103 protein-coding genes, 1 tRNA gene, 1 pseudogene, 2 riboswitches and 2 other annotated features (2 of these 109 cut by a window edge) are annotated in these 115343 nt (G+C 27.5%); of the genes and pseudogenes, 79 read left to right on the forward strand and 26 right to left on the reverse strand.

The window, feature by feature from the left end:
* Positions 1-335 carry the 3' portion of a TraB/GumN family protein gene (locus CLTHE_RS11105; RefSeq protein ID WP_080023495.1) on the forward strand. The gene continues 577 nt to the left of window position 1, outside the view, so the window shows 335 of its 912 coding nt (coding positions 578-912); its start codon lies off the left edge, out of view; it ends in the stop codon at positions 333-335.
* 80 nt (positions 336-415) lie between these two features.
* On the opposite strand, the gene CLTHE_RS11110 is transcribed toward CLTHE_RS11105, so the two are convergent.
* On the reverse strand, positions 416-1369 hold the full coding sequence (locus tag CLTHE_RS11110) for a glycosyltransferase family 2 protein (protein ID WP_143324071.1): 954 nt from the start codon (positions 1367-1369) through the stop codon (positions 416-418).
* 134 nt (positions 1370-1503) lie between these two features.
* Here CLTHE_RS11110 and CLTHE_RS11115 point away from each other — a divergent pair, with 134 nt between their 5' ends.
* Together CLTHE_RS11115 and CLTHE_RS11120 are read left to right on the forward strand one after the other, a co-directional pair.
* Positions 1504-2280, forward strand: coding sequence for an SDR family NAD(P)-dependent oxidoreductase (locus CLTHE_RS11115; RefSeq protein ID WP_080023496.1), 777 nt, complete (start codon positions 1504-1506; stop codon positions 2278-2280).
* Positions 2281-2327: 47 nt separating this feature from the next.
* Positions 2328-3128, forward strand: a complete 801-nt coding sequence (locus CLTHE_RS11120) for a Cof-type HAD-IIB family hydrolase (protein WP_080023497.1) — start codon at positions 2328-2330, stop codon at positions 3126-3128.
* Between the two features lie 71 nt (positions 3129-3199).
* On the opposite strand, the gene CLTHE_RS11125 is transcribed toward CLTHE_RS11120, so the two are convergent.
* Entirely contained in the window at positions 3200-4417 is a 1218-nt protein-coding gene (locus CLTHE_RS11125) for an ABC transporter permease (protein WP_080023498.1), read from the reverse strand.
* On the reverse strand, positions 4410-5141 hold the full coding sequence (locus CLTHE_RS11130; RefSeq protein WP_080023499.1) for an ABC transporter ATP-binding protein: 732 nt from the start codon (positions 5139-5141) through the stop codon (positions 4410-4412). The genes CLTHE_RS11125 and CLTHE_RS11130 overlap by 8 nt, the downstream gene beginning before the upstream one ends.
* Before the next feature lie 438 nt (positions 5142-5579).
* On the opposite strand from CLTHE_RS11130, the gene CLTHE_RS11135 reads away from it, so the two are divergent.
* From CLTHE_RS11135 to CLTHE_RS11145, 3 genes are all read left to right on the forward strand, one after another.
* Positions 5580-6629 carry a carbamoyl phosphate synthase small subunit gene (locus CLTHE_RS11135; protein ID WP_080023500.1) on the forward strand — a complete coding sequence of 350 codons (1050 nt, stop codon included), beginning with the start codon at positions 5580-5582 and terminating at the stop codon, positions 6627-6629.
* Positions 6630-6651: 22 nt separating this feature from the next.
* Complete coding sequence (gene carB, locus CLTHE_RS11140) at positions 6652-9867, forward strand: carbamoyl-phosphate synthase large subunit (protein ID WP_080023501.1); 3216 nt, start codon at positions 6652-6654, stop codon at positions 9865-9867.
* Positions 9868-10053: 186 nt separating this feature from the next.
* Complete coding sequence (locus CLTHE_RS11145; RefSeq protein WP_002599076.1) at positions 10054-10311, forward strand: hypothetical protein; 258 nt, start codon at positions 10054-10056, stop codon at positions 10309-10311.
* Positions 10312-10361: 50 nt separating this feature from the next.
* On the opposite strand, the pseudogene CLTHE_RS11150 reads toward CLTHE_RS11145, so the two are convergent.
* Positions 10362-11444: pseudogene (locus tag CLTHE_RS11150) on the reverse strand (HD-GYP domain-containing protein).
* A 120-nt stretch (positions 11445-11564) separates the two neighbouring features.
* Positions 11565-13466 (reverse strand): type I glutamate--ammonia ligase, encoded by a 1902-nt coding sequence (locus tag CLTHE_RS11155; protein WP_169840847.1) that lies wholly within the window; start codon positions 13464-13466, stop codon positions 11565-11567.
* 333 nt (positions 13467-13799) lie between these two features.
* On the opposite strand from CLTHE_RS11155, the gene murI reads away from it, so the two are divergent.
* From murI to CLTHE_RS11180, 5 genes are all read left to right on the forward strand, one after another.
* Positions 13800-14570: a glutamate racemase gene (murI, locus tag CLTHE_RS11160; protein WP_080023502.1), complete on the forward strand. Its 771-nt coding sequence runs from the start codon at positions 13800-13802 to the stop codon at positions 14568-14570.
* Between the two features lie 246 nt (positions 14571-14816).
* Entirely contained in the window at positions 14817-15086 is a 270-nt protein-coding gene (locus CLTHE_RS11165; protein ID WP_080023503.1) for an STAS-like domain-containing protein, read from the forward strand.
* Positions 15087-15350: 264 nt separating this feature from the next.
* On the forward strand, positions 15351-15872 hold the full coding sequence (locus CLTHE_RS11170) for a peptidylprolyl isomerase (RefSeq protein WP_080023504.1): 522 nt from the start codon (positions 15351-15353) through the stop codon (positions 15870-15872).
* Positions 15873-15882: 10 nt separating this feature from the next.
* Complete coding sequence (locus tag CLTHE_RS11175) at positions 15883-16245, forward strand: DUF3783 domain-containing protein (RefSeq protein WP_080023505.1); 363 nt, start codon at positions 15883-15885, stop codon at positions 16243-16245.
* A gap of 3 nt (positions 16246-16248) precedes the next feature.
* The gene (locus CLTHE_RS11180) at positions 16249-16923 is read left to right on the forward strand and encodes a helix-turn-helix domain-containing protein (RefSeq protein ID WP_080023506.1); all 675 of its coding nucleotides are present in this window, start codon (positions 16249-16251) and stop codon (positions 16921-16923) included.
* Positions 16924-16954: 31 nt separating this feature from the next.
* Here CLTHE_RS11180 and CLTHE_RS11185 read toward each other — a convergent pair whose 3' ends face one another.
* On the reverse strand, positions 16955-18817 hold the full coding sequence (locus CLTHE_RS11185) for an LTA synthase family protein (RefSeq protein ID WP_080023507.1): 1863 nt from the start codon (positions 18815-18817) through the stop codon (positions 16955-16957).
* A gap of 267 nt (positions 18818-19084) precedes the next feature.
* On the opposite strand from CLTHE_RS11185, the gene CLTHE_RS11190 reads away from it, so the two are divergent.
* The 13 genes from CLTHE_RS11190 (at position 19085) to CLTHE_RS11250 (ending at position 32305) form a co-directional block, all read left to right on the forward strand.
* On the forward strand, positions 19085-19513 hold the full coding sequence (locus tag CLTHE_RS11190) for a MarR family winged helix-turn-helix transcriptional regulator (protein WP_080023508.1): 429 nt from the start codon (positions 19085-19087) through the stop codon (positions 19511-19513).
* A gap of 33 nt (positions 19514-19546) precedes the next feature.
* Positions 19547-21004 (forward strand): MFS transporter, encoded by a 1458-nt coding sequence (locus CLTHE_RS11195; protein ID WP_080023509.1) that lies wholly within the window; start codon positions 19547-19549, stop codon positions 21002-21004.
* On the forward strand, positions 20988-21314 hold the full coding sequence (locus CLTHE_RS11200; protein WP_080023510.1) for a thioredoxin family protein: 327 nt from the start codon (positions 20988-20990) through the stop codon (positions 21312-21314). The genes CLTHE_RS11195 and CLTHE_RS11200 overlap by 17 nt, the downstream gene beginning before the upstream one ends.
* Positions 21315-21474: 160 nt before the next feature.
* Positions 21475-21647, forward strand: a riboswitch (cobalamin riboswitch).
* A gap of 104 nt (positions 21648-21751) precedes the next feature.
* Complete coding sequence (locus tag CLTHE_RS11205) at positions 21752-22672, forward strand: ABC transporter substrate-binding protein (RefSeq protein WP_080023511.1); 921 nt, start codon at positions 21752-21754, stop codon at positions 22670-22672.
* Positions 22656-23690, forward strand: coding sequence for a FecCD family ABC transporter permease (locus CLTHE_RS11210; RefSeq protein ID WP_080023512.1), 1035 nt, complete (start codon positions 22656-22658; stop codon positions 23688-23690). The genes CLTHE_RS11205 and CLTHE_RS11210 overlap by 17 nt, the downstream gene beginning before the upstream one ends.
* A gap of 2 nt (positions 23691-23692) precedes the next feature.
* The gene (locus tag CLTHE_RS11215; protein ID WP_080023513.1) at positions 23693-24448 is read left to right on the forward strand and encodes an ABC transporter ATP-binding protein; all 756 of its coding nucleotides are present in this window, start codon (positions 23693-23695) and stop codon (positions 24446-24448) included.
* 200 nt (positions 24449-24648) lie between these two features.
* Positions 24649-27189 (forward strand): ABC transporter permease, encoded by a 2541-nt coding sequence (locus CLTHE_RS11220; protein WP_158082723.1) that lies wholly within the window; start codon positions 24649-24651, stop codon positions 27187-27189.
* 11 nt (positions 27190-27200) lie between these two features.
* Positions 27201-27872, forward strand: coding sequence for an ABC transporter ATP-binding protein (locus tag CLTHE_RS11225; protein WP_080023515.1), 672 nt, complete (start codon positions 27201-27203; stop codon positions 27870-27872).
* 101 nt (positions 27873-27973) lie between these two features.
* Positions 27974-28657 (forward strand): response regulator transcription factor, encoded by a 684-nt coding sequence (locus CLTHE_RS11230; RefSeq protein WP_080023516.1) that lies wholly within the window; start codon positions 27974-27976, stop codon positions 28655-28657.
* Positions 28657-29889, forward strand: a complete 1233-nt coding sequence (locus tag CLTHE_RS11235; protein WP_080023517.1) for a sensor histidine kinase — start codon at positions 28657-28659, stop codon at positions 29887-29889. The genes CLTHE_RS11230 and CLTHE_RS11235 overlap by 1 nt, the downstream gene beginning before the upstream one ends.
* A 129-nt stretch (positions 29890-30018) precedes the next feature.
* Positions 30019-30357, forward strand: coding sequence for a zinc ribbon domain-containing protein YjdM (locus tag CLTHE_RS11240; RefSeq protein ID WP_080023518.1), 339 nt, complete (start codon positions 30019-30021; stop codon positions 30355-30357).
* A 72-nt stretch (positions 30358-30429) separates the two neighbouring features.
* Positions 30430-31194 carry a GNAT family N-acetyltransferase gene (locus CLTHE_RS11245; RefSeq protein ID WP_080023519.1) on the forward strand — a complete coding sequence of 255 codons (765 nt, stop codon included), beginning with the start codon at positions 30430-30432 and terminating at the stop codon, positions 31192-31194.
* Between the two features lie 79 nt (positions 31195-31273).
* Positions 31274-32305 carry a TRM11 family SAM-dependent methyltransferase gene (locus tag CLTHE_RS11250; RefSeq protein ID WP_080023520.1) on the forward strand — a complete coding sequence of 344 codons (1032 nt, stop codon included), beginning with the start codon at positions 31274-31276 and terminating at the stop codon, positions 32303-32305.
* A 38-nt stretch (positions 32306-32343) separates the two neighbouring features.
* Here the strand turns inward: CLTHE_RS11250 and CLTHE_RS11255 are convergent.
* Positions 32344-32419: transfer RNA gene (locus tag CLTHE_RS11255), tRNA-Met, on the reverse strand.
* 216 nt (positions 32420-32635) lie between these two features.
* Between CLTHE_RS11255 and CLTHE_RS11260 the strand changes: the two genes are divergently transcribed.
* Positions 32636-36049: a S8 family serine peptidase gene (locus CLTHE_RS11260; protein ID WP_080023521.1), complete on the forward strand. Its 3414-nt coding sequence runs from the start codon at positions 32636-32638 to the stop codon at positions 36047-36049.
* Positions 36050-36109: 60 nt separating this feature from the next.
* Positions 36110-37366: a peptidoglycan-binding protein gene (locus CLTHE_RS11265; RefSeq protein ID WP_080023522.1), complete on the forward strand. Its 1257-nt coding sequence runs from the start codon at positions 36110-36112 to the stop codon at positions 37364-37366.
* Between the two features lie 35 nt (positions 37367-37401).
* Here the strand turns inward: CLTHE_RS11265 and CLTHE_RS11270 are convergent, their stop codons facing one another.
* A complete protein-coding gene (locus CLTHE_RS11270) occupies positions 37402-38463 on the reverse strand; it encodes a YkvI family membrane protein (RefSeq protein ID WP_080023523.1) in 1062 nt (353 codons plus the stop codon).
* A 131-nt stretch (positions 38464-38594) separates the two neighbouring features.
* On the opposite strand from CLTHE_RS11270, the gene CLTHE_RS11275 reads away from it, so the two are divergent.
* From CLTHE_RS11275 to CLTHE_RS11285, 3 genes are all read left to right on the forward strand, one after another.
* Positions 38595-39644, forward strand: a complete 1050-nt coding sequence (locus CLTHE_RS11275) for a hypothetical protein (protein ID WP_080023524.1) — start codon at positions 38595-38597, stop codon at positions 39642-39644.
* 77 nt (positions 39645-39721) lie between these two features.
* Entirely contained in the window at positions 39722-40648 is a 927-nt protein-coding gene (gene mnmL, locus CLTHE_RS11280; protein ID WP_080023525.1) for a tRNA modification radical SAM protein MnmL/YtqA, read from the forward strand.
* 160 nt (positions 40649-40808) lie between these two features.
* Positions 40809-41525, forward strand: a complete 717-nt coding sequence (locus tag CLTHE_RS11285; RefSeq protein WP_080023526.1) for a 2-phosphosulfolactate phosphatase family protein — start codon at positions 40809-40811, stop codon at positions 41523-41525.
* A gap of 43 nt (positions 41526-41568) precedes the next feature.
* Here the strand turns inward: CLTHE_RS11285 and rbr are convergent, their stop codons facing one another.
* Both rbr and CLTHE_RS11295 read right to left on the reverse strand, forming a co-directional pair.
* Positions 41569-42159 (reverse strand): rubrerythrin, encoded by a 591-nt coding sequence (rbr, locus tag CLTHE_RS11290; RefSeq protein WP_080023527.1) that lies wholly within the window; start codon positions 42157-42159, stop codon positions 41569-41571.
* A 100-nt stretch (positions 42160-42259) separates the two neighbouring features.
* The gene (locus CLTHE_RS11295; RefSeq protein ID WP_080023528.1) at positions 42260-43438 is read right to left on the reverse strand and encodes a class I SAM-dependent rRNA methyltransferase; all 1179 of its coding nucleotides are present in this window, start codon (positions 43436-43438) and stop codon (positions 42260-42262) included.
* Positions 43439-43602: 164 nt separating this feature from the next.
* Here CLTHE_RS11295 and CLTHE_RS11300 point away from each other — a divergent pair, with 164 nt between their 5' ends.
* Positions 43603-44835, forward strand: a complete 1233-nt coding sequence (locus CLTHE_RS11300; RefSeq protein ID WP_143324072.1) for an NAD(P)-dependent oxidoreductase — start codon at positions 43603-43605, stop codon at positions 44833-44835.
* Between the two features lie 249 nt (positions 44836-45084).
* The gene (locus CLTHE_RS11305; protein ID WP_080023530.1) at positions 45085-45501 is read left to right on the forward strand and encodes a hypothetical protein; all 417 of its coding nucleotides are present in this window, start codon (positions 45085-45087) and stop codon (positions 45499-45501) included.
* A 55-nt stretch (positions 45502-45556) separates the two neighbouring features.
* Here CLTHE_RS11305 and CLTHE_RS11310 read toward each other — a convergent pair whose 3' ends face one another.
* Positions 45557-45787 carry a (2Fe-2S)-binding protein gene (locus CLTHE_RS11310; RefSeq protein ID WP_080023531.1) on the reverse strand — a complete coding sequence of 77 codons (231 nt, stop codon included), beginning with the start codon at positions 45785-45787 and terminating at the stop codon, positions 45557-45559.
* A gap of 564 nt (positions 45788-46351) precedes the next feature.
* Here CLTHE_RS11310 and ileS point away from each other — a divergent pair.
* From ileS to CLTHE_RS11350, 8 genes are all read left to right on the forward strand, one after another.
* Positions 46352-49465, forward strand: coding sequence for an isoleucine--tRNA ligase (gene ileS / locus CLTHE_RS11315; protein WP_080023532.1), 3114 nt, complete (start codon positions 46352-46354; stop codon positions 49463-49465).
* A gap of 248 nt (positions 49466-49713) precedes the next feature.
* Positions 49714-50712: a LacI family DNA-binding transcriptional regulator gene (locus tag CLTHE_RS11320; RefSeq protein ID WP_080023533.1), complete on the forward strand. Its 999-nt coding sequence runs from the start codon at positions 49714-49716 to the stop codon at positions 50710-50712.
* A gap of 158 nt (positions 50713-50870) precedes the next feature.
* Entirely contained in the window at positions 50871-52250 is a 1380-nt protein-coding gene (locus tag CLTHE_RS11325; protein ID WP_080023534.1) for an MATE family efflux transporter, read from the forward strand.
* Between the two features lie 244 nt (positions 52251-52494).
* A complete protein-coding gene (locus tag CLTHE_RS11330; protein WP_080023535.1) occupies positions 52495-52857 on the forward strand; it encodes a GntR family transcriptional regulator in 363 nt (120 codons plus the stop codon).
* A 1-nt stretch (position 52858) separates the two neighbouring features.
* The gene (locus CLTHE_RS11335; RefSeq protein WP_080023536.1) at positions 52859-53557 is read left to right on the forward strand and encodes an ABC transporter ATP-binding protein; all 699 of its coding nucleotides are present in this window, start codon (positions 52859-52861) and stop codon (positions 53555-53557) included.
* A 5-nt stretch (positions 53558-53562) separates the two neighbouring features.
* Positions 53563-54258, forward strand: coding sequence for a hypothetical protein (locus CLTHE_RS11340; RefSeq protein ID WP_080023537.1), 696 nt, complete (start codon positions 53563-53565; stop codon positions 54256-54258).
* Between the two features lie 19 nt (positions 54259-54277).
* On the forward strand, positions 54278-55183 hold the full coding sequence (locus tag CLTHE_RS11345; RefSeq protein WP_080023538.1) for a DUF4097 family beta strand repeat-containing protein: 906 nt from the start codon (positions 54278-54280) through the stop codon (positions 55181-55183).
* Positions 55184-55328: 145 nt separating this feature from the next.
* On the forward strand, positions 55329-56018 hold the full coding sequence (locus tag CLTHE_RS11350) for a nitrite/sulfite reductase domain-containing protein (RefSeq protein ID WP_080023539.1): 690 nt from the start codon (positions 55329-55331) through the stop codon (positions 56016-56018).
* Between the two features lie 45 nt (positions 56019-56063).
* Here CLTHE_RS11350 and CLTHE_RS11355 read toward each other — a convergent pair whose 3' ends face one another.
* Positions 56064-56249 (reverse strand): hypothetical protein, encoded by a 186-nt coding sequence (locus CLTHE_RS11355; RefSeq protein ID WP_080023540.1) that lies wholly within the window; start codon positions 56247-56249, stop codon positions 56064-56066.
* 113 nt (positions 56250-56362) lie between these two features.
* Between CLTHE_RS11355 and CLTHE_RS11360 the strand changes: the two genes are divergently transcribed.
* The 8 genes from CLTHE_RS11360 (at position 56363) to CLTHE_RS11395 (ending at position 64368) form a co-directional block, all read left to right on the forward strand.
* Positions 56363-56938, forward strand: a complete 576-nt coding sequence (locus CLTHE_RS11360; RefSeq protein WP_080023541.1) for a nucleoside recognition domain-containing protein — start codon at positions 56363-56365, stop codon at positions 56936-56938.
* 12 nt (positions 56939-56950) lie between these two features.
* Positions 56951-57475 carry a spore maturation protein gene (locus CLTHE_RS11365; protein ID WP_080023542.1) on the forward strand — a complete coding sequence of 175 codons (525 nt, stop codon included), beginning with the start codon at positions 56951-56953 and terminating at the stop codon, positions 57473-57475.
* A gap of 105 nt (positions 57476-57580) precedes the next feature.
* Positions 57581-58309, forward strand: coding sequence for an ABC transporter ATP-binding protein (locus CLTHE_RS11370; RefSeq protein ID WP_080023543.1), 729 nt, complete (start codon positions 57581-57583; stop codon positions 58307-58309).
* On the forward strand, positions 58296-59876 hold the full coding sequence (locus CLTHE_RS11375) for a hypothetical protein (protein WP_158082724.1): 1581 nt from the start codon (positions 58296-58298) through the stop codon (positions 59874-59876). The genes CLTHE_RS11370 and CLTHE_RS11375 overlap by 14 nt, the downstream gene beginning before the upstream one ends.
* 170 nt (positions 59877-60046) lie before the next feature.
* Complete coding sequence (locus CLTHE_RS11380; protein ID WP_002599033.1) at positions 60047-60487, forward strand: ACT domain-containing protein; 441 nt, start codon at positions 60047-60049, stop codon at positions 60485-60487.
* A 53-nt stretch (positions 60488-60540) separates the two neighbouring features.
* Positions 60541-61788, forward strand: coding sequence for an aminopeptidase P family protein (locus CLTHE_RS11385; RefSeq protein ID WP_080023545.1), 1248 nt, complete (start codon positions 60541-60543; stop codon positions 61786-61788).
* 90 nt (positions 61789-61878) lie between these two features.
* Positions 61879-62052: riboswitch (Lysine riboswitch) on the forward strand.
* A gap of 99 nt (positions 62053-62151) precedes the next feature.
* Positions 62152-63858: a Na+/H+ antiporter NhaC family protein gene (locus tag CLTHE_RS11390; protein WP_080023546.1), complete on the forward strand. Its 1707-nt coding sequence runs from the start codon at positions 62152-62154 to the stop codon at positions 63856-63858.
* A 66-nt stretch (positions 63859-63924) separates the two neighbouring features.
* Positions 63925-64368 (forward strand): Hsp20 family protein, encoded by a 444-nt coding sequence (locus CLTHE_RS11395; protein WP_158082725.1) that lies wholly within the window; start codon positions 63925-63927, stop codon positions 64366-64368.
* Positions 64369-64523: 155 nt separating this feature from the next.
* On the opposite strand, the gene CLTHE_RS11400 is transcribed toward CLTHE_RS11395, so the two are convergent.
* Positions 64524-65024 (reverse strand): FUSC family protein, encoded by a 501-nt coding sequence (locus CLTHE_RS11400; protein ID WP_002599029.1) that lies wholly within the window; start codon positions 65022-65024, stop codon positions 64524-64526.
* Between the two features lie 141 nt (positions 65025-65165).
* Positions 65166-65401: a binding site (T-box leader), on the forward strand.
* 67 nt (positions 65402-65468) lie between these two features.
* Here CLTHE_RS11400 and metG point away from each other — a divergent pair.
* Positions 65469-67424, forward strand: a complete 1956-nt coding sequence (gene metG, locus CLTHE_RS11405) for a methionine--tRNA ligase (protein WP_080023548.1) — start codon at positions 65469-65471, stop codon at positions 67422-67424.
* An 85-nt stretch (positions 67425-67509) separates the two neighbouring features.
* Entirely contained in the window at positions 67510-68895 is a 1386-nt protein-coding gene (locus CLTHE_RS11410) for a methionine--tRNA ligase (protein WP_080023549.1), read from the forward strand.
* 200 nt (positions 68896-69095) lie between these two features.
* Here the strand turns inward: CLTHE_RS11410 and CLTHE_RS11415 are convergent, their stop codons facing one another.
* Positions 69096-69767: a Crp/Fnr family transcriptional regulator gene (locus CLTHE_RS11415; protein WP_080023550.1), complete on the reverse strand. Its 672-nt coding sequence runs from the start codon at positions 69765-69767 to the stop codon at positions 69096-69098.
* Positions 69768-69866: 99 nt separating this feature from the next.
* On the opposite strand from CLTHE_RS11415, the gene CLTHE_RS11420 reads away from it, so the two are divergent.
* The 8 genes from CLTHE_RS11420 to CLTHE_RS11455 all read left to right on the forward strand — a co-directional run bounded on the left by CLTHE_RS11420 (position 69867) and on the right by CLTHE_RS11455 (position 76840).
* On the forward strand, positions 69867-70640 hold the full coding sequence (locus CLTHE_RS11420) for a TatD family hydrolase (protein WP_080023551.1): 774 nt from the start codon (positions 69867-69869) through the stop codon (positions 70638-70640).
* 248 nt (positions 70641-70888) lie between these two features.
* Positions 70889-71950, forward strand: a complete 1062-nt coding sequence (locus CLTHE_RS11425; RefSeq protein WP_080023552.1) for a G5 and 3D domain-containing protein — start codon at positions 70889-70891, stop codon at positions 71948-71950.
* A 238-nt stretch (positions 71951-72188) separates the two neighbouring features.
* Positions 72189-72737 (forward strand): ribonuclease M5, encoded by a 549-nt coding sequence (gene rnmV / locus CLTHE_RS11430; protein ID WP_080023553.1) that lies wholly within the window; start codon positions 72189-72191, stop codon positions 72735-72737.
* The gene (gene rsmA / locus CLTHE_RS11435; RefSeq protein WP_002599022.1) at positions 72738-73580 is read left to right on the forward strand and encodes a 16S rRNA (adenine(1518)-N(6)/adenine(1519)-N(6))-dimethyltransferase RsmA; all 843 of its coding nucleotides are present in this window, start codon (positions 72738-72740) and stop codon (positions 73578-73580) included.
* Positions 73581-73654: 74 nt separating this feature from the next.
* Positions 73655-74794: a hypothetical protein gene (locus CLTHE_RS11440; protein WP_080023554.1), complete on the forward strand. Its 1140-nt coding sequence runs from the start codon at positions 73655-73657 to the stop codon at positions 74792-74794.
* A gap of 95 nt (positions 74795-74889) precedes the next feature.
* Positions 74890-75786, forward strand: coding sequence for a YhfM domain-containing protein (locus tag CLTHE_RS11445; protein WP_169840849.1), 897 nt, complete (start codon positions 74890-74892; stop codon positions 75784-75786).
* Positions 75779-76615, forward strand: coding sequence for an Mrp/NBP35 family ATP-binding protein (locus CLTHE_RS11450; protein WP_002599019.1), 837 nt, complete (start codon positions 75779-75781; stop codon positions 76613-76615). Before CLTHE_RS11445 ends, CLTHE_RS11450 begins: the two co-directional genes overlap by 8 nt.
* Before the next feature lie 36 nt (positions 76616-76651).
* Positions 76652-76840 (forward strand): ferredoxin, encoded by a 189-nt coding sequence (locus CLTHE_RS11455; protein ID WP_002599018.1) that lies wholly within the window; start codon positions 76652-76654, stop codon positions 76838-76840.
* Positions 76841-76911: 71 nt separating this feature from the next.
* Here CLTHE_RS11455 and CLTHE_RS16545 read toward each other — a convergent pair whose 3' ends face one another.
* The 4 genes from CLTHE_RS16545 to CLTHE_RS11470 all read right to left on the reverse strand — a co-directional run bounded on the left by CLTHE_RS16545 (position 76912) and on the right by CLTHE_RS11470 (position 79680).
* Positions 76912-77094: a hypothetical protein gene (locus tag CLTHE_RS16545; RefSeq protein WP_143324073.1), complete on the reverse strand. Its 183-nt coding sequence runs from the start codon at positions 77092-77094 to the stop codon at positions 76912-76914.
* Between the two features lie 85 nt (positions 77095-77179).
* Complete coding sequence (locus CLTHE_RS11460; RefSeq protein WP_080023555.1) at positions 77180-77644, reverse strand: PadR family transcriptional regulator; 465 nt, start codon at positions 77642-77644, stop codon at positions 77180-77182.
* A 1-nt stretch (position 77645) separates the two neighbouring features.
* The gene (locus CLTHE_RS11465) at positions 77646-78494 is read right to left on the reverse strand and encodes a DegV family protein (RefSeq protein WP_080023556.1); all 849 of its coding nucleotides are present in this window, start codon (positions 78492-78494) and stop codon (positions 77646-77648) included.
* Between the two features lie 178 nt (positions 78495-78672).
* Positions 78673-79680, reverse strand: a complete 1008-nt coding sequence (locus tag CLTHE_RS11470; protein WP_080023557.1) for a DUF3048 domain-containing protein — start codon at positions 79678-79680, stop codon at positions 78673-78675.
* A 248-nt stretch (positions 79681-79928) separates the two neighbouring features.
* Between CLTHE_RS11470 and nrdD the strand changes: the two genes are divergently transcribed.
* The 3 genes from nrdD to CLTHE_RS11485 all read left to right on the forward strand — a co-directional run bounded on the left by nrdD (position 79929) and on the right by CLTHE_RS11485 (position 85426).
* Positions 79929-82046: an anaerobic ribonucleoside-triphosphate reductase gene (gene nrdD, locus CLTHE_RS11475; RefSeq protein WP_080023558.1), complete on the forward strand. Its 2118-nt coding sequence runs from the start codon at positions 79929-79931 to the stop codon at positions 82044-82046.
* A 271-nt stretch (positions 82047-82317) separates the two neighbouring features.
* Positions 82318-83475, forward strand: coding sequence for a homocitrate synthase (nifV, locus tag CLTHE_RS11480; RefSeq protein ID WP_080023559.1), 1158 nt, complete (start codon positions 82318-82320; stop codon positions 83473-83475).
* Between the two features lie 28 nt (positions 83476-83503).
* Entirely contained in the window at positions 83504-85426 is a 1923-nt protein-coding gene (locus CLTHE_RS11485; protein ID WP_080023560.1) for an aconitate hydratase, read from the forward strand.
* Positions 85427-85463: 37 nt separating this feature from the next.
* On the opposite strand, the gene CLTHE_RS11490 is transcribed toward CLTHE_RS11485, so the two are convergent.
* Together CLTHE_RS11490 and CLTHE_RS11495 are read right to left on the reverse strand one after the other, a co-directional pair.
* Positions 85464-85892: an EamA family transporter gene (locus CLTHE_RS11490; protein ID WP_080023561.1), complete on the reverse strand. Its 429-nt coding sequence runs from the start codon at positions 85890-85892 to the stop codon at positions 85464-85466.
* Positions 85893-86060: 168 nt separating this feature from the next.
* Entirely contained in the window at positions 86061-87227 is a 1167-nt protein-coding gene (locus tag CLTHE_RS11495) for an MFS transporter (RefSeq protein ID WP_080023562.1), read from the reverse strand.
* A gap of 265 nt (positions 87228-87492) precedes the next feature.
* Here CLTHE_RS11495 and nrdG point away from each other — a divergent pair, with 265 nt between their 5' ends.
* From nrdG to CLTHE_RS11515, 4 genes are all read left to right on the forward strand, one after another.
* Positions 87493-88008, forward strand: a complete 516-nt coding sequence (gene nrdG, locus CLTHE_RS11500) for an anaerobic ribonucleoside-triphosphate reductase activating protein (RefSeq protein ID WP_080023563.1) — start codon at positions 87493-87495, stop codon at positions 88006-88008.
* 12 nt (positions 88009-88020) lie between these two features.
* Positions 88021-89505, forward strand: coding sequence for a leucyl aminopeptidase (locus CLTHE_RS11505; RefSeq protein ID WP_080023564.1), 1485 nt, complete (start codon positions 88021-88023; stop codon positions 89503-89505).
* A gap of 128 nt (positions 89506-89633) precedes the next feature.
* Positions 89634-90011: a hypothetical protein gene (locus CLTHE_RS11510; RefSeq protein ID WP_080023565.1), complete on the forward strand. Its 378-nt coding sequence runs from the start codon at positions 89634-89636 to the stop codon at positions 90009-90011.
* A 32-nt stretch (positions 90012-90043) separates the two neighbouring features.
* Positions 90044-90589: a carbohydrate-binding protein gene (locus CLTHE_RS11515; protein WP_080023566.1), complete on the forward strand. Its 546-nt coding sequence runs from the start codon at positions 90044-90046 to the stop codon at positions 90587-90589.
* 54 nt (positions 90590-90643) lie between these two features.
* Here CLTHE_RS11515 and CLTHE_RS11520 read toward each other — a convergent pair whose 3' ends face one another.
* Together CLTHE_RS11520 and asnS are read right to left on the reverse strand one after the other, a co-directional pair.
* A complete protein-coding gene (locus CLTHE_RS11520; RefSeq protein ID WP_080023567.1) occupies positions 90644-91174 on the reverse strand; it encodes a hypothetical protein in 531 nt (176 codons plus the stop codon).
* 170 nt (positions 91175-91344) lie between these two features.
* Positions 91345-92739, reverse strand: a complete 1395-nt coding sequence (gene asnS / locus CLTHE_RS11525) for an asparagine--tRNA ligase (RefSeq protein ID WP_080023568.1) — start codon at positions 92737-92739, stop codon at positions 91345-91347.
* Positions 92740-92796: 57 nt separating this feature from the next.
* Positions 92797-93047: a binding site (T-box leader), on the reverse strand.
* A 95-nt stretch (positions 93048-93142) separates the two neighbouring features.
* Here asnS and CLTHE_RS11530 point away from each other — a divergent pair.
* Positions 93143-93538: a cytochrome b5 domain-containing protein gene (locus CLTHE_RS11530; protein ID WP_080023569.1), complete on the forward strand. Its 396-nt coding sequence runs from the start codon at positions 93143-93145 to the stop codon at positions 93536-93538.
* 22 nt (positions 93539-93560) lie between these two features.
* Here the strand turns inward: CLTHE_RS11530 and CLTHE_RS11535 are convergent, their stop codons facing one another.
* Positions 93561-94265, reverse strand: a complete 705-nt coding sequence (locus CLTHE_RS11535; RefSeq protein WP_002599001.1) for a metallophosphoesterase family protein — start codon at positions 94263-94265, stop codon at positions 93561-93563.
* Positions 94266-94401: 136 nt separating this feature from the next.
* On the opposite strand from CLTHE_RS11535, the gene CLTHE_RS11540 reads away from it, so the two are divergent.
* Positions 94402-95481 (forward strand): M24 family metallopeptidase, encoded by a 1080-nt coding sequence (locus CLTHE_RS11540; protein ID WP_080023570.1) that lies wholly within the window; start codon positions 94402-94404, stop codon positions 95479-95481.
* A gap of 77 nt (positions 95482-95558) precedes the next feature.
* Entirely contained in the window at positions 95559-96014 is a 456-nt protein-coding gene (locus CLTHE_RS11545) for a DUF4825 domain-containing protein (protein WP_080023571.1), read from the forward strand.
* Positions 96015-96067: 53 nt separating this feature from the next.
* On the opposite strand, the gene CLTHE_RS11550 is transcribed toward CLTHE_RS11545, so the two are convergent.
* From CLTHE_RS11550 to murC, 3 genes are all read right to left on the reverse strand, one after another.
* The gene (locus CLTHE_RS11550; protein ID WP_080023572.1) at positions 96068-97717 is read right to left on the reverse strand and encodes an alpha-keto acid decarboxylase family protein; all 1650 of its coding nucleotides are present in this window, start codon (positions 97715-97717) and stop codon (positions 96068-96070) included.
* Positions 97718-97976: 259 nt separating this feature from the next.
* Positions 97977-99215 carry a NupC/NupG family nucleoside CNT transporter gene (locus CLTHE_RS11555; protein WP_080023573.1) on the reverse strand — a complete coding sequence of 413 codons (1239 nt, stop codon included), beginning with the start codon at positions 99213-99215 and terminating at the stop codon, positions 97977-97979.
* A 330-nt stretch (positions 99216-99545) separates the two neighbouring features.
* Positions 99546-100922: a UDP-N-acetylmuramate--L-alanine ligase gene (gene murC, locus CLTHE_RS11560; RefSeq protein ID WP_080023574.1), complete on the reverse strand. Its 1377-nt coding sequence runs from the start codon at positions 100920-100922 to the stop codon at positions 99546-99548.
* 270 nt (positions 100923-101192) lie between these two features.
* Between murC and purR the strand changes: the two genes are divergently transcribed.
* The 12 genes from purR to CLTHE_RS11615 all read left to right on the forward strand — a co-directional run.
* Entirely contained in the window at positions 101193-102008 is an 816-nt protein-coding gene (gene purR / locus CLTHE_RS11565; RefSeq protein WP_002598995.1) for a pur operon repressor, read from the forward strand.
* A gap of 265 nt (positions 102009-102273) precedes the next feature.
* On the forward strand, positions 102274-103644 hold the full coding sequence (gene glmU, locus CLTHE_RS11570) for a bifunctional UDP-N-acetylglucosamine diphosphorylase/glucosamine-1-phosphate N-acetyltransferase GlmU (protein ID WP_002598994.1): 1371 nt from the start codon (positions 102274-102276) through the stop codon (positions 103642-103644).
* A 35-nt stretch (positions 103645-103679) separates the two neighbouring features.
* Positions 103680-104639, forward strand: a complete 960-nt coding sequence (locus tag CLTHE_RS11575) for a ribose-phosphate diphosphokinase (protein ID WP_080023575.1) — start codon at positions 103680-103682, stop codon at positions 104637-104639.
* Between the two features lie 614 nt (positions 104640-105253).
* Positions 105254-106303 carry a galactose ABC transporter substrate-binding protein gene (locus CLTHE_RS11580; RefSeq protein ID WP_080023576.1) on the forward strand — a complete coding sequence of 350 codons (1050 nt, stop codon included), beginning with the start codon at positions 105254-105256 and terminating at the stop codon, positions 106301-106303.
* 138 nt (positions 106304-106441) lie between these two features.
* Positions 106442-107941 carry a galactose/methyl galactoside ABC transporter ATP-binding protein MglA gene (mglA, locus tag CLTHE_RS11585; RefSeq protein ID WP_080023577.1) on the forward strand — a complete coding sequence of 500 codons (1500 nt, stop codon included), beginning with the start codon at positions 106442-106444 and terminating at the stop codon, positions 107939-107941.
* A gap of 15 nt (positions 107942-107956) precedes the next feature.
* Positions 107957-108991 carry a galactose/methyl galactoside ABC transporter permease MglC gene (gene mglC / locus CLTHE_RS11590; RefSeq protein WP_080023578.1) on the forward strand — a complete coding sequence of 345 codons (1035 nt, stop codon included), beginning with the start codon at positions 107957-107959 and terminating at the stop codon, positions 108989-108991.
* A 12-nt stretch (positions 108992-109003) separates the two neighbouring features.
* Positions 109004-109165, forward strand: a complete 162-nt coding sequence (locus CLTHE_RS16905) for a hypothetical protein (RefSeq protein WP_002598989.1) — start codon at positions 109004-109006, stop codon at positions 109163-109165.
* A gap of 170 nt (positions 109166-109335) precedes the next feature.
* Positions 109336-110943 carry a response regulator gene (locus CLTHE_RS11595; protein ID WP_169840851.1) on the forward strand — a complete coding sequence of 536 codons (1608 nt, stop codon included), beginning with the start codon at positions 109336-109338 and terminating at the stop codon, positions 110941-110943.
* A gap of 12 nt (positions 110944-110955) precedes the next feature.
* Positions 110956-112755, forward strand: a complete 1800-nt coding sequence (locus CLTHE_RS11600; protein WP_080023580.1) for a cache domain-containing sensor histidine kinase — start codon at positions 110956-110958, stop codon at positions 112753-112755.
* Positions 112752-113696, forward strand: coding sequence for a substrate-binding domain-containing protein (locus tag CLTHE_RS11605; RefSeq protein ID WP_080023581.1), 945 nt, complete (start codon positions 112752-112754; stop codon positions 113694-113696). The genes CLTHE_RS11600 and CLTHE_RS11605 overlap by 4 nt, the downstream gene beginning before the upstream one ends.
* 22 nt (positions 113697-113718) lie before the next feature.
* Positions 113719-114726, forward strand: coding sequence for a galactose ABC transporter substrate-binding protein (locus CLTHE_RS11610; RefSeq protein WP_080023582.1), 1008 nt, complete (start codon positions 113719-113721; stop codon positions 114724-114726).
* Between the two features lie 361 nt (positions 114727-115087).
* Positions 115088-115343 carry the beginning of a response regulator transcription factor gene (locus CLTHE_RS11615; protein WP_002598984.1) on the forward strand. It continues 431 nt past the right edge of the window, so 256 of the gene's 687 nt are visible here — the first part of the coding sequence; its start codon is at positions 115088-115090; its stop codon lies beyond the right edge, outside the window.

Consider the following 115343-nt stretch of genomic DNA (forward strand, 5'->3'; position numbering starts at 1 on the left):
GAATAGATCAATTAAAAGAAATTCTAGATGAATATGAAAAAGGAAAATTTGAAGATTTAACAAAAGAAGAAACAGAATATGCAAAGAATGTTATGGAATCATATAAAAATGGTGATGAAAAGTTTATGAATGAAGCTATAGAAATGCAAAAAGAAAATGAAGATATATATAAAGCGCTTATCTTAGATAGAAATATTGGAATGGTAAAAAAGATAGAAGAATATATTAAGTCTGATGAAAAATATGCTTTAGCTGTTGGAGCACTTCATTTCTTCGGGGATGATGGAATAATAAAAATACTAGAGGATAAGGGATATAAAATAACTAAATTATAAAATAAAAATAGAAGTTGTTATTATAAATTAATCTAAAACTTAAATAAAAGCTATGTAATATTTATTACATAGCTTTTTTATTATTTATTTAAATCATTTTCTTCAAAATTTATTTTATCCTTTATTAAATAAAGTGGTCTTCTCTTACTTTCATCATATATTCTTCCAACATATTCTCCTATTATTCCTAAAGAAAGAAGTTGAACTCCACCAAAGAATACCATGACACACATTAATGATGTCCATCCAACACTTGTATCAAAGAAGAATTTGCTTATGATTGCATATATAAATATGAAAAATGAAATTGCAATTGCTAAAGAACCAAAGGCAGTCATTAGTTTTAATGGTTTTGAGGAGAATGATATAATTCCATCACTTGCAAATTTAATCATTTTAGATAATGGATATTTTGTTTCTCCAGCAAATCTTTCATCTCTAGTATATTCAATATAAGTTTGATTAAATCCAATCCAACTAATCATACCTCTTATAAATCTATTTTGTTCAGGCATTTGTTTAAATGCTTCAACAACAGATTTATCAATAAGTCTAAAATCACCAGTATCTTTAGGTATTTCTATATCAGACATTTTTCCAAGAAATTTATAAAAATACTTAGCTGTTATAAGCTTAAATTTACTTTCACCTTTTCTTTTGCCTCTTTTTCCGTAAATAACATCAAAGCCTTCTCTCCATTTATCCAACATTTGAGGTATAAGCTCTGGAGGATCTTGAAGGTCAGCATCAATTATAACAACTGCATCACCAGAACAATTAAAAAGTCCTGCTGTTACTGCGGATTGATGACCGAAATTTCTAGCAAAATTTATAACCTTAACATGTTTATCTTCTTCAGCAATACTTTTTAATATTTCTAAAGTTTTATCTGTACTACCATCATTTACAAATATAAGCTCATGATCTATGTTTTCAATTGTTTCCATAACACTTTTTAATCTGTTATAACATTCTTGTGCTACTAATTCCTCAAAATACATTGGGACAATAACACTAACTAAATCTTTTTTCAAAAAATCACCTCATAGTAATATAATATAATTCAATAAACCCAATTTAAACCAAATCAATTAATATTATAACATAAAAGGAAAAATAGCAATAAATGTTATATAATTAATTTATATAGATGTTAGGAGTTTTAGTCATGAATAAAGAAAAATATACTTTAATTACAGGAGCTACAAAAGGAATAGGATTCGAATTAGCAAAATTATTTTCAAAAGATAAAAATAATCTATTATTAGTTGCTAGAAATGAAGAAAAATTATTAAAACTGAAAAATATATTAGAAAAAGAAGATGACATAAAGGTTATGACTCTTTCTATTGATTTAACAAAAGAAAATGAAATAGATGTTTTTATAAATAAGATAAACTCTGAGGAAATTATTATAGAAAACTTAGTCAATAATGCTGGGATAGGTAGCTTTGGATATTTTGATGAAATTGATGAGGAAAGAGATTTTGATTTAATAAATATAAATATTTTTGCAATTACAAAGCTTATAAAAGCATTACTACCAAAAATGAAGGATAGAAGGAGTGGAGGAATACTTAATGTTGCTTCAACAGCAGCTTTTGTAGGTGGACCTAAAATGAGTACTTATTATTCATCTAAAGCATATGTACTAACTTTATCAGAAGCACTTTATGAGGAATGTAAAGAGCATAATGTTAAGGTTTGTTGTCTTTGTCCAGGACCAGTAAAAACTAGTTTTCAAAGTGATGCAGGAATAGTTAAATCGGAAAAAGCAAAAAAATATTTAATGGATGCAAATATAGTAGCTAAAGTAGGTTATAACGGATTTAAAAAAGGAAAACCAATTATAATTCCAGGGTTTAAAAATAGAATTATGGTTAATTCTACTAAAATTTTACCTAGAGGATTAATTAGAAAGATAATATTCAATACGAATAAATAATTAAGAATTTGCATAATACATAAGAGGCAAATGGGGGAGTGAACAATATGGGGATTTTTGATGGAATAATTCTAGTTTCAGATATGGATGGAACTATAATAAACAGTGATAAAAAAATATCTGAAAGAGATAAAAAGGCAATAAATTATTTTAAAGAGAATGGAGGTCTTTTTACTATAGCAACTGGAAGAATGTTACCATCTGCTAATAGATATACATTAGATTTAGATTTAAGTTTACCTATAATTCTTTATAATGGTGGGAAAATATATGATTATAAAGAAGAAAAGACATTGAAAGAATATTATTTAGAAGAACATAGAAAAGAAATAATAAATAAGCTTATGGAAAATGATAATATAGGAATAGAAGTATATTCAGATGAAAATATTTATGTTTTTAAACAATGTAGCTTAACAAAACGTTTTTCTAAGCTTGGCTATGATGTTATTTATGATATTGATGATAGTGTATGGAAAAAACAATGGATAAAGATATTGATAGTAGGTCAAAAAGAAATAATAGATAATTTTGAAAAGAATTTTAAAGAATTTGATATAGAAATTCCTTTGAGAAGTGCAGAAAAATATTTAGAAATAGTTCCCAAATATACTTCTAAAGCTAAGGCATTAGAAGAACTATTAAACTTAAAAAATTTAAAAGAATATAAGGTAGTTGCTGTAGGTGATAATATGAATGATATTGACCTTATAGAAAAAGCTGATTATGGGTTTGCAGTTAAAAATGCTACAGAGAGATTACTAAAAAAAGCAAAATTAATAGCACCAAGTAAAGATGATAGTCCAATAGAATATATAGTTAATTGGATAAAGGAAAATATTATATAAAACAATTTATTTATAACAAAAGAATTAATAAAATTATATAAAAAGACTGTCCAAAAGGACAGTCTTTTTATTTATGATCTAAATACAACTTCTTCTCTTGAGAATAAGTGTTTTGTAGCTAAAAGCGCTAAAATAAGATAAATAATGTTCCATAAAAGAACTATTCCAATATGATTAAAGTTTGTAATTCCAACCATAAACTCTTTCATTAAAGCAACTGAGTTAGCAACTGGTATATGGAATAAAAATGATGAGATATCCTTAGCATCCATAAACATTGGAATATATGAAACTATCATAATTGGAGTAATAACCCCTGATAAATAAGTTCCAGCTTCTTTAGTTGATCTCGCAAATACGCTTATGCTTATTTGAATTGCGCAAATTGCAAGTAATAAAATTAAAAGAAGTATAATCATAAAAACTAAAGATTGCGGACTTAAATCAAAAGAAAAAGCAGTGTTTTTGCTTATTCCACTATCCATCTCAGATATAGATCTCATAAAGCTTTGAAGTCCTATATACATTGAGATTAAACTTGCAATCATAGTTAAAGCTGAGACAACACTTATAGCTATAGTTTTACCAAAAATAAGTGAATTTCTGTTACAAGGAGTTGAAAGAAGAGGCTCGAAAGTATTTCTTTCTTTTTCTCCAGCACCTAAATCAGCAGCTATTCCAAGAATAGGAGCAAACATAAACACTACAATTAATGAAGGCATCATACCTCCTAAAGTTCTTGCCATAGGATTGACTTCTTCTTCTCCATCAGCTAGAATTCCAGATTTAACATCAACTTTAAATGGCTTTAATATTTCGGTATCTATTCCTTTAGCTTTAAGTCTTTCACTTACAATACTATCTTCTAGACCTGAAATTAAAGATGAAACAGTAGTAGATGCTATAGATGAATTGTTAGAACTATCATCATATAAAATTTCTATATTAGCTTCTTTTCCTTCTGCAATTAACTTATCAAAATTTTCAGGAATGTTTATAATTAATTGTAGTTTTCCTTCTTTTAAAGCAGATTTTTGATCTTCAGGATTTTCGATTTTGAAATTCTTTTGAGATTGCAATAAGTTATAAACAGAAGATTTATTATCTCCATTTATAGCTAGGTTTATCTCTTCAGTAGCACCTTTCATTGTATTCTTCATTCCATATCCCATAAGCTTATACATTACAGGAAATAAAATTATAGGTAATATTAAAGTAAATAAAATAGTTTTTTTATCTCTAAAAATATCTTTTAACTCTTTCTTTAAAACAACTAAAAAACTATTCATGAATATTACCTCCTATTAAAGAAACAAAAACTTCTTCTAAATCAGAATTATTATGTTTATTTTTAAGTTCTGAAACTGTACAATCTTCTAAAAGAATTCCTTTATGGATTATTACAACTCTATCACAAAGTTTTTCTACTTCTTGCATAGAATGGCTTGAAAAAAGAACTGTTTTTCCTTCAGATTTGCATTTGCGAATAAATTCATGAACTACTCTTACAGCACTTACATCAAGTCCAGTACAAGGTTCATCAAATAGCATAACTTTTGGATTATGAACTATTGAACGTGCAATTGAAACTTTTTGTTTCATACCTCTAGAGAATTTAGAAACTTTTTTATCAATATATTCATCCATACCGAATTGAGTAGAAAGCTCATTTATTCTTTCATCTGCATCTTTATCACTCATTCCATAAAGATTTGCAAAATATTTTATATTTTCTCTTGCAGTAAGTCTATCATATAGACCTACATCACCACCAAATAATATACCAATTTCATTTCTAACATTAACAGGATTTTCTTTAGCTGAAAGCTTGTTTACAAATATTTCTCCTGATGTTATCTTTAGCATTGTTGAAATCATTCTAAGTGTAGTAGTTTTTCCAGCACCATTTTCCCCCAATAAGCCAACTATTTCACCTGGATTAACATTAAAAGATATGTTATTTACCACAGTAGCTTTTTTAAATGATTTCGTTAAATTTTTAATCTCAATCATAAATTTTCCCCCTCTTTATTAGATTTACAAAATATAGAAAATATAAATAGATTATATCATAAATTTTGGAAAAAAATACAGTTTTTAATAACTTATTTAAAAATATTATTTAACTTTTATGGCGATTTAATTTGAAAAATTTTCTTGACATGTAAAAAAGCATAAATTAAAATATATAAAAAGAATAAAATTTAGAGTTAAGGTACACTTTAAATTGGTCCTGTGAGGCCAGAAAGGAAGTATTAAGCTATGTTAGTTACAGCTATAGGTAATTTCATAGAATTATCTTTGAAGGTTAATTTAAATAATGAACATATAAGGATGATAGAGAGAGCAATTTAAAGAATTAGGTCTCTTTATTATCCTTTTCTTTTTATATAAATAAACTTTAAAGTGTATTTTTAGCTTCAAACATATATTTTGAAGGAGGGCTTAAGCATGAAAGCGAAGCTTATATTGGAAAATGGTATGGTTTTTGAAGGTAAATCATTTGGATACCTTAAGGAAAGTGTTGGAGAGGTAGTTTTTACTACAGGTATGACAGGATATCAAGAAGTTTTAACTGATCCATCATATTATGGACAAATTGTCACAATGACATATCCTTTAATAGGAAATTACGGAATTAACTTAGAAGACATGGAATCAAAAAGACCACAAGTTAAAGGTTTCATAGTAAGAGAAAAATGTAATATGCCAAATAATTTTAGATGTGAATTAACTTTAGACAACTACTTAAAACAAAATAAGATAATAGGGCTTGAAGGAATTGATACAAGAGCTTTAACAAAAGTTTTAAGAAATAGCGGAACAATGAAAGGGATTATAGTTTTAGATGATTCTTTATTAGAAGATGTTCAAGATAAAATAAAATCTTTCTGCAATAAAGAAGCAGTTTTAAAAGTAACATCAGAAGAAAAATATGAAATAGATGGCTTAGGAAAGCATATAGCAATAATTGATTATGGAATAAAACAAAATATAATAAGAAATTTTAAAAAGAGAGGCTGTAAAATATCAGTTTTTCCTGCAAAATCAAATGCAAAAGAAATCTTAGAAGTTAATCCAGACTTAGTATTTTTATCAAATGGCCCTGGGGATCCACAAGATTTAGATTTTGCAATAGAATGCATAAAAAATATAATAGGTAAAAAACCAATAGTAGGAATATGTCTAGGACATCAGCTTTTAGCTTTAAGTTTAGGTGGAAATACTACTAAATTAAAATTTGGACATAGAGGATGTAATCATCCAGTTAAAGATTTAGAAACAGGTAAAGTTCATATAACATCTCAAAATCATGGATATGTTGTAGATAGTTTACCAGAAGAAGTTGAAGCAACTCATATAAATATAAATGATGGAACAATTGAAGGCTTAAAACACAAAAAATTACCTATATATTCAGTTCAATTCCATCCAGAAGCATCATCTGGTCCAAAGGATTGTGAATATATTTTTGATAGATTTTTAGAATATGCACTATAGGATTAAGTAGGAGGAGTTTACTATGCCATTAAATAAAGACATTAAAAAAGTTTTAGTTATAGGTTCAGGCCCAATTATTATAGGACAAGCAGCAGAGTTTGATTATTCAGGAACACAAGCTTGTCAAGCTTTAAAAGAAGAAGGAATAGAAGTTATATTAATAAATTCAAATCCAGCAACTATAATGACAGATAAAGAAGTTGCAGATAAAGTTTATTTAGAACCATTAACATTAGAATTTGTAGAAAAGGTAATAGCAAAAGAAAGACCAGATAGTTTACTAGCAGGAATGGGCGGACAAACAGGTTTAAATCTTGCAGTTGATCTTTATGAATCTGGAATTTTAGATAAATATAATGTTAAAGTAATAGGTACATCAATAGAATCTATCAAAGAGGGTGAAGATAGAGAACTATTCAGAGATATGATGAATAGAATTAATGAGCCTGTTATTCAAAGTGAAATAATAACAGATCTTGAATCGGGACTTCAATTTGCTAATAAAATAGGCTATCCAGTTATAGTTAGACCAGCATATACTCTAGGAGGAACTGGGGGAGGAATAGCAGAGAATGAAGAAGAGTTAAAAGAAACTTTAGAATCAGGATTACAATTAAGTACTATAGGGCAAGTGTTATTAGAAAAATCAGTTAAAGGTTGGAAAGAAATCGAATATGAAGTTATGAGAGATTCATATGGAAATTGTATAACTGTATGTAATATGGAAAATATAGATCCTGTAGGAATTCATACAGGAGATAGTATAGTTGTAGCACCTTCACAAACTCTTTCAGATAAGGAATATCAAATGCTAAGAACAGCATCTATAAATATAATAAATGCTGTAGGGATAGAAGGAGGATGTAATGTACAATTTGCTTTAAATCCTCATAGTTTTGAATATGCAGTAATTGAAATTAATCCTAGAGTTTCAAGATCATCAGCATTAGCATCAAAAGCAACAGGATATCCAATAGCAAAGCTTGCTGCTAAAATATCTCTTGGATATGGATTAGATGAGATAAAAAATGCAGTAACTCAAAAAACTTATGCATGTTTTGAACCAACATTAGATTATGTAGTTTGTAAAATACCAAAATGGCCATTTGATAAATTCTTTAGTGCAGATAGAGCATTAGGAACAAAAATGATGGCAACTGGTGAAATAATGGCTATAGGAGCTAACTTTGAGCAAGCTTTCTTAAAAGGTATAAGAAGTTTAGAAATAGGAAGATATTCATTAGATTTTAAAAAATTTAGAGATTTAAGTATACAAGAACTTAAAGAAAGAGTTGTAACTCCAGATGATGAAAGAATTTTTGCATTAGCTGAAATGCTTAGAAGAGATTATAGAGTAGAAAAAGTTTCTGAAATAACAGGAATTGATAAATTCTTTGTAGAGAAAATAAAATGGATTGTAAATGAAGAACAAAGATTAAAATTAAGTCATATAGAAAATTTAGATAAAGAATGGTTATTAAATTTAAAGAAAAAAGGATTTTCTGATAAAGCGATAGCAGACTTTTTAGAAGTATGTCCAGAAGATGTTAATAGATTAAGAGATATTTGGAATATAAAACCTAGTTATAAAATGGTTGATACATGTGGTGGAGAATTTGAGGCATTATCACCATATTATTACTCAACTTATGAACAATATGATGAAGTTGTAGTTTCAAAGGACAGAAAGAAAGTAATAGTAATAGGTTCAGGTCCAATAAGAATAGGTCAAGGGGTAGAATTTGATTATGCTTCAGTACACTGTGTTAAGTCTTTAAGAAAATTAGGTATCGAAACAATAATAGTAAATAATAATCCTGAAACTGTAAGTACAGATTTTGATATATCAGATAAGCTTTATTTTGAGCCATTAACAGAAGAAGATGTTTTAAATATAGTAGAAAAAGAAAATCCAGATGGAGTAATACTTCAATTTGGTGGACAAACTGCAATAAAACTTGCAAACTTTATGAAAGAAAAAAATATTCCAACTTTAGGAACTACAGCAGATCAAATTGATATGGCAGAAGATAGAGAGAAATTTGATGCTCTATTAGAGAAATTAGGAGTATCAAGACCAAAAGGAAAAGGAGTTTGGAGTTTAGAAGAAGGATTAGAAGAAGCAAGAATTTTAGGTTTCCCAGTTTTAGTTAGACCTTCTTATGTAATAGGTGGACAAGGAATGGAAATAACTCATGATGAAGAAGAGTTAACATATTACCTAAATAATGCGTTCTCAAAAGATAAGAAAAATCCAATTCTTATAGATAAATACTTAATGGGTAGAGAAATTGAAGTGGACGCAATTTCAGATGGAGAAGATATATTAATACCTGGAATAATGGAACATTTAGAAAGAGCTGGTGTTCATTCAGGAGATAGTGTAACAATGTATCCAAGTCAAAATATAAGTGAAAATATAAAAGCGGATGTTTTAGATTATACTAAGAAATTAGCAATTGAAATTGGAATAAAAGGAATGATAAATATTCAATTTATAGAGTTTGAAGGAAAACTTTATGTTATAGAAGTTAACCCAAGAGCCTCAAGAACAGTTCCTTATATTAGTAAAGTATCAGGTGTTCCAATAGTGGATTTAGCTACTAGAGTTATGTTAGGAGAAAAATTAAAAGATTTAGGTTATGGAGTAGATGTTTATAAAGAACCTGATTTAGTTTCAGTTAAAGTTCCTGTATTCTCAACTCAAAAGCTTCCAAATGTAGAGGTGTCTCTAGGGCCAGAAATGAAGTCTACAGGAGAAGTTTTAGGTGTAGGAAGAAATATTCATGAGGCACTTTATAAAGGATTCTTAGGAGCTAATATGTTCCCAGGAATGAAAAAAGGAAAAATACTTGCTACTATTAAAAAACATGATAAAGAAGAATTCTTAGGAATGGCAAAAGAGTTAGCAGATCTTGGATACACTTTCATATCTACAGAAGGAACTTGTAAGCTTTTAAGAGAAAATGGAGTTCAAGCAGAAGAAGTTAGAAGATTAAATGAAGAAAAGCCAAATATACTAGATATAGTTAAAAATAAAGAAGTAGATCTAGTAATTAATACTCCTACTAAAGGAAATGATTCTAAGAGAGATGGTTTCTTAATAAGAAGAGCAGCTGTAGAAAGAAATATAGGAGTTATAACTGCATTAGATACTTTAAATGCAATAATAGATGTTAAGAAAAGTCATTTTGAAAAGAATAATAATTTAGAGGTATTTAATATAGCTGAAATATAAATTTTTAAATATAATTTTTTGTAGAAAAGAATCGTTTTAAGCGGTTCTTTTTTATAAAAAAATTTAGTCATAAAAAACATTTTTAGGAATATATTGTTAACATAAGAAAATTTTATGTTGACATACGAACGCTCGTTCGATAAAATATAATCAAACGTTTGTTCGCATTAAAAGGAGTGTTATTTTATGAAATCAAATTCATCAGTATTTGTAAAGGTAAATTGTAAAAGTATTAGTGAGTCAAAAAGCTTAATAATAGATAGAGAAGGTACTTATGACTATAATAAAAATAAATACTTAATGTGTGCTGGAAAATATGACAGAAATGGTTGGACAATAGTTTTTAAAGTTAGAGATTTTAAAGAAGCAGAAGAAGTAGTAAACAATAATCCTTTTATTCATAACAAAGGATATTCAATAGATATATCAAGAAATATAATGTAATATAAAAATAAGCTATCTAAAGAAAAGATTTTTTAGATAGCTTGTTTAGTTTAAACATAATATTTAATTTTAGTAATTACTGTTGATAAAGCGTATAATAAATCAATAGTTTTTCCTTTTCTCGCCTCATCAGAGCTTTCTAATATTTTAACTATAGGTCTTAGAGGATATCTAAAATTGTTATTTTCAACAATACACGTATCACCAGTGCTGAGCTCTACAATAGTACCAATAGGATAAGGCACTATAAATTTAGTAAATACAGTGACTAATTTGTGGTCAAATACAGTACCTGAATGAGCCATTATATATTCAACAGCATCATTTGCATGAATTGGTTTTCTATATGGTCTATTAGATGTAAGTGCATCATAAACATCAGCTATAGATACTATTTTTGATAATCTAAATATACTATCAGATTCTAAATTATTAGGATATCCTAATCCATCTACTCTTTCATGGTGTTGTTTTATTATAAGCTTACTAGAAGATGAAATATTAAAGTTATTAAACAAGTAATCATAACCTTTTTGTGGATGAGTTTTTATTAATTTAAATTCCTCTTCTGTTAAAGAAGAAGGTTTTTTTATTATGTCATTAGGAATAAATGCTTTTCCTATATCGTGTAGTAACGCACCAATACATAAATTAAGTAAATCTCGTTTGGAGAGTTTTAATCCTACACCTATTACAACAGAAATAATAGCAACATTTACTGAATGTTGATATGTATAATTATCCATATTTTTTATATCTACTAATGATAGCATTATATTTTCATTATCTAAAATATTGTTTAAAATTTCTTCAGCTATATTATTTACAGAATCAATATAAGGTTCCTTATCAATAATTAGATTACTTTTACTTGCTTTATTTATATTAATAAATACTTCTTTAAGAATTTTAATAGATTTTTGACGCAATTCAGGTCTTATTACATCATCTATCTCTATATTGCTATATTCATCAACAACATATATTTGATGAATATTATTTTCTTTTATTTTTTTTTAAAGCGTATCTTTAAGGGGTATCCCTTCCCTTAATAGAATACGTCCATCACTGTCATATATAGTTTTTCCTAAAAAAGAGCCACTTCTTACGCATTCAACTGGTATAATTCTCATAAAAACACCCCTAATAATTATTACTATATAATTATACTATAAAATAGGTAATTTAGAAATAATTAGTATTAAATTGTTATTTAAAAAAGCCATATAAATATTTTATATGGCTTTTTTTATTTATATATCAAGTAAATTTTTTTCGTAGTTTGAATATAAGTTTCTTAATGTTTCCATTTTTTCTTCAAGTTCTATATAAAGTTCTGAAGCTAATTCATAATTAGATTTAGCAAAAGCATCCTTTAATCTACTGAAAAGAGATTTTTCAGTTAAACTATCTTTCATGATATAAATTCTTAATTTAGATATTTCTGACCAATTTGTAATATCTAAATCAGATGCTAAGTATGGATCATGTAACATTTTACTTTCTCTAACTTGGGATAAGAATTTATTTATAACCCTATGCTCAATTTCAGTAGCCCATCTTGAAATAGTTCCTATTCTGAAACTATTTATTATTTTATCTGTAAATATAGGATTTCTTTTTAATATTTCTAGTTTTTCTTTATAATCATCTAGTTGTTTTAAGTTTTCATATATAGTTGCAGGTGCTTTACCAAATAAAGTTTCTCTTTCTTCTTCAGTGTAATGTTCAAATACATCAAGTTCTGATCTATATGCTCTATCTACTCTTAAATAATCAAATTTTTCACCAGGTTTTTTAGAAAGTTCTGCTAAAAGTTCATCTTGAGTTTTATTATTTTCTAGTGCATATATGACACCATCTAACATTGCAAGATAAGAAACTGCCATAGTTAGATAAGTATTACTATGTGGGTTTGGAGATCTAAGTTCAAATCTTGTAGCAAGTGGACTTTCAAGATCTCTAACTAGTCCAATTAATATAGTTCTATTTCTTGATGGATTTTCTGGTGATTCTCCAAGTGAAGTAACTGTACATATTGGAGCTTCAAAACCAGGTTTTAATCTCTTTAATGCATTATTAGTTGATGAAATAAATGGATTCATTATTTCATAGTTATTAAGCATTCCCATTAATGCTCCATAACCAATTTCACTTAGGAAATGATCTTTTGGAACGTGGAATAAGTTCACTATTTTTCCGTTTTTAAGTTTTGCACTTATTCCTAAATGAACATGCATTCCTGATCCAGCTACATTATCAATAGGCTTAGCCATGAATGTAACTTCAAGACCATATCTTCTATAAGTTTCTTGAACAAGAGATTTTATAAATAATTCATTATCAGCTGCTTGTAAAGCTGATGAAAATTTCCAGTCAATTTCTAGTTGTTCCATTATATGATTGTAACTTCCATCTGAATCAAGTTTAGCTCTAACTCCACCTACTTCTTTATGTCCCATTTCAGGTTCAAATCCATACTTGTCCATTAATATTAAAGTTTGTTCTAAAGCTGTTCTTACATCACCTTTAGTTTTAGTCCAATAATGTTCTTGTAAGTCTTGAGATGCTGATAAAGCTTCTATATTAGCTACATCATCTGGTGTTTTTACCCAAAATTCTAGTTCTGTAGCAGAAGTAATTAAAATTTCATCTATGTCACTTGGCGCAATACCAATACTTTTTAATGCTGATGGATTTTTTTCTATTAGTTCATTAAGAGATTTTTTGAAGGTATCTATAGAAGATTTTAAAATATAACGAGAGTCAACAGGTTTGTTGTTGTGATGTAAGAAACAAGGTATTTTAAGAGTCCCAATAGGTTTTCCAGTTATTTCATCAATATTATCAAAATTGTAGTCAATAAACCAATTACAATTTAAATCTGCAATCATATCAACTTTTGCGTCATGTAAAGTTGCGATTTCTGGAAGGACAACAGATGAACCGTCCGTTTGAACAGCTACTCCATGAAGAAATGACTCTATGTCATCTAAGAATAATTTGACAGGAATTTTTTCGTCTGTGTCATTTCCAGAAAGATCAACACCGACTAGAGAAACAAATTTAATTTGAGGATTGCTAGTTAAAATATCAAATAAAGTATCTTTAGTATGATTCTCTTTAGATATTGTATAAATTAAGTTTTCAATCATAAGATATCATTTTATATATATTGATTTTAATTTATATTTTATAGAAAAATATGAACAATACATATAAAATAAATTCACATCCTTTCGTTATATAGTCGAATATAATATAAATATATACAAAAAATATTCGTATAATTTACAAATCTTAGGAAGATTTTACTATATATAATATACATAGTCAATAACATAGTCAATAAAAATAAAATTAAATTTTAGTAAAACTATTAGGAGATTATTGGTAAGGTTCTTATAATTTATAAAAAGTTAGTAGATTTATTAATATTAAAGTTATAAAATAAATAATAGATTAATAAAGAGTGGAGGGATTAAGCTTTGGATAAGAGTAAATTACCAATAGGTTTCTTTGATTCAGGTGTTGGTGGATTAAGCGTTTTGAAAGATGCATTAAAGCTTATGCCTAATGAAAATTATATATTTTTTGGAGATTCTAAAAATGCTCCTTATGGTGATAGATCAATGAAGGAAATAAGAGATTTAACTTTTGATGCAGTTGATTTTTTATTTTCAAAAAATGTAAAAGCAATAGTAGTTGCTTGTAACACAGCAACTAGTGCAGCAGTTGCAGAACTTAGAAGAGTTCACCCTGAAGTTCCTATAGTTGGAATAGAACCTGCTGTTAAGCCTGCTGTTGAGCTTAATAGAAAAGGTAAAATAGTTATAATGGCAACTGCTTTTACTTTAAAACAAGATAAATTTGCTAAATTAGTTAGTAAATATGATCATGTTGAATTATACCCTATGCCATGTCCAGGACTTGTGGAATTTATTGAGGCAGGAGATTTACATAGTGATGAATTAAAAGAGTTTTTAAGAGATCATTTTAAAGAAGTTATGAAAGAGGATATTGCAGCAATAGTTTTAGGATGCACACATTATCCATTTATAAAAGAAGCTTTAGCATCAGTAGTAGGTAAAGATATTCCTATAATTGATGGTGGAGAAGGAACAGTAAGAGAATTAAGAAGAAGATTAAGTGTAGCTGGTCTTATAAATGAAAGTACACAAAAAGGTACTATAGAATTCCATAATTCATGTGGAAGAGAAGATGTAGAAGAACTTAGTAGAAAGCTATTAGGAATATAATATACATTTTATTAAATAAGTTATATCAAGTCATATAAATAATGGTTTGATATAGCTTGTTTTATTTTTATTATATTTTAATAGGAACTAAAAGAGAAAGCATTACATATAATAAAATAAAAATAAAATTATAAAAAAGTTTGTGAAATAGTTGACAAACTTTTGTACTCTTGATATATTATAAGTGAGGAAGGAATTATCAGAAAATTTCAAAAATAAAAACAAATTTTAACAGAGGTGATTAATATGATGATAAATGTTAGAGAATTTTTAGGAGAAAATTTTGGGATTGAAGATGCTATATTTTTAAGAGAAGCTATAAAAGACAGTGAAGAAGCAGTTATATTAGATTTTGAAGGATTAGATAGAGTTCCAAGCACATTTTTTATAAGCTTATTTCAAGATTTAATAAATGAAAGAGGAAGAGAAGCAATTTTTAATAATGTGAGTGTTAAGAACTTAACAAATTCTAGAGATTTTTCAAGAGTAGTTATGGGAACAACTTTTTTAAACTAATAAAAATAAAAAATGAAAGTGTATATTAAATTGCAATAATACAAATAAATATATTGGAGTATTACAATGAGTGAAAACAGAATAAGGTATAAAAAACCTACTATATCGGTATGATTATAGTAGGTTTTTTTGTTTTTATGGATAAAAAAGTTTATATGATATATAATTTCAATATAATAAAAATATTATTGTTAAAGGTAAATTTTGAATTATTATTTAGCTTTAGAGAATAATATAAAATAGCAAAATTGAAAGGAGATTATTATGAGTAATCCAATAGTAACTATAAAAATGAAAAATGGTGGAGTTATAAAAGCTGAATTATATCCAGAAATAGCTCCAAATACAGTAAATAACTTTATTGATTTAGTAGAAAAAGGATATTATGATGGTTTAATATTCCACAGAGTAATCCCTGGATTTATGATTCAAGGAGGATGCCCAAATGGAAATGGTATGGGAGGCCCTGGATATTCAATAAAAGGTGAATTTACTTCAAATGGTTTCCAAAATGATTTAAAACATACAACAGGTGTTTTATCAATGGCAAGAGCTATGAATCCTAATTCAGCAGGAAGCCAATTCTTTATAATGGTTGCAGATGCACCACATTTAAATGGGCAATATGCTTCATTTGGTAAAGTTTTAGAAGGTATGGAAGTAGCAGAAGAAATAGTTAAACAACCAACTGATAGAATGGATAGACCATATGATGATCAAATAATGGAAACTGTAACAGTTGAATTAAATGGCTATAAAGCAGAAGCTCCTTCTATAATAGAATAGGAGATATCTTATGAAAAAAAATAAATGTTTATTAGCTTTCGGTTTAACTAATGAAGAGATGTTAGCATTAAGAGCATTAGGAAAAGTTATAGAGGTAAAACCTGAAATGGCAGAAATGAAAATAGGAAAAATTCCTTTATATAATGGGGAAGAACTTACTACAGAAAAAGTTATGCCAAATGAAAAAGTAGTTTTATTCCATGATTTTGCTGATGGCGAAGTTAGAGGAATGACTAAAAAGGTAAGAAATATTGCAGAAGGTGTAATATTAGCAATTGTTACACCTATGTCTAAACAATGGAGTCTACACTATTTAGTAAACCACTTGATGCAAGAAAGAGAACTCTATAGAAACATGCAAAAGGGGAGATAAATTTTGAGTAGAGTTGGTGAAAGAATAAAAGAAGCAAGACTTAAATCTAATATGACACAAAAAGCTTTAGCTAAGAAGCTTGGTGTAGCAGAAAAGTATATAAATGAAGTTGAGCTTGGTAGAAAAGTAGCACAAGAATCTTTTATTGATAGAGCAGCTAAAATTTTAAAAGCAGATTTAAATGATATAAGTATGGTTGTTACAGATAAAGAGTTAATGGATGAAAGAAAAGCAGCATCAAACTTTAAACCACAAAAAACAAAAGTTGAAAAGAATGATGTTTGGGAAAATGCTTTTTCATCAGTTCTAAGAAATGTTCCAATATATGATTATAATTTAAAGAATGTGTTAGGACATAAGGAATTGCCAATCCATTCAAATAAAGTAGAAGGATATCCACAAGATAAAGTTTTATATATAAAAATACAAGATGATGAAATGAGTGGATTTAGAATGCTTGAAGGAGATTTAGTATTTGCACATTTAGTAAGTGAATTAAATTCAAATGGATTCTTCTTAGTAAATCATAAAGGTGAAAATAAAATAAGAGAAATCAAGAGATTAGATAACTCAAAAGTTCTTCTTATGAGCAATAGAGGCGGCCTTATGACAGAAACTGTAGAAGTTAAGAACCTTCAAGTAATTGCAAAATTAGATAGAATAGAGATAAATTTATAAAAAAACCATCAGCTTTGCTGATGGTTTTTATTTAATTTCTAATTTTAACTAAATCAGTGGTAAAAGTGCTATTTTTCTTTTCTGAAATAAATTCATTATTAAAGAAATTACTCTTATCACCGAATCCTTTACCAACTGTTTTAAGTCCATCACGTTCAACTAAAGTTTTTTGATCTGAAAATAAATTTGTTCCTAGACCAAGTCTATCACCTTGAACTGTTACTCCCATACTTGCTAAAATAGTTGGATACATATCAGTTGGTGAGAATTTACGATTCTTTAGTCTATCAATATTATCATTAGTAGTGTTAGGATCAGGATTTAGAATTAAGTTAAATATAGACCTGTTGTAAGATGGATCCCAATCTTTAAAGAAATTTTTATCCATACTTAAATGATCTCCTGTAACTACAATAGTTGTATTTTCGTAAAAAGGTTGCCTCTGAATCCATCTAATAAATTTTACAGCTTCTTTAGTTGAATATGAAATAACATTTGCATATTGAGAATCATGTTTTTTCTCGGCTTTTTTCGAAAGATAACCATCTGGAAAATGAGTATCAGCAGTTTCCATTGTGAAATTAAATGGTTTACCTGTGTTAGCTAATCTAGTTATTTCTTGCTTAGCAAACTCATAAAGCTTATCATCTTCAAATCCCCACCATACATTATAATCTTTAGGGATTAATCCTTTTTGTATAGCTGCTTTGTGATCAAATATATTGAAATTACCGTGAGATCCAAAATAAGTAGTTAGTCCACCAAAATCAGCATCAGCTCCAAACATTATAGTTTGTTCATAACCTTGAGATGATAGAATATCACCTATAGTTACAGCTCCTGGTAAGAAGCTACCTGATTTACCATAAGAATTACCATTCATAGGTATTTTTAGAGGTAATCCTGAACTCATATTAATCATAGCTGCAACAGACCAACTTGAACCATAGGTTTGATAAGGGCCGCCAAATTTATTATTATTGGAAAAGCTTAATCCCTCTTTAGAAAGAGCTGAAAGTTCTGGCATTAGATTAACATTCATATATCCACCTAAATCTTTAGAAAAATAAGAGTTTTCAATAGATTCTAAATAAATATGGATAAGATTTCTTTTTTTCTTAGGAAAAGTGATTTCTACTTTACGTGGATCAATGTAATTATCTTTAATATAAGTGGAATCTGAAGTATACGCTTTATAAACTTCATGTAAGCTTAGCTTTTTAACTCCATAAGTAATTCCACCAACAAAACAGATAGCAGTAATTATATATGCTAGAATTTTTAATATTTTTTGATTAATAATTTTAATCTTATTATGTGACCAATTTAAATATATGTCATATTTAAAATTTATAAATATTAAAAAAAGAATCACACAAACAACTCCAGAAAAAACAGGTGTCATAAGAATTTCTTGATTCATATCAGTGCTTGTACCTTTAAGTGGAGAATTTAGGTTAAATAAAAATTGTTCTGGTGTAATATTTCCAAAATAGTCTATAAACCAATTCGCAAAGAATACAAAAAATGAACCAATAGCAAAAAGGAATACACTTATGTATTTAAGTATTTTAGTTTTAATACTTTTACTAACTTTAACCTCAGTAAAACTTATTTTTGAATAAATAAGACACTTTATAAATAGATAGATTATTCCACAAAGCAAAGTGAATAAAATATATTTAAATGAAAGTGAAATGTTATAAACTGTAGGTTTAAGTATATTAGGTTTATTTAAGATAAACTTTAGAATACTTAATGAAATTAAATTCAATAGAAGTACATTAGTAATAAAATTTTTTATAATAGCAAATTTTGATTCATCTTTTTTAAAGATAAAGTAGTTTAAAGAAGCTATTATAATACCTGAAATTAAGTAACATAATAGTTGCATATAATTTCCCCCTGAAAAATAATGTGAGTTATTACTTTACTATCTATTTATTAGATATAAATTTATATAGTTAAAGCGAAAAATATGAGATGAATATAGATAAAATGTAAAATAATTAACAAAAATATAATAACATATTTATTTACTTTTAAAAATATATAGTTTATTAAAGAAATTAACTTATAATTAAATGATATTTATTTGACACTTCAAATAAATTTAGTGTATTATTTGATATGTCAAATAAATTATTAGGGGTAACATGATATGAGTACAACAAATAAGTTGATAGGAAAAAGCATTTCATTTCTATATAGAAAAAAACAAATTTATTTAAATACGAAATTATGTGAGTATGGGATAGGCTGCTCAGAATATATGTATATTATATCTATGCCAATAGATAGTAGTGTCAACCTATCATATTTATCAAATGAGCTAGGTGTTGATCCTGCACTTACAACAAAGGTTATAAATAGTCTAGTTAAAAAAGAGCTTGTTTATAAACATAGAAGTGAAAATGATAAGAGATCTTTCGAAGTATCCTTAACTGAAAAAGGAAAACAAATAAAACCAATTATTCGAAAAGTTTTAGATGAATGGACAGAGTTAATGACTAAAGGAATGGATAATAAAACAAAAGAATCAATCATAGAAAACTTAGAGATTATGGTAGAAAACATAAAATATAGATAAACTATATAAAATAACAAAGGAGGAGATAAGTATATGAATCATTCAATAGAACAAGTTTCAGGAAAAAAAAGATGGATTGTTCTCTTTAGTGTTGTTATAGTAACTTTTATGAGTTGTGTTGATGCTAGTATAGTTAATGTTGCACTTCCGGTTATATCAGCAGATTTAAAAGTTCCTATGTCAGTAGTACAGTGGACAGTTACTACATATTTAATTGTTATTTCAGGTCTTATATTAACATTTGGTAGGTTGGGAGATATTATAGGTAAAGCAAGAGTTTTTAGAGTAGGTATAATAATTTTTACATTAGGTTCTTTACTTTGTGGTCTTTCAAGAAATATTGAATTTTTAATAATTTCAAGAGCTATTCAAGGTCTTGGAGCAGCTTGTACTATGGCGAATAGTCAAGGTATAATTACAGCTACTTTTGGAATAGAAGAAAGAGGTAAAGCTCTTGGAATTTCAGGATTAGTAGTTGCACTTGGGACTATGATTGGTCCAGCACTTGGAGGAATAATATCAGAATTAAAGTGGGAATATATTTTCCTTATAAATATTCCAATAGGTATATTTGCAATTGGGTTAGCATTTAAAGTGCTTCCTACAGTTAAAGTTGCTAAAGAAAATAGACCTAAAATTGATTTTATAGGAACAATATTATTTATGGTAACAATTATTTCATTAGTTTTAGCAATAACAGAAGGAAGTATATATGGATATACAAATAAATACATACTTATATCATTTGCAATTGCAATAATAGCATTTATAGTATTTATGATCACTCAAGTAAAATTAACATCACCAATATTAAATCTTGAAATATTTAAAAATCATAGATTTTCAAAAGGTATAATTACTTCTTTCTTAGTATTTACTGCGACTAGTAGTTATACAATTTTACTACCTTTCTATTATGAATCAGTAAGAGGTATTTCTCCTGGATATAGTGGACTTTTAATGATGGTATTCCCAATTGCATTATCAATATTTGCACCTTTAAGTGGAAGTCTTTCAGATAAGATGAGAAGAGAAATCTTACCTTTTATAGGGCTTATAGTATGTGGAATTGGATTTTTATTAATTAGTACAATAAAACCAGAGACAAATATAGCTTTAATAGCAGTTTACTTATTTATAATGGGAGCAGGAAATGGTCTTTTCCAAGCACCTATGAATGCAGTAGTAATGTCATCAGTTAAAAGAAATCAACTTGGTATTGCAGGAAGTATGAATGGTCTTGTTAGAAACCTTGGAATGATTTGTGGAATAACTTTTGGTACTTCATTACTTTATGGTTTAATGAGTAGAAAATTAGGATACACAGTTAGAGGATTCGTAAGAGGACAAGGAAAAGTATTTGTAAGCTCAATGGATATAGTTTTATTAATAGGAACAATTATATGCTTTGTAGGAGTTTTAATTACATTAAGCATAATTCTTAAAATAAATAAAGAAAGAAAGATGGCTAAACTTGGAGAAGTTAAATAGTAATATAGAAATTAAAGAGCTTATAAATAGTAGTCAGATAGCTATAATTTACTTTACAGGAACTACTTGTGTAGCATGTGATGTAATAAAGCAAAAAGTTGAACTTTTAGTAAAAGATTTTCCAAAGATAAAGTGTGGAGAAATTAGTGGGGAAGAGCACTTAGATATAGCATCAATATATGGAGTTTTTAGCCTACCACTATTAATTCTTTATGTAGACAAAAAGGAAACTTTAAGACTTGGAAGAAATCTTAGCATGCTAGATTTAGAAAGAGATATCGAAAGATATTATAAATTAATATATGATTAGTAAAAAGAGATATATTCTTTTAGAATATATCTCTTTTTTATTTTCAAAAATTAAAATTTGAATTTATATTATAATTTGTAGATAATAGAATTTATTAAAAATCAATAAACTGATAAAATGGGAATTGTTGACAAAGTAATGAATTAATAATAAACTATTAACGATTAGCTCATAAATGGTGTATTTTACTTAATAGGGAATAAGGTTAAAATCCTTAACTACCCCAGTAACCGTAAGGATGACGAAATCTCAAAATGTCACTGCATATAATGTGGGAAGGCGAGATAGAGGATGAATCTAAGTCGGGATACCTGCCTTTATGTGAGTACTATAGCCTTCTGAGGGTTGGGCTAAGGAGTACGTATAAATTCTAAAGAATGTATGTATTTATAAGTACTAATCTTTTACCCTAAATTGTATAAAGGGGAGAAATAATAATGAAAAAATTTAAAAGACTACTTGATGTAATTAGCATTATGATTTTATCTTTAGTAATTTTAGCTGGATGTGGGGATAAAACAGTTACTATGAAAGACAGATCAGGAGAGGAGTTTACAGCACCGAAAAAAATTGAGAGAATAATATCTACTGCACCATCAAATACTGAAATATTGGTTGGACTTGGGCTTGGAGATAAAATTGTTGCAATTGATAAATATTCAGCAGATATAAAAGGATTAAATAAAGAAGTTGAAAAAATAGATTTTAGAAATCCTAATGCTGAGGCAATAATAGGTTTAAAGCCTGATATAATAATTGCTTCTACACATAATAAAGAAGGAGGAGAAGATCCTTTTAAATTAATAAAAGAGGCAGGAATACCAGTAGTTTATGTACCGACTAGTGGAGGTTTTGATGGAATTTATGAAGATATAAACTTTTTAGCGAAACTAACTGGAACTGAAGCAAAAGGTACTGAAATAATCGATGGAATGAAAAAAGAAGTTTCAGAAATTAAGGAAATTGCTAAAAATATAAAAGATAAAAAGACAGTATATTTTGAAATAGGATCATCACCTAATTTATTTAGTTTTGGAAGTAATACATTTTTAAATTCAATGATTGAAATTGTTGGAGCTAAAAATATTTTTGCTGACCAAAAAGAATGGATAAGTCCTTCACCTGAATCAGTAATAAAAGCTAATCCCGATGTTATATTAACTAATGAAACATATTTAGAAAATCCTATAAAATCTATTGAAGATAGAGCAGGTTTTAATACTATAAAAGCTGTTAAAGATAAAGCTGTATATGAAATAAATTTAAATGCATCATCACGTCCAAGTCAATATTCAATAATTGCATTAAAGGAAATAGCAAAAGCTATATATCCAAAAGAATATGAAAATATTAAATAATAAAAGAAAATATATATGGCTATGGATACCTATAGTTATATTGATTTTATGTATTGGAACTTCCATTGGAAGTTCCAATATTAATATAAAGGATATTATTAATATAATTATAAATAAGGTATTTAATGTTCCATTACCAAACAATATAAATCCACAGGACGTGGCAATAATTTGGGTAATTAGATTACCAAGAGTTTTATTAGCATTTATTGTAGGAGGAATACTTTCGGTAAGTGGAGCTATTACTCAATCTGTCCTAAAAAATCCTTTAGCATCACCTTATACAATAGGTGTTTCGGCAGGAGCTTCTTTAGGAGTTGGAGTATATATAATATTAGGAATTAGTATTCCATTTATAGGTTCATTTTCATTACCTATGATAGGATTTTTATGTGGAGTTATTACTATATTTACTGTAATAATATTTTCTAATAAAGTTGATAGAGGGTTTTCAAATAATACTGTAGTTTTGGCAGGAATGGTTTTATCTCTTTTTGCAAGTGCATTATTAACAACTTTAACTGCTTTATTTAGTGAAGATTTAAAATATATAGCAATGTGGCAAATGGGATCTTTTTCAATGAAAGGTTGGTCATATGTAATTGCTAGTATACCATTTTGCATTATAGGATTATTAGTAGCTTTAAAATATACAAAAGAAATGGATATTTTAAGTTTTGGAGAAGAACAGGCAATGACTACAGGTGTGGAAGTTCAAAAAGTAAAAAAACACCTTTTAATAGCTGTAGCAATACTTTCAGGAAGTGCTGTGGCTTTAAGTGGAGTAATTGGATTTGTAGACTTAATAATTCCTCATGTAGTAAGAAAAGTTTTTGGTTCAGAGCATAAGATAGTTATTCCAATGAGTTTTATTATTGGCGGAATTTTTATGGTTCTCACAGATCTACTTTCAAGAACTGTAATATCACCATCAGAACTTCCTATAGGTGCGATAACTGCAATTATTGGAGCACCATTTTTTGCATATATTTATTTTGGTAAGAGAAAAAGGAGATAGAAATGTTAGAAATTAAAAATTTATCAAGTGGATATAATGGTATAGATGTAGTACATAATATCTCCTTTAATATTGAAGAAGGAAATAGTATAGCTTTAATAGGGCCTAATGGATGTGGAAAATCAACTATATTAAAAGCAATAGGAAATATAATTGATTATAAAGGAGAAATAAAAATAAATAATAAAGATTTAAAAAGTTTAAAGCGAAAGGATTTAGCTAAAAAGCTAGCTTTAATGAGTCAAACTTCAAATATATTTTTTGATTATACAATATATCAAACAGTAGCATTAGGAAGATATCCATATATGGAAGGTATGTTTAAAAGCTTATCAAGTAAAGATAATGAAATAATATTAAAAGCAATTGAAAATGTTGGGTTATATAAAGAAAAGGATAAGCTTATAGGTGAGTTATCAGGTGGGCAACTTCAAAGAGTTTACTTAGCAAGAGTTTTTGCACAGGAGCCAGATATAATACTTTTAGATGAGCCTACAAATCATTTAGATTTAAAATGTCAAATAGAAATATTATCATATATAAAAAGATGGACTAAAGAAAATAAAAAAACTGTTATAGGAGTTTTACATGATTTAAATTTGGTTCAAATGTTTAGTGAAAGAGCAATTTTAATAAATGATGGGAAAATAATAAAAAACGATAAAGTAGAAAAAGTTTTAAAAAGTGATGAAATAAAAGAAGTTTATGGGCTTGATGTAAGGCAATATATGATAGATGCTTTAAAGGCGTGGGAATAAAGTTTTTTAATTAAGAAATAGTAGTATCTCAAAATTAAAATGAGAGCTACTATTTTTTTATTTAAATAAAATATAAAATATTTAAATTTAGTATTCAGTCTAATAAAGTTAAAATTACAAAAAAGTAATTTTACTTTTATTAGATTGTAAGTTAAATAAATTAAAATTTTAATCATAGAGAATTTATGGGGGAATTTAAAATGAAAAGTTATGATGAAATTGCTTTAAAAGAACTTATAAAACATAAGAAAAGAACAGTATTTACTCTTTTAGGAATAATTCTTGGATTAGTAATGCTAATTTTTTTAGGAGAGGTAAATAATTTAAATAAACAATATGAGTTACAGGCAAATAAATATGCTACTGGAGATAAACATTCTAAATTTTTAAATATTAATGGAGAACAAGCAAGTAAATTATTAAATAATAGTTTAATAGAAAAAGTTGGGTTTACTTATACGCATAGAGAAGTAACTAGATATGAACATAGTGAAGGATACTCAGAAATAACAGAAGAAATATTTTATGCAGATAAAAGCTATCTAGAAAAAATATTAATGAATGATTCTTATGAGATAGAAGGAAGAATTCCTTTATCAGAGGATGAAATTATTATAGGAAATAAGGAAACTATAAATAAAAAAATTGGAGATAAAATAAATGTATTAGGAAAAGATAGAGTAGTTGTAGGCTTTATAACAAATGTATTGGATATTGGGGCATCTGATAGAAAGATTTTAGGAATAAAAGATGTTAGTCAAATGAAAAGTGTTAATGCTCATATAAAACTTATAAATGAAAAGAATATTGTTAAATCAATAAAAGAAATAGGTAAGGATATAGGAGTTACGGAGTTCTTGAATTGGAATGAAGTATCTGAGGTACCTAGAGATAAACCATTAATAGACTTAAATATAGATAGAATACTTTTATTAGGTGAAAAGATAACATTAGGAAGAGATATCTATTACCCAGATAAATCAACTGCGATCCTTCAAGGAATATTAATATTAGCTTTAATATTTTTTACGTATATATCTATAAATGCATCAGTAAAAGAAAAGAAAAAGGCTTATTTTATGCTTAAATGTATAGGAGCTAGTAATGGACAAATAAGAAGGTTAATTTTAAAAGAAAGTTTAATTGTATCAGTAATATCAATAATTCCGGGAATTATTTTAGGGGAGATTATTTTCTTAGGCATTAGGGAAAGACTTTTAGGAATTATAAATGAATATGGAATAGATATTAGAAGTACAATAAATTTCAAAATAATACTAATTGCAGTAATAATATCATTAATAGTTTGCATTATATCAAGCTTAATTCCAATGATATGGTTAAGTAAATTATCACCAATAGAAGGAATTAAAGATGGAAATTTAAAAGGAAGAAAAAAGAAAATTAAATCTAGTTTTATAAGAAAGATTTTTGGATATGAAGGAGAATTAGCATATAAGAATTTAAAAAGTGATAAAGTTAACTTAATAGGATTAACTTTGGCTATGGTAATTTCATTAACAATATTTAATGTATTTACAAGTTATTATACTTTTAAGTTGAAAGAAATCAAACGAATTTTAGGGGCTACGGCAAGAGATTTTCAAACTATAAATTATTTAAATGATGATAAAATTTATAATGAATTAGAAAATATTTTAAGCAAGTATAAAGAAATAGGGAGTTATGCTAAAAAGATTACTTATACTCCTTTTATTAGGATAGAAGGCTTAGATAAGGATATATTAAAGGATAGTCAAAATTATGCATATTTTGATAAAAATAAAGAAGTAGTAATGCCAAGAAATTGGGGATACACATATGTAATAAATGATAAATATTTTAATGACTTATTGCCATATATAGATGGAAATAATATTAATTTAGAAGAGTTTAAAAATAATGGTGCAATACTTTTCTCAAATGAAGAAAAAGGAGCAATTTATTCACCTAAAAATAGAAATAATATAAGAGTTTATATGGATGATGAGATAGAGAAAACTGAAAGTTTTAAAACAGAATTAGGAGAAGTACACAAACCTATTATATCAAAAGGTGCAAAGACAGATGTATTAAATTTAAACTTAATGGGAACTGTTTATTTAGAGACAGTGTTTGGTGAATTGGAAAAAAGTGATGGAAATTTTATAGGTATTATAATTTCGGAAAGTACGGCAAAAAATTTAAAATCAAAATTTGATGAGCAGTATATTTTTGAATTTAAAAATGAAAGTTTAAGAGCTGAATATATGCCTAAAATAGAAAAAGATTTGAAAGAATTATTTAAAGATGATTATGAAAATATTATTTATGATACAGCTAAAGCGGTAGAAAGAGAAACTGTAAGAATACACTCTATAGCATTAATTATATATCTTATACTTATGATGATAGTAGCTATGGCAATTATAAGTCTAATAAATATAAGAGACATAATTTTAAATAACAGAAAAAAAGAATTTGGAATTATGTTTGCTGTTGGAATGGACAAGGTTATGCTTAGAAAAAGTTTAATTTATGAAGGATTAATCCAATGTTTAATAGCTTTAATAATAGGAAATGGAATTACATTGGTGATTTTTGAAGTTATACAAAACTTTGAAAAGAAATTCAGTTTTTCATATGGAGTAATGATTCTAGGAACATTAATTATAATAATAGTTTCAATTTTAAATACTTTAAATAGTATAAGAAGATTAAATTTAGATAAGCCAATTGAAATGATTAGAAGTATAGATTAAAGGAGTAAATTATGATTAAGGTAGAAGGGTTAAGTAAGATTTATGGAAAAGGTGAAACAAAAGTTGAGGCTTTAAAAAATATAAATTTAAAAATAAAAAAAGGTGAAATTATTGCAATTATTGGAGAGTCAGGTTCAGGAAAATCAACTCTTCTGCATATGATAGGTGGAGTTGATAAGCCAACTAGTGGAAAGGTTTATTTAAATGGAGTAGACTTTTCAAAGCTTAAAGATAAGAAGCTTGGAATTATAAGAAGAAGGAATATTGGATTTGTATTTCAAGAGTTTAATCTTCTTTCATCACTAACAGTTGAGGAGAATATTGATATGCCAGTTCTTTTAGATAAAGGAAAAGTTGATAAAGAATATAAAAAAGAATTAATTTCAATGCTACATTTAAATGGAAAAGAAAATAGTTTGCCATCTCAATTATCAGGAGGACAACAGCAAAGAGTTGCAATAGGACGAGCTTTATCAAATAAACCAGATGTTATTTTAGCAGATGAGCCAACAGGAAATTTAGATAGTAAAACATCAAAGGAAATAATATCTTTATTAAAATACTCCTGTAAAAAATATAATCAAACTTTAATTATGATAACTCATGATATTTCGATAACTGATGAAGTTGATAGAATTATAAAAATTGAAGATGGAGAAATAGTTTTAGATAAATATAGATAATTTTATAGAGATACCTAATTAAATTTAGGTATCTCACATTTTGTTAGGAAATAATAATATAAAAAGTATTATTATGGTAAAATTAAGAGGGGTGAAATTTTATGAGAATACTTTTAGTAGAAGATGATAGACCAGTTTCTATTGGTATTGAATATAGTTTAAAAAAAGAAGGATTTGAAGTAGTTTTAGCTTTTAGCGTAGAAGAAGGAAAGAAAGCTATAGATAATGAGAAAATAGATATAGCTTTGTTAGATATAACACTACCTGATGGTGATGGATATGAGCTTTGTACATATATAAAAAATAAGAATAACAATATTGGATTAATATTTGTAACAGCTTGTGATGAAGAATGTAATGTAGTTTTAGGACTTGATTTAGGTGGAGATGATTATATAACAAAGCCTATAAGAATTAGAGAGTTAATATCTAGAATAAATGCTATTTCAAGAAGAAAGGGAAAACTGTCAGTTGAAAGTAATTTTAATTTAATAGGTGGTTTAAAAATAGATAAACTTTCACATACAGTCTTTAAAAATTCAACAGAAATAACTTTAACAAAAGGTGAGTATAAGCTTATGATGCTTTTACTAGAAAATAAAGGACAAACTATTGAAAGAGGAAGATTATTAGAAAAGCTTTGGGATATTGACGGAGATTTTGTAGACGCTAATACTTTAAATGTTTATATTAGGAGACTTAGAGAAAAGATTGAGGATGATTTGAAAAATCCTAAGTATATAATAACTGTTAGAGGGATTGGATATAGATGGGGTGAAAATTAATGGATTTAAATGAGAGGGGAAAAAATATATTAGTAGCTTCAGTATTATTTTTAATATTTGGAGCTTTTTTAATTTTTGTTTTTAATTCTACGCTAAAGGAAATAAATAATGCTTATATAAAACAAAATATTTCTATTATAGGAGCTTTATCAAAAAGTAAAAGCTTTGATGAAGATAAAATTATAGCAGCTATAACAAAAGGAAATTATGATGATTATAGTATTGGAAAAGATATATTGGAAAAATATTCTTATAAAGAAGGCTTAGATTTAAGTTTAAATCCAATTATGAATAACATTGAGAAGAATTTATATAGAAATATAATAATAGTTTGGATAACATTATCCTTAATATTATTATTTTTAATTTACTTAAGAGATAAGAAAAATTTAATGCTTTCTACAGAGTTAATAAATAGAGCAAATAGAATTATAGAAGGTGATTTTTCAGAAAATAATAATTATAAACTTAAAGATGGAACTTTTGAAACTTTATATGAAAGTTTTTCACTTATGGAAGATAGAATAAAGAGGGATATAAGTGAACTTAAAAAAGAAAAGATAAATCTTAAAAATATAATAAATGATATAAGTCATCAACTTAAAACTCCATTAACAGCTCTTATATCTTATAATTATATTTTAAAAGATTATAAGAATATGAATAATTATGATATAGAAAATTTTATAGAGCTTAGTGCAGGACAATTAGAGAGAATGGATTGGCTTACTATAACTCTCTTAAAATATGCAAGACTTGAAGGTGATGTAGTTGATTATAAAATGGAGGATATATCTATTTTAGATACTATATCTGAAGCTATAGCTCCTTTAAAAATAAAAGCTGAAGAAAAGAATCAAAATATAAGTATTAATTATGAAAATGGAAGTTTTATTTTAAGACATGATATAAAGTGGATTAGTGAGGCTTTAAGTAATATTATTAAAAATGGAATAGAACATACAGGTAATGGTGGAAAAATAGAAATTTTAATAAGAGAAAGCCCTATATATTTAGAAGTAGAGATTAAAGATAATGGAGAAGGAATTGAAGAAGACAAGCTTAAAAAAATATTTGAAAGATTTTATAAAAATAGTTCAGAAAAGAAGCCAAAGAGTATAGGTATAGGCTTGGCTTTATCAAAATCTATAATAGAAAAGCATAATGGAAGTATTAAAGTTAAAAGTAAATTAGGTGAGGGGACTAGCTTTATTATTACTTTTATCAAGTAAAAAAGTACCATTTATGTTTAAATAAATAATATATGTAATTACGTTGTCAATACTAAAAGACTATGATATTATATAAACCTATAAGTAAATACTTATAAAAATACATAGAAAAATTAGGAGGTATTATATATGTCAACTTTACCAAATTGCCCAAAATGTAATTCAGAATATACTTATGAGGATGGATTAATGTTAGTTTGTCCTGAATGTGCTCATGAATGGAATGCAAATTCTGAAGAGGTAAATGAAGATGTTTTAGTAGTTAAAGATGCAAATGGGAATGTATTACAAAATGGTGATTCTGTAACTATAATAAAAGACCTTAAGGTAAAGGGTGCTTCTTCAGCTTTAAAAAAGGGAACTAAAGTTAAAAATATAAAATTAGTTGAAGGTGACCACAACATAGATTGTAAAATAGATGGATTTGGAGCTATGAGCTTAAAATCAGAATTCGTTAAAAAGATATAAATAAAAATAGTAGCATTTACATTAAAGAAGTGCTACTATTTTTTTTATATAAAGTAAAATGGGAGCGATAAAATGAAGATTAGATTTTGGAGTTGTAATATAATTGATATTTTAGATTATTTAAAAGAATATTATAGGAAAAATAATATATTTATAGATGTATTTTGGGAAGAAAGAATCATGCAATCAAATTTTTATAAAATAATGGTTGATGATAACTTCGCTGGATCATGTGCTATATATGATAAAAACACTATAATGTCATTTACTTTAAATAAAGAATATTTTCATATAGGAGATAAAATATTTTCTGAAGTTAAAAAATTAGAATATGTTACACATGCTTCAGTATCTACTAGTGATGAAACTTTACTTGGTTTAATACTAGAAAATTATAAAGATATGGAGAAAGACTCATATTACTCAATAGATTCCAAAAGAGAAGTAATAGATAAAAAGAGAATAACGTTAAGACTTTTAGAGGAAAAAGATTTTGAATTAGCAAATGAAATATCAGAAGAATATTATCCAAAATTAAAAGAAGGAATTTCTAAAAAAGAATTTTATTTTGCTATTGATAATGAAAATATTATTGGACTTGGACATTTTGTTAATGGAATTTTATTTGAAGAACATAAAAATATTGGTATGTATGTTAATTCAAAATATAGAGGCTTAGGCTATGGAACAGAAATATTAATTAGACTTAAAGAATTAGCATATACTATGGGAAAAGAACCTATATCAGGATGTTGGGCATATAATCACAACTCATTAAAAACCCAAATAAAAGCAGGTATGAGTCCAAAAACTAGATTCTTAAAGTTTAAAATTTAATTTTTAATATTATTGTCAATTTAATGTTATGTAGTGTAAAATTTAATCTACATAAAAGTTAGAAAGGTATGATAAAAACATGAAGCAATATGCAATTTTAGCAAATCCGGGGCATAACCGTATATATTTTGATACTGCATTAACTATTGCATTTTCAGAATTAAAAGCGATAATATCTTCACATGGAGTAGAAATACAAGAAATATTTGAAGGAGATTTAGGTCTTCCAGCTTGTATTTGTTTTAAAACTGAGAAGGAGTTACAACAAGAAGATTTTAAAAGAATAAGTACAGCATCAATTTTCTATGCTCTTTTTGAAGTTGTTGAAGAAGGATTATTAAAGCCTATAGCTATAGAAGATTTTAGAAGTTTCCCAGAAAGTATGGTTCAAATATTAAAATATACTGGAAAAACAAATGAACAGTTTACTAGATTAATGGTTAACTTAGCATTAAGTGCTTGTAAAACAGGAAGCAAAAAAATAAGATTAATAGATCCTATGTGTGGAAAAGGAACAACATTATATGAAGGTCTTATTAGAGGATTTGATGTAACTGGAATAGAAATAAATTCACAATGGGCTCAAGAAATTCAAACATATCTTATTAGATATTTAAAAATGGGAAAATATAAACATAAATCTCAAAAAGAAAAAAGATCTGGAGCTAATGGAAAGAAAATTGCAGAATGTTTCATAGTTGATACTGCTAGTAAAAAAGAAGAGTTTATGAAAAATAATACTCAAAACTTCAATTTATTTGTTTCAGATACAAGAAATGCGAAGATTTTAATAAAGAAAAATTCATGTGATATTCTTGTTTCTGATTTACCATATGGAGTTCAGCATGGAAGTAAAAGTGCTACAGAACAAAGCATGGATAGAAGTCCCTTACAACTTTTAAAAGATTGTATACCATCATGGCATCACGTATTAAAAGTTAAAGGCTCATTATGTATATCATTTAATGAATTTACTTTAAAATATGCAGATGTAAAAGAAGTTTTAGAAAATAATGGATTTAAAGTTTTAGATGAAGAACCATTTAATAATTATATTCATAGAGTTGATCAATCAATAAATCGTAATTTAATAGTAGCAGTTAAAATTTAAATTTAAAATAAAAAAAGATTCTTTTTAGAATCTTTTTATGGTTGCGGGAGCAGGACTTGAACCTACGACCTTCGGGTTATGAGCCCGACGAGCTACCAACTGCTCCATCCCGCGATATTAAATTTGTTTTACCAACTATTGTAAGTATAATACTAATGGCATAATAAGTCAATAAATTTTAATAAAAATAAAAAAATAACTTAATATTTTATCAAAAGTACTATTGATTCATAGAATGAATTAATAGTACTTTTTTTGAGGTGAATTATTATAGCAATAGATATTTTTGAATCTAAATTAAGATTTTATAATGAATTAAAAAATAGGAATTTGAATGAAAAGCTTAACTTTTTAGGTAACAATGTAATGTCAGAAGATAAAAAAACTATAGAAGTTGTGAGTATAAGTGGGGAAAATGTGGATAAATTATCACAAATTGTGGATAACTTAGGTGGAACATATGAAAATCTAGGGTATGGATATGGAATAATAAATATATCTGTGGATAAGTTAGATAGTCTTATGCAAGTAAAAGAATTTCAATATATAGAATTACCTAAAGTTTTATATACTACTGATTTTTATAGTAATAGAGATATATGTGTAAATCAACTTCAAAGTACTTATTCGACTTATGGAGAAGGAGTTTTAGTTGGATTTATTGATACTGGAATTGATTATAATCATCCTGGATTTAAAAAAGAAGATGGAACAACTAGAATAGAATATATTTGGGATTTAGATCTTAAGAAAGTTTTTAATAAAGAGCAGATAAATGAAGCCCTAAAAGCTCCTGAGCCTTTAAGTGTAGTACCAACTTATGATTTGATAGGGCATGGAACTCATGTTGCTGGAATTGCATGTGCAGGAGGTAATATACCAAGGGATAGATATGGAGTTGCATCTAAATCATCTATTGCAATGGTTAAAGCTACAAGAGGACGATTTAGTATAAGTACACAGATTATGAGAGGAATTAAATTTTTAGTTGATAAATCTAGAGAATTAAATATGCCTCTTGCAATAAATATAAGTTTAAGTACTAATGATGGAGCTCATAATGGAAGTTCACTTTTAGAAAAATATATTCAAACAGTTTGTGATTTAGAAAGAGTAACTATAGTAATAGCAGCAGGAAATGAAGGAGCTGCATCACATCATGTTGGAGGAGAGTTAAGAGAAGAACAAAATATAGATATTAATGTTGAACTAGGAGAAAAATCTTTAAATTTATCATTGTTCTTAAGTGTTTTAAGTAGAATTAGTATACAAATTACAAATCCAGCAGCTAAAACTACTGGAGAATTTACATTAAGGCAAGGTTTTAATGAAGTTGGGTTAGATGGAGATAGAGTACTTTTTTATGTTTCAGGACCTAAACCTTTTGATTTAACAGGAGAAATATTAATAAGTCTAGTTGCAGGGGGAGAGGAATTAATTTCTGGGACATGGGTTTTAAAAATAAAAAGTTTAAATAAATATACAGGAAGATATGATATTTGGCTTCCTATTTCAGAAGGATTAAATCCTAATACAAAATTTTTACATCCAACTTTATTTAATACTTTAGGAATACCAGCTACAGTTAGTAATGTGATATCTGTTGGAAGTTATAATAATGTGACAAATAATATTTCTCCTTTTAGTGGAAGAGGTGCATTATCTTCTAATGGAAATATAAAACCAGAACTTATAGCACCAGGAGAAAATATAATGTCTTTGTCACCAGGTGGATTTGATACAAAAACAGGAACATCTATGGCAACACCTCATGTGACTGGAGTGGTAGCGCTTTTTATGGAATGGGGAATAGTAAAAGGAAATGATAAATTTTTATTTGGTGAAAGACTTAAAAATTATTTAGTAAGAGGAGCAAAAAGAGATAGACCAGATGAGATATATCCAAATCCAATATGGGGATATGGAACTGTGTGTGCATATAATTCTTTAGAAATTTTAAGAGAGGAATTAAATATACCTATGGTAGGAAATAGAATAGATAGAGCAAAAAGAATAGTAGAATATTATGGGGATATAGCATCAATAATAGCAAAAAATTTTCCAGAGGCTAATGTAATTATATTAGATGAGAGAACTGCTGTTATAGAAGCGCCCTATAATGTTCTAGTTGAAATATTAAAAAATGTAAATGAAATAGTTTATGTTGAATCATCACCAGTATACACTTTGAATTTATTATCTCCAGTAGAAGCATCTGGAGCTAATTTATTTCATAATAACCCATATCTTTCTTTGACAGGTAGAGGAGTATTAGTAGGAATAATTGATAGTGGAATTGATTATTTAAATAAAGAATTTATGAGAGAAGATGATACTACTAGAATTGTTTCTTTATGGGATCAAACTGTATCTGGAAATCCAGTAACTTGGCATGATTATGGAAGAGTATTTGAAGAAAATGAGATAAATGAAGCTATAAAATTAAGTCTTAGTGGAGGAGATCCTTATACTATAGTAAATTCAAAAGATGAAATTGGTCACGGAACTATGGTTGCAGGACTAGTAGGAGCAAGAGGAATAAATCCAGAATTAATAGGAGCAGCACCAGATTGTGAATTTATAATAGTTAAGTTAAAAGAAGCATCACCTGGTTATTTATCAGAAGCAGGAGTTACAATTGAAGGAAGAGGAAGATATGAAAATGGAGATATTGTATTAGGAATAAGGCATATAATTGAAGTAGCTAGGCAAAAGCTTATGCCATTAATATTATATATTCCACTTGGAACATCAATGGGTTCACATGATGGACATACAATTATAGAAAGATATATTGATGATCTCTCTAAAAGAAGAGGAGTTGTTGTTGTAACATGTACTGGAAATGAAGGAGATGCAGATATTCATACAGAAGGAACTTTAACTGGCAATGGAGATATGAAAACAATAGAGTTAGTTGCAGATAAAAATCAAACAAATTTAAATTTTGAAATTTGGTTTAGAAAACCAGATAAAGTATCATTATCAATAATATCTCCATCAGGAGAAGTAATAGAAAAAATACCAGCTAGGTTACATCAAATAGAAGAGATAAGATTTGTTTTTGAAAAGACTACAATGTATGTGCAATATTTAATACCTGAGGAGATAACAGGAGATGAAGCTATAAGAATTAAAATTAAAGATTTGAAAGAAGGAATTTGGCAGTTTAGATTAATAGGTGATTATATTATTGATGGAAGATATAATGCTTGGTTGCCTCAAAGACAGCTTATATCTCCAGGAACAAAATTTTTAAATTCAAGCCAATATATAACACTAAATATGCCATCCACAGCAAATAGTACTATTGTTGCTGCATATTATAATCAAAATAATACGGCTACTGTTGGTAAATCAGGAAGAGGATTTACTAGAGATGGTAGAATAAAGCCAGATATAGCTGCTGGAGGAGTTGATGCATTAACAATTACACCAGGAGGAGGAACTCAAATATCCAGTGGTTCATCAGTTGCAGGAGCAGTTTTAGCAGGATGTTGTGCTTTATTAATGCAATGGGGAATTGTAGATGATAATGATCCTACTATGTATTCTGTAAAGATGAAAGCTTACATTATAAGAGGAGCTAAAATGAGAGAAGGAGATATATATCCTAATAGAGAATGGGGATATGGAATGCTAGATCTTAAAGGTGTTTTTGATAGCATGAGAGCAAGTGCTACAAGAGGCAACTATCAAGAATATGACGTTAATGGATTATTTGTTAGAAAACTAAAGAATTAAAGAACAAATAATTTAAATTGGAATAGATTGATTATAAGAGAAATATTAAGGAGTTATATTATGGCTGAAAAAGGAAGATTAAGAATTCAGTGTTTTCAATATCGAAATTTTATACCAATAGATGGTTGCAAGGCTACTATAACAGCTGTAGATCAAACAGGTTTACAAAGGAAACGTTCTAAGAGAGTAACTGAAGTAATATTGCAAACAGATTCTTCTGGTTTAACTGAAACTATAGAATTAGATGCACCACCAAGAGCTAATTCGGAATCTCCATCTGGTGAAAATCCATATAGTTTATACAATATAAGAATTGAAAAAGAAGGTTTTAGAGATTTTGTTATTGATGGATGTCAGGTATTTGCTGATGAAACTGCATATCAACCAGCTCATTTAGAAGAAGAGGAAAAAATAAGTGTTAGGCCAGAAGTAATAACAGTACAACCGAATAGACTTAATGGAGATTTTCCAAATAAAATTCCAGAAGAAGAAACTAAACCACTACCACCACCTTCTAGTGGAGTTGTTCTTCCAAATCCAGTAGTTCCAGAGTTTATTACAGTACATGAAGGTGCGCCAGCTTCTTCAGGAAGAAATCATACAATTTTATACAGAGATTATATAAAAAATGTAGCTTCAAGTGAAATTTATTCAACTTGGCCAAGAAGCGCATTAGAGGCAAATATTTTTTGTATAATATCATTTACGTTAAATAGAATATATACAGAATGGTATAGGTCAAGAGGATATAATTTTGATATAACTAATTCAACTGCATTTGACCAAGCCTTTTCTTATGGAAGAAACACATATGATAATATTAATGTTATTGTTGATGAGATATTTTCAACTTATATAAAGAGAATAGGCAGAAAACAACCACTTTTTTCACAGTACTGTAATGGAACAACAGTTACATGCCCAAATTGGCTTAGTCAATGGGGAAGTAAATATTTAGGGGATCAAGGTAGAAATGCTGTAGATATTTTAAAATATTATTATGGAAGTAATATTGAACTTACTACTGCACCTGAAGTTAAAGGAAGTCCTCAATCATATCCAGGTTTTTCTTTAACAATAGGATCTAAAGGAAATCCAGTTAGAAGTACACAGGAATTTTTAAATAGGATTTCAATTAACTATCCTTTAATTCCTAAAGTAGCAGTAGATGGAATATATGGACCAAAATCAGCAGAGCAAGTTAAAGTATTCCAAAGTATTTTTGGACTGCCTCAAACTGGTGTAGTAGATTATAAAACTTGGTATAAGATTTCTGCCATTTATACTGGAGTTACTAAAATTGCAGAACTTAATTAATAAGGAATAAAGCAGTACTAAAGTACTGCTTTATTTTACTTTAAATTATTTTTATTTTTAATATAGTATTTCACACAACAAAAAACAAATATTAAGCTTAAAATTCCAAAGATAGGATATAATGTTGAAATTAATTTACCAAATCCTATAAGAGAAATAGGGAAAGCAATTAATAAAACTAAAATAACACTTTTCTTAAATGGAATTTTAAAAGTGTGTTCTAAAGTTCTGCTTATTGAATATACATCTGAAACTTCTGTAGAGAACATTTCCATAAGAATAACTATAAGTAATAATGCTTGTATTATAGTTCCAAATCTTTTAGAAACAAAAAGCAATGGAACTTCATATTCAAAAATATAAGGAACATTTACAGTAAGTAAAAAGTTAATCATTAAAGATAGTAATGTAAGGCCTACAGCGCCAACAATTACACCTTTTTTCATAATTTTTTTGTTTTTAACACTAGTACATAACGGAACTAGAACACCACAACAACAAAAAACATTATATCCTGCGTATAGAATAGTTGAAATTGCTAAATTGCCTTCTTTTTTAGGAAAACTTTCTAATATTTGAGTGAAGTCTATTGTATCCATACATAAGAATAAATATAAACCTGTGATTGTAACTATTGTAAAAATTAATGTTGGAACTATAAAAGAATTTATTTCTATTAATCCTTCAGTCCCACGATATAGAAAAAATATTGCAATAGCAATCATTAAAAATGTACCAACAATCTTAGGAATTCCTGAAAATTGATGAATTAAAGCTCCGCTTCCAGCAAGTATTATAGAAGCACTTGAGATAAGATAAAAAGTCATAGTTACACCAGTTATTTTACCAAAAAAATTTGGGCTTATAACATTTATAAAATCACTATAAGAGTTGAGATTTTTATGACTACTTATCTTAATTATAATTGAGGTTATTATAATGTAAAAAATCCCGCACAGAACTATAAATATAAAACTTAATGGACCAAAAGATGTGAAGAAATGAGTTATTTCTTGACCTGAAGCTAGTCCTGCACCTACTATAGTTCCAATAAAAACAGCGGCAATCTGAAAAATTTTAGAAAAATATTTTAGCATAAAAACTCCTTTAAAAAAATTAGTATTCTTAACAATATATAAGTAAATTTACTGAAATATTCTAACAATAGTGAATAAGAGGGGTATTATAAGGAAAACTAATTTTGATAGTTTAGATAGGAGGAAATCAAATGAGGAAAAATTTAATAATCATATTATTAATTTTTGTAGTAATTTTATTTGGATGTCAAAAAGAAAATAGAGATATAAAGATATTTAATTCTGATGTGGCAAGACAAAAAGCTTTAGAATATATGTTTAAGATGAAAATAGGAGATATAGAAGGTGCAAATGAAATATCAACAAAAGAACTTGCAACAAAAGAAGATTTAGGAAAAAACGAAATGAGTGTAGTATCATATACAGTAGATAGAATATCAGAGTTAAAAGATGGTGCATATGTGGAAATGAAAGTTGTAAAAACTCAAAGTGAAGGAGCAAAATGCACATTAGATAAGTGGGTATTAAAAGTTGAAAAAGAGTCAGAAAGTTATAAAATATCTGAAATTAAAAGTACTAATAAACAACAAGTAGCTTCTAATGGAAATTCATTAGATATTATAGATGCCGAGGCATCTTATAAAGAAAAAATAACTAATCTTAATGATTTACCAGATATATTATATCCTAAAGGACAGGAGCCTATGATTGATGTACAAGAGATACCGAAACAAAGTTATCAGACTGTTGGGATGAGTCTTGATTCAAATAAGATAGCTTTTAGTACAACAGATGGTAAAAATTGTTTTGTTGCTGTTGCTTTAATGGAACATGCAAGACCAGCTGCTGCTTCAGGAGGAGGTCAACAAATAGCTCCAAGAGATTTAGAAAAAATACTTGAAAAGCCATTAGCTCAAAAGATAGTGTATTGCGATATATTACCTAATACAAAAATAGCAAATTTTGTATTTACAGAAGAGTCTAATGCACTTATTGTTCAATATATAGAAGGTAATAATTCAAAAGGTTTAAAAATTTATACTATGCCTGGAGGAGATTTATTAGATTTAAAACTTGATAAGATATTTCCGTTAGATAAATATAGTGTAGAATATGTTGCATCAGTAAAATCAAATATTTTAATAAATGTTAAAAAGAAAGATGGAGTAAATGGCATTAGTCAAAATCTTTTAGGAGAATATATAATAGATGTAGAAAAAGAAGAAGTAGCTAAATTATAATTAAAAATTCATTTGTTGGTTAGTAATTAATAGTTGTGTTATAGTATAAGAAAATAATTTATAAATTGGAGGCAAAAATGGCTAAAGAATGGAATGGCAAGAGATATCATAATTTAAACCATTTTTTAAGAGAAAAATTTGGTGAAAAAGTGTTTAAAATTTCTTTAGATGGTGGTTTCACTTGCCCAAATAGAGATGGAAAAGTAGCAAAAGGAGGGTGTACTTTCTGTAGTGAAAGAGGATCAGGAGATTTTGCTGGAAATAGAGAAATATCTATAACAAAACAATTTATTGATGTTAAGGACATGATGAATAAAAAATGGAAACAAGGTAAATATATCGCTTATTTCCAAGCTTATACAAATACATATGCGCCAATAGAAGAACTTAAAAGAAAATATGAAGAGGCTATTAATCAAGAAGGTGTTGTGGCACTTGCAATAGCAACAAGACCAGATTGTTTAGGAGAAGATGTCCTAGACTTAATAGAAGAAATGAATAAAAAACTTTATGTATGGATAGAAATAGGACTTCAAACAGTTTCAGATAAAACAGGAAGAAAGATAAATAGAGGATATGATACTTCTGTATATATTGATGCAATTGAAAGACTAAAAAAGAGAAAAATTGATTTTGTAACTCATTGTATATTTGGTCTTCCAGGAGAAACTCAAGAAGATATGCTTAAAACAGTAGAATTTGTAGCTCATACAGGTTCTACAGGGGTTAAATTTCATTTACTTCACCTTATGGAGGGAACACCACTTGTAAGTCTTTATGAAAAAGGTGGATTAAAACTTATGGAACAAGATGAGTATATTGATACTCTTTGTAAGGCTATAACTATGATTCCTGAAGAAATGGTTGTTCATAGATTAACTGGAGATGCTCCAAGAGATCTTTTAATAGGACCTATGTGGAGCCTTAAAAAATGGGAAGTTTTAAATGCAATAGATAAAGCGTTTGTAGATAATGATATATATCAAGGAAAAAACTTTAAGTAAATTAAAAAAGCAACTTAACTTTAAATTATAAAGTTAAGTTGCTTTTTTATAATTGAATTATTTTAGTATATAATTTAGTTATATTAAGTTTATAAGATTTATATAGGAAGTTATAAATTTTAATGAATATATTGATTTGAAAAATAAGGAGTAATATGCAATGAAGATAGATGTGATAATAACACCAGAATATATAGATAGAGAATATATAAAGGGAAAAAATATTGTTGTAATAGATATGTTAAGAGCTACAACAGTAATGGTAACAGCTATAGGAAATGGGTGTAAAGAAGTAATACCATTCTTAACTGTAGAAGAAGTGTTAGAAAAAGCAAAAGAGATAGGTAGAGAAAATTGTATTTTAGGTGGAGAGCGTAATGCTGAAAAAATAGAGGGATTTGATTTAAGTAATTCACCCCTTGAATATACTAAAGAAGTAGTTGAAGGAAAAACTATTTTAATTACAACAAGTAATGGAACAAAAGCTTTAACAAAATCTTTAGGAGCAAAAAGAATATTTGTTGGATGTGTATTAAATGGGAAATCTGTTGCAGAAAAATTAGCTAAAATAAATGAAGATATAATAATATTAAACTCTGGTACTAATGGTGAATTTACTATGGATGATTTCATATGCACAGGATATATAATAGATGAGATAAGTAAGATAACAAATAAAATAGAACTTACTGATATAAGTAAGACTGCGCAATACATTTATGAGCAAAATAAAGATTTAGAAAGTTTTATTTCTAAAGCAAAGCATTATGGAAGAATGAAAGAATTAGATTTAATGCCTGATGTTGAATATGCAATGAAAAAAGGGTTTACAAATTTAGTGCCAGAATATAAAGATAATCATATAATTGTAGAATAAAAAAATAAATGGATGTAATATCAAAATTACATCCATTTATTTTTTAATAAGTTTCTTTAAATACTTCAAAGAATTTTTGTGGGTGTTTACAAGAAGGACAAGCTTTAGGAGCTTCAGGACCTTCATATATAAATCCACAGATACCACATTTCCAAAGAGTTTCTTTATCATCTTTTTTAAATACAGTACCATTTTTTATATTATCGGCAAGTTTTCTAAACCTATTTTCATGAGCAACTTCGGCTTTGGCAATCATTCTAAAGCAAGTAGCTATTTCAGGAAAGCCTTCTTCATCTGCTATATCTGCAAAAACTGGATAAAGATTTGAGTTTTCATTATGTTCTCCATCAGCAGCAAAACGTAAGTTTATTTCTGTAGTTTCTGGTATTTCTACAGGATAGTCAGCTTCTACTTTTAGTTGTGCTCCTTGAAAATCTTTTTCAAGAAACTTGTAAAATCTTTTTGCGTGTGCAGCTTCATTATCAGCAGTTTCTAAAAAAATTTCTTCAATTTGAGGATAATTTTCTTTATTAGCCTTACTAGCAAAATAAGTATATCTATTTCTAGCTTGAGCTTCACCAGCAAATGCTTTCATTAAATTTTCAGCAGTTCTAGTATTTTTTAATGATTTCATAATATACCTCCTAAATAAGTTATCATGAAATAGTATTTACTAAAACTATATAAATTATTTAAATCTAACTTTGGAATTTAATACCTCTATAAATTTTATATTAAACTACTTGGAAAACGAAGAATTTTAAGTAATAAGATTCATCAGAATTCCATAAAATTGGGTGGTCACAAGATTGAGTTCTAAATTCAATTTGTCTAAGACTTCTATGTGCATCATGTGCAGCTTCAGCTATAGTTTTTCTTAAAAGATCTTCAGCCATATAATGAGAACATGAACATGTTACAAAATATCCACCCTCTTTAACCATTTTTATTCCTCTAAGATTTATTTCTTTATAACCTCTCTTAGCTCCATTTATTGTTCCTCTTGATTTTGTAAAAGCAGGAGGATCAAGTATAACAACATCAAATTTTCTGCCTTCTCTTGACCAATCAGCAAGTACATCAAAAGCATTATGGCATTCAAACTTAACAGTATCTTGAAGATTATTTAGTTCAGCATTTCTAGTTGCACAATCAACTGCATGTTGTGATACATCTATTCCAAGAACAGATTTTGCTCCTGCAATACCAGCATTAAGTGCAAATGAACCAGTATGAGTAAAGCAATCTAAAACTTCTTTATCTTTACAAATTCTGTGGATTGCAGCTCTGTTTTCTTTTTGGTCTAAGAAGAATCCTGTTTTTTGACCATTTTCTAAATCAACTATATATTTAACACCATTTTCTATTATTTGAACATTTGTATCAAATTCTTCTGTTAAAAATCCTTTAGTTTGCTCTAAACCTTCTATTTCACGAGTTTTAATATCACTTCTTTCATAAACTCCTTTAGCTCCAAAGTCTTCTACAAGAACTTGAACAATTATATCTCTAAATTGATCCATTCCTAAAGTTGATATTTGAATAACATAATAGTCTTCAAATTTATCAACTGTTAATCCAGGTAAAAAGTCAGCTTCTCCAAATATTAATCTGCAAGAAGAAGTATCTATAACAGTTTTTCTATATTCCCATGCTGCCTTAAATTTTCTTCTAAAGAATTCTTTATCTATTTCTTCATTTATATCTCTAGTCATAATTCTTATTGCTATTTTACTAGCATCATTTATGTACCCTTTACCTATAAAGTAATGTTTATGATTATAAACTTCAACTATATCTCCGTTTTTATATTCTCCTTCGTATTCTTTAATTTCATCTGTATAAATCCAAGGTCTTCCTTGTTCTGCTTTAGCTTTTTTACTTAATTTTTCAAGATAGAATTTACTAGCCATCAAATTAGCTCCCTTCAAAATAATTCTTTTACGATTATAACATAAAGTTATAAATTAAAAATCCATAGACAAGGTAAAAAATTAAAATTTAAGACTAGAATAAGATTTGACATAAGATATATAATGTATTTACAAAGAGAATAAATAACATGGAGGATAAAAGGATGAAAAGTTTATTTTTGACAGAAGAGGCTAATAGATGTTTATTATGCAAAAAGCCAAGATGTAAAGAAGCATGTCCTATAAATACATCAATTCCTGAAGTAATAAGCTTATATAGAGAAGATAAGTTTGAGGAAGCAGGAAAAATGCTATTTGAAAATAACCCATTATCAGCAGTATGTGCAATAGTTTGCCCTCATGAGGAACAATGTGCTGGAAGTTGTATAAGAGGTATAAAAGGAGAACCAATACATTTCTATGAAATAGAAGAAGAAGTGTCAGGAAAATATTTAGAAACTTTAAATTTAAAAAAAGGACAAGGTAATAGAGATAGAATTGCTATAGTAGGTGGAGGCCCAGCTGGAATAACAATAGCATTTATTCTTGCACAAAAAGGATTTAAAGTTACTATATTTGAAGCTCATGAAAAAATAGGTGGGGTTTTAAGATATGGTATACCGGAATATAGATTACCAAATTCAATGATTGATAGTATTTCAAATAAATTAGTTCAATTAGGAGTACAAATAAGACCTAACATAATGATAGGACCAGTTATAACGCTTGATAGACTTATAGAAGATGCATATAAAGCTGTTTTTATTGGAACTGGAGTGTGGAATGCTAAGAAATTAAATATAAAAGGTGAAACATTAGGAAATGTTCATTATGCGATAGATTATTTAAAAGCACCAGAAGTTTATAATTTAGGAAAAACAGTTTGTGTTATAGGAGCAGGAAATGTTGCTATGGATGCAGCTAGAGTTGCTAAGAGAAGTGGAGCAGAGCATGTTTATGTTGTTTATAGAAAAGGCTTTGAACAAATGACAGCAACTAATAAAGAAATTGAAGAAGCAAAAGAAGATGGTGTAGAATTTGATTTATTTAAAGCACCTATAGAAATCCTTGAAGATGGAATAAAAGTTGTAAAAACAGAAAATATCGAAGTAGATGGAAAGATACAAACTAAAATGTTAGATGAAGAATCTTTCATAAAATGTGATACTACCATAATAGCTATAAGCCAAGAGCCAAGAAATACAATAGCTTCAAGAGATAAAGAGTTAGAGACAAATAAATGGGGTCTTGTAGTAACTGATGAAGAAGGAAGAACAACTAAAAAAGGTGTTTTTGCTTCAGGAGATGTTGTTACAGGAGCTAAGACTGTAGTACATGCAGTAAATCATGCAAAAACTGTTGCTAATGCAATAGAAAAATATTGTGAAGAAAATTAATAAGTTAAAAAAGAGATATATATTTTCAAATATATGTACTTTAATTCGTAGATAAAAAGGTTTTTCTCAATTTTGAGGAAAAACCTTTTTTAATTATATTTTTTTATTTATTATAAAAATTATACTCAAATTATTTTAAATTGGTATATAATAACAATAAATATATAATAGAAAAATTAATTTGAAGAATATGTTGCGTTATTATAAAAACAGCTAACTTAGTTTAAAAATTACTTTATGGGGGATAAAATGAAATGTATTTGGTGTGGTAAAAGGCTAGATAATGATGAGATAGAAAAAAACATTTATTATAGAGAGCTTGATATGGATGAAAGTTTTCATTTTTGTTGTGAAAATTGTAAAAAGGATTTCATTAGATATTTAAATGATGTAGAAAAAAATAAGAATAAGTTTTTGGTAGGATTATTTGGATTAGTTTTTATTTATGTTGTATTAAATATCGTTGTATCAATATTAAAATTTGAAATTTTATCTAAAGGTATATTAATAGCTTTTGGATGTTTATTTGGAATATTACTTATAAGATTTCCATATGGAATTCCAGAAACTAATAAATGGATTGGAATAAAAAATACTATAAAAGTGATTAGAGTAATGGCTATTTTTATAATTTCAGCAAGTATTATATTTGGATTAATCATGTAATTGAGTAGTTTTAAAAATAATAAAAAGCCCGAACTTAAAAAGTTCGGGTTTATTTTTATTTAAAATCACCATTTTCCTTGTATTCATCAATTAAAGCATGTATTTTATATACACATCTAGCACCACCACAGCATCCTGTTGCAGCACCAGTGGCTTTTTTTACTTCATCTAATGATAAAGCACCGTTTCTTATTGCTTCTTTAACTTTGGCTCTAGAAACTACTTTACATACGCATGTTTTAGTTAATTTATCTAAGACTTCTTTTTGTATATTATTATTTTCCAAGACACAAATCCTCCTTAATGTAAAATATTTATATCTAATGTTTAAAAATCTATTTGATACTTTAATTAAATCATTTTAAAAAATAAAAATCAATACTAATTAATAATTTCTATTAGTTAAAATAATAAAGTGTTGTAATTGAAGTAAATTTATAAAAATATTAAATTAAATAATATTATAGTCAATTGACTTTTATATATGCGTAATATATAATATTTTTTAAAAAGACAATGATTAGGAAAAGTAGTTGTTTACTGTATTTTAAGAGAGTGCTTGTCTGGTGTAAAAGTATAATACATTTCAATGAAAATCACCTAGGAGTTGGTGGCTGAAAGGAAAATTCTTATTAAGCTTACACGTAATCTCGCGTTAAGAGATAGGATATGATAGTATCTGAATTTAAATCAATATATGTTTTCAGGAAAAAACTGAATTTAAGTGTATTGATATTTCACCATGGGTGGTTTAGCGAGTATATTTTCTCGTCCTGTTTAGTAGGGCGGGTTTTTTTATTTTATAGAAAAATTTTAAAATATAAATTTTAATTATGGAAGGAGTTTTGACATGTATAAAAAAGTAGAACTTACAAATGGTTTTGTAGGTATGGAAAAAGAAATCATGGAGAACGTTTGGAAAGCAAGAAACGTTATTCAAAAAAGCTTTGACATGAATCAAGATGGAGAATATTTTACATTTTATGATGGACCTCCAACAGCAAATGGAAAACCTCACGTAGGACATATTCTTACAAGAGTTATGAAGGATATTATCCCAAGATATAAAGTTATGAAGGGATATAAAGTTATAAGAAAAGCAGGTTGGGATACTCATGGTCTTCCAGTTGAACTTGAAATTGAAAAAAAACTTGGAATTTCAGGAAAAGAACAAATTGAAGAGTATGGTGTTGAAAAATTCGTACATGAATGTAAAGATAGTGTTTTCACATATGTTAACATGTGGGAAAAAATGACCAATCAAATTGGTTATTGGGTTGATATGGATAATCCTTATGTAACTTATCATAATCCATACATAGAATCAGTATGGTGGGCTTTAAAACAAATGTGGGATAAAGATTTATTATACAAAGGTCATAAAGTTATGCCTTATTGCCCAAGATGTGGAACTGCTCTTTCATCACACGAAGTATCACAAGGATATAAAGATGTAAAAGATTTAACTGCAATTGCTAAATTCAAAGTTGTAGGAGAAGAAAATAAATATTTCTTAGCTTGGACAACAACTCCTTGGACATTACCTTCAAACGTAGCTTTATGTGTAAATCAAGCTTATACTTATTGTGAAGCTAAGCTTGAAGATGAAACTTATATTTTAGCTAAAGACTTAGTTGAAAAAGTATTAGGAGAAGAAGCTGAAATAATTAAAGAATTTAAAGGTTCAGAAATCTTAGGAATGAAATATGAGCAATTATTACAATTTCATAAGCCAGAAGGAAAAGCTTTTGAAGTTATTCATGGTGATTATGTAACATTATCAGATGGTACTGGTATAGTTCATATAGCTCCAGCTTATGGGGAAGATGATAGCTTTGTTGCTAAGAAAAATGGAATGGCATTTATAAACTTAGTTGATACAGAAGGAAACTTTACAGAAGAAGTTACTCCTTGGGCTGGTAAGTTTGTTAAAAAATGTGATCAACAAATTTGTGATTATTTAAAAGAACATAATAAGTTATTTAAAGCAGAAAAACACACTCACTCATATCCACATTGTTGGAGATGTAATACACCACTTCTTTATTATCCAAAAGATAGCTGGTTTGTTGCAATGACAACTTTAAGAGATAAATTATTAGCTAACAATGATAAAATAAATTGGTTACCAGATAACATTAAATCAGGAAGATTCGGAAAATTCCTTGAAAATGTTATTGATTGGGGTATCTCAAGAGATAGATATTGGGGAACTCCACTTCCAATTTGGGAATGTGAATGCGGACATAGAGAATGTATTGGAAGCATTGAAGAGTTAAAACAAAAAGGAATAAATGTACCAGAAGATATTGAACTTCATAAGCCATTTATAGATAAAGTACATTTACATTGTGAAAAATGTGGAAAGGAAATGAAGAGAACTCATGAAGTTATTGACTGTTGGTTCGATTCAGGATCAATGCCATTTGCACAACTTCACTATCCATTTGAAAATAAAGAATTATTTGATAAAAACTATCCAGCACAATTTATTTCAGAAGCTGTTGACCAAACTAGAGGATGGTTCTATACTTTACTTGCGATTTCAACTGCAATATTTGATAGAAATCCATTTGAAAATTGTATAGTTTTAGGTCATGTTCTTGATAAAAAAGGCTTAAAAATGAGTAAATCAAAAGGTAATGTTGTAGATCCATTTGAAGTATTAGATAGCCAAGGAGCTGATGCTACAAGATGGCATTTCTATACTGCAAGTGCACCATGGTTACCAACTAGATTCTCAATAGATGATGTTGCAGAAGCAGGAAGAAAGTTCTTAGGAACTTTATGGAATGTATATTCATTCTATGTTTTATATGCAGATTTAGATAAATTCAATCCTAATAAATATGCAGATTTCGTATCAGAAAATGTAATGGATAAATGGATATTATCAAAATTAAATACATTAATTAAAACTGTGGAAGAAGGTCTTGATAATTACTCAATTACAAATTCAGCATTAGCTATCGAAGAGTTTACTGATGAATTATCAAATTGGTATGTAAGAAGAAATAGATCAAGATTCTGGTCAGCTGAATTAACAGATGATAAGATAGGAGCTTATGTAACTTTAAATAAAGTTCTTGTAACTTTATCTAAGATCGCAGCACCATTTGTTCCTTTCATAACAGAAGAAATTTATCAAAACTTAGTAGTTAATATGGATGAAAATGCTATAGAAAGTATTCACTTATGTCCATGGCCACAAGCTAATGAAGAAGAAATAGATAAAGATTTAGAAAAGCAAATGGATTTAGCTTACACTATTGTTAAACTTGGAAGAAGTGCTAGAAATGGAGCTAATGTTAAGAATAGACAGCCACTTTCAAAAATCTTAGTATCAACATCTTCATTACCTGAATATTATGGAGATATTATAGCTAATGAGTTAAATATTAAAGAAATTGAATTTGGATCAGACTTATCTAAATATGTTAACTTTGAAATTAAACCAAATTTACCTGTGCTTGGAAGAGCTTATGGTAAGTTAATACCAGGAATAAGAAAAGAAATCGCAGCTAGAAATCAAATGGATTTAGCTCAAAAAATTCAAAGAGGCGAAGTTGAAATTATAAATGTTGATGGAACTGAAATTGAATTAAATGCTCAAAGTTTACTTGTTACAATGCAAGGCCTTGAAGGATTTGCATTTGCTGGTGAAGGAGATACAGGAGTAGTTCTTGATACTCATATAACTGATGAGTTAAAAGAAGAAGGTCATGTAAGAGAAATGATTTCAAAAATCCAAAATATGAGAAAAGAAAAAGGATTTGAAGTTGCTGATAACATAGAATTATTTGTTGCTGACAATGATATGTTAATCGAAGTTATTAAGAAATTCCAAGATACAATTAAGAAAGAAACTTTAACTAAAGAAATATTCTACAATACTGATTCAGATTATACTGAAGTAACAATTAACGGTGAAAAGTTAAACATGAATGTTAAAGTAGTAAAATAAATTTAATTTAGAGGTCTTAAAATTTAAGACCTCTAAATTTTTGGATAAAACACTTTGATTTACAAAAATTTCAATATATAATATAAATTAAGAGATGATTTGATAGAAAATAAGAAAGAATATTAAAATAAATGTATTGTTGTGTGTAAAAAATGTAAAAAGTGTAAACAATGAAAGTAAAAACTTGCATTAAATTTTAAAGGTGAGTATAATAAATAAATTAATAAGGTCGTAGGAGGTAAATAGATATGGCTACATCTATTAAAGACGTTGCTAGAGAGGCTGGAGTTTCAATTGCTACAGTTTCTAGAGTTTTAAATGATATAGACGTTGTAAACGAAGATACTAAAAAGAAAGTATTAGATGCAATTAAAAAATTAGGATATAGACCAAATATCGTTGCAAGAAGTTTAAAAACTCAAAGAACAAAAACTATAGGAATTCTTATACCGGACATTTCAAGCCAGTTTTATCCTGAAATAGTAAGAGGAGCAGAAGATGTTTCAAACATTTATGATTATAATATAATTTTAGGAAACTCAGACTTTGATATTCAAAAAGAAAAAGAATATTTAAGAGTTTTAAAAGAGAAAATGGTTGACGGAGTTATATATATGAGTAGTTCGCTTCAAGAAGAAATTCTTGATTTAATTAATGAACTAGATATAACAACTGTTTTAGTTGAAACTGAAGATAAGAATGGTAAACTACCAAGTGTAACTATTGATAACGTTAAAGCTGGATATGAAGGAACTAAGTATCTTTTAGATAAAGGTTTCAAAAACATAGCTTTTGTAGGAGCAAAAAAAGATGGGAAAAATGCTTGGAATGATAGATACATAGGATATGAAAAAGCTTTAAAAGAAGCTAATTTAGAAATAGATAAAGAATTATTATATCTTTCAAACTTAAAAGCTAAAAATGGTGTAACAGCAGTAGAAAGATTTATAGAATCAGGTAAGAAAATTGATGCTGTAGTTTGTGCTACAGATGAATTAGCAATGGGTGTTATAAATGGATTTAGAAATCACAATATTTCTGTACCAGATGAAGTAAGTGTTTTAGGATTTAATAATAACTATGTAGGGGAAATATTCTATCCTAAATTAACAACAGTAGCTCAACCAAGTTATGATATGGGATCAGTTGCTATGAGAATGCTTATAAAACTTTTAAATAAACAAGAGTTAGAAGAAGCAAACTTTATATTACCTCATACTATAATAGATAGAGAAAGTGTTAAATAGATAAAATAAAAGGTATCAAAAAAATTGATACCTTTTATTTTTTTATTTTATTGGTGAATTAATAATTAATTTTAAATATAAATAATTAAAAAATTTAGAATAAAATATGAATATTTGTTATAATTAGTATTGGATTTTAAGGAAGAGGGGGATGAGGAATGACAAAAGAAAATAAGCTTGGGAGTGAAAAGGTATCGAAACTTCTTATAAGTTTTTCTGTTCCAGCTATAATTGGAATGCTAGTTAATACTTTATACAATATAATTGATAGAATGTATATTGGAAATATTGAAGGTGTGGGTAAACTTGCAATAACAGGAGTAGGTATAACAATGCCTATAATGACAATAATATTAGCATTTGGTATGTTAGTTGGAATAGGAACAGCTGCAAGAATATCTATTTTTTTAGGAAAAGGAGATAAAGAGACAGCGGAGAAACATATAGGAAATGCCTTTGTTTTAATTATAATTTTTAGTATATTAATAACAATTATAGGATTAGCTTTTCTAGATAAAATCTTAGTTGTTTTTGGAGCTAGTAGTAGTACTGAGATATATGCTAGACAATATATGCAGATAATATTTGCAGGAACTATTGTAAGTATGTTAAGCTTTGGCTTAAATCATTCTATAAGAAGTGATGGAAGTCCTAAAATAGCAATGTTATCTATGCTTATAGGGGCTATAATAAATATAATTTTAGACCCAATATTAATATTCGTATTTAATTTAGGAGTTAGAGGAGCAGCTATTGCAACAGTAATTTCTCAATTTGTAGCAACTATATGGATATTATATTATTTTACAAAAGGGCAAAGCGCAATAAAGATTAAAAAAGAAAACTTTAAATTAAAAAAATATATTGTACTTAGTATATTTTCTATAGGAATTAGTCCTTGTAGTATGCAAATAGCAGCATGTATTGTACAAGTAATAGCAAATAATTCTCTAAAACACTATGGAGGGGATTTAGCAATTGGTGCTATGACTATAGTTCAAAGTATAGGAATGATATTCTTAACACCTATATTTGGATTAAATCAAGGGTCACAGCCTATTATAGGATATAATTTTGGTGCTAAAAAGTATAATAGAGTAAAAACAACTGTGTTTTATGGAGCTATAACTGCAACTATAATAGTTACAATAGGATGGCTAGTAGTTCAATTAGCACCACAATTACTTATAAAAATATTTAATAATGATCCAGAGCTTTTAGAAATTGCTAAGAATGGATTAAGAATTTATCTTTTATTTATACCAGTTATAGGCTTACAAATAATAAGCTCTAATTATTTTCAATCAGTTGGAAAAGCTAAAATATCTATGTTTTTAAGTCTTTTAAGACAAGTTATATTATTAATACCATTTATGATTATATTACCTAGAATATTTGGGTTAAATGGAATATGGATGGCTGGAGCTATAAGTGACTTATTATCTGCCATAATAACTTGCTGTATATTTTATAACTCTTTAAAAAAGTTAAATAAAGAAAATGATAATATTCAAAAAGAGATAGAAGTTAATATTTAAATTAAAAGTATATTATAAATTTTAAAATTAATAGTTAAATGAAGTGGTACTTAAATATATTTAAGTGCCACTTTAATTTTTAATTTTAAAATACTTTATGGAAAATTAAGTAAAATAAAGGGTTTAAGAGAAAATCAAAGAGTTAATATATTAAATTAATTTATTAGCAAATTTTACAGTTTTAACAAATTAATGTAACAGTGTACTATTTAAGTAATACAGTAATACAAGAGAGGTGATGTATTTGATTAATTTTAATACTAATGAACCTATATATGTTCAAATAAAGAGGTATTTAGAAAAAAAGATTATATCAGGGGAATATGTTTCAGAGTATAAACTTCTTTCGGTTAGGGAGTTTGCAAGTGAATTAAAAGTTAATCCAAACACTATACAGAGAGTATATACAGAGTTAGAAGGGGATGGTCTTATTTATACTAAAAGAGGTATTGGGAAGTTTGTTACTGAAGATAAAGGAATAATAAATAATTTAAGAGTAAACATTTCAAAAGAAATTATAAAAAAATTTATTAAAGATACAAAGGAATTAGGATTTACAAAGGAAGAGATTATAGAAGCATGTAATACGTTTTATGAGGAGGTATAAAATGGAGAATATATTAGAGGTTAATGGCGTAACAAAATCTTTTAGTGGAAAAAGTGTATTAAATAGAATGTCATTTAAGTTAGAAGAAGGAAAAGTTCTTGGTATATTAGGTCCGAATGGAAATGGGAAAACAACTATTTTAAATATCATAGCAGGATTGTTACAGCCTGATTCAGGTGAAGTAAAAGTAAATGGAATGAATGTGGGAAGAGAAACAAAAGAAGTAGTTTCATTTTTAAGAGAAAATAATCAATTTTATCCTTGGATGAAAATTGAAGATTCAATAGGATTTTATAAAGATTTTTTCCCAGATTTTGATGAGAAGAGAGCAAGAGAACTTTTAAAATTCATGAATATAGAAGGGAATAGTAAATTAGTATCACTTTCAAAAGGGATGTTAGAAAAAGTATCTTTAAGTTTAGTTTTAGGAAGAAAATCTAAGTTATATATTTTAGATGAACCGATTTCAGGAGTTGATATTTTATCAAGAGACGAAATAGTAAATGCGTTAATAGAATATATGATAGATGGAGCTTCAATGATTATAACAACGCATTATGTGGGAGAACTTGAAAAGCTTTTAGATAAAGTAGTTTTTATAAAAGATGGGATTATTGTTGAAAGTGGAGAAGCAGATGATATAAGAGAGAAATATAAAGCATCTATTGAAGGTGCATATAAAGAAATTTTTAAGAGGTAAAGGGTATGAAGAATATATTTAATATTTTAAAGTATGGTTTTAAAAAAGATAAAGTATGGGATTTAATTGGGTTTGGGTTATACATAGTTTTTACACTTATAATCACAAGTTTTTTAGGTAGTTTAATAGGAACAGTATTTAGTTTTGTTATATTAATATTTATATTAATAGCATCACCTATATATTATTTTTTTCAAGGAACAAGAAGAGTTTCTAGAGAAAGTGCTTTATTATTTTCTACACCAATTAAAGGGTCTGAGTATTTGTTAGCTAAAGTTTTGCAATATATTATAAAAGTTATCCCATTTTTATTGATATTTTTAATTCAGGTAGTATTAACAATTAAAAACTACTATGGATTTATAGAAATGTTTGATATTATGCGCCTTATAATATTGATAATTGATACATTTATTTTTGGAATTTTTATATTTGCAGATGGCTTATTTGTATTTATAGGGTTAAAAAAATATATAAAAAATTATTTTTTAAATATAGTTGCAACAATAGCTTTAATATTGATTTTTGAGAATATAATTTGGAGTATTTTAGAATTTATTTATAGATTTATACCTTTTTATTATATTGAGATTTCAGGAGTTAAAACAGGAATTTTAGATATTATAACTATTTTAGTTATGACTAGTATATATTTTATATTTGCGAAAGACTCATTAAAAAAAGGCATTGATATAAATTAATAAGGAGAAGAGAGAGGTTATGATAAAAAAAATATTAAGCGTAATTTTTATTGGAATTTTAGCTTTTGGAATTACTGGATGTGATGTTAAGTTTGGTTCTATGAATTATGAAGATTATAATATAGAAGATATTGGAGAAATAGTTAACTTATCTAATAAATCTAAAGATAAAGAAATATCATTAGATTTAAAAGAGGATGCAAAGAATATAAATAGTATAGATATAAAAATGGATTCAGGAAGTATAGAATTTAAAAGTGGAGATGTAAATTCAATTGAAGTAATTGCAAAAGGAAATAAAGAATCTATAAAATCAGATATTAAAAATGGAAAACTTATTATTGAAAATAGAGAAAAGAAAATGAGTGATATATCTGCAGAAACAGAAATAACTGTTACTATTCCTAAGAATTTCAATAAAGATATTAATGTATCTATAGGTGCAGGAGTAGCAATATTTAAAGATATTTCTTTAAATAAATTAGATTTATATAATGGTGTAGGGTTAACAGTAATAAATAAAGAAGTAAGTTCAACAGAAATAAATATATCACAAGGTGTTGGTGGAATTTTTGTTGTGATGAATAAAACGAATAATATAAATATATCTCAGGAAGTTGGGCAAATATTGTTCTACCCTAAAGAAATTAATAACAAAATAGATATTGAGAATAAAATAGGAGATTTAAGAATCGGATATCTTAAAGAAAATAATCCTAAAATAAATTATAAAATTAGATTAGGAAAAGAAAATAAATATATAAAACAAGATGAAAATGCTTTAGAAAAAGGAGAGATAAAAGCTAGAGTTAATATAGGAAATTTAGAAATTGGAACTATGAGCAAAGAAGAATTTGAAGAAGCAGGTTTTGTTAATTTTAATATGGACTATATTAAAATGATGAATGAAATATTAGAAGAGTAAGTTTATTAAAGAGATGGTGGAAATCATCTCTTTTATTGTAACTGAAGTTACAATAAAAAATATTAAGTAATGATATAATTTAATAGTATTAGTAGAAAATAAATTTTAAGATAGATATTAAGGCGAAAGGGTAAGGTAAAATTAAATGGAAAATAATAAAATGCCAAATGTACCATTTATGGTTAGTGGAACTCATAGTGGTAATTTACAAAAAGTAAGAGATGGGAGAAGAACATTTGGAATAACTCCTCATATACCAGGAGGATTTATTAAAATAGAAGAATTAGAAAGAATAACAGCTGTTGCAAAAAAGTATAATGGTGTTATAAAAATAACTTCAGGACAAAGATTACTTATCACAAATCTTAAGGGTGAAGATTTACCACAAATATGGGAAGAGCTTCAAATGGAGCCAGCAGTAAAAGGGCAAAATACAGTTAAGAATGTAGAAATGTGTCCAGCAGGATTTTGTAAAAGATCAAAATATAATACTATAGGAATGGGAATGAAATTATCTAAAAAATATCAATGGATGCCTATGCCTTGTAGAACTAAAATTGGAGTAGCAGGATGTAGAAATGCTTGTTCAAGTATTTATGCAAAAGATGTTGGAATAATTGCTGATGTAACTGGAATGATGGTTGTTGCAGGTGGTTCAGCAGGATATAATCCAAGAGTTGCAGATATAATAATCCAAGATGTAAGTGAACAAGAAGCTATGAGAATAGTAGATAATATTTTAGCTTATTATAGTGAAAATGCAGAGCCAGGTGAAAAGCTAGGATTTTTTATAGATAGAATTGGATTAGATAAATTTAAAGAAGATGTTTTATAAATAAAATAACTAAAGGAACTGTATTAATACAGTTCCTTTTATAAATTAAAGTATACCTTCACTTTTTAGTAGATCTTCTAATTTTTGAAGTCTTTCACTTAATGTTATAAATTTTTCTTTTAAAGTATCTTTTGATACTCCATCCTCATCAATAACTCTCTCTAAATCTTCAACTGTTTTTAAAGCTTCATCAATATCTTGTTGAGCTAATTTAATGTTTGATTCTTTCATAAGTAAAACTCCTTTATACATTTACATATTGTTTATATATTTAATACTAGCACTAATAAAAGTTAAGTTCAATGAATATATTTAATTGTTAGTATTACTTAAATGGAGGATTTATGATTAATTATATTTGGTTTGCAATGATTTTTTTAGGAATAATAGTAGCACTTTTTACTGGAAATGCAGATAAAGTAACACAAGCTATTGTTGGGGGAAGTGATAGTACTGTTAAATTTGTAATTGGGCTTGTAGGGATAATGTGTTTTTGGTGTGGTGTAATGAAAGTTGCTGAAAAGAGTGGATTAACAGCTATATTAGCAAAAATATTAAGGCCAATTTTAAAAATTTTATTTAAAGAAGCAGCAAAAGATGAAAAAGCCCTTGGAGCAATAGTTATGAACTTAACTGCAAATATGTTTGGATTATCAAATGCAGCTACTCCTTTTGGAATAAAAGCTATGGAAGAAATGGATAGACTAAATAAAGAAAAAGGAACAGCTTCTAATGACATGGCTTTATTTCTGGTCTTAAATGCAGCTTGCATTCAATTGGTTCCAACAACAATACTTTCTATAAGAGCTGCGGAAGGTTCGGCAAATGCAGGAGCAATAATACTCCCAGCTATAATTTCTACTTCAGTAGCAGCTATTGTTGGGGTAACTTGTTGCAAAATATTACAGAGGTATTTTTAGGGGAGGCTTTTTATGTTTGGATATATTACAAAAAGTATAATTCCTATAATAGTTCTTGTTATTTTAGTTTATGGAATGATAAAAGGAAGAAAAGTTTATGAATGGTTTCTTGAAGGTGCGAAAGATGGAATTAAAGTTTGTTTAAATATATTTCCATGCCTTTTAGCTATGATTATAGCAGTACAAATATTTAAAAGTGGAAATTTATTAGAACTTTTAAATAAAATTTTATCTCCAATTGCTTCTTTAATTGGATTACCAGAAGAGATTATACCTCTTGTTTTAATAAAACCTATTTCAGGAAGCGGAGCAATTGGAATCTTTACTGATATAATAAGAAGTTATGGACCAGATTCTTTTATTGGAAATTTATCTTCTGTAATTATGGGGACAACTGAAACTATCTTTTATACAATAACAGTTTATTTTGGGGCTGTTAGAGTAAAAAAAATAAGACATACTCTTTGGAGTGCTGTTTTTGCAGATATGGCAGCTATTTTTGCAGCTATAACTGTAGTTAAGCTGATGTTAACTTAATTGATTGTTAATAATTAGTTAAAAGATAAAAGATACCGTTTAATAAAGTTGGGAATAATGATAATATATATTGAAATATCACCTTAATTAAAAGGAGTGTAACATATGATAAAAATTGAAGGGGTTAGTAAAAATTACGGAAGAGGAAATGCTGTAAGTAATCTAAATATTGAAATAAAAGATGGAGAGATATTTGGTTTATTAGGACCAAATGGAGCAGGAAAAACTACTACAATAAAGATGATTACTGGTATAACAGAGCCAACAGAAGGGCGAGTGGAGATTAATGGCTATGATATATGTAAAAATCCATTAGAAGCAAAGCTTCAATTTGGATATGTTCCTGATAGTCCAGATATGTTTTTAAAATTTACTGGAATGGAATATATAAATTTTATGGCTGATGTTTATAGAGTATCTAAAAAAGATAGAGAAATTAGAATAAAAGAGCTTTCAAATAAATTTGGAATGGAGAATGCTTTAGGAGATACTATTAAAAGCTATTCTCATGGAATGAGACAAAAGGTTGTTATTATGGGAGTTTTAGTTCATAATCCAAAAGCTTGGATTTTAGATGAACCTTTAACAGGATTAGACCCTAAATCTGCTTTTATACTTAAAGGAATGATGAGAGATCATGCAGATATGGGAAATGCAGTTCTTTTTTCAACTCATGTATTAGAAGTAGCAGAAAAAGTTTGTGATAGAGTTGGTATTATAAAAAAAGGTGAATTGATTTTTGTTGGAACTTTAGATGAGCTTAGAGAAGAATTCAAAGCTGATAGTTCACTTGAAAGAATGTTCTTGGAGATGACAGATGATGAGGAATATTAGGCTTTTATTAAGATATTCACTTAAGGGACAAAGAACAAAAGGAAAATTCCAGATGCCAACTCCAGTTAGAAGTTTAATCTTTGCAATAGTTATACTTTGCTTATCAGGTGGAGTTGCAGGAGCAGTTGCAAGTGCTTATGGAATTTTAGAAAAGTTAGGTAAACAAGAACTTTTATTATATTTTATATTGGCATTAGGAAGTGGGATTACATTTGTAATTGGATTATTTAGTGTATTAAATAACTTCTTTTTAGCTGAAGATAATGAAATCTATATATCACTTCCTTTTAGAGCTAGTGAGATAGTTATAAGTAAGCTAATAAGAATTTTAATTTATTTATATATATATTCACTTATTATAGTTTTACCTCTTATAGCTTATGGAACAGTGTCAAATTCTAATCCTATTTATTATATATTTGTTGCTTTGGCTTATATTTTTAATCCTATAATACCTATGATTATTGGATTTATAATCTCAACTATTTTGATGAGTATATCAAATCTTTCAAAACACAAAGATGTTATAAAAGTTATTTTTTCAATTTTACTTATAGTATTTATAATATTAATTAATTTACTTTTTCAAGGAAATAGAATTGGAATAAGAACAGCTAATGCAATAGTAGGAAAAGAGTCTTTATTAAAATTAATAAGTTCAATATTTATAAATAATAAATTAGAAGTAATGGCTTTATCTAATCCAGGAAGTTCAACAGGATATATAAATATGGGAATAGTATTATTAATTGTAGTCATATTATTTGCATTATTATATTTTGTTTCAGAAAAACTATATTTAAAAAGCTTAAAAGGGTTTGGAGATATTAGTTCTAATAAAGAAAAAGTAAAAGTGGCAAAAGTTAAAAGTTCATCAGTGCTTAAAGCTTTGGTTATTAAAGAAATTAAAATTATTTTTAGAAATCCAACTTTCTTTTTAAATTGTGTAGTCATGTTATTTTATATACCAGTATTATATATGGTTATATTATTTTCAAATGGGGCTAATCATTTAAATTGGAGTTTAGGATATTTAATAATTGGAGGAACACCATTAGTTATAGGAGTTGGAATGTCAAGTGGATCAGCAGGTAGTACTGCCTTAAGTAGAGAAGGAAATAATTTTATAGTTTCTAAATATATACCTGTAAGTTATAAAACTCAACTTTTAGCAAAAATAATTTCTGCATTTGCTATAAATTCACTAATTTTAGTAATTGGGATTGGTTTACTTGTAATTGAAAAAGTTAGATTAGAAATTTTTATATTAAGTTTAATAATTCAAATACTAACTTGTTTTTTAATAACAGTTATTGGGATTTTATGTGATTATATATCGCCTAAAATAGTATGGCAAACTGAAAAAAATCTTTATAAAGGAAATTTTAAAAGCTTAGGAAATATAATAATTTCAGTAATATTTGGAGGGATTCTATTGGGATTTGCTCTTTTAACTAGGAGTATTTTTTTAACTTTTATAGTTAATTTCCTATTATTGATAATAAGTATAATCATAGTTTTATTTATTTTGAATAAAAAAGTAGTAAAAACATATAATTTGTTATAATTCAAAGAAAGTCTAAATAATTTGATAAATTATCAATTATTTAGACTTTTATTTTTTATATTAATTGAAAAAAATAATAATATACATGAATTTTATATTAATAATAATTTGTTTGTGGTAAAATATTCAATAAGGGTAAATGGAAAGTAATTTAAGAGGGGGTATGATTTATGGAAGAAGAAAAATTTTTTATTGTAAATGGAGCTGTATTACCTGATGTTTTTTATAAAGTATTAGAGGTTAAAGAGCTTATTCATACAGGAAAGGTAAAAGACATTTCAGAAGGAGTAAAAGTAGTTGGAATAAGCAGAAGTACTTACTATAAATACAAAGATACTGTTTATCAAATGGCTGAAGGAGTTAATAGTAAAAAGATAACTATAGTTTTACTTTTATCACATAAATCAGGAGCATTAGCAAGAGTATTAGACTTTATTGCAACAAATAAGTTAAATATATTAACAATTAGTCAAGATATACCTATAAACATGACAGCTAATGTTACAATAACATTAGATGTTGCCAAAATAAAAGGCGACGTTAAAAAATTCTTGTATAAGATAAGTGAAATAGATGAAGTAATAAAAGTAAGAGTACTGGCAGTAGAGTAATTGTTTTATATCAAAAGATAAAGTGTAAAAATAAAAAGAAAGAGGGAGTAGAAATGAAAAAAGAAGTATTTGAATTAAACAGAAAAAGATTAATAGAAAAATTGGATGATAATTCCTTACTAATTCTTTTTGCAGGAGAAGCACCTAAAAAAACAGCAGATGAAAAGTATGGTTTTACACCAAACAGAAACTTTTATTATTTAACAGGATTGGCAGAGGAAAAACATATTTTAGTTATTTCAAAAATTAATGGTGAAGTTACTGAAAAAATGTTTATAAAAGAAATAGATTTAGAAATGGAAAGATGGCTTGGAAAAACTATAAGACAAGAAGAAGTAGAGCCATTAAACGGAATAAAAGAAGTTGGATATTTAGGAGAGCTTAAAGGATTTTTAAATAGATTATTAGGAGAACAAGAACAATTTACTATATACCTAGATTTAGAAAAAGATTCTTTTGATAGTCTTCAAACAATAGCTGGAGAATATGCTAAAAAATTAAGAAAGAAATATCCTCATGTTAATATAAAAAATGTATTTCCTTTATTTGCACCATTAAGACTTGTAAAAAGCCCAGAAGAAATAGAAGAAATGAGAAAAGCCATAGAAATAACAATAGCTGGTGTAGAATGTATAATGAAAAGTATAAAACCAGGTATGAAAGAATATGAAACTGAGGCTTTCTATGAATTTGAATGTAGAAGTAGAGGAATATCAGATTATGCATTTAAAACTATAGCAGCAGCAGGTATAAATGCAACAACTCTTCATTATGTAGCTAATAATGATACTTTAAAAGATGGAGATTTAATGTTATTTGACCTTGGAGCTCAATGGAATTACTATAATGGAGATATTTCAAGAACTATCCCTATAAATGGTAAATTCACTGAAAGACAAAAAGAAGTTTATGAAGCTGTTTTAAGTGTAAATGAAAGAGTTATTGAGGCTATGAAACCAGGCGTAAATTTTATAGATTTAAATAATCAAGCAACTGAGTGGATAGCTGAAGAGTGTATAAAATTAGGTCTTATGAAAGATAAGAGTGAAGTTAGAAAATATTACTTCCATAGCATAGGACATAGTTTAGGACTTGATACACATGATATAGATAATCCAAGAAGAAATACTATATTAGAACCAGGAATGGTTTATACTGTTGAGCCAGGAATTTATATTCCAGAAGAAGGAATTGGAGTAAGAATAGAGGATGATATTCTTATAACAGAAACAGGCAGAGAAGTATTAACTAAAGATATGATTAAAACTGTTGAAGAGATAGAAAAATTCATGAGTAGATAATTTAATAATAAAATACAAATAAAATATGAACAAACTATTGCGAAAGAATAGGATATACTGTATACTAACTTTAAATTAAAGTTGAATATACGAAGAGGTAGAGGCGCGAAGCTTAAGAGTACTATAGTTTTTATAAGCAAATTGGAACTATAGAAAAGGAAGATTCGCCGAAGGATATAAGAAATTGCTTTAATCTTATAATCCTGGGATTATGCAGAATATGCATAAGACTGTCACAAGAAATTGTGTTGGGCTATCATTCTAGGATTTTGCATATTGTAGAACCTTGGGTGTTATCTCAAGGTTCTTTTTACATTTTTTGTAAGAAAACCTCTGAGTAATAAAAATAAGGGGGACATTTTAATGAAAGTAAGAAAAGTAGTAGTATTTTTATTAAGCTTTATTTTAATAATGAGCTTATCAGTAGCAGCATTTGCAGCAGAAGTTGACCCAGGAGTTTTAAATGCAGAGAAATTTGGAATATGGACAATAGTTCCACCATTAGTAGCAATAGTTTTAGCCTTTATAACAAAGAATGTAGTAATATCATTATTTATAGGAGCATTAGCAGGGTGCTTTATGCTTCAAATTGGTGGAATGAATGTTTTTGAAGGATTTGTACAGGCTTTCTTAGATCTTATACAAAGGATTTTAAATTCACTAGCAGATCCTTGGAATGCAGGAATTATACTTCAAGTTTTAGCAATTGGAGGAGTTATAAGTCTTGTAGGTAAAATGGGAGGAGCAAGAGCTATTGCAGAAGCACTTGCGAAAAGAGCAAAAACGCCGAGAAGTGCACAACTTGTAACTTGGTTTTTAGGATTACTTGTATTTTTTGATGATTATGCAAATTCATTAATTGTTGGACCTATAATGAGACCAGTTGCTGATAAACTTAAAATATCAAGGGAAAGACTAGCTTTCATTATAGATGCTACGGCAGCACCAATTGCTGGTCTTGCAATAATTTCAACATGGATAGGATTAGAAGTGGGACTTATAAAAGATTCTTTTACTCAAATAGGAATGAGTGTAGATGCTTTTGGAGTATTTTTAGAAACAATACCTTTTAGATTTTATAATATATTAATACTTGCATTTGTAGTTATAACAACAATAATGCTTAGAGATTTTGGACCTATGAGAAAAGCAGAATTGAATGCAAGAAAAGGGATAAATGAAGTTGTAGAAGCAGAAAATGAAGAAGAAATGATGGTTAAAGAAGGTGTTAAATTAAGTATATGGAATGCAATAATTCCAATAGGAACACTTATATTATCAGCTTTAGCGAGTTTCTATTATAGTGGATATTCTTCAATAATGTTAGGAGAAAATACTGCATTAATTGAATTATTAAACAATTCACCATTTTCATTTTCATCAATTCAACAAGCTTTTTCAGCAGCAGATGCATCAACAGCTCTTTTTCAATCAGCTATACTAGCATCCATAGTTGCAATAGGAATGGCAGTATGGAAGAAAATTTTTACAGTAACAGAAGCAGTTGATGCTTGGATAGATGGAATGAAAGGGCTTTTAATAACAGGAGTAATACTTTTACTTGCTTGGTCATTAAGCTCTGTTATAAAAGATTTAGGAACAGCTAAATATTTAGTAACACTTTTATCAGATACTATTCCAGCTTTTCTTCTTCCAAGTATAATTTTTATTCTTGGAGCAATAATTTCATTTGCAACAGGAACAGCATATGGAACTATGGGAATTTTGATGCCACTTGCAATACCTTTAGGATATTCAGTTTCATCAGATATGGGATATGTAATTGTATGTACAAGCGCAGTTTTAACTGGAGCAATTTTTGGAGATCATTGTTCACCTATATCAGATACAACAATTCTTTCTTCTATGGGAGCTGGATGTAATCATATAGAGCATGTTAGAACTCAAATGTGGTATGCAATTTTTGTAGCAATAGTTACTGTAGTATTTGGATATATACCAGCAGGTTTTGGAGTTCCAGTGTATATAATATTACCAATTGCTATTGTTATTTTAATTGTTTTAATTAGACTGATAGGAAAGCCAGTAGAAATTAAAGAAAATATTTAAATTTAGTATCAAAATAAATAGAAAACTAATATTCTAGTTTATAGGAGTATGTTTAGGGAGACAAATATGAATAATAACCAAGGGATTGGATTTTTCAAAAATCTTTATTTAGATATGTTAAATGAAATTAATTCTTCAGATTTTTTTGAAGAAGAAGTGGATCAAGGCGATATTGAAATATCGATTAAAAATGAAGAAGATAAATATTTGATACAAGGATTTTTTCCAGGAATCCAAAAAAAAGATATAAAAATTGACTATAAAGATGATTATTTATTTATGAAAATAAAAAGAAAAAAAGTTTTATCAAATAGAGGAAACATGTCTGTAATGATGATTAGTCAATTTAATGATTATAAAAAGAAATTTTATATTCCTGATAATGATATTTCTAATTTAAAAGTTTCATTTAAAAATCATAAGTTAAATTTAGAAATTCCTAAAATAATTTATAATTTTAAAGAAGAGAATCCTGTAATAATAGATGTATTAGATTATGAAGAAGAATAGTATTTTTTAAGCGAAGTAGTTATTAAGAATTACTTCGCTTTTATATTAAAAATAATATAAAAATTCTTTTAATATAATAAAAAATATCAACTACAAAATAATTTTGTAGTTGATATTTTTTTCTCAAATTTTATTTAATGAGAATTATATATAATTTATTTTTCAACCTTTGCTTCTTCAGCAGGTGGATTAAAATATTTATTTACAAGAATTGCAACTATTATTCCAATGGCTGTGTCCATACTTCTATTTAAAGCATAAGCGTAAGATTGAGGTCCACTATAATTTACCATTATAACTAAGAATACTATACAAGCTATAGTTACAGAACCAGGCTTATTAAATAAATTACATGTATATATAACAATAACAATACCTATACCACTTATGAATGGAATATAGTGAGTTAAAAATGTTATATGAATTAAAATATATATAAATAATGTTCCAAATAGTGCTCCTATGATAGTTCCTATAAGTCTATTTTTACCCATTGTAAAACTACTTGAGACAGTGTCTTTCATACAAATAACGGCAGCTATACAAGCATAAAAAGGATTTTCATCACCTATTGCACTAAAAATAACCATACAAATAACTACAGATAAAGCAGTTTTTATATTTCTAAGTCCAATTTTATGAAAATTAAGCTTCATTATATTACCTCCTATTAAAGTATTATATATTATATCATATGCTGTAAAAAATGCTAATTTACATAAAAAGGTTAAAATGTAATATATATAGTTATAAGTTGTTGACAGTTAAAGTTATTTAGAATATTATATAGTTAAAATGAAAATGCTATGAAGAGAAGAGTAGTTTTATGGAATGTCTATAAGAGAGCAGGAGAAGCTGAAAACCTGTGGTAGGAAGTAAGATGAAGATGGCCTCAGAGCAGAAGTCTTGAGCGTTAAGTGTTAGGGATTTACGGATGCAACCGTTATATTGCAAGGTGAAATTTTACCTATTGAGATTCTTATTGTAAGATAAGAGTGAAGTAGAGTGGTAACACGTTTATTACGTCTCTATGCTAATTTGGCATAGGGTTTTTTTATTGCAAAAGATTAGAAAAATTTAAATTTTAGGAGGAATGATTTATGTGTAAAAAGCCATATTACATTACAACGCCAATATATTATCCATCAACGAAGCTACATATTGGAAATACTTATACTACTGTAGCTGCTGATGCTATATCAAGATTTAAAAGATTAACAGGATATGATGTAATGTTCTTAACTGGAACAGATGAACATGGTCAAAAAATCCAAACAATAGCAGAAGAAAAAGGAATAACACCAAAAGAGCATGTAGATGAGATAGTTGCAGGAATTAAAAGCCTTTGGAATATGATGGACATTAGTTATGATAAATTCATAAGAACTACAGATGACTATCACGTAAAAGCTGTACAAAAAATATTTAAAAAATTATATGATCAAGGTGATATATATAAAAGCTCATATGAAGGTTCATATTGTACACCATGTGAATCATTTTGGACTGAAACTCAATTAGTTAATGGAAATTGTCCTGATTGTGGAAGACCAGTTCATGAAGCTAAAGAAGAAGCATATTTCTTTAAAATGAGTAAATATGCTGATAGATTAATAAAATATATTGAAGATCATCCAGATTTCATTCAACCAGAATCAAGAAAAAATGAAATGTTAAACAACTTCTTAAGACCAGGATTACAAGACCTTTGTGTTTCAAGAACAAGCTTTAACTGGGGAGTTCCAGTAACATTTGATACAGATCATGTTGTTTATGTATGGATAGATGCATTATCAAACTATATAACTGCATTAGGTTATGGAAGTGATAATGATGAATTATACAAAAAATTCTGGCCTGCTAATGTTCACTTAATAGGAAAAGATATATTAAGATTCCACACAATTTATTGGCCAATAATGTTAATGGCATTAGATTTACCACTACCAAAGCAAGTATTTGGACACGGATGGTTATTAGTTGATGGTGGAAAAATGTCAAAATCAAAAGGAAATGTAGTAGATCCTGTTGCATTAGTTGAAGGATTTGGAGTAGATGCAGTAAGATACTATCTATTAAAAGAAATACCTTTTGGTTCAGATGGATTATTTAATAATGAAATATTCATAAAGAAAATAAATTCAGACCTTTGTAATGATCTTGGAAATTTATTATCAAGAACAGTTGCAATGATTGAAAAATATTTTGATGGAGTACTTCCAGCACCTCTAGGTAAAGAGGAAGTAGATGATGAGCTTATAAACTTAGCATTAGAAACTCCTAAAATAGTTGAAAGTGCAATTGAAGAGTTAAAAATACCAGACGCATTAGAAGCAATATTCACATTAATAAGAAGAGCAAATAAATATATTGATGAAACAACTCCTTGGATATTAGCTAAGGATGAAACTAAAAAAGACAGATTAGGAACTGTTTTATATAATTTAGCTGAAGCATTAAGATTCTCATCAGTATTATTATCAGCATTCCTTCCAAGAACTTCAGAAAAAATAAATGAACAATTAGCAGTAACTGCTAAAGATTGGGCTTCATTAGAAGGTTTTGATGGAACTGCACCAGGAACAACAGTTAAGAAAGGTGAAGCTTTATTCCCAAGAATAGATGTTGATAAAAAGTTAGAAGAACTTGAAGCTTTAAGATTAGCTCAATTAGAAGAAGTTAAGAAAAAAGAAGCAGCTGAAGCAAAAGTAGAAATGGAACCAATAAAAGAAGAGATAACAATAGAAGATTTCGAAAAAATAGATTTAAGAGTTGTCAAAGTAGTTGAATGTGAGCCAATTAAAAAAGCTAAAAAATTACTTAAATTAAAAGTAGAGTTAGGTGGAGAAATCAGACAAGTGGTTTCAGGAATAGCAATGCACTATAAACCAGAAGATTTAGTAGGAAAATATGTTGTTTTAGTAGCTAACTTAAAACCTGTTAAATTAAGAGGTGAATTATCACAAGGTATGATAATTGCTGCATCAGATAGTAATGATACTATTTTAAATCTAGTTAATCCAGGAAAATTACCAACTGGTAGCATAGTAAGATAATTAATTAAATATAAGACTGTATCAAAAGATTAATTTAAAATAATTTAATTTGATACAGTCTATTTTTTATGAAAGGATTTGAAAAATGAGAATTGTAATAGGAAATGCTTGGCCATATACAAATGGAAAACTTCACTTAGGAAGAATAGTAGTTCTTTTACCTGGAGATATAATTGCTAGATATCATAGGAAAAAAGGAGATAAAGTAATATTTGTATCTGGAAGTGATACTCATGGTAATTTAGTATTAGAGAAAGCACATGAAGAAGGTTTAGAACCTTTAGAGATAATTGATAAATATCATAAGGAATTTAAAAAGTGTTTTAATAGTTTAGATTTTTCATTTGATTTATTTTCAAATACTGATAGTAAAAATCATAAAGAGTGGGTAAAAGATAAAATATTAGAACTATATAATAAAGGATATATTTATGAAGATTGTACTGATAATGATAGGAATTTAATGTTCAGGCTATCAAGTTTAAATGATGAAGTTGAGAGTATTTTTAAAAATGGTGAGTATTGGAGAGAAAATGCAAAAAAAATCACAGAAAAATATATTAGCGAAGGACTTAGGGATAAGGCAGTAACAAAAGATATAAAATTTGGAGTTGATGTTCCTTTAGATGGATATGAAGACAAAAAAATATTTGTTTGGATTGAAGCATTAATGGGATATCTTACAGCAACACAAGAATGTATAGATGGTAAAGAAGAGACATTAGAAGATTATTTTAATAGTGAAGATAGTAGAGTTTATTTAGTACATGGCAAGGATAATATTCCTTTCCACTCTATAATATTTACTGGGATATTATCTGCACTTGGATATAAAAATGTTAAATTAAGAATATTTTCAAGTAATCATTTAAAGTTAGAAGGAAAGAACTTTTCAACAATAAAGAACTGGGCATTGTGGATAAATGATGTGTTAGAAAAATATTCTGTGGATTTAATTCGATATTATTTAATTACAAATTCACCTGAGAAAAGTGATTCTGATTTTAGATTTAGAAATTTTATAAATGCCAATAATTATGAATTAGTTGAAATTTTAGAGAGGTTTTATATAAATACAATTAGTTTATATAAAAAAGGTAAATGTAATATTTATAAAAATAAATATGAAAAAGATAAGATAATAAATTATTACGAAGAGATTGGAGAAAAGATTGAAAGAGGAGAGTTAAGGAGTGCTCTTAAAAATATAATTTCATTAGTAAAAGAATTTAATGAAGAGCGTAATTATTCAATTATAAAATTAATTAATATAGCAAATTTATTAGAGCCTTTTATGCCAACTTTTAGTGAGAAGATAAAAAAGTTATTTGAAATAAAAGAAAGTGGTTGGAACTTTATACATGTAGAAAATATTCCTGATAAATTAGAATATATAGAAACTTTTAAGACTTTAGATAGAAACTTAGCAAATGAAGAGATTAGATTATTAAAAATAAAAAAAACAAAGTAAAAAACCTAGAATATCTACAATAGGGGGACGAGATATTCTAGGCAACCAATCAATTAAGATGGTTATAAGGGGTAAATAATAATGCTTTAACTACTTTACAAGACTTATTATAAGATACAATTGTGGCAGTTTAGTGTCAAAAACCATAAGAAAAAGTTACATGTTATAATTTTTGAAATCAGTATTATTTTTCTTTTTAGTTAAAAAGAATTTAATTTATCTATATCTAAAATAGTTATGCTTTTACGATCATAAGTGATTATGCCATCATTTTTCATATTTATTAATTCACGTGATAATGATGGTCTTTGAACCCCAAAGTTTTTAGCTAAATCTTCTTTAGTAGAATATAGTTTAATTGTATATGAGTTTTGTTTTTTATATTCTGAATATAAAAATGTAGAAATTCTTTCTCTTAAAGATTTCATGTTTAATTGCCTCAATTTAGAACTTAAAACAACTGACTTATTTGAAAGTAGAGTTAAAAATTTAATTAGAAATTTTTCGTTATTCATAAGCATTTCAGTTATTACCTTCTTATTTATATGTAGAATAGTTGAATTAGATTTTGAAACAACATCTACTGTATAAACACAGTCACTAGAAAACATTATGTTTTCACCAAAAATATTTTTTGGGTGTAGTTTAGATATTGTAAGTGTATTCCCTATTGAATTATTTTGTTGAATATGAACTTCACCAGCAATAATTAGACTTATGCCAGTACAAGGGTCTCCTTCTAAAAATATAGTTTCTTCTTTTGAATAATTTTTTAGCTTTACAAAAGGGTTATTAAGAAATCTATCAAACTCTTCATTAGTAAAATGGTTAAATAAATTTGTTTCTTTTAAAATAGTAAAAGTTAAATCCATGATTAAATACACCTTCTTTCTTTATGAATAGTTTTGTTAGTATTATATAATACTGTATAATGATAAATAAAGTTTATTAGAAAAAAGGGAGTTAATAAAATGGATTATAAGATTTTTGATACACATGCTCATTATGATTCAGAAGATTATAATGAAGATAGAAAAGAACTATTAAATGAAATGAATAAAAATGGAGTAATAGGAATATTAAATTGTGCTTCTTCATATGAAAGTGTAAAAGAAGTTTATGATTTAACTAATGAGTACGATTTTATTTATGGAGCTTTAGGAATTCATCCAGAAAATGCTGATGAGCTTACAGATGAAAGATTAGAGGAAATAAAAGAGCTTATAAATAACAATGATAAAGTAATTGCAGTAGGCGAAATTGGATTAGATTATTATTGGGAAGAAAATCCTCCAAAAGAAGTTCAAAAAGAAACTTTTAGAAAACAAATGGCTTTAGCTAAAGAATTAAATCTTCCAGTTGTAATACATGATAGAGATGCACATAAGGATACTTTAGATATAATGAAGGAATTCCCAGAAGTTAGAGGAACAGTTCATTGTTTTTCAGGAAGCGTTGAGTTTGCAAAGGAATGTATAAAACTTGGATATTATATTGGATTTACTGGTGTAATAACATTTAAAAATGCAAAAAAATTAGTTCAAGTTGCTAAGGAGATTCCTGTAGATAGAATCCTTGTAGAGACTGATGCACCTTTTATGGCACCTGTTCCTAACAGAGGAAAAAGAAATCGTTCAGATTATATAAAAGAGATTATTGAAAAAATAGCGGAAATTAGAGAAATAAGCCCAAAAGAATTAAATAATCAAGTAAATGAGAATTTTTTCAAGTTGATGAGAATATAAATATAAAGTAAAATATAATGGATTTGATTGTATAAAAAAATAAAATATGGTAATTAAAAGTGATAGCTTTACTATTCGTATGCCATTTAGGGGGAAACTCCTAGTTTAAAAACTTAAATTGGAAAATTAGAACTAAAATCATAGATAAAATTTATGATAAATACGATAGTTCTAAGAGCAATAGGGATAAATTTAATTAAAAGGTTACAAAAAGATTAAATTTTCTTATATTGCCAAAGGAGGTTAAAATGGTAGAAAAATTTAAAGCTTGTAAAGAGAATTTTTCTAACAGTCCAAATGCAAAAAAACTAACATTAGCTATAGCCTTATGTTTAGCTGTAGCTACGATAGTTATCGTAAATGTTAGAAAGACTGTTAAAGTAACTATTGATGGGGAAGAAGAAACTTTAGTTACTTACAAAGGAACTGTTGAAGAGGTGTTACTATCTAAAGGTATTGAAGTTAAAGATAAAGATAAGGTAGAACCTTCTTTAGAATCTAAAATTGATGAGAATGATGAAATTATAGTTAAAACTGCTGTTCCTGTAAATGTTAAGATGAGTGGGAAGGAAATTGCCCTTCATACCGCTGAAGAAACTGTGGGACGAGCATTAGAAGCAGATATTGAAGAATTAAAATCAAAAGGAATTGACTATAATAAGGATTTAGATGAAGTAAATCCAGGCGTTGACACAAAGATTACACCTAATATGAATGTAAAGGTAGTAGATGTGGAAATTAAAACTGTTAAGGAAGAAAAATCAATACCTTACGAAACAGTTGTTAAAAATGATTCAAACCTTGAAAAAGGAAAAAAAGTAGTTAAGAGTGAAGGTACAAATGGAAAGAAACAAGTAACTTATAAGGTAACTTACAAAGATGGAAAAGAAGTTTCTAAGAAAGAAGTACAATCAAAGACACTTTCAAAACCAGTTAATGCATTAGTAATGCAAGGTACTAAAAATCCAGTTAAATATATACCTAATAGAGGAAGTGGATCACCTTTAAAGTATAAAAAGAAATTAGTAGTTCAATCTACAGCTTATGCTTTACATGGTACTACTGCAACAGGAGTTAAGCCAGTATATAACCCGGGTGGAATTAGCACAATAGCAGTAGATCCTAGAGTTATTCCTTTAGGAAGTTTAGTATATGTAGAAGGATATGGACTTGCAAGAGCAGCAGACACTGGTGGAGCTATCAAGGGAAATATAATTGACGTATATTTTACATCGAATGAAAGGTGCATACAATGGGGTAGACGATATGGGCTAAATGCTTATATAGTTGCATATCCAGGCGAATGGTAAATAATTTAGAGGATAAGACTAATCTTATCCTCTATTTTTATATATTTTTATTAAATATAAGTGTTTGTAAAATAAATTGATCTTTATATTTTGAGTTTGACATAATTAATATATATATGTAAATTTAATATATAAATAAGAAGTGTGGGGTTTTTTCAAATATAAATAAATTCATTTCGATTAAAATATAAGAAAGTTATTTATATTTGAGGGAATTTCATGAAAGGAAGTTTATATTATGATTAAAGAAGTTATAGTAGTTGAAGGAAGAGATGACATTGATGCTATAAAAAGAGCAGTAGATGCTGAATGTATAGCAGTTGGTGGATTTGGTATAAATAGAAAAGTTATAGAAAGAATAAAAGAAGCACAAAAGAGAAAAGGGGTTATTGTTTTTACTGACCCAGATTTTGCTGGAGAAAAGATTAGAAGCATTATTTCCAAAAGGGTAAAAGGAATAAAACATGCTTATATTTCTCAAGATGAAGGTTTAAAAGATGGAGATATTGGGGTTGAAAATGCATCTCCAGAAACAATAATAAAAGCTCTTGAAAATGTAAAAATAACTGTTGAAGAAAAGAGAGAAGAATATAACGTTGAAGACATGATGTACTTTAAATTAACTGGTGATAAGGATTCTAAAAAAAGAAGAACTCTTTTAGGAAAAATACTTGGAATTGGATATGGAAATAGTGCACAAATGATTTCAAGATTAAATAATTATGGAATATCAAAAGAGGAATTTGTAGAGGCAATAAAAAAGGTTGAAGAGGAGATAAATAAGTAGATGGATTTAACAAATTATAAAACGCAGGATATAGTAAAAAAGCATGGATTTAATTTTACTAAAAGTTTAGGACAAAACTTTTTGATAGATAAGCAAGTTGTAATGGATATTGTAGATGGAGCAGAGATAGGTCCAGAAGATTTTGTTATAGAAATAGGACCTGGAGTTGGAACATTAACAGTAGAAATGCTTAAGAAAGCAAAAAAGGTAACTTCTATTGAAATAGATAAAGATTTAATACCTATATTAGAAGAAGAATTAAAAGATTATGATAATTTTGAGCTTATACATAAAGATGCACTAAAAGTTAATTTTGATGAACTTATAGGTGAAGAAAAGAGTGTTAAAGTAGCAGCTAACTTACCATACTATGTTACTACACCATTAATAGCTCAACTTTTAAAAAGTGGAGCAAAATTTCAAAGTATTACTATAATGATTCAAAAGGAAGTAGCAGATAGAATGGATGCTAAGCCAAATACAAGAGATTATGGATCACTTTCATTAATGGTTCAATATTATGCTGAAACTAAGGTTATAAGAACTGTTGCTCCTAGTTCATTTATGCCAAGACCAAAGGTTGAATCTATAATAATAAGACTTGATAGATTAGAAAAACCAAGAGTAAAGGTTGAAAATGAGAAATTTTTATTTGATTTAATAAGAGATGTATTTAATATGAGAAGAAAAACTTTATGGAATGGAGTTAAAAATCTAGGAGTTGGAAAAGCAGATTTAGAAAAAGCTTTTGAAGAGGCTAACATTGACCCTAAAAGAAGAGGAGAAACTCTTACAATAGAAGAATTTGCAATTCTTGCAGATAAAATTTATGCGTATAAATAAAATAGTATTATCATATTTAGGATATTGATGCATATATTATATGGAATAAATATACATGTGGAGGTAAAAGTAACTTGGCACATAATAAATTGTATAGAAATTTCATAATATTACAAGAGGACGAAAATAATGCATCAAGCGGCGATAAAGCTGTATCAGGTTATTCAAAAATTGAAGCTAAGGGAGACAAATGTAAAATCACTTTTTATGCTCAAAATTTAAAAAAGGAAGACAATTATTCCATAGTACTTATTTGTTATAAAAAAGATACTAAACAAATAATAGATATGGGGCCACTACTAGTATCTGATAATGGAAAAGGTGAAGCTAGTAAAGAATATCATTCAGAAAATATAGCTGGAATAAATATGTCATTTGATAAGATTTCAGGAGCTGGAATATGTAAAAATACAGGTGGAAAACTTGTTTTCATGTTATATGGTTTTATGAATGGAGAAAAACCAGGAACTGGATGGAAAAATTGTCCTGTTATAAAAAGTGATGATAAAAAATCAATTGTGAAACCAATAGTAGAAGAAAAACCTAAGAAAGTAGAAAAACCTAAAAAAGAAGAAAAGTGTAAAGATAAAGAAAAGGAAAAAGAAAAGGACAAGGATAAGAAAAAAGACAAAGATAAAGAGGATTGTAAAGAAAAGTGTAAAGAAGAATGTAAAGAGAAATGTAATGAAAAAGATAAAATAGAAGAGCAAATCAAAATTAACATGAAATGCAAAGAAGACTTCGAGTGTTATGAAAGAAGTATTGAAGAAGCTAATATAGATCCAGATAATTTTAAACTTAGAGGTGGAGTTGGAAACTTCTTTGAAAATATAGCAAAAGGCTTTGAAGAGGTTAAAGGTTGCTTTAAAGAGATAAAATACTGCAAATGGTATAAAGTTCCTGTAAATACCATTGATGATATGTGTGATGCTAAAAATCACGACAAACATTCAATTGTTTATAATCCTATGATTAACTACTATCCTTATATAATAAAAAATAAACAATTTTTAATTGGATATAAATGTGATAATAAAGGTAATTTAAAGCATATAATTTATGCTATAAAAGGTAGAAAAAATGCAGAAGATCAACCTTATATGGGTAAATCTGGTTTTGTTACCTGGATTAAAGGTAAAGAAAATGATGGTAATGGATATTGGCTAATGTTCTATGATTATAAGAAAGCTACTGTAGTAGTACCAACAAAGTAAGATTATTAAATAAAAGTTAATTCGTTGCCATAAAATGTGTAAAGTATTATAATAATTATAATTAGGAGGAGCCTAAGGCTTCTCCTAATTAATTTATGAAAAACATAAATAGAGAAGGTGATATTGAAGTGAATGGTAAAAAGATAATAGTTGCAATAGTCATTATAGTAGCTGCTGGACTTTTACTTATTGGTTTTGCACCTATTAATGGAATACTAGTTAAATTAGGATTTAGAAATAATGATTTTAATTACATAGTGCAAACTAAAGTAGATAAAATAGTTATTCAAAACAGTAGAGATCCAGGATTTAGATTTATAATTACAGATCCAAAAGCTATTCATCAATTATATGAAACATTATCTCATGGTAGTGTTAGACCAAAAGGAAGTTCATTACCTCCAGATTACATATTTGAAGTTTATACTGGAGATAAAGTTAAAAAATATGATTATGTTGTAGGCGTAGATAAAAGTGGAGAAGGGAATTTCTGGGATAAAAATCAAGCTTTCCAAGTGCCTAAAAACCTAGATGATACTATAATAAATAATCTTTCATTTATAAGAAAGCCGAGAGATTTTAATGAAATTTATTATGGAAGTATTATGAAAGTAATTGATTTAACTAAACATTATTATGATAAAGGAAATGCCAAAGTTGGAGTAGATGTCTTAGGGGACGTTGAATGTGTTAGATATCTATTCTCAGAGGATTTACAAAAATTCTCACAAGAACTTCAAAAGGTTGTTCCAGGAGCAAAACTTGTAAATGGCAATTTTAATGATTTTAATGTAATTATTAGTGCTAACAATAGAGGGTATAGCAGTAATTTATTTAAAACAATAATAACTGTAGATGATAGAGTAAATCATATTTATCAAAAATATTATGTTATAGGTAAATTTGATTTTAATAAATGGGATATAGAGGTTAGCCAACCAAATCAAGTACCAAATGATTGGTATACTTTAGGAGGACAAGGAAATGAGTAATTGTGATGGATGCGCAAGCCAAAGTTCATGTGCATCAAAAGGAATTGAAATATGTCCATCAGCTAAAACACCTAAATACGGAAATATAAAAAATGTAATAGGTGTAATTAGTGGAAAAGGTGGAGTAGGAAAATCAACTATAACAGGAATAATGGCTTCAATGTTAAGAAAAAAAGGTTATAAAGTTGGAGTTTTAGATGCTGATATAACAGGACCTTCAATGCCAAGATTTTTCGGAATTAATAAAAAAAGAGCTGGAATAAAGCAAGTTGATGAAAATAATATAAAATTTATACCTGTTGAAACTGAATCAGGAATAAAAGTTATATCAATGAATCTTTTAACTGAAGTTGAAGATGATCCAGTAATTTGGAGAGGACCAGTTATAAATGGTGTTTTAAATCAAATGTATTTTGATACTGTATGGGGAGATTTAGATTATTTACTAATAGATATGCCTCCAGGAACAGGAGATATAGCATTAACAGTTATGCAAGAGTTTAATGTTAAAGAATTAGTAATTGTATCAACTCCACAAGACATGGTTTCAATGATAGTTAAAAAAGTTGTTATAATGGCTCAAAAAGTTGGAGTTAAAATAAAAGGTGTAGTTGAGAATATGGCGTATATTTCATGTGATAATTGCCAAACTAAAATTAGAGTGTTTAGTAAAAAGTCAGCAGAAGAGCATGCTGAATATTTAGGATTACCTTTAATTGGAGAGCTTCCTATAAATCTTGAGCTTACTGAAGCTTTAGAAGAAGGTAAGGCAGAAGAGTATGTTATAGATAATCCATTATATTCACTTGTATTCGAAGGCTTATATTAAATACCTCTTAATTTAATAGAAAAGAGGCGTTAAATTATGCATGCAGAAGTAGATAAAGATACTTGTATAGGATGTGGATTATGTCCTACATTATGTGAAGAAGTATTTGAAATGGATGATGACGGAAAGGCAGTTGCAAAAGCAGAACCAAGTTCAGATGATATTATAGCAAAAGCTAAGGATGCCGAAGTAAGCTGTCCAGTAAACGCAATAACAGTAGAATAAAAATAAAAGGCTATAAACTAAAAAGTTTATAGCCTTTTATCATTTGTGTGAAATGTTTTTAAGAGAACAATTTAAATTAAGTTATTAGTAGTGTTAATGTAGGAATGGGAGGAGGTTGCCATGGATGAAGGTATAAAGATTTTATCTCCTATATTATTATTATTTACATATGATATAGGAATAACTTTTATAATATCTGAATCTGATATTACAAAAGCTTCTGAATTATTTAAATCTATAATCTTCGCAAACATAATGCACCTCCATAAAAGTATTATTTACTGAAAAAATAAAATTATTCTAAAATATAAAAGGAATGCTAAAATAGCATTCCTTTTATTAATAAATATCATTGTATATTAAATTAAATACATCTAGTGCTTCTTCAATTTTAGGCTTTAAAAGAGCTTTTTTTCTTAAATAATCTTTATGACCTTCTTCTGTAATTGAATATATTTTTTTAAATTTCTTTTTAGGATCATCCCATTCACCAACAATCAATCCTTCGCTTTCAAGCTTTTTTAAAATAGGGTATATTCCACCTGTACTTGGGCGCCATTTATCATCAGTTCTTTGAGAAATTTTATGTGCAATTTCGTTACCGTTAGTAGGATTTAAATTTAATATATGCAAAACATATATAGGTAATAATCCTTTAGTAAATACTTGCCCTGAACTAGTAGCCTTAATTTTTTCTTTTTTAGCTTTTTTTAGTTCAGCCATCCTCTTTTTATATTCATTATATAAACGTTTCTCTTCGGACTTTATATCCTTTAAGCTAGTGTATTCAAAGTTATCATTCATATTAATGAACCTCTTGTAATGATACTCCCACAGTACCAGGTCCAGTATTAACACCTAATGCAGGACCTATTTTTGAAAATCTTATACTTTTTATGTGATCAAAATCTTTTATCATTTCATAAAGTTTTTGAGCAAGATCATCAGCGCCTCCTGATAAAACAGTTACATCACAATCACCATATTTATCAAGTTCTTGTTTAGCTATTTTTTGTAATCTTGAAAGAGCTTGTTTTTGTCCTCTAACTTTTGCATATGTTTCATAAACACCTTCATCAGAAACCCATATAATAGGTTTTATATTAAGAACAGAACCTATTGTACCTGCAACAGAACCTATTCTTCCCCCTTTTTTTAAATACTCTAATGTATCAATTGTGAAGTATCCATGTGATTGAGTTCTAAGAATAGGTAGCTTTTCACATATCTCTTCAAATGAAAGTCCATCTCTAATCATCTTAGCAGTCATTAATACAAGAGTTCCTTGAGGGGCACTTAATGTTTTTGAATCAAAAACAAAAGATGTTAAATTAGGATGATCTTCTAATAATAATCTAAATGAGTTTCCAGTACCAGAGAAATGACTTGAGATTGAAATCATAATTACATGAGTATATCCCTCTTTTTCTAATCTGTTTAATACTCCTTCCATGTAATCAATACTTGGTAATGAAGTTGTAGGAATATGTTCTTTTAATCGATTGTAAACATCATCTGGTGAAATTTCTAAAACATCATTATATTCTTTTTCTGGGTATATTATTCTAAAAGGAACAAGTTCTATATTGTTTTCCTTCAATTCTTCTAATGTTAAATCAGAACCACTATCGGTTACTAAAGCAATTTTTTGCATACTAAAATCCTCCTTAGTACAAACTATATCATTATTGCTAATTTAATCTATATCACTATTGCTAATTAAAACTATATCACTACTGATATAGTTTTGCAATTTATTTCTAAAAAATTCTAAAAAAAGAAACTCAAATTTTATAATTTTAATAAAAATTGAGTTTAGAAAATTTAAATTTTTATTCTATTGAAATTTTAGCTTCTTTATCAATAACATTTATTATTGTATTTCCAGGAGATAGTTTGATTTCATTTCCTTTAGAATCATAGAATTTTGTTTGACTATATTCAGAAATTTTATTCCAAGTAATATCAGATTTTTTTCCATTAGTAAATAAGTAACCTGTTCCTTCACCTACTAAATCTATGTCTAAATGTGATCCATCTTCATTTAAATAAATATCAGTTTTTTGTACTATTACATTTGTAAAAGCTACTGGATTATTATTATTAGCATCTATAGATACTTCATTATCCATATATTTTGTATATTTTTCATTTTCAAATTTATAGTCTATTGTATAAATTTTATTAGGTTCAATATGAATATTATTTGCTATTTCTTTTGAAGTATTTAATGCATTGACATCATATTTAAAGAATTGCTTTGTGGAAATATTAAAGTTTTTTTCTTTTATCAAATTTTTAAGTTTATCTGAGCTAGTGTACAAATTATGAGGAGCTTTTCTATTAGTATCTCTAAAGTAAGCTTTGGAATTAAACATTTCATTTAAACTCATTAAGGAAGAATCAGATTTAATTTCACTAATTGCTGCAGAAGAACCTCCACAATGTCCAAAAGGAAGAGCATGTTCTTTAGCAAAAGTTAAAAAGTATGGCCTAACACTTCTTACAGGTCCTATTTTTTCAGGAGAATTTTTATGGAATAAAGCTAAAAATCTAGGAATACCACCTTCTGCTGAAGTTTCATAAACAATATCTGCCTCTGATAATCCATTTTGTGGTCTTGCAAAAGAAGAATTCTCTATTATTGACATGTAAGCAGTTTGCAAATTTGGATTATCTGAAGAAATTTCACCAGTGTATGGATAAATAAAGGTTTCTTTTGGAATATTATTATTAACACCTGCAGATGTTTGAGTAGATTCTTCATTTTCTAAATTCTTATTACAACCTATTAATAAGAAAGTAGAAAATATAGTAAGAATAAAAAATAATTTTTTCATTTTAACACCTTCTTTTTTAAAAATTAATATACTTTATGTATATTAATTTGAACTATAAAAAGATAACTTAATGTTTATTAAATCATAAAAGAAAAAGTACAAAATAAACTAAAAAATAGAGATAAATAGACATAAGTATAACTATATCAAACAAATATATAGGAAAAGGTAATTGCACCTGTATATATTTTGAAGTATAATAATACAGTAATAAATATACTAGATATTGTGTAATGGGGGTAGTTTAAATGCTATATGTTGTGAAGAGAGATGGCAGAGAGGTTGAATTTAATTCATCTAAAATAGCTAATGCAATTCAGAAAGCAGCTACAGAAGTAGGTGTAAAACTTAGAACAAGTCAAATTTTTGACATAGTTCAAAAGGTAATAAATTATATAGAAATGACTGGAAATGACAGAGTTTCTGTTGAGGAAGTTCAAAACTTAGTTGAAAAAGCATTAGGAGATACAAGTTTAAAAAGTGTTGTTATAGCTTATAGAAACTACAGAAAAGAAAGAACAAAAGTTAGAGAAATTAAATCAGACCTTATGAAAGCCATCGGAAAAATTGGTGTTGAAACAGATAGAGATAATGCTAATGTTGGAAATAATTTTAGCTCCAAACTTTTAAGAATTGCATCTGAATCAAACAAATGGCACAATTTAGCAACTATGCCAAAGCATTTATCAAAAGGACATGAAGTTGGTGATTTATACTATCATGATTTAGATAGTTATAACTTAACAACAAATTGTCTTCATATTCCAACTAGAGAATTATTAGAAAAAGGATTTAATACTGGATATGGAACTATAAATGCACCAAGAAGAATAGAAACAGCAGCAGAGCTTTCATGCATTCTTCTACAGTCAACTCAAAATGATATGTTTGGAGGTCAAAGTCATCCTGATTTTGACAATGATATGGCAGTATTTGTTAAACCAACAAGAGACGAAATAAAAAAAGAATTTATTGAACTAGGAATTGATGAAAGTAAATTGAATGAACTAGTAGAAAAAAGATTAAGAAATAGAATTCACCAAGCAATGCAAGGAGTTGTATATAATCTTAATACAATGCACTCAAGAGCAGGTTCACAAGTTCCTTTCTCATCAATTAACTTAGGAATACCAAATTCAGAAGATGCAGCTTTAGTTTGTGAAATATTCTTATTAGAATACGAAAAAGGGCTAGGAAAAGGTGAGCAACCAATATTTCCAAATATAATCTTTAGAGTTAAAGAAGGTATAAATAGAGAAAAAGAAGATAAATATTACTATTTATATGAATTAGCTTGTAAAGTAGCAGCAAAAAGAATGAACCCTACATTTATGAATATAGATGCGGACTTCAATAAATTTTATTATGATAAGGGATATATGCCAGCAACTATGGGATGTAGAACTTATTTAATGAAAAATGTAAATGGAGAACCTGGATGTAAAGGTAGAGGAAATATAGCTCCTACTACTATAAACCTTCCAAGAATCGGAATACAAGCTGAAGGGAACATTGATAAGTTCTTCCACATATTAGATGAGAGATTGGAAACTGCAAAAGAATCACTAATGCATAGGTATAGTGTACTGAAAAAATTAAGAGTTAAAGATTTACCTTTTGTTGCAGGACAACATTTAATGAAAGGTTCTGAAAATTTAAATCAAGATGATTCAATAGAACCAATTTTAAAACAAGGAACTTGGGGAATTGGATTTATAGGACTTGCAGAGACATTAACTGCATTAATAGGAAGTCATCATGGTGAGTCAGAAGAAGCTAGAGAATTAGGAGTTAAAATAATAACTTATTTAAGACAATACTGTGATAAGTTATGTGATGAAACAAATCTTAATTGGAGTGCTTATGCTACACCAGCAGAAGGACTTTCCGGAAAATTTATAAAACAGGATCAAAAAATGTTTGGATTAATAAAAGGTGTTACTGATAAAGAATATTATACAAATAGTTTCCATGTTCCTGTAGGATGTCCAATATCAATAACTAAAAAAATAGATATTGAAGCACCTTATCATAGCTTGTGTAATGGAGGACATATAAGTTACTTAGAAGTTGATGATTGTCCAACAGGAGAAGCTATAATGGATATTTTAAATTATGCTTATAAGAAAACTAATATAAGTTATTTAGGTATTAACTTTCATATAAGATATTGTAAAGATTGTGGAACTTATCTTAAAAATGAAGATAAAGTTTGTCCTAATTGCAAAGGAAATGATATACAAGGTGTTTCAAGAGTTACAGGATATTTAAGTCTTGATGAAAGATTTGGGCCTGGTAAATATCATGAGAGAGAAGATAGAATAACTCATACTGACTCTCATACTAATTATTATAGAAATTGCTAATATCAAAGAACTCAAATTAAAAGTTTGAGTTCTTTATTTTTTGTACAAAAACAAAGAAATGTTTTCTATAAAAATTAAAATTTTAAATAAATGCAATAAAATAAAAAAAAGTTGCAAATAAGTATTGTATTATGAAGGAAAAAATAATAAAAATATTTTAAAATGCAAGAGGAAAAAATAATCTTGCAAAAATTATTGAATAAATGTATTTATTATGATATTATGGTATAAATTAGAAATTGAATTGGGGATTAAAGAGGGGGCGTAATAAATGGCAATAATAAATCCTGAGAATGGGAAAAAAATTTATATAGTAGATACAACCCTTAGAGATGGTGAACAAACAGCAGGAGTAGTATTTGCAAATGCTGAAAAAGTTGCTATAGCTGAAATGTTAAGTGAGCTTGGGGTAGATCAATTAGAAGTTGGAATTCCTACTATGGGTGGGGATGAAAAAAGAGCAATAAAAAATATAGCAAATAGAAATTTAAAAAGTAGTATAATGGCTTGGAATAGAGCAGTAATTTCAGATATTGAAGAATCAATTGATTGTGGAGTTGATGCAGTTGCAATATCTATATCTGTTTCAGATATTCATATAAAACACAAACTAAAAACTTCAAGAGAATGGGTTTTGGAAAATATGGTTAAATCAGTTGAATTTGCGAAGAAAAATGGATTATATGTTTCTGTAAATGGAGAAGATGCATCAAGAGCAGATAAAGATTTTTTAGTTCAATTTATGAATACAGCAAAAAAAGCAGGAGCAGATAGATTTAGATATTGTGATACTGTAGGTATAATGGAACCTTTTAGATTGAAAAAAGATATTGAATATTTATATAAAAATACAGGATTTGATATAGAAATGCATACACATAATGATTTTGGAATGGCAACAGCTAATGCTTTAGCAGGAACTAAAGCAGGAGCAAATCATATTGGTGTAACTGTAAATGGATTAGGAGAAAGAGCTGGAAATGCTGCTTTAGAAGAAGTGATTATGGCATTTAAAATATTACTTTGTCATGATACTAATTTTGATACAAAAATGTTTAGAGAAGTTTCAGAATATGTATCAAGAGCCGCAGGTAGAGAATTACCTCCATGGAAAGCAATAGTTGGAGATAATATGTTTGCTCATGAATCAGGAATACATGCGGATGGAGCTATAAAAAATCCAAAAAATTATGAGGCTTTTGATCCAAAAGTTGTTGGATTAGAGAGACAAATTGTCATAGGAAAACATTCTGGTAAATCAGCTATTATAAATAAATTTAAGGAGTATGGAATTGAACTTAATAAAGAGGAAGCTGAGGGTATACTAGATATGGTTAGAGCAACAGCTGTTAGGCTTAAAAGAAGTCTTTTTGATAAAGAGTTAGTTAGACTTTATAAAGAATACAAAGATTTGAAAGCGAGAAATTAGAATAAAAGGTTAAGGGGGAATTTACTATATGGGGGATAATTTAGTTTTAAAGATTTTAAAAAAGCATTTAGTTGAAGGAAAAATAGAGACTGGACAACCAATAGGAATTAAAATAGATCAAACTTTAACTCAAGATTCTACTGGGACTATGGCATATTTACAATTAGAGGCTATGGAGATAGATAGAGTAAAAACTAAGAGATCAGTTGCATTTGTAGATCATAATATGCTACAACAAGGCTTTGAGAATGCAGATGATCATAAATTTATCCAAACTGTAGCTTCAAAACATGGAGTTTATTTTTCAAAACCGGGAAATGGAATATGTCATCAAGTGTTTTTAGAGAGATTTTCAAAACCAGGTGAAACTTTAATTGGCTCAGATAGTCACACTCCAACAGCAGGGGGAGTTGGAATGCTTGCAATGGGCGCAGGAGGACTTGATGTTGCACTTGCTATGGCAGGAGGTGCATATAATATAAATACTCCTAAAGTTTATAAAATAAATCTTACAGGAAAATTAGGATCAATGGTTGCAGCTAAAGATATAATTTTAGAAGTTTTAAGAAAATTTTCAGTAAAGGGTGGAGTAGGGAAAATATTTGAATATGGAGGAGAAGGAGTTAAAACTCTTTCAGTTCCAGAAAGAGCTACTATTACAAATATGGGAGCAGAACTTGGGGCAACTACTTCTATTTTCCCAAGTGATGAAAGAACATTAGAATTTTTTAAAGCGCAAAATAGAGAAAAAGATTTTATATATTTTGAACCAGATGAAGACGCAATTTATGATGGTGAAGTAACTATAGATTTAAATAAATTAGAACCTTTGGCAGCTAGACCACATTCACCAGATAATGTTTTAGAAGTTTCAGAAATAGGTAAAATAAAAGTTGATCAAGTAGCTATAGGAAGCTGTACAAACTCTTCTTACGAAGATTTAATGAAAGTAGCTAAAATATTAAAAGGAAAAAAGGTACATCCAGATGTTAGCCTGGTTATTGCACCAGGATCAAGACAGGTTATGGAGATGATAGCTAGAAATGGAGCTTTAGGAGATATAATAAGCTCAGGAGCTAGAATATTAGAAAATTCATGTGGACCATGTATAGGAATGGGGCAAGCCCCTGGTACAGATGGAATATCATTAAGAACATTTAATAGAAATTTTTATGGTAGAAGTGGGACTTTATCAGCTAAAGTTTATTTAGTTAGCCCTGAAACAGCAGCAGTTTCAGCAATAAATGGAGTTCTTACAGACCCTAGAGAAATGAAAATTGATTTAAATATAGAAATGCCAGAAGAGTTTATTATTGATGATTCAATGATTTTAACTCCAGCAAAAACTAATAAAGAGGTACAAGTTAAAAGAGGTCCAAATATAAAACCATTTCCAGTTAATAAACCTTTAGATGAAAAATTAAGTGGAAAAGTTTTATTAAAGGTTGAGGATAATATAACAACAGATCATATAATGCCTTCAAATTCAAATCTTTTACCATTTAGATCAAATATTCCTTATCTTTCAGAATTCTGTTTTAATACAGTTGACAAAGAATTTCCAAATAGAGCTAAAGAAAATGGCGGAGGATTAATAATTGCAGGAGATAATTATGGGCAAGGATCAAGTAGAGAACATGCAGCATTAGCACCACTTTATTTAGGAATAAAAGCTGTTTTAGCAAAATCTTTTGCAAGAATTCATAAAGCTAATCTTATAAATAATGGAATTATTCCTTTAGAATTTAAAGATGAAAAAAGTTATGATTGTATAGACTTAATGGATGAGATTATTTGTGAGAATATAAAGAATGAATTAAAGCTTGGAGAAGTAACTTTTAGAAATAATACAAATGGAATAGAATTCAAAGCAACTGTAGATTTAACTGATAAAGAAATTGAAGTTATTTATGCAGGTGGAAGACTTAATTATGTAAAATATAAAAATTAAAAAAAGAAAGATACTTAAAATTTAAGTATCTTTCTTTTTAATGTAAAGCTATAACTATTCCACCTATAACTATGAAAGCAACACCAATTATAGTTTTTGCTGATAAGTGTTCTTTTAATATTAGTGCTGATAGTAAAATAGTGATTGCTATGGACATTTTATCTATTGGTACAACTTTAGTTACACTACCATGTTTAAAGGCAAAATTCATAAATAACCATGAAAGTGCTCCAAAAATTCCAGTTAGAACCAAAAACAAAAGATCTTTCTTATAATTGGTTATACCTGAAAGTTTTGTGAAATCACCATTAAAAGATGAAATTATAATAAAAAATATAGCCATAATAATAGCTTTAATAGTACCTGCTAAAGAGGGACTAATATTTGTTACTCCAAGCTTAGTGAAAATACTTACTAAACTTGCAAATACAGCACCTAAAATAGCATAAATAAACCAAAGTGGCATAAAGATCTCCCCCCTCTAATAGTAAAGTATACTACTTTATTTAATGTAATATAATATTTAGTAATTAAATAATTGATTTTAATATATATTATGAAATTAGCGTTATTAGAAAATATAAAAGAGAATTATATATAATTTAAAAGGAATGTGTTTTATAACACATTCCTTTTAAGCAAATTTAGGTTTTTTATAAGTTGCTATAATTATTGAACCTATAATCATCATTATTATTGCAATAGGAAATATAATTACACCATCGTTATTATTTAGTAAAATTCCACCTACGATACTACTAATGATTTGAGGAATACATATAAATATATTATTTACTCCCATATATTCACCTATGTGACCTTTGGGAGCTATTTCAGGAACTAAGGAATAGTAAGCTACTTGGAACATTATAAATGCAATTCCTGAAATTATTGCAAATATCCAAAGCATATATAGTTTTGTTACATCCCAACCAATAATAAATGCAATTCCGTAAACTATACAACAAATAAGAAAAACTCTATCTTTTCTCCACTTATCACAAAGCATTCCTATGAAAACAGAAAGAATCATACCAACTAATGTTAGAGCGGTTAAGGCAAAACTTATTTCTGTACCACTAAAGTGATCTCTTTTTTCATAATAAGGTATCCAAAATGGAGTTATTATTCCATAAGCAAAATAAAAGCATGAACCTGTTAAAAATACTTTCATAGCAGGTAAATTTTTTAGAAAATCTAAATTAAGTTTTGGGGGAGTTGTAGCTTCTGTATCTTTTTCTTTTACTAAATAGCAAATAAATAATATTGGTAGTAAAGCTAAAATTGCGATTAAAATAAAAGGTAATTTATGATTTATGTTAAATAATATTACAGCAAATAAATAAAATAATAATCCTCCGAAAGAATAAAATAATTTTCCTAATCCATTAACAGAACCAACTTGATTTGGTTCAACACTTTCTGGCATCCAAGAATAATATGCTCCTTGGAAAAAATTAAAGGAAGACCAAGCTACGAAAACGCATATAAGCATTTCTATATAACTCTTAGAAAATCCTAATAGAAAAACAAAAACTCCACCTATTATTCCTCCTAAAAGAGCCCAAGGTTTTCTTTTTCCCATTTTAAATCTTTTTTTATCACTTAAAACTCCTCCTATATAAGGAAAGAAAATTCCAGTAAAAGAGCAAAGTGCGGCAATTAATCCTAGTTTAAAGTCAGAAGGTGTTACAGTCTTAACTAAAAGTGGAAGAAGTGTACTTTTCATATTCCACATAAACCCTAACCCAAAACTAGGAATTGCCATTAAAATTGGCATATACATACTTCGTTTTTTCATAAAAAAATCTCCTGTAAAATATTATAAAAATTTTAAATTAAAGAACTAGTTTAGTTTTTTCGGCTTTAATTATACACCTATAAATTTTTGTGTATATAGTTTTTAGAGTATATTAATTGATTGTTATTAATATAGAAAAATAGGTTATAATTAAATGAAAGAAGTTATTTAAAAAATGAATTAATTAATAATAGTTATCAAATGTATTTATTAAATCAGAGTAAAGTAGTATAATATAAAACAAAGATTAGAGGAGCTGATTTCTTTGGCAAAAAAGATAAGACTTGCAGGAATAGCATATGAAAGTTTAGTTAATGGTCCTGGAATGAGAAGAGTTTTTTTTTCACAAGGTTGTAGACATAATTGTATAGGGTGTTTTAATCCAGATACTCATAGTTTTACAGGAGGAGAAGAAAAAGACATGGATGAACTTATTCAGGATGTCTTAGATAATCCAATTTTAAAAGGAGTTACTTTTAGTGGAGGAGATCCTTTTGAAAGGGCAGAGGAATTTGCATATATGGCTAAAAAGTTTAAAGAAAATAACTTAAGTGTTTGGTCATTTACTGGTTATACAATTGAGTACTTATTAAAAGAAATAGATAATAGAAAAGGCTTTAGAGACCTTTTAGAAAATATAGATGTACTTATTGATGGTAAATTTGAAAAAATGCTCTCTAGAGAAGGTTTAAAATTTAGAGGCTCATCTAATCAGAGAATAATAAATGTTCAAGAAACTTTAAGATTAGGAAAAATAATATTAATGGAAGAATATATGTAAGGAGTGAAATAAATGAAAGTTAGTGTTAAATCAAAAAAATGTAAAGAATCAGAAGGATTAATAGTATCTTTATTTGAGGATAGTTTAGAAATAAAAAATCCTGAAATAAAGAAAATGGTAGATTATTTAAGTAAGAATGAAAAATTCTTAGGAAAATCAGGAGAAGTTTATAACTATACTCGTGAAGTTGAAGGAAGAATTCAAGATGTAATTTTATTAGGACTTGGAAAAGAAGATAAATGTACTTTAGAAGGAATTAAAGTAAATCTTTCAAAAGCTTATAAAAAAGCTAAAGAATTAAAAATAAATGATTTAGTAGTAAGAATGATAGTTACTGATAAATTTGATGTATGTGAAAGAGCAAAAGCTATGACAGTTTCTTTAATTCTTTCAGATTATAAATTTGATAAATATAAATCATCAAATAAAGAAGAAAAAGAAGTTCTTGTTTCATTATCAGGATGTAGTATTGATAATTCAAAATTAGATGCTATTAAAGAAGCTGTTAAAGAAGGAGAAAATATTGCAGAAGGAATTATAATTGCAAGAGATTTGGTAAATGAGCCTGCAAATGTAATGTATCCAGAAGTTTTAGCTAATTCAGTTACTAAACTAGGACAGGAATATGGATTCCAAGTAGAAGTTTTAGGAAAAGAAAAAATTGAAGAGCTTGGAATGGAAGCTTTTTTAACTGTTGGAAAAGGTTCAATAAGAGAACCAAAACTAATTGTTATGAGATATTTTGGAGATGAATCTAATAAAGAAAATGTAACAGGTTTAGTTGGTAAGGGATTAACTTTTGATGCAGGTGGATATTCATTAAAACCTTCAACTAGTATGGATACAATGAAATCAGATATGGGAGGAGCTGCTGCAGTAGCAGGAACAATGGCTTTAATAGCTAAAAGAGGTTTAAAAGTAAATGTTATTTCAGTAGTTGCAGCGTGTGAAAATATGATTTCAGGTGGAGCTTATAAACCAGGAGATGTTATTGGAAGTATGCAAGGAACTACTATAGAAGTTCTTAATACAGATGCTGAAGGAAGATTAACTCTTGCAGATGCAGTAACATATATTCAAGAAAAAGAAAATGTTAAAGAAGTAATAGATTTAGCAACATTAACTGGAGCTGCTTTAGTTGCACTTGGAGACACAACAACTGCTATACTTTCAAATGATGATAAATTCTTTAATGAAATTGAAGAAGCTTCATTAAAATGTGGAGAAAAACTTTGGAGATTACCAGCATTTGATGAATATAGAGAATTAATAAAATCAGATATTGCTGATATAAAAAATATTGGTGGAAGATATGCAGGAACAATTACAGCAGGTCTTTTCATTGAGAAATTTATAAAAGAAGGAACTTCATGGATTCACATGGATATTGCAGGAACAGCTTGGACAGATTCACCAAAACCTTATAAAGCAAAAGGTGGAACAGGAATTCCAGTAAATACTTTATATGAATTATTAAAAGAAAGAAGTTCAAAATAAGAGCGTAATTAAAATGCACTAATCAAATTTATGATTAGTGTATTTTTTATTGCGGCTATTTACATAAATTGGTAGAATGAAATAAGATTTGATTTTATACTAAAAGGTTATTTGGGAGGGGAATGATTTTGAAAAAATGGGTTTTAGGAGTAGCAATTTTAAGTTCTATAGTTTTTGTTGGATGTAGGGACTCTGATGGATTAACTAGAAGCGAAAAAAAGAGTATGGAGAAAACTTCTGAATTAGAAAATAGTATAGAAGTTAATTTAGAAGATAAAGAATATATAAAGATTAAAAGTAGCTATGGTGAAGAGGTAAGGGTAGAGCTAAGTAAATCAACAGATAGTGGAAACAGTATTAAAATATTAGAAGAAGTTTTAGATAAAAAGAATAATGAAGTTGAAGTTAAGGAAGATAAAGCTTCAAATAAAGATGAGTGGTATGAATTATATATTGAAGCTAAAGATATAAGTACTAAGAGGATATTTCAAAGAGAAAATAATTAGTTATTAAATTTTAGAAGGGAAAGAGAGATAAAATGAGAATAAAGAGAGCAATTCTAATTATGCTTATAGGAGCTTCTTTTTTAATGGTAGGTTGTGGAGCTAAACAAAATGAAAGTGTAGATGATAAAAAAGATATGGTAGTTGAGTTGGATGGAAATATAGAAGTTGATGTAGAAACAAAAAATTATATAAAAGTAACATCCACTTATCCAAATGAGATAGATTTAGTAATTAATAAAAAAATGAAAAATGAAGAGTATATTAAAGTTTTCGAAGGAAAATTACTTAATAATAAAGATGGAATAAAAATATTCTTAGAAAGTAAAGAAGATGAGGATTATGAATTGATAGCAAAATCTGATGGAAGTGAATCAAGAATTTCTTTTAGTAGAAAAATTGATAAAATAAATTTAGTGGAAAATAATATTAATAATTGGAATAAAAATTCTATTGAGTATGAAGTATATGATGAAGTTGTGTTTGAAGGTAAGAATTATAAATGTATACAAAATCATATATCTCAAGAATCTTGGAATCCTAAAGAAGCAGTTAGTCTTTGGCAAGAATTTAAATATTAAATAAAATAAGAAAAAGGTCTATGTCATATAATTATGGCACAGACCTTTTTCTTATTATTCTTTATTTGTTTGATATTCTGATTTAACATCAGTATTTTTATTTAATTTATTTTCTACTGGAATTCCAACTTCTTTTATGGCTTCTGCTATTGCTTTTGGAGTATCTATTTTTCCGTGAGCATATCCAAACTTATGATCATTTTGCATAATGAATAATATCATAATCTTTTGTTGACCAGTATATGTTAGTTCTGCAGATTTTATTTCTGTTAATGGAACAGCACATTGTCTAAAATATAATTTATCTTTAGTAATTATCATTGCATTTTTTACTGCGCCGACTACAAGAAATAACATAAGTGCAGCTGCAAGTAAGAATATATATTTTTTAGATGTAATTGCGAATCCAATTGATATTATTAATATAACGAAGAATAATATAGTGAATTTTTTTAGATTAGCATCTTGAAATATTTTATATTCACCTTCACAAGTACTTAAAAATTTTTTTTGAGTTCTCAATGCTAATGGGATATTTAATGCTATGATTATTAATAAAACTATTAATGCGATTAGAATTGCCATAGTTTTTCCTCCTAATAATTAATACTATTTATTATAACATGGGTGTATGAGTTGGATTATTAATTAACTGTTAATAGAAATGTAGAAATAGAACTTATATTGATGATAGAAAATGACAAAATAAAACTCCTTAGTTTATCTAAGGAGTTTTATTGTACATTATATTAATATTAGAAATCAGATTGACCAGTTGTTCTTGGGAATGGAATTACGTCTCTGATATTTGTCATACCAGTAATGTACATGATTAATCTTTCAAATCCTAATCCATATCCTGAATGTTTAGTTTCTCCGTATTTTCTAAGCTCTAAATACCACCAGTAATCTTCTTCATTTAAGTTAAGTTCAGCCATTCTCTTCTTAAGAAGATCAAGTCTTTCTTCTCTTTGACTTCCTCCAATTATTTCACCTATTCCAGGTACTAGAAGATCCATTGCAGCAACAGTTTTATTATCATCATTCATTCTCATATAGAATGCTTTTATATCTTTTGGATAATCAGTTACGAAAACTGGTTTTTTGAAATGTTCTTCAGTAAGATATCTTTCATGTTCAGTTTGAAGGTCAATTCCCCATTCAACTGGATATTCGAAAGTTCTTCCACAAGATTTTAATATTTCTACTGCATCTGTATAAGTAACTCTAGCAAAGTCTGAGTTTACAACATGATTTAATCTTTCTACTAATCCTTTATCTATAAATTGGTTAAAGAATTGAATTTCTTCAGGACATTCATCCATAACATATTTTATTACGTAAGTTAACATATCTTCAGCTAATTTCATGTTATCTTCTAAATCAGCAAATGATATTTCAGGTTCAACCATCCAGAATTCAGCAGCATGTCTTGCTGTATTTGAATTTTCAGCTCTGAAAGTTGGTCCAAAAGTATAAATATTTCTAAATGCTAAAGCATAAGTTTCACCATTTAATTGTCCTGAAACAGTAAGGTTAGTTTCTTTTCCAAAGAAATCTTTTGAATAATCAATATCTCCATTTTCAGTTTTTGGAGGGTTTTGTAAATCTAAAGTAGTTACTCTAAACATTTCTCCTGCACCTTCACAGTCACTTCCAGTTAGTATTGGAGTGTGAGTGTATACGAAGTGTTGTTCTTGGAAAAATTTGTGTATAGCATAAGCAGCAACTGATCTAACTCTGAATACAGCTGAGAATGCATTACTTCTTGGTCTTAAGTGTGCTATAGTTCTTAAATATTCAAAAGTATGTCTTTTCTTTTGTAGTGGATAGTCAGAATCTGACATACCTTCAATTACGATTTCGCTAGCTTGAATTTCAAAAGGTTGTTTAGCATTTGGTGTTTCAACTAAAGTCCCTACAATTTTTAATGATGAACTTATAGGTAGTTTTGATATTTCTTTAAAGTTTTCTAATTTATTATCAAATACAACTTGAATATTTTTAAAGAAAGAACCATCATTAATTTCGATAAATCCAAAAGCATTTGAAGCTCTTAAAGTTCTTATCCATCCTGTTATTGTTATTTCTTTTCCTAAATGGTCAGAAGTGTTTCTGTATAGTGATCTAACTAATACGTTTTTATCCATTATTTTTCCTCCTATTAATAAAAAATTATATAAAAAAAATCCTTCACTTCCCAGTATGTATGGGACGAAAGGATACTATACGCGGTGCCACCCAATTTGTTTTCTAAAAAAGAAAACCAGCTTTAAAACACAAAATTTATGCTTTCCAAATTTATAACGGTTTGGAAGTTCCGTCTAAGCCTACTAACTTAAAGTTTTCGGTTAGATACTCAGAGATGTTCTTCAAAATAGGCTTCGTATAAGGCTTACACCATCCCTTATTCGCTAAAACTACTTCCTAAGTTTACTCTTCTCGTCAACGTTTCATTAAAATATTATATTAAAATGATTTTACAATATTTTTAAATCAAAATCAAGGAATTAACATAGAATAGTTATATAATAATATTTTTATGGGGGAAATATGGTACTTAATAATTTAATTATAAGAAAAAATAGAGAAATAAATATTTTAAAAGGAATGTTAAGTGCACGAATTGAAGAGAGGGAAGTAATTATAGAAAAAATTAAATATGTAATGGAAGAATTAGAGGAACTTATTTTTATTGAAAATGAATTTAGGTGTAAAATTAAAAATTTTACTATGGAAGATTTATCTCAATACAATGGAAAAGGAAATAACTTAGCATACATAGTTATTGAGGGAACTGTTTATGATGTTACTGGAATTAAGGAGTTCGTTAATGGAAATTGTAAATTTCCTCTAGGAAAGGACGCAACTGAAGTTTTCTATTCATGTCTAAAAGGAGATAGAGATATACTTAGAAAAGCTAGAATAGTAGGAGTTTTAAAAGAATAAAAAAGCAGGATTAATCCTGCTTTTAAACTTCTCTACCAGTTTCATATGATTGAATAAGATTAGAAGGAAATTTAAGCATAGTCATATCCTTTACTATTCTTTTAAATTCATATTCAACATTTCTAAATTTAACTTTTACCTCGCCAGTTTCCTCATTTATATCTAATATGCAATAAGTTGCATTAGGTGAACCATTTTTAGGTTTACCCACACTACCATCATTTATGAAAAGTTTATCTCCAAACATTTTACAGGATGGAATATGAGTATGAGCACATACTAAAATATCAGCATTTAAATTTTTCATAATTTCTTCAGTATTGCTTCCATCTTCAAAAAGATATTCGCTTATTGAATTTGGGCTTCCATGTACAAAAAGAATCTCCCTTTTTCCAACTTTTAATCTATATTCAGTTTCTAGATTTTCTAAAAAATATTTATTTGAATTTCTTACTTCTTCAACTGCCCAAGGAAGTGAAAAAGAATTTATATTATTATCTCTTATATATGTGAAATCTCCATCGCAAACAGAGGCATCATAATTTCCTTTTAAACAAGTAATTTCTCTTCTCTTAATTAAAGCTATTACTTCGTTAGGATGTGGTCCATATCCAACTAAGTCTCCTAAACAAATAACTTTATCAACTCTATTATCATCTATGTCTTCAAAGACTTTCATTAAGGAATATATATTTCCATGAATGTCTGATATAACTGCAATCTTCATAATAAAATCCTCCTGAAAGATTATATATAATTTTTTATGACAAACATATCTAAAGAATATTTTATCATTATATAAAATCTATATAAAGGTGTATAATAGTAATTAATAATAAAGTTATAAACAATAGGAGGGAAATATGAAAGAAAATAGAGTTAAAAAGGTTATAGATAGAATGAAAGAAGAGAATTTAAATCAAATTCTTGTTTCAGCACCATCTTCATTATTTTATTTAACAGGGAAATGGTTTCATCCAGGAAATAGAATGATAGTTCTTCTTATTAAATCAAATGGAGACCATAAATTAATAAATAATAAGCTTTTCCCAGTGAATGAAGATTTAGGGGTAGATATTGTTTGGTATGAAGATACAGATAATCCAACTGAAATTTTATCTAAGTATATAGACAATACTTCAAATTTAGGAATAGATAAAACTTGGCCATCACATTATTTAATAGAGTTAATGGAACTTAATGCGGCAAAGGGATATAAGAATTCTTCAGTTATAATAGATGAACTTAGAATGATTAAAGATGAAGAAGAGATAGAGTTTATGAAAGAAGCATCAAAAATAAATGATAAAACTATGAAAGAATTATGGGGACACTTAAAAGAAGGTATGACAGAACTTGAATGTGTTGATCTTTTAAAAGAACTTTATGAAAAAAATGGTTCAAATAAGTTTTCTTTTAGTCCAATAATAGCTTTTTGTCCAAATGGAGCAGATCCACACCATGAAACAGATGATACAAGATTAAATGTTGGAGATAGTATTGTTATAGATATTGGATGTGTATATAAAGATTATTGTTCTGATATGACTAGAACAGTTTTCTTTGGAAAAGTTCCTTCAAATAAGCATGAATCAATTTATTCAATAGTTAAAGAAGCAAATGAAAGAGCTATAGAAGCTGTAAAACCAGGTGTAAAATTTAGTGATATAGATAAAGCTGCAAGAGAATATATAACTGAAAATGGTTATGGAGAATATTTTACACATAGAACAGGGCATTGCATAGGAATTGATTGTCATGATTTTGGAGATGTAAGTGGTGTAAATGATAAAGTTTTAGAACCGGGAATGATATTCTCAGTTGAACCTGGAGTATATTTAAAAGATGATTTTGGTGTTAGAATAGAAGATTTAGTATTAGTAACAAAAGATGGTCATGAAGTATTAAACTGTGTTAGCAAAGAAGTAACAGTTATAAAGTAGTCTAAGATTAAAAAAATAGATAACATATAAATTTTAGGTTATTTATTTTTATATAGTGGTTAATAAGGGGAGAATTTATGAAAAATTTAATTAAGATACTAAGTACAACTATAATGGCATTAGTTTTAATTGGGTGTAATAATGAAAATATATCAGTTAATAATAAATCAGAAGAAATAACTAAAATAGATATTGAGAAACTTTCGTCTTTAAGTGGAAGTTTAGTTGGAAATAATTCAGATATGATAAAATTAGTGAATAATTTACCGGGAAATATTTATTTCGACAAACTTGAATTATATACTGAAAAAGAACCTTATGGAATGAAAGTTACTTATAGTAAAAATGGTATTTCAGATAAGAAGATTAATGAATTTATAAAAGATTACAAAGATTTATCTTATAAAAATGCTAGGGAAATGTTTATTTTAGTTTCAAATTTAGGTTATGTAGAGTTTGATTTTTCAGATTTAGGAGGAGAGGTTCTAAATTTTAAGAAAAATGAATTCGTTTCAGAAAAATGTGAGTGGTAAAAAAATATATAAATAAAAAGACTTTTTCATTTTAGAAAAAGTCTTTTTTACTTTTAGTAGCTATTTTGTTTTGAGAATAATTCACCTAAATCTTTTAATAATTGAGGAGAGTCCATTTTATCCATACAAACTTCTATAAAAGTAAGTTTATCTTTATTATTATCAGCTTCTTTTAAAGCATTCATTAATTCAATTTCAGTTTTTGCTTTAAAGCTAATACTTCTGTTTCCTTCTAAGTCAAATACAGAAACTAATTTTGAATAATCCCACATATTTATATCATTATATTTTCTGTTAGGACCATGAATAAGTCTTTCAACAGTATATCCATCATTATTTATAACCATTATTATAGGGCTTAGATTTTCTCTAATCATAGTAGAAACTTCTTGAGCTGTTAATTGGAAAGAACCATCACCAACTAAAAGAATATTTCTTCTATTTCTATCTGCGATTTGAGTTCCTAATAAAGCACCTACAGTATATCCAATTGAACCCCAAAGTGGTTGACCTATAAATGTACATCCTTTCTTCATATTAACTAAGCAAGAACCGAAGAAAGAAGTACCTTGTTCAGCGATTAATATATCATTTTCATTTAAGAAACTTTCAATTCCTTGGAAAAATCTTTTTTGAGTTAGAGGAGTATTTGTAGCTTCAAAATTATTTATTAATGAAACATGTGGTGTATCATTTTTAGAAAATTCAACATTTAAATTTTTTAAAGATTCTAAAGCATCTTTCATTAAAATATTACTAAATAAGTTTTCACCTATTCTACAATATAAAGGATGAACTTCTACAAGAGTTATATTTTTATTTATGTAACTAAACCCAGCAGTTATTGAATCTGTAAGTTTAACTCCAATTAAAAATGCTAAATCACAGCTCTTAACTAGCTTAGTAATATTTTCATTACTTAAAGAACCACTATATACTCCTACAAAGTTAGGATGAGTTTCATCTATAACACCTTTTCCCATAGCCAATGAAGAAACAGGAAGATTTGAGGCTTCAACAAATTCTTGAAGTTCTTTATTTAAATTATATCTATTAACTTCAAAATCAGCTAAAATCATTTGCTTTTTAGAGTTAGACATTAAACTTTTTACATTTGAAATGAAACTATTTAAACTATTTTTATCACTCTCTAGATTATAAGAAGTTTTTTCAGAAACATTTATTACTTTAGTTGCTAAATCTACTGGCATTCCAATATAGACTGGTTTTTTATATAAATAGCATTCTCTAAGAACTCTATCAATTTCTTCTTTAGCATTTATTTCATTTAATATTGTTTGAGCAACACTAACTTCTTTAAACATTTCATTGAATCTATAGAATTCTCCATCTCCTAGAGTATGATGAACTAATTTTCTATTTTCTACTACTTTACTTGAAGGAATTCCAACAATTTTTACAACTGGAACATTTTCAGCATAGGAACCTGCAATTCCATTAACAGCGCTTAATTCTCCAACTCCAAAAGTTGTTGCAATAGCAGCCATACCTTTTATTCTTCCATATCCATCAGCTGCATAAGATGCATTTAATTCATTACAATTACCAATCCATTCTATATCTTCAGAGTCATCTATTTGATCTAGAAAGCTTAAGTTATAATCTCCAGGAACACCAAAAATGTGTTTAACTCCATATTCTTTTAAACTATCTATTAAATAATTACCAACAGTTGTCTTCATATATAAACATCTCCTTTATTAATTAGAAATTTTTTCTTTTTACGAGGCTAATGTTATCATTTATAGATTTATAAATCCTTGACATAAATCAAGGATTTTATTAATTTATAATTTTAATATTAATTAGACATAAATATTTAATATAAAAACTTTTACAGAAATAAAACAGAAATAAATTTGATTAAATAAAAAAATCGTCCTAATTTAAATTAAGACGATTTTAAATTTGAATATTATTTTTAATTATTTTTTATTTAAACTACACTGCGAAAAGTACTCCAGCTATTGTTCCAGTTAAACAAGTAGCAAGTGCTCCTCCTAGTAGAGCTTTGAAACCAAGTTTAGCAATTAGTCCTTTTTTCTCAGGTGCAAGTGAACCAATTCCACCTATTTGGATAGCAACTGAACTAATATTTGCAAATCCACATAATGCATAAGTCATTATAAGTATAGTTTTAGGTTGAAGTATTTGATATCCTGCAGCATGAGCTATATTTTTTGAAAGTTCTGAGTATGCAACGAATTCGTTAAGCATTATTTTTTGTCCTAATAAACTACCAGCTGTAGTTATATCAGATGCAGGAACTCCCATAAGGAATGCAAGTGGAGAGAATATCTTACCAAGTATCCATTGGAAGCTAAGCCATGGAGCTCCAAAGAATCCACCTATTGCACCTAGTATTGCATTAAATAAAGCCATAAGTGCAACGAATGCAAGAAGCATAGCAGCAACATTTAGTGCTAATCCTAAACCTTCACTAGCTCCATTAGCAGCAGCTTCAACAACATTAGAAGCTGTATTTTCTATTTTTATTCCGTTAACATCTTTAGTTTTTGGTTCTTCAGTTTCAGGAACTAAAATTTTAGCAAGTATTAATCCAGCAGGAGCGGCCATTATACTAGCAGCTAATAAATCTCCAGCATTAACTCCCATTGCAACATATCCTGCCATAACTCCACCAGCAACAGTTGCCATACCACCAACCATTATTGCCATAAGCTCTGAACGAGTCATATCACTAATAAATGGTTTAATTAAAAGAGGAGCTTCAGTTTGACCTAAGAATATGTTACCAACCGCACTTAAAGTTTCAGCTCCAGAAGTACCAAGTAATTTACAAATACCTTTAGCAATAATTTTAACTATAAATTGCATTATACCTAAATAATAAAGTATTCCCATTAAAGCTGAGAAGAATATTATTGTTGGTAAAACTTGAAGTGCGAATATTGATCCAATTGTATTTGTATCCATTAATGGACCGAATAAGAATGATGACCCTTCTTTTGTAAAATCAAGAAGTTTAGTAATACCCTGACTAATAAAATTGAAAAATTTTGCTCCAGCAGGAATTTTTAATATGAAAACAGCAAAAACAACTTGAAGACCAAGACCTGTCCCAACAAGACGCCAATTTATTTTTTTTCTGTTTTCAGAGAATAAGACCGCAATTCCAATAATCACAGTAATACCTAATAAACCTATAAATCTGCTCAATTTCATTTCTCCTTTGTAGTTTATTTGCGAAACCTTTATAAATCATTAGTAAATGTTTTCTGAAAATGTTTCAGAAATGTGAAAAAATGTCGAAAAATTATATAAAGTGTTTCAAATTTGAATTAATTAATTAAATTATAAACTAAAAATGAATAAAGTTAAAGAAAAAAATAAATTTTTTTGACAAAACATGTATAATAAATGAAGAAAGTGTTAAGAGTGAAATGGAAATATAACAGATAAATAAAGAAAAAGCCAATTATGTATTAACTACATAATTAGCTTAAATATAATATGATAAATAATAAATTTTATTATTTTATTAGAATTTTATAAGTTTAAAAATTTTTCTCCAACAATAACAACATCTCCAGCACCAACTGTTAATATCATATCATCTTTTTTTGCTACTTTTTTTAAATAAGAAACAGCTTCATCATGTGAATGAACGTTTGTACATTTTAAACCTGTTTTTCTTATTGCATCACCTAATTCATCAGAAGAAACAAGTCCAGTATCTTTTTCTCTTGCAGCATATATATCCATTAATATTAATTCATCTGAATCTTTAAATGCTGTAGTGAATTCATCAAATAATGTTTTAGTTCTTGTATAAGTGTGTGGTTGGAAAACACAATAAGTTTTGCCATGAGGAATTTTTTTAGCTGTGTTAAGAGTAGCTTGTATCTCAACAGGATGATGAGCATAATCATCAATAATTGTTATACCATTAATTTCTCCTTTATATTCAAATCTTTTGTGAGCACCTTTGCACTCATTAAGACCTTCAGCTATTTTTTCAAATGGAATATTAAATATTAATCCAACACAAATAGTTGAAAGAGCATTTAAAATATTATGAGTTCCAGGCATATTTAGACTTACAGTAAATAAGTCCTCACCTTTTTTATTAACTGTAAATGTAGCACAACCTTTGTTGTTAAATTCTATATTTTTAGCAGTTACATCTGCATCTTCTAAACCATAACTTAAAGTATTACATTTAGCTTCTTCTAAGATTCCTCTAACATTTTTATCACCATTATATCCAATTAGATAACCATCTTCTGGTATTAGAGTTGAGAACTTTTTAAAAGTTTCTATTATGTGGTTTAAATCTCTATAATAATCAAGATGATCTGCATCAATATTTAAGATAATACCTACATAAGGATAGAATTTTAGGAATGATTCTTTGTATTCACATGCTTCAGTAACAAAGTAATCACTGTTACCAATTCTATAGTTTCCTCCAATAATATCTAATTCTCCACCTACCAATATAGTAGGATCAAGATTTCCTTTTAATGTTATGTTAGTTATCATAGAAGTACTTGTAGTTTTTCCATGAGTACCAGCAACAGCTACATTGTATTTATGTCCTTTCATTATTAATCCTAAAAACTCTGCTCTATCCATTAAATGAATATTATTTTCTTTTGCTTCTAGAATTTCAGGGTTATCACTAGGAATAGCTGCAGTATAAACAACTAAATCTACATTTTGTAAATTTTCTCTTTTATGGCCGATATATATTTCAGCACCTTTTTCTTTAAGACTATTTGTAATTTTAGATTCTTTTGAATCAGAACCTGAAACTTTAAATCCATTATTTAAAAGTACAGCAGCAAGACCACTCATGCTGATACCACCAATTCCAATAAAGTGAACTTTCTTTTGTTTGTCTTTTATAAAATCGAATGACATAAAAATCACCTCTCCTTATTAATTCATTTATAATTATATACATTTTTTGAAAATTGAACACAACAAAAAGGTGAATATTTAAAAAAATTTCCTTAATTTATAGAAGTTTTTTATTCTGCATAGATAAAATAGCTAAAAAACAGAATAATAGAGAGAAAAATATCGCTTCAAATATCTTGATAAAAATATGAATATAGAATAAAATATGAATATTAAGCAATGAAAATATAGAAATAATTCGTATAAATATAAAATGAAGGTGAGTTTATAATGGAGAAGTTAAGCAGAAACAGTAGAGTTGTAGCTATTACTAAAATATTAACAGAAAATCCTAATAAAATTATAGGTCTTAATAGATTTTCTGAATTATTAAATGCTGCAAAATCAACTATAAGTGAAGATATAGTTATAGTTAGAGAAATATTAGATAAATTAGAGATGGGAAAAGTAGAGACTATTTCAGGTGCTTCAGGTGGCATAAAATATATACCTAGAATAGGTAATTCTATGGCTAAAGATTTTGCAGAAAATTTATGTGATATTTTAAAAGATGAAGGAAGAGTTATACCAGGTGATAGAATTTATATGACTGATTTAATGTATAACCCAGAAATAATAAGTAGAGCTGGAACTATTCTTTCAGCTTGGTTTAATGATAAAGAAATTGATTATATAATAACAGTTGAAACAAAAGGAATTCCACTAGCCTATGAAGTAGCTAGGAATTTAGGAATACAGTTAGTTATTGCTAGAAGAGATACTTTAGTAACAGAAGGACCAACAATGACAATTAACTATGTTTCAGGAACAAGTAAAAGACTTCAGCAAATGTCTCTTTCAAAGAAAGCTATGAAGAATAATTCAAGATGTGTGTTTATTGATGACTTTATGAAAGGTGGAGGAACAGCTTTAGGGATAAAAGACCTTTTAAAAGAATTTGATAGTGAACTAATTGGTATTGGAGTTTTAGTTGATAATAAAGAAGTTAATAAAAAACTTGTAGATGATTATGTATCAATAGTAGAGTTACATTCAGTTGAAGAATCAATAATATCAGATATAAGACCTTCAAAATTATTTGAATAAGTTAATAGAGTTAATTTAAATTATTATAATTTTATGAAAATCTGGTTTTAAAAAATTATTAATTAAATTGAAGATTTGAAAAAATAAAGAGGAAACTCTTTATTTTTTTTATGTTTAAAATTCCATAGATTGACTATTTAATATTTTCCAAAGGTTGAAATACAAGAATCTATGAAATATAATAATATAGATATAAAGAAAAAAATTTTTTCAAATAAAATAAAAGAAAATCAATGGTAAATAATTGTAAAATAGAGGTGGTAAGATGTATAGATGTGCGTTAATACTAGCAGCAGGTCAAGGAACAAGAATTAAATCTGATATACCAAAAGTTTTACACAAAGTATGTGGAAAAGAAATGGTTAATCATGTTATAGACAACATGAGAAAGGCTAGTATAGAGGATGTCAATGTAATCATTGGAAAAGGCGCAGAATTAGTAAAGAAAGAAACAGAAAGTAGAAAAGTTTCATATTCTTTACAAGAAGAGCAACTAGGGACAGGTCATGCAGTTAAATGTGCAGCAGAATTTTTAAAAGGAAAAAAAGGAACTGTACTTATTTTTGCAGGAGATGCTCCATTAACAAAAGAAACCACTATAAAAGAATTAATAAAGTATCATGAAGAAAATAATAATTCAGCAACTTTATTAAGTGCATTAGTAGAGGATCCAACAGGATACGGAAGAATAATAAGAGATGAAAATGGGCAAGTTTTAAAAATAGTAGAACATAAGGATTGTAATGAAGAAGAATTAAAAGTTAATGAAATGAATGCAGCAATGTATTGCTTTGATATTGAAGATTTAGTGAATGCTTTAGAAAAAATATCAAATGACAATGTACAAGGTGAATACTATTTAACTGATGCCATTGGAATTGTTAAAGAAGAAGGTAAAAAAGTTGGAGCTGTAGTAACTGATTATGAGGATACTATAGGAGTAAACTCAAGAGCTCAACTTGCAGAAGCAGAAGAAATATTAAGAAATAGAATAAATAGAATACATTTAGATAATGGGGTAACTTTAATTGATCCAAGATCAACTTATATTGGAGCTGATGTTGTAATAGGAAAAGATACTATTCTTTATCCAAATACAATATTAGAAGGAAACACAAAAATTGGTCAAAGATGTACAATACTTCAAAATACAAGAATAAAAGATAGTATTATAGAAAATGGAGCAACAATAGAATCTTCAGTAATATTAGAAAGTAAAGTTGGAGAGAATACTAATGTAGGTCCATTCGCTTATATCAGACCAGAAAGTAGCATTGGGAATAATGTGAAAATAGGAGATTTCGTAGAAATTAAAAAAGCTAACATTGGAAATGAAACTAAAGTAGCTCACTTAACATATATAGGTGATGCAGAAGTAGGAAGCGGATGTAACTTTGGTTGTGGAACAGTTGTAGTAAATTATGATGGAAAGAAAAAACATAAAACTATAATTGGAGATAATAGCTTTATAGGTTGTAATACAAATTTAGTTTCACCAGTTAAAGTAGGAGACAACACATATATTGCAGCAGGTTCAACAATAACTAATGAAGTTTCTGAAGGAGATCTTGCGATAGCAAGAGCTAAACAAAGAAATATAAAGGGTTGGGTTGAAAAAAAAGGATTAAAAAAATAATTTAAATGGTTAAATAATTAGGAGGTCTTCAAATAATGGTAACTCACGGAAATAATATTAAAATATTCACAGGGAATTCTCATCCGGAGCTAGCAAAAGAAATAGCTAAAATTTTAGAAGTAGAATTAGGAGATTCAAAAGTAGGAACTTTTAGTGATGGAGAAATATCAGTTGATATAAATGAAACTGTTAGAGGTGCTGATGTATTTATAGTTCAATCAACTTCATCACCAGTTAATAATAATTTGATGGAATTATTAATAATGATAGATGCCTTTAAAAGAGCTTCAGCTGGAAGAATAACAGCTGTTATACCTTATTATGGATATGCAAGACAAGATAGAAAAGCTAAGTCAAGAGATCCAATAACAGCGAAATTAGTTGCTGATCTTTTAACAACTGCTGGAGCAAATAGAGTATTAACTATGGATTTACATGCATCACAAATACAAGGATATTTCAATATTCCTGTTGATCATTTAGTTGGATCACCAATATTAGCTCAGTATTTTATTGATAAAGGAATGGATGATCAAGATGATGTAGTAGTTGTATCACCTGACCTTGGAAGTGTTACAAGAGCTAGAAAGTTTGCTGATAAATTACATGCACCTATAGCTATAATAGATAAAAGAAGACCAAAAGCAAATGTATCAGAAATAATGAATATTATTGGAGACATAGAAGGAAAGAGATGTATACTTCTTGATGATATGATTGATACTGCTGGAACAATTACAAATGCAGCTAATGCTTTAAAAGATTTAGGTGCAAAAAATGTTTATGCATGCTGCACACATGGAGTTTTATCAGGACCGGCATTTGAAAGAATAAATAATTCAGCAATAGAAGAATTAGTTATGTTAAATACAATTGATCTTCCAGAAAATATTGATAAAAATAAATTCAAATCATTATCAGTAGCACCAATTTTTGCTGAAGCTATTCAAAGAATATATGATGATAAACCAATTAGTAAATTATTTGAAGTATAATTTATAGAATATAAAGGGCTGTTGCAAAATGATTAATAATCATTTTGTAACGGTTCTTTTATTTTAAAATTAAAAACATGTTTTAAAACTATTTTTTAAGTTAGTTTTCTAAATATACTATGAAATATATTGATTAAATATTTATTTTAGAACATGACTAAAAGAGGTAAATATACTTCTTTTTTTTATTTTCTATTATAGTTTTTGAAGTAATTTAGTTTTAAAATGACTAAAACATAATCTAGTCTTATTAATTTTAGTATGCAATTTAGCAATGTTGAGTACTAATGCTTTAAGTGAAATTTTTATTTGTACTCTTTTTTCAATAAAATATTATTTCTTCTAAATTTTTTTGTTGCAAATATAGCCATAGCTTTTTTATATTTCATTTCCATCTTGTATTTTAGTCATTTGCTTTTTTAATTCCATGATTTCTTTCACTATAATGATTTCATTACCATTTAATATCAGTTTATCAAGGGAGTTTTTTTAAAACACCTAAGAATTTTGATAAAAGTGTGTAGGATTTTATATGTAAAAAAATAGTTATTTAAATATAATAGAATTGTAAACGATAACTAAGAGAATTTATATATTTGGAGGGAATGGGATTTATGAAAAATGTAAAGAAAGTATTAGCTATGGCTATGGCAACAGCAATGATGACTATTTCATTAGTTGGATGTGGAGGAGCTGCATCTGATGGAGATGCAAAGACAGGAGACACTATTAAGGTTGGAGTATGTCTTTATAAATTTGATGATACTTATATTTCTACAGTAAGACAAAACATAGAAAAGCTTGCTGAGGAAAATGATAAGAAAATAGAACTTACTATAGTTGATGGAAAAGGTGACCAAGCTACTCAAAATGATAGTATAGATACACTTCTTCAAAAGGAAATGGATTTATTACTAGTTAACTTAGTAGATACAGGAGCAGCACAAACTGTAGTAGATAAAATAAAGGCTGAAGAAGTTCCAGTAGTATTATTTAACAGAGAGCCGGGAACTACTGATGCAATAAAATCTTACGACAAAGCTATTTTTGTAGGAACTAATGCAAAAGAAGCTGGTGTATTACAAGGAAAAATATTATCTAAATTATGGCAAAAAGATTCAAAAGCTATAGATAAAAATGGTGATGGAGTAATGCAATATGTAATGCTTCAAGGTGAACCTGATAATCCAGAAGCTATAGCAAGAACAAAATATTCAGTAGATACTATTAATGAAGCAAAAATCAAGACTGAAAAGTTAGCTCAACAAGTTTGTAACTGGGATCAAGCATTAGCTCAAAATGCTACTGAAGCTTGGTTATCAAGATTTAAAGATGATATTGAAGTTGTAATAGCAAATAATGATGGTATGGCTCAAGGAGCAATAGCAGCATTACAAGCTCAAGGATATAACAATGGAGATGCTAAAAAGACTATTCCTGTAGTAGGTGTTGATGCAACTGAAGCAGCTCAAGATTTAATTGAAAGAGGCTTAATGACAGGTTCAGTTCTTCAAGATGCAGAAGCAATGGCTAAAGCTCTTTTAGAATGTGGATTAAATTTAGTTGAAGGAAAATCAGCTATTGAAGGAACTGAGTATAAATTTGATGATACTGAAGTTTCAATTCGTATACCATACAAAGAATTTATAAAAGGATCAAAATAGTCCCTATTAAGAAAAGCTACATAGCAATGTTTCTCTTGCTATGTAGCTTATAAAATAATAGTGAAAGATGGGAGGATAATTTTAAATTTTACATTGGAATAGATCTTATAAATAATAATGAAAAGTGGTGAGAATTTAATGGGAGATAAAAAATATATTCTTGAAATGATAGATATATGTAAAAACTTTCCGGGAGTTAAAGCCTTAGATAAGGCTAATTTAAAAGTAAGAGCAGGAACTGTACATGCTCTTATGGGTGAAAATGGAGCAGGTAAATCAACTTTAATGAAATGTCTATTTGGAGTTTATATAGAAGATGAAGGTGAGATTTTTATAGAAGGTGAAAAGATAAAGTTCTCTAATCCAAAACAAGCTATGGAAAATGGTGTAGCAATGGTTCATCAAGAGCTTAATCAAGTTTTACAAAGAGATGTTATGGAAAACATTTGGCTTGGAAGATTTCCAGGGAAAATGGGAGTTGTAGATTCGAAAATTTTATTCAATGAAACTAAAAGGGTTTTAGATGAATTAGAAATAGATATTAATCCAAAGATAAAGATGGGAAATTTATCAGTTTCTCAAAGACAGATGGTAGAGATTGCAAAGGCAGTTTCCTATAATGCAAAGATTTTAGTGTTAGATGAGCCAACATCGTCTTTAACGGAAGAAGAAGTAACTCATTTATTTAGAATAATAAATAAGCTTAGAGATAGAGGTTGTGGAATAATTTATATTTCTCATAAAATGGAGGAGATTCTACAGATTTCTGATGATGTAACTATTATGAGAGATGGTAAATGGATAGATACTATAGAAGCTAAAAATCTTACTACAGATAAGATAATTAAATTAATGGTAGGAAGAGATTTAGGTGATAGATTCCCTCCAAAAGATAATAAGCCAGAGGAAGTTATTTTAGAAGTTAAAAATTTGACTGGAATGTATCAGCCATCTATTGTAGATGCTTCTTTTGAATTAAGAAAAGGTGAAATTTTAGGTGTAGCAGGACTTGTTGGATCCAAGAGAACAGAACTTTTAGAAACTATATTTGGAATAGCAAAACATAGTAGTGGAGAAGTGATTCTTCATGGGAAAAAAGTAGATAATTCTACTTCAAGAAAAGCAATAAAAAATGGTTTTGCATTACTTACTGAAGAGAGAAGAGCAACAGGAATATTTGGACAGCTATCTATAAATTTTAATTCAATTATAGCTAATTTAGATGGATATAGCAGTAAAGGTGTTTTAAATTCTAAAAAGATGGAAGAAGATACAAAATGGGTTATAGAAAGTATGAGGGTAAAAACACCTAGTTCAAAGACAGCTATAAAAACATTATCAGGAGGAAATCAACAAAAGGTTATTATAGGAAGATGGCTTTTAACTAAGCCAGAGATTCTTTTATTGGATGAGCCTACTAGAGGAATTGATGTAGGAGCTAAATATGAAATATATCAATTGATAATAGATTTAGCTAAAAAGGGTAAAGGCGTAATAGTTGTTTCTTCAGAAATGCCAGAATTACTTGGAATTTGCGATAGAATTTTAGTTATGTCAAATGGACGAGTTGCTGGAGTAGGTGATACAAAAGAACTTACTCAAGAAGATATTATGACTATGGCTGCAAAATATATTTAAAAGGGGAGTTTATTTATGGAAAATAATAAAGTAGAAAAAAAGATAGATAAAAAGAAAGTTATAGATTTTCTTCTTAACTATGCTTTATATATAGTTTTATTTTTAATGATTATTTTCTTTATTGTAAAGGAACCAGGATTTCTTTCCTTAAAGAATTTTACTAATATTTTAAGTCAAGCATCAACACGTGGTATTTTAGCTCTTGGAGTAGCCGGACTTATAGTTTTACAAGGAACTGACCTATCAGCAGGGCGTATTTTAGGACTTACTGCTATAATTTCAGCTTCTTTATTACAATCATCAACTTATGCAGCGAGAATGTATCCAGAGTTACCTATCTTACCACTAGCTCTTCCATTAATATTAGCAATAGTAATTGGTGGAATATTTGGAGCAATTAATGGATTTGGGGTAGCTAAACTGAAGGTCCATGCATTTATAATTACTTTGGGAACTCAGCTTATAGCTTTTGGTATCTCTTGTCTTTATATTGATAGACCGCCATTAGGTGCTCAACCAGTAGCAAACTTAGATTCAAGATATACAAATGCAGTAAATGGTTCTTTAAAGCTTGGAAGTGTAGAAATACCAAACTTAGTTTTTTACTTAGCAATAGTTGCATTGATTATGTGGTTTATATGGAATAAGACAACTTTAGGTAAAAATATGTTTGCAATTGGTGGAAATCCAGAGGCAGCAGCAGTTTCGGGTGTTAATATAGTTAAAAATATAATGATAATATTTATTATATCTGGAATGCTTTATGGTTTAGCAGGATTCTTAGAAGCTGCAAGAGCAGGTTCTACTTCAACAGCTACAGGATTTAACTATGAACTTGATGCAATTTCTGCGTGTGTAGTTGGAGGAGTTTCATTCTCAGGTGGAGTTGGAACTATTCCTGGAGTTCTTTTAGGAACGGTTTTATTACAAGTTATCAATTATGGATTAAACTTTATAGGAGTAAATGCATATTGGCAATATATAATTAGAGGTTTAATTATTATAGTAGCTGTTGCTTTAGATGTAAGAAAATATATAGCGAAAAAATAATGAGGTAATGGTATGAATGAAAAGGAGAAACTAGAAGGAATTAAGGAAAAAAAGAAAACTGTTAGAGATACTTTATATGGACGTATAGATGTGTCACTAGAAACAATGGATAGAGTTTTAATAATACTATTTGTTTTATTAGGATTTTCTTTAGTAATAGGAATTCTAGTTTAAAATTGAAAATATAGAATGTAAAATATGAAATTAAGAATTTAGAGAAAGCTGGCTTGTTGTGCCAGCTTTTTTTATTTTCAATTTTAAATTCTAAATTTTAAAGTGAATCTGTGTTATAATTTAAAGGAAATAAAAGGTTTTAATATAAATTTATGGAAGGTGATAAAAGAGTGAGTTTATATAGAGTACTAATTGTTGATGATGAGGAAGAAGTTAGAGAAGGTATTATTAGAAAATTAGATTGGAAAGAGTATGGATTTGAAGTAGTTGGGTCTGCTGAGAATGGAAAAGATGCTTTAGATAAGGTTGAAAAATTAAAGCTTGATATTGTTCTTACGGATATTTCAATGCCCTTTATGGATGGGTTAGAGCTTGGTAGAATCTTAAAAGAAAGTATGCCAGGAATAAAAATAATAATTTTTTCAGGTTCAGATGATTTTGAATATGCTCAAAAAGCAATAAAAATAAATGTTATAGAGTATATATTAAAGCCAGTAAGTGCTAGAGAGCTTGCTGAAGTTTTAAAGAAGGTTAAAAATAAATTAGATGAAGAGTACAAAGAAAAAAGTAATATGGAAACTCTACAAAAATATTATAAAGAAAGTTTACCTATATTGAGAGAGCAATTTTTAATTGGTGCAATTGAAGGTAAAGTAAAGGATATGAGATGGAGAGAAGAGATAAAAAGATTCCAGTTAGAGTTTTTAAAGGGAGACTTAGTCTTTTGTATAATTCATTTTGATAAGAGAAAGGATTTAAAAAAAGAAAATCTTTTTGAAGGAAATATAGGATTAGTTAATGTTTCTATAAGTAAAATTATTGAAGATACTATGGAGGAATATAGTATATATACTAAGTTTATTTACTTAGATAGAGTTATTTTAATAGCTAGTTTAGATGAAAAGTATACTATAGATTTACTTATAAAGGGGTTAAATCAAGTTTGTAATGAGTTTTACAAAATATTTAATAAGACTATTTCTATAGGGGTAGGAAATATATTTAATGAATATAATATGCTAAAGAGTTCATTTACAGCTGCTGAAGATGCTTTAAGTTATAGAATTATATTAGGAAGAGGTAAAGTTACTTACATAAAGGATGTAGAACCTAATAAAGTTATCAACTTAGAATTTACAGGAGCAGAGGAAAAGAAATTATTAGATACTATAAAAATTTCAACAGAAGATGAAATCGAGAAGGTTATAGGAAATATATTTAAGAATTTAGAAAATTATATTATGCCTTTAAATGGGTATAAAATATACTTAATGGAAATTATGATATCTATTATAAAGCTTATGCAAAGCTATAATTTAAAGATGGAAGATGTTTTAGAAGAAGAGTTTAATTATTATAATTATTTAGAAAATATAACTTCATTAGAGGAAGTAGAAAAGACTTTTAAAAGATTAGGTAAAAGGATAAATAAGCATATAAAAGGAAATAGAATAAATTCTTCTAAGCTTTTAATTGAAGATGCTAAAAAGTATATTAGTGAAAACTTTAGTGATTGTGAATTATCAGTTGAGCAAGTTTGTTCTCATTTACATGTAAGTTCAACTTATTTTTCAAGTTTATTTAAAAAAGAGGTGGGAATGAGCTTTGTAAATTATTTAACCCATGTAAGGTTAGAAGAAGGAATAAAATTATTAAATTCAACTGATGACAAAGCTTATATGATAGCTTTAAAGGTTGGATATTCTCAGGCAAATTATTTTAGCTATGTATTTAGAAAAAAATATGGAGTAGCTCCTTCAAAATATAGAAAAAGTTAAAGGAGACCTCTTATGAAAAAGTTTTCAATGGATAAAATAAGACGAATATATAGAAAATTAAATATTGGACAAATAATTTCAATTACATTTACTTTAGTAGCTATAGTAGGAATGATACTTATAGGAACTATACTTTATTTTAAATATACAAAAGAGTTAGAGGAAAAGGTATCAGAAAATAATGTTGAAATATTAGAACAGATTAACTTAAATTTAGATAATTATTTAAGAAAGATGATGAAGGTATCAGATACTGTATATTATAGAGGTATAAAAAAGAAAGATTTAGCAAAAGAAAATATAGATTTAGAAATGAGTTTATTATATGAAGAAAATAAAGAATCTTTAGTTAGTATTTGTTTATTTTCTGATGAAGGAAAGGGAATTGCATCTTATCCTTTAAGGGAACTTAAAAAGGATGTTAAAGCTAGAGAAAGTAAGTGGTTTAAGGATGCTATAAATAAAAAAGAAAATTTGCATTTTTCAATACCACATATACAGAACTTATATGAATATAATCAAAATAAGTATAATTGGGTAGTTTCTTTAAGTAGATCTGTAGAGATAACTAGAGATGGACATTCTACTCAAGGTGTGCTTTTAGTTGATATGAACTTTTTAGGTATTGAAAGTATATTTAGTAAAAATAAAACTAGTAAAAATAGTTATACTTACTTAATAAGCAGGGATGGAGAAATAATATATCATCCAAGGCAGCAATTAATTTATTCGGATATAGAAAAAGAAAACAATATACAAGCAGCTAATTATGAGGATGGAGTTCATAGAGAAGTGTTTTTAAATGAAGAGAGGATGACAACAGTAAAAACTGTTGGATATACAGGTTGGAAAATTGTTAATGTAACACCTATGAAGGATATTATATCGGACCAAAAAGAAATAAAAATATTCTTTATATTTATAATGTGTTTAACACTATTCTTATTAGCAATTATAAATGTTTTTGTATCTCAAAAAATAGCTTATCCTATAATGCAATTAGAAAGATATGTAAAAAGATTAGAGAATGATATTAAGGATATAGATATAGAGATTAGTGGAAGTTCGGAAGTAAAGCATTTGGGAAAAGCTATAAAATCTATGGCTATACAAATGAATTTATTAATGGAAAATATAGTTATAGAGCAAGAAGCTAAGAGGAAAAATGAGCTTAATGCATTACAAGCACAGATAAATCCTCACTTTTTATATAATACTTTAGATTCTATTATATGGATGATTGAAAAGGAAAACTATAAGGATAGCATAATTATGGTTGGGGCTTTAGCAAAATTCTTTAGAATAAGCTTAAGTAAAGGAAAAAATATAATAACTGTAAAAAATGAGTTAGAGCATGCTAAAAATTACTTAACTATCCAAAAAATAAGATATAGAAACAAGTTTAGTTACTCCTTTGAAATAGAAAAGGAAGTAGAAGAGCTTGCATCTATAAAACTTATAGTACAACCTCTTATTGAAAATGCAATTTTTCATGGAATGGAAGACATGGATGGAGATGGAGAAATTCTTATAAAAGCCTATAAAAAGGATAATAGTATTTATATAGATGTTATAGATAATGGAATGGGAATGTTAGATGAAGTACGAGAATCACTTTTAACTAATTATTCTAAGGAAAAAGGAAAGGGATCAGGAATTGGACTTAAAAATGTTCATGAAAGAATTAGAATATATTTTGGTAAAGAATATGGATTAGAAGTATATAGTGAATTAGATGAAGGAACAACAGTAAGAATTCATATGCCTTGCATAGATATAAATAATGTAGATGAGAGGGATTTTAAGAAATGAAAAAAAGAAAGAAGCGTATTTTGGTTTTTACATTTTCTCTTGCTGTAATATCTTTAATAATTTTTATAAATGAAGCAGTTCTATTAAAGGAAAAAAACGAAATTTTTAATATTTCAGTAATCACAAAAGGTGGAAAAATAAATAGTTTTTCTAGGTTGAAAAGTGGTATTGATGGAGCAAAAAAAGAAATGGGGGTAAATATAAATTTTATTAATTTGGAGGGAAAAGAAAATAAGGAAGAACAAATAAAAGTATTGAGAGAAGAATTAAATAAAGAAGTTGATGCAATATTGATTCAACCTATTGAATATAATTATATAAAAGAGGAAATTGACAAAAGTAAGAAGAAAACACCAATTGTAGTTTTAGAAACAAAGGTAGAGGATTCAAAAGTAATTAATATACCTTATGACAATTATAAAATAGGTTATAAGCTAGCTGATGAAATAATGAGTAGAGGACATTTTAAAAAGAATATCTTAGTGTTAATAGAAGAGGATGTAGATTATATAAAGAAAAGAAAGGAAGGGTTTATAGAGTCAATTAAGTTAACTAATAATATGGTTCAGTTTTTACAAGTAAAAAGAAAAGAAGAAGTTGAAAGAATTTTTAAAGAAAATAAAAGTGATATAATAGTTACTTTTGATATGGAATTATTAGAAGAGATTGCAAAAATTAAAGAAGGGTTATTTAAAGAAAGTAAAATAGAAGTTTATGGTGTAGGAACAAATGATTATATAATATCTGCATTAGAAAAGGGGATTATCAATGGGTTTTCTGTGCAAAGTGAATTTAATATGGGGTATTTAGGGGTAAAGGCAGCTGTAGATTTAATTAAAAAAAATAGGTTTGAAGATGTAGTAATAGATTCAAGAATGATAAATTATGAGAATATGTATTATGACTACAATCAAAAGATTTTATTCCCATTTGTGAATTAATGTATTCTTTGGAGGGAATGTTGTGAAGAGAAGTAAGGGGAAGATGTTAATAAATTTAATATTGATTAATATGGTTATTCTAATAGGATGTAGTAGTGTAAAAGGAGAAGAAAAAGAGATACGGATAGGGGTTACTTTATATAATCAAGAAGATATTTTTGTATCATCTATATCAAAAGCTATTAAAGAAAAAGCTAAAGAAATTGAAGAGGAAGATGGAATAAGGATAGTAGTTGATTTATTAGATGCAAAAGTAAATATGTTTGAACAAAACAATCAAGTGGAAAATCTGATAAAACAAAAATACGATGTTATTTGTGTAAATATAGTAGATAGAACAGTAAGTGCAACTATTATAGATAAATGTAAAAAGGCTAACATACCTTTAATATTTTTTAATAGAGAAATTGTAGAAGATGATATGAAGAGATGGGATAAAGTGTATTATGTAGGAACTCAAGCTAAAGAAGCTGGACAAATGCAAGGGGAAATAGTAATAGATAAATATAAAAATAATAAAAGTAGTGTAGATAAGAATAATGATGGAAAAATTCAATATGCAATTTTAGAGGGAGAGCAAGGGCATCAAGATACAACCTTAAGGACTGAATATTGTATAAAAACTTTATACAATGAAGGGATAGAATTAGAGAAGTTGGATAGTGAAACAGGAGATTGGAGACAAACTAATGCTCAAATAATTATGAAGGACTGGTTAGATAAGTATGAAGAAAAAATAGAAGTTATTTTTAGCAATAATGATGAAATGGCGATTGGGGCAAGTGAAGAAATAGAAAGATTTAATAAAAAAAATAAAAGAAACTATAAACCAGTAATTATAGGAGTAGATGGAACTGAAGAAGGATTGAAAGCTATAAAGGATGGCAATTTAACAGGTACTGTCATAAGTGATGCAAAAGAACAAGGAATTAATATTTTAGAAATAGCATATGAGCTTTCTATAGGTGAAGAAGTAAATATAGATAAAAATATTTTGAGAATTCCTCATAGAAAAGTAGTTAATGATTAAAAATTAAAATAAAGGAGAAAATTTCTTTAAGAAGTTTAAAAATAATTATTTAAAATAAGGGCAGAAAATATTTATTATAAGTTTTAAATTTTATATTAAAAAGAGACTAGGTTAATATAACTTAGCTTCAGACTGCTGACACTTTGTCAACAGTCTGAAGCTATTTTTTTATCTTATAAAAGTATAAAATTTAAAAGAAAAAAATTTCAATATAGGTTAATAATTTGTAACTTATTAGATAAGACTATATTAATAAGAAGTAAAAAGTGATAAATTTATAATTGGATAAATTTATAATTGTAAATTTACAATTTAAATTTAATGTTTATAAAAGAAAAGTAAAATATGGAGGTGCCAAAATATGGATGGTGTTTTAGGAAAAGTTCTAATCGTAGATGATGATGAAAATATCTGCGAGGTTATAAATATGTATGTTAAGAGTGCAGGATATGATACTAAGGTTGCAAATAATGGTAAAGAAGCTGAGGAAATATTCTTAGAGTATAAGCCAGACATTGTATTATTAGATGTTATGATCCCAAGCATAGATGGAATAGATGTTTTAAAATGGATTAGAAAAGAAGGAACTACACCTGTAATAATGTTAACTGCTAAAG

Source organism: Clostridium thermobutyricum DSM 4928 (assembly GCF_002050515.1).
GTDB lineage: Bacteria > Bacillota > Clostridia > Clostridiales > Clostridiaceae > Clostridium > Clostridium thermobutyricum.

Excerpts from the sequence above, each read along its gene's own strand:
- CLTHE_RS11115 (WP_080023496.1), top strand. The coding sequence starts at position 1,504 with ATGAATAAAGAAAAATATACTTTAATTACAGGAGCTACAAAAGGAATA.
- CLTHE_RS11120 (WP_080023497.1), top strand. The coding sequence starts at position 2,328 with ATGGGGATTTTTGATGGAATAATTCTAGTTTCAGATATGGATGGAACT.
- CLTHE_RS11125 (WP_080023498.1), bottom strand. The coding sequence starts at position 4,417 with ATGAATAGTTTTTTAGTTGTTTTAAAGAAAGAGTTAAAAGATATTTTT.
- CLTHE_RS11130 (WP_080023499.1), bottom strand. The coding sequence starts at position 5,141 with ATGATTGAGATTAAAAATTTAACGAAATCATTTAAAAAAGCTACTGTG.
- CLTHE_RS11135 (WP_080023500.1), top strand. The coding sequence starts at position 5,580 with ATGAAAGCGAAGCTTATATTGGAAAATGGTATGGTTTTTGAAGGTAAA.
- carB (WP_080023501.1), top strand. The coding sequence starts at position 6,652 with ATGCCATTAAATAAAGACATTAAAAAAGTTTTAGTTATAGGTTCAGGC.
- CLTHE_RS11145 (WP_002599076.1), top strand. The coding sequence starts at position 10,054 with ATGAAATCAAATTCATCAGTATTTGTAAAGGTAAATTGTAAAAGTATT.
- CLTHE_RS11155 (WP_169840847.1), bottom strand. The coding sequence starts at position 13,466 with ATGATTGAAAACTTAATTTATACAATATCTAAAGAGAATCATACTAAA.
- CLTHE_RS11165 (WP_080023503.1), top strand. The coding sequence starts at position 14,817 with ATGATGATAAATGTTAGAGAATTTTTAGGAGAAAATTTTGGGATTGAA.
- CLTHE_RS11170 (WP_080023504.1), top strand. The coding sequence starts at position 15,351 with ATGAGTAATCCAATAGTAACTATAAAAATGAAAAATGGTGGAGTTATA.
- CLTHE_RS11175 (WP_080023505.1), top strand. The coding sequence starts at position 15,883 with ATGAAAAAAAATAAATGTTTATTAGCTTTCGGTTTAACTAATGAAGAG.
- CLTHE_RS11185 (WP_080023507.1), bottom strand. The coding sequence starts at position 18,817 with ATGCAACTATTATGTTACTTAATTTCAGGTATTATAATAGCTTCTTTA.
- CLTHE_RS11190 (WP_080023508.1), top strand. The coding sequence starts at position 19,085 with ATGAGTACAACAAATAAGTTGATAGGAAAAAGCATTTCATTTCTATAT.
- CLTHE_RS11195 (WP_080023509.1), top strand. The coding sequence starts at position 19,547 with ATGAATCATTCAATAGAACAAGTTTCAGGAAAAAAAAGATGGATTGTT.
- CLTHE_RS11205 (WP_080023511.1), top strand. The coding sequence starts at position 21,752 with ATGAAAAAATTTAAAAGACTACTTGATGTAATTAGCATTATGATTTTA.
- CLTHE_RS11210 (WP_080023512.1), top strand. The coding sequence starts at position 22,656 with ATGAAAATATTAAATAATAAAAGAAAATATATATGGCTATGGATACCT.
- CLTHE_RS11215 (WP_080023513.1), top strand. The coding sequence starts at position 23,693 with ATGTTAGAAATTAAAAATTTATCAAGTGGATATAATGGTATAGATGTA.
- CLTHE_RS11220 (WP_158082723.1), top strand. The coding sequence starts at position 24,649 with ATGAAAAGTTATGATGAAATTGCTTTAAAAGAACTTATAAAACATAAG.
- CLTHE_RS11225 (WP_080023515.1), top strand. The coding sequence starts at position 27,201 with ATGATTAAGGTAGAAGGGTTAAGTAAGATTTATGGAAAAGGTGAAACA.
- CLTHE_RS11230 (WP_080023516.1), top strand. The coding sequence starts at position 27,974 with ATGAGAATACTTTTAGTAGAAGATGATAGACCAGTTTCTATTGGTATT.
- CLTHE_RS11235 (WP_080023517.1), top strand. The coding sequence starts at position 28,657 with ATGGATTTAAATGAGAGGGGAAAAAATATATTAGTAGCTTCAGTATTA.
- CLTHE_RS11240 (WP_080023518.1), top strand. The coding sequence starts at position 30,019 with ATGTCAACTTTACCAAATTGCCCAAAATGTAATTCAGAATATACTTAT.
- CLTHE_RS11245 (WP_080023519.1), top strand. The coding sequence starts at position 30,430 with ATGAAGATTAGATTTTGGAGTTGTAATATAATTGATATTTTAGATTAT.
- CLTHE_RS11250 (WP_080023520.1), top strand. The coding sequence starts at position 31,274 with ATGAAGCAATATGCAATTTTAGCAAATCCGGGGCATAACCGTATATAT.
- CLTHE_RS11265 (WP_080023522.1), top strand. The coding sequence starts at position 36,110 with ATGGCTGAAAAAGGAAGATTAAGAATTCAGTGTTTTCAATATCGAAAT.
- CLTHE_RS11270 (WP_080023523.1), bottom strand. The coding sequence starts at position 38,463 with ATGCTAAAATATTTTTCTAAAATTTTTCAGATTGCCGCTGTTTTTATT.
- CLTHE_RS11275 (WP_080023524.1), top strand. The coding sequence starts at position 38,595 with ATGAGGAAAAATTTAATAATCATATTATTAATTTTTGTAGTAATTTTA.
- mnmL (WP_080023525.1), top strand. The coding sequence starts at position 39,722 with ATGGCTAAAGAATGGAATGGCAAGAGATATCATAATTTAAACCATTTT.
- CLTHE_RS11285 (WP_080023526.1), top strand. The coding sequence starts at position 40,809 with ATGAAGATAGATGTGATAATAACACCAGAATATATAGATAGAGAATAT.
- rbr (WP_080023527.1), bottom strand. The coding sequence starts at position 42,159 with ATGAAATCATTAAAAAATACTAGAACTGCTGAAAATTTAATGAAAGCA.
- CLTHE_RS11295 (WP_080023528.1), bottom strand. The coding sequence starts at position 43,438 with ATGGCTAGTAAATTCTATCTTGAAAAATTAAGTAAAAAAGCTAAAGCA.
- CLTHE_RS11300 (WP_143324072.1), top strand. The coding sequence starts at position 43,603 with ATGAAAAGTTTATTTTTGACAGAAGAGGCTAATAGATGTTTATTATGC.
- CLTHE_RS11305 (WP_080023530.1), top strand. The coding sequence starts at position 45,085 with ATGAAATGTATTTGGTGTGGTAAAAGGCTAGATAATGATGAGATAGAA.
- ileS (WP_080023532.1), top strand. The coding sequence starts at position 46,352 with ATGTATAAAAAAGTAGAACTTACAAATGGTTTTGTAGGTATGGAAAAA.
- CLTHE_RS11320 (WP_080023533.1), top strand. The coding sequence starts at position 49,714 with ATGGCTACATCTATTAAAGACGTTGCTAGAGAGGCTGGAGTTTCAATT.
- CLTHE_RS11325 (WP_080023534.1), top strand. The coding sequence starts at position 50,871 with ATGACAAAAGAAAATAAGCTTGGGAGTGAAAAGGTATCGAAACTTCTT.
- CLTHE_RS11335 (WP_080023536.1), top strand. The coding sequence starts at position 52,859 with ATGGAGAATATATTAGAGGTTAATGGCGTAACAAAATCTTTTAGTGGA.
- CLTHE_RS11340 (WP_080023537.1), top strand. The coding sequence starts at position 53,563 with ATGAAGAATATATTTAATATTTTAAAGTATGGTTTTAAAAAAGATAAA.
- CLTHE_RS11345 (WP_080023538.1), top strand. The coding sequence starts at position 54,278 with ATGATAAAAAAAATATTAAGCGTAATTTTTATTGGAATTTTAGCTTTT.
- CLTHE_RS11350 (WP_080023539.1), top strand. The coding sequence starts at position 55,329 with ATGGAAAATAATAAAATGCCAAATGTACCATTTATGGTTAGTGGAACT.
- CLTHE_RS11355 (WP_080023540.1), bottom strand. The coding sequence starts at position 56,249 with ATGAAAGAATCAAACATTAAATTAGCTCAACAAGATATTGATGAAGCT.
- CLTHE_RS11360 (WP_080023541.1), top strand. The coding sequence starts at position 56,363 with ATGATTAATTATATTTGGTTTGCAATGATTTTTTTAGGAATAATAGTA.
- CLTHE_RS11365 (WP_080023542.1), top strand. The coding sequence starts at position 56,951 with ATGTTTGGATATATTACAAAAAGTATAATTCCTATAATAGTTCTTGTT.
- CLTHE_RS11370 (WP_080023543.1), top strand. The coding sequence starts at position 57,581 with ATGATAAAAATTGAAGGGGTTAGTAAAAATTACGGAAGAGGAAATGCT.
- CLTHE_RS11375 (WP_158082724.1), top strand. The coding sequence starts at position 58,296 with ATGAGGAATATTAGGCTTTTATTAAGATATTCACTTAAGGGACAAAGA.
- CLTHE_RS11380 (WP_002599033.1), top strand. The coding sequence starts at position 60,047 with ATGGAAGAAGAAAAATTTTTTATTGTAAATGGAGCTGTATTACCTGAT.
- CLTHE_RS11385 (WP_080023545.1), top strand. The coding sequence starts at position 60,541 with ATGAAAAAAGAAGTATTTGAATTAAACAGAAAAAGATTAATAGAAAAA.
- CLTHE_RS11390 (WP_080023546.1), top strand. The coding sequence starts at position 62,152 with ATGAAAGTAAGAAAAGTAGTAGTATTTTTATTAAGCTTTATTTTAATA.
- CLTHE_RS11395 (WP_158082725.1), top strand. The coding sequence starts at position 63,925 with ATGAATAATAACCAAGGGATTGGATTTTTCAAAAATCTTTATTTAGAT.
- CLTHE_RS11400 (WP_002599029.1), bottom strand. The coding sequence starts at position 65,024 with ATGAAGCTTAATTTTCATAAAATTGGACTTAGAAATATAAAAACTGCT.
- metG (WP_080023548.1), top strand. The coding sequence starts at position 65,469 with ATGTGTAAAAAGCCATATTACATTACAACGCCAATATATTATCCATCA.
- CLTHE_RS11410 (WP_080023549.1), top strand. The coding sequence starts at position 67,510 with ATGAGAATTGTAATAGGAAATGCTTGGCCATATACAAATGGAAAACTT.
- CLTHE_RS11415 (WP_080023550.1), bottom strand. The coding sequence starts at position 69,767 with ATGGATTTAACTTTTACTATTTTAAAAGAAACAAATTTATTTAACCAT.
- CLTHE_RS11420 (WP_080023551.1), top strand. The coding sequence starts at position 69,867 with ATGGATTATAAGATTTTTGATACACATGCTCATTATGATTCAGAAGAT.
- CLTHE_RS11425 (WP_080023552.1), top strand. The coding sequence starts at position 70,889 with ATGGTAGAAAAATTTAAAGCTTGTAAAGAGAATTTTTCTAACAGTCCA.
- rnmV (WP_080023553.1), top strand. The coding sequence starts at position 72,189 with ATGATTAAAGAAGTTATAGTAGTTGAAGGAAGAGATGACATTGATGCT.
- rsmA (WP_002599022.1), top strand. The coding sequence starts at position 72,738 with ATGGATTTAACAAATTATAAAACGCAGGATATAGTAAAAAAGCATGGA.
- CLTHE_RS11445 (WP_169840849.1), top strand. The coding sequence starts at position 74,890 with ATGAAAAACATAAATAGAGAAGGTGATATTGAAGTGAATGGTAAAAAG.
- CLTHE_RS11450 (WP_002599019.1), top strand. The coding sequence starts at position 75,779 with ATGAGTAATTGTGATGGATGCGCAAGCCAAAGTTCATGTGCATCAAAA.
- CLTHE_RS11455 (WP_002599018.1), top strand. The coding sequence starts at position 76,652 with ATGCATGCAGAAGTAGATAAAGATACTTGTATAGGATGTGGATTATGT.
- CLTHE_RS16545 (WP_143324073.1), bottom strand. The coding sequence starts at position 77,094 with ATGTTTGCGAAGATTATAGATTTAAATAATTCAGAAGCTTTTGTAATA.
- CLTHE_RS11460 (WP_080023555.1), bottom strand. The coding sequence starts at position 77,644 with ATGAATGATAACTTTGAATACACTAGCTTAAAGGATATAAAGTCCGAA.
- CLTHE_RS11465 (WP_080023556.1), bottom strand. The coding sequence starts at position 78,494 with ATGCAAAAAATTGCTTTAGTAACCGATAGTGGTTCTGATTTAACATTA.
- CLTHE_RS11470 (WP_080023557.1), bottom strand. The coding sequence starts at position 79,680 with ATGAAAAAATTATTTTTTATTCTTACTATATTTTCTACTTTCTTATTA.
- nrdD (WP_080023558.1), top strand. The coding sequence starts at position 79,929 with ATGCTATATGTTGTGAAGAGAGATGGCAGAGAGGTTGAATTTAATTCA.
- nifV (WP_080023559.1), top strand. The coding sequence starts at position 82,318 with ATGGCAATAATAAATCCTGAGAATGGGAAAAAAATTTATATAGTAGAT.
- CLTHE_RS11485 (WP_080023560.1), top strand. The coding sequence starts at position 83,504 with ATGGGGGATAATTTAGTTTTAAAGATTTTAAAAAAGCATTTAGTTGAA.
- CLTHE_RS11490 (WP_080023561.1), bottom strand. The coding sequence starts at position 85,892 with ATGCCACTTTGGTTTATTTATGCTATTTTAGGTGCTGTATTTGCAAGT.
- CLTHE_RS11495 (WP_080023562.1), bottom strand. The coding sequence starts at position 87,227 with ATGAAAAAACGAAGTATGTATATGCCAATTTTAATGGCAATTCCTAGT.
- CLTHE_RS11505 (WP_080023564.1), top strand. The coding sequence starts at position 88,021 with ATGAAAGTTAGTGTTAAATCAAAAAAATGTAAAGAATCAGAAGGATTA.
- CLTHE_RS11515 (WP_080023566.1), top strand. The coding sequence starts at position 90,044 with ATGAGAATAAAGAGAGCAATTCTAATTATGCTTATAGGAGCTTCTTTT.
- CLTHE_RS11520 (WP_080023567.1), bottom strand. The coding sequence starts at position 91,174 with ATGGCAATTCTAATCGCATTAATAGTTTTATTAATAATCATAGCATTA.
- asnS (WP_080023568.1), bottom strand. The coding sequence starts at position 92,739 with ATGGATAAAAACGTATTAGTTAGATCACTATACAGAAACACTTCTGAC.
- CLTHE_RS11530 (WP_080023569.1), top strand. The coding sequence starts at position 93,143 with ATGGTACTTAATAATTTAATTATAAGAAAAAATAGAGAAATAAATATT.
- CLTHE_RS11535 (WP_002599001.1), bottom strand. The coding sequence starts at position 94,265 with ATGAAGATTGCAGTTATATCAGACATTCATGGAAATATATATTCCTTA.
- CLTHE_RS11540 (WP_080023570.1), top strand. The coding sequence starts at position 94,402 with ATGAAAGAAAATAGAGTTAAAAAGGTTATAGATAGAATGAAAGAAGAG.
- CLTHE_RS11545 (WP_080023571.1), top strand. The coding sequence starts at position 95,559 with ATGAAAAATTTAATTAAGATACTAAGTACAACTATAATGGCATTAGTT.
- CLTHE_RS11550 (WP_080023572.1), bottom strand. The coding sequence starts at position 97,717 with ATGAAGACAACTGTTGGTAATTATTTAATAGATAGTTTAAAAGAATAT.
- murC (WP_080023574.1), bottom strand. The coding sequence starts at position 100,922 with ATGTCATTCGATTTTATAAAAGACAAACAAAAGAAAGTTCACTTTATT.
- purR (WP_002598995.1), top strand. The coding sequence starts at position 101,193 with ATGGAGAAGTTAAGCAGAAACAGTAGAGTTGTAGCTATTACTAAAATA.
- glmU (WP_002598994.1), top strand. The coding sequence starts at position 102,274 with ATGTATAGATGTGCGTTAATACTAGCAGCAGGTCAAGGAACAAGAATT.
- CLTHE_RS11575 (WP_080023575.1), top strand. The coding sequence starts at position 103,680 with ATGGTAACTCACGGAAATAATATTAAAATATTCACAGGGAATTCTCAT.
- CLTHE_RS11580 (WP_080023576.1), top strand. The coding sequence starts at position 105,254 with ATGAAAAATGTAAAGAAAGTATTAGCTATGGCTATGGCAACAGCAATG.
- mglA (WP_080023577.1), top strand. The coding sequence starts at position 106,442 with ATGGGAGATAAAAAATATATTCTTGAAATGATAGATATATGTAAAAAC.
- mglC (WP_080023578.1), top strand. The coding sequence starts at position 107,957 with ATGGAAAATAATAAAGTAGAAAAAAAGATAGATAAAAAGAAAGTTATA.
- CLTHE_RS16905 (WP_002598989.1), top strand. The coding sequence starts at position 109,004 with ATGAATGAAAAGGAGAAACTAGAAGGAATTAAGGAAAAAAAGAAAACT.
- CLTHE_RS11600 (WP_080023580.1), top strand. The coding sequence starts at position 110,956 with ATGAAAAAGTTTTCAATGGATAAAATAAGACGAATATATAGAAAATTA.
- CLTHE_RS11605 (WP_080023581.1), top strand. The coding sequence starts at position 112,752 with ATGAAAAAAAGAAAGAAGCGTATTTTGGTTTTTACATTTTCTCTTGCT.